This window comes from Streptomyces sp. NPDC003635 (genome assembly GCF_053587635.1).
The window spans coordinates 1-114393 of sequence record NZ_JBSFOK010000022.1 but is presented as its reverse complement, the minus strand read 5'-3'; the positions used below and the strand labels follow the sequence as shown (position 1 = coordinate 114393).

Below are 114393 nucleotides of genomic sequence, written 5' to 3'. Positions count from 1 at the left end.
GTGAAGCCCTGCAGACCGGCCTTGGCGGCCGAGTAGTTGACCTGGCCACGGTTGCCGAGCGCGGAGATCGAGGAGAGGTTGACGATCCGTCCCCAGTCCTCCCGCGTCATGTGAGCCTGGACCGCCCGGGTCATCAGGAAAGCACCCCGCAGATGCACGTCCATCACGGTGTCCCAGTCCTCGTCGGCCATCTTGAACAGCAGGTTGTCGCGGAGCACTCCGGCGTTGTTGACCAGCACGGTGGGCGGGCCGAGTTCCTCGGCGATGCGGGCGACCGCCGCCGCGACCCGGTCGCCGTCACGGACGTCGCAGGCCACGGGGAGCGCCTTGCCGCCCGCCGCCTTGACGGCGTCGACGACCGGCAGGCAGGCCTGGTCGTCGAGGTCCAGGACGGCCACGGCCATGCCGTCGGCCGCCAGACGGACAGCGGTCGCCGCGCCGATTCCACGGGCGGCGCCCGTCACCACGGCGACGCGACCAGCGGATGAGGACATGGGAAACCTCCTGGGGGCAGTGGCCGGACGGAACCGCGGCGATACCGCGCATGCCGACCGGCTTGCGGAAATGGGGAGCCAACCTTCACGTCTGCGCCGGTGGAACCGCCGTCACCCGGGCGGCACCGCCGACGTTCGGGCCATCCAACGGCGTGGTCCCCGCCGGCCGCATCCGTAGGAGTACTGGTCCGTGGTTCACCCGGGCACCGGACCGCGCGGGCCGTGCTCCGGACGCCCTATGCCGCCTCCTGCCGTAGGCGTGTGACCGCGAACACGTATCACCGGCGCTGGACACAAACGCCGGTCGCGGCTAACACTTTGGCCAGCGGCGCCCATGACCGGGCGGTCACCCACCGCGGAGTTGCTCACCGACGGTGCCTTCGCGCACCGGCCGTAGCGGGGACTCCAGGTCGCGACGAGGTCGCGGGTGGGCCAGAGCCCCCGTGTTCCTCCTACGCCATTTCTCAACGCAACCCCCACGCCTCCGGCCCCTCCGTGCCCGTGCACCGAGGGCGGGCACCGGCCGCGCCGTGTTCCGCGCGGCCGGTGCCCGGCACGGCGGTGTGCGGACAAGGAGGCGAACAAGCATGGGCCCGTTGTCAGGCCTGAAAGTGGTCGAGATCGGCGCGCAGGGGCCGGGACCGTTCTGTGCGACGGTCCTGGCCGATCTGGGCGCTTCGGTCGTCCGTGTCGACCGGCCTTCGGAGGTGGGACGGTCCTTCCACGACGTCACCCTGCGGCGCAGCCGACGCTCGGTGGCCGTCGACCTGAAGTCACCGCAGGGCGCGTCCGTGGTCCTGCGGCTGGTCGAGGACGCGGACGTGCTGATCGAGGGATTCCGCCCCGGCGTCATGGAACGCCTCGGGCTGGGCCCCGAGGACTGCCACGCCCGCAACCCCCGGCTGGCGTACGGCCGTATGACCGGCTGGGGCCAGGACGGCCCGTGGGCCCAGGTCGCCGGACACGACATCAACTACACCGCGCTGTCCGGCGCGTTGGCCGCGATCGGACGCCCCGGTGGCGGCCCGGTCGTACCGCTCAACCTCGTCGCGGACTTCGGCGGCGGCGGGATGCTGCTGGCCGTGGGCGTCCTCGCGGCCCTTCTCGCCCGCGATACCACCCGACGCGGCCAGGTGGTGGACGCCGCCATGATCGACGGCGCCGCCCAGCTCCTGAGCATCTTCTACAGCATGCGACAGCAGGGCCTGTGGTCGGCGGACCCGGGAACCAACTGGCTCGACGGCGGCGCTGATTTCTACGACACCTACGAGACGGCGGACGGACGCCACATCGCGGTGGGAGCCATCGAGCACCAGTTCCGGCACGCCCTGTACGACACGCTCGGCCTCGACGCCGACGCCCTGATGGAGGACATCGGCACCGACACCTGGCCGGAGCGCAAAAAGCTCGTCGCCGAGGCGGTCCGCCGCCGCACGCTCGACGAGTGGTGCGAGGCGTTCCAGGGCGTCGACGCCTGCTTCGCGCCGGTGCTCACCCTCGACGAGGCACCACATCACCCGCAGTACGCGCGACGTGGCAGCTTCGTGGAATCCGACGGCGTTCTCCAGCCCGCGCCGGCACCCCGCTTCCAGGACACCCCGTGCTCCCCTCCGACCCGCGCCGCCCGCCCCGGCGAGGACACCTGGGCCGTGCTCACGCAGGCGGGCTACTCCGTCGACGACGTCGAAGCGCTCCTGGCCGCCGGCGTCGTGGCCGCCGCCGACCCGGCCCGGGCCGACGAGGTCTGACGCCCGGCCGAGCGGTCCCGACCGTTCCACCCTCGCGCAGCGACCCGAGTACGGACATCCGCGCCCGGGTCCGACTCGTCCTGCTCACCACCACTCGACCGAAGGACTCACCGTGACCACCGAGGCATTCATCTACGACGCGATCCGCACACCCCGCGGACGCGGCAAGCACATCGGCGCTCTGCACGGCACCAAGCCGATCACACTGCTCACCGGACTCATCGACGAACTCCGCCGCCGCCACCCCGGCCTCGACCCCGCCGCCATCGACGACATCGTCCTCGGCTCGGTCATGCCGCTCGGCGACCAGGGCGGCAACCTCGGCAAGACGGCGGCGCTCGCCGCCGGACTGCCCGACACGGTCTGCGGCATGCAGCTCAACCGCTACTGCTCCTCGGGACTGGAGGCCGTCAACACCGCCGCCGCGCGCCTGCGTTCGGGCTGGGACCACCTGATCATCGCCGGCGGCGTGGAGTCCATGTCCCGCGTTCCCATGGGGTCCGACGGCGGCCCCGTCGCCTTCGACCCCGACACCACCACCGCGGCGCAGATGGTGCCGCAGGGCATCGGCGCCGACCTCATCGCCACCGTCGAGGGCTTCACCCGGGACGACGTGGACGCCTACGCGCTCATGTCCCAGCAGCGCGCTGCCGCGGCCTGGGAGGGCGGCTACTTCACCAAGTCCGTGGTCCCCGTCGTCGACCGCGGTGTACCGATGCTGGACCACGACGAACTCGTCCGCCCCACGACCCTGGAGGGGCTCGGCGCACTCCCGCCGTCGTTCGTCTCGTTGGGCCGGCTCTTCGACGGCATCGCCCTGCAGAAGTACCACTGGCTGGAGCGCGTCGACCATGTGCACACCGCCGGTAACTCCTCCGGCATCGTCGACGGCGCGGCCCTCGTGCTGCTCGGCAGCGAGGAGATCGGTGCCCGCTACGGCCTCACCCCGCGTGCGCGGGTGGTCGCCGCCGCGCTGACCGGCGCCGATCCGGTGATCATGCTGACCGGGCCCGCGCCGGCCGCCCGCAAGGTGCTGGACATGGCCGGGCTGACCACCGACGACATCGACCTCTTCGAACTCAACGAGGCTTTCGCCTCCGTGGTGTTGAAGTTCGTCAAGGAACTCGAGCTGCCGATGGACAAGGTCAACGTCAACGGCGGCGCGATCGCCATGGGCCACCCGATGGGCGCCACCGGCGCCATGCTCGTCGGCACCGTCCTGGACGAACTCGAGCGCCGCCAGGCCCGGCGCGCCCTGGTCACGCTCTGCATCGGCGGCGGCATGGGCATCGCCACCGTCATCGAGCGACTGTGACCGGCGCGCCGCCCCCCTCCCCCTCACCCGTGCACCGCAAGCGAACAGGACCCCTCGCATGACTGACACCATGATCCGCTGGGAGCAGGACGAGGACCGCGTCGTCGTTCTGACCATGGACGATCCCGCGGGTTCCGCGAACATCATGAACGACACGTTCCGCGACTCCCTGACGGCGACCGTCGACCGGCTGGAAGCCGAACGCGAGAGCATCGCGGGCGTCGTCCTCACCTCCGCCAAGCGCAGCTTCTTCGCGGGTGGTGACCTGACCCAGCTGCGCCGGACGGCACCTGAGCGGGCCGCGGAGATGGCCGCGGCCACCGACCGGCTCAAGGGCCTGCTGCGCAGGCTCGAACGACTCGGTCGGCCCGTCGTCGCCGCGATCAACGGCGCAGCGCTGGGCGGCGGTTACGAGATCGCCCTGGCGTGTCACCACCGGGTCGCCCTGGACACACCCGACACGCGCATCGGCCTTCCCGAGGTGACCCTGGGCCTCCTGCCCGGAGCCGGCGGAGTCACCAGGACCGTCCGCATGATGGGCCTGCACAAGGCCCTGTCCGAAGTCCTGCTGGCCGGACGGCAGTTCACACCCGGCGACGCGCTGGCACACGGGCTGGTCGACGAACTGGCCGACTCGCCCGAGACCCTCATGCTGCGGGCCAGGACGTACATCGCCGAGCATCCCCTCGCGGTGCAGCCGTGGGACACCGAGGGGTACCGCATCCCCGGCGGCACCGCGAAGTCCCACACCTTCAACTCCACCGTGGTCGCACCCCTCACGGCGACGGTACGCACCAAGGGCCGCGGCACACCGATGATCGCCCCGCACCGCATCGTGGCCGCCGCCACGGAGGGCACGCAGGTCGACATCGACACGGCCTTCCGGATCGAGAGCCGGTACTTCGCCGAGGTGGCCTGCGGCCAGATCTCGTCGAACATGATCAAGGCGTTCCACTTCGACGCCCAGCAGATCGCCCGGGGCGGCAGCCGGCCCGCCGGCCACCCGCGGCACACGGTGCGCAAGGCCGTCGTCCTGGGCGCCGGGATGATGGGCGCCGGCATCGCCTACGTGTGCGCCAAGGCCGGTATCGACGTCACCCTCAGGGACGTCAGCACGGAGGCCGCCGCGCGCGGCAAGGACTACTCCCGCAAGCTCCTCGACGCGGCCGTCTCCCGCCGCAAGCTCACGCCCGAGCAGCGCGACGAGGTGCTCTCCCGCATCACCGCCACCGACAGCGTCGAGGACGCCGCGGGCGCGGACCTCGTCATCGAGGCCGTGTTCGAGAACACCGAGCTGAAGAAGAAGGTGTTCGCCGAGATCGAACCGGTCGTCGCGCCCGACGCCGTACTGGGCTCGAACACCTCCACCCTGCCCATCACCGGACTCGCCGAAAGCGTCGAACGTCCCGAGGACTTCATCGGACTCCACTTCTTCTCCCCCGTCGACAAGATGGCCCTGCTGGAGATCATCGTCGGCGAGAAGACCAGCGACGAGACCCTCGCCAAGGCGTTCGACCTCGCCCAGCGGATCGGCAAGACGCCCATCGTCGTCGGAGACGCCCGCGGATTCTTCACCAGCCGGGTCATCGGCACCTTCCTCAACGAGGCCGTGAACATGGTCGCCGAAGGGGTGGCCCCGGCCTCCGTCGAGCAGGCCGGCCTCCAGGCGGGCTACCCCACCGCGCCGCTCGCGCTGACCGACGAGCTGAACATGAAGCTGGCGCAGAAGGCACGCGCGGAGACCCGGGCCGCCTTCGAGGCCGAGGGCCGTACCTGGGTGCACCACCCGGCCTTCGAGGTCGTGGACCGCATGGTGGACGAGTTCGGCCGACCGGGCCGCCTGGCGGGAGCCGGCTTCTACGACTACGTCGACGGCCGACGCGAACGCCTGTGGCCGGGCCTCACCGAGGCCTTCGTCTCGCCCTCCGTCGACGTTCCCTTCACCGACATGGTCGAGCGCATGTTGTTCGTGGAGGCCCTGGAGTCGGTGCGCTGCCTCGACGAGGGCGTCCTGCGGTCCGTCGCTGACGCCAATGTGGGCTCCGTCATCGGCATCGGCTTCCCCGCCTGGACCGGAGGCGTCCTGCAGTACATCAACCAGTACGCGGGCGGCCCGAGCGGCTTCGTGGCCCGGGCGCGCGAACTCGCCGCCCGCTACGGCGAGCGGTTCGAACCGCCGGCCTCGCTGGTGGCGACGGCGGAGCGCGGGGACACCTACGAGTGACCCATCCGGGGCGCCCCGGCGGTGAGCACGGAAGCCGCCCCGGGGCGCCCTCACGACCGGGTTGTGCGCAAGGGTGAGTGAAGCGCCGTCCACGGCCCCACAGCCGGGGTGTGCCCGCCCCCAACCCGGCTCTGCGCCTGTACATCGCCCGGCCACACCCCGGCCCCACCTGACCGCAGGTGAGTGATTCCTACTCAACCGCACCCGGTCAGGGGCCCTGCCGAGCCACCGGAGGCCTGACTCGGGCCCGGTCCGACCTAGGCTGCCTGCACCGCCGCCGGTCACCGACCCGGGCCCGAACCGCCCGCCCCCTCCACCGGTGGCCGTCGTCGACGGAGGCGAGCACCATCCACGCACCACCCCCACCCCACGGCCGCGTCGCCGAGCTGGCAGCTATCGACCGCATGCTGACCCGGGCCACCGCCGAGCGCAGTGACCAGCTGCTGCTGCACGGCGAGCCGGGCGCGGGCCGCAGCGTGCTGCTGGCCCACGCCCGGCACCGCGCCGCCGCCCTGGGGTTGACCGTGCTCCAGGGGCGCGGCGCGCCCTCGGAGTCCGCCTACCCCTTCGCGGGCCTGCACCAGTTGCTGCATCCGCTGCAGGACCGGCTGGCGGCGCTTCCCGACGCCCAGGCCACCGCACTCCACGAGGTGCTGCATCCGGGGGCGGGGCGCCGGAGCGAGGTCTACCTCGTGTCCACGGCCGCGCTGTCGCTGTTGACGGAGGCCGCCGTCGGCACCGGGCTGCTGTGTGCCGTCGACGACGCCCACTGGCTGGACCGCCCCACGCTGGATGTCCTGCTCTTCGTGGCCCGTCGGCTCCACGGGCAGGGCATCGTCCTGCTGATGGCACAGCGCGACACGGCTCCGGACCCGCTGGCCGACCCCGCCCTCCCCCGGCTCCGACTGCCTGGACTCGACGAGGTCGCCGCCCGCGCCCTCCTCACCGACCGTGCGGGCACCGCCGTCGATCCGGCCGTGGCAGCGGAACTGGTACGCCGCACAGGCGGGAACCCGCTGACCCTGGCCGACCTGGGCACCGCCCTGTCCGCGGAACACCTGCGCGGGCGCGAACCCCTACCCGTTCCACTGCCCCTGGGTGAGGGGGTGGAACGCGCCTTCCTGGACCGCGTGCACACCCTGCCGGCCGCGACCCGGCTCGGCCTTCTGGTGGCCGCCGCGGAGGAACACGGGGACCTGCCCGCCGTCATCACCGCGACCACCCGGCTGGGTCTCTCCCCGGACTGCCTCGACGCGGCCGAGGAGGCCGGGATCATCGACCTGGACGCCCGGCACATCACCTTCCGCCACCCCGTGGTGCGGGCCGCCGTGCACAGCCGCTCCCCCGCCGCCGAACGCCGCCGCGCGCACACGGCACTCGCCGACGTCCTGCTGCCCCAGGCCCGCGACGGCCGACGGGCGCGGCATCTCGCGGCGGCCGCCGTGGGGCCCGACGAGGAGGTGGCCGCCGAACTCGCGGACGCCGCCCAGCACGCCCGCGCCCGCGGCCACCACACCGAGGCGGGCGCCCTGCTGGACCGCGCGGCCCGGCTCACCCCGGACGCCGACACGCGAGCCAGACGGTTGTACGAGACGGCCCGCTCGGCCTGGGAGGCCGGCCTGACCCGCCAGACCCGGGAACTGATCTCCGAGGCGGAACTCCTCGTGCGCGAACCCGACGTGCTCGGTCGCCTGCTTCAGCTGCGTGGGACGCTGCACCTGCGCGGCGGGGTGATCACGGACGCGTTCAGCGTGCTGTCGCGGGCGGCGGACTGCCTGGCGGCCTCCGACGCGGAGGCCGCCGCGCGCTGTCTGTTGCAGGCAGCGGAAGCGGCCTCGCACGCGGGCGATCTGGACCGGTTTCACGAACTGGGCGCCGCAGCGGGCCACCTGTACTCCGGTACTCCTGCCGTTCGCTGCACCCACCTGTTGCTCACCGGCATGGGATCAGCGGTCAAGGGGGAGATCGCCGACGCCCGCGCGCTGCTCGGCGAGGGCATACGCGAGGCGCTGGTCCTGGACGACCCGACGCTGGTGGCCTGGGCGGGAACCGGCGCTCTCTACCTCGGGGAGTTCCCCCAGGCCCTGGCGCTGTACGCGAGGGTAAGCGACCGGGCCAGAGCGTCCGAGCACGTGGGGGCACAGCCCGGACACCTGGACCTCGTCGTCGTACTGGAGATGATCGCGGGCCGCACGGCTGAGGCCGCCGAACTGGCCGAGCGGGGACTGCTGCTGGCCCGGGAGTCAGGTCAGGAGAACCTGGCGGCCGTGCACCGAGCGCGTCTGGCGCTGCTGCACGCCCTGCGCGGCGACGAGCCCGCGTGCCGGGAGGCTGCCGAGGCCGCGCTGAGTACCGCCCTCGGCCGCCGGATCGGCCTGGCGGTGGCCACGGCCCGCCACGCCCTCGCCGTACTCGCCCTGACGCGCGGCGAGTTCGACGAGGCGCTGGGCCTGCTGAACCTGCTCGCCACTCCGGAGGCGGGCACCGGTCACCCCATGGTGACCATGCAGTCGTTGCCCGATCGCATCGAGGCCGCCGTACGCGCGGGGGACACCGACTCCGCGCGGGACGCGATGCGCTCTCTGGAGTTCTGGCAGGACGGCTCCGCGACCGGCGAGGTGCCCGCTCTGCTGGCTCGTTCGCGGGCGCTGCTCGCCGAGGACGACGACGAGGCGATCGCCCGGTACGAAGAGGCGCTGGCGCTGCACAGCGGCCGAGTGCCGATGGAACAGGCGAGAACCGAGCTCTACTTCGGCGAACGGCTGCGCAGGGCCCGCAAGAGGGTGCACGCCCGGCGCCGGCTGCGCAGCGCGGCGGACTCGCTGGAGCGCCTGCAGATGACGCCGTGGGCGGAGCGGGCACGGCGGGAGCTGCGGGCCACGGGCGAGACGACCCGGCGGCAGGGCACGTCCGCCGTACTGACCCCGCAGGAGCTGCGCATCGCCCGACTGGCCGCCCAAGGGCACCCGAACAAGGAGATCGCCGATCAGCTGTTCCTGAGCCGGCGCACGGTCGAGTACCACCTCTACAAGGTCTTCCCGAAGCTCGGCATCGCCTCGCGCGCCGATCTCACCCAGCTGTACTACGCCGACCCGGCCCTCTTCGAGTGACCTCATGACGGCACGCGCCCCGGCCTGCCGGACCGCCAGGACCCGGACCCGGCGCGGACCGGCCGCGCCACCACTGGCAAAGGAGACACCACGATGACGAGCCGTGCGCCGCGCCCGCCGCGAGGACGCGAAGCGGAGACCCGCGTCCTCGTGGACGCGCTGTCGGGTGCCGTGTCCGGTGGCGGCGGAGCGGTCCTGCTCCGCGGCCCCGCCGGCATCGGCAAGTCATGCCTCGCACGGCACGTGCTGGACACTCTCGCCTCGCCCTGGCATGTCGTCCGGCTCCGCGCCACACCGCTGGACAGCCACTGCCCGACGGCCTACGGGACGCTGGCCACCGTCCGCCTCACCGGCCCCGAAGCCGTACGGACCCCCGCGGCTGAGCTGGTCGCCTGTCTGGCCGCCGCGGCCGAGGGGGGCGATCACCGTGGCGTCACGGTCACCTCGGCGCGGCTGCTGCGCCACCTGCGTGACGGGGCGCCGACGGTGCTCGCCGTGGACGATCTCACGCACGCCGACCCCCACACCCTCACGCTCCTCGCCCGCCTCGCCCGGTCCCCGGCACGTCATCCCCTCGTCGTCCTGGCAGCGCAGCGCAGTCCCCGGGCCTCGGGCCGCCCGCTCTCCGCCTTCCTCGACACGTTCGAGACGCCGGCGACACTGCGGGTCGTCGAGCTGACGCCGCTGGATGTCGAGGCGGTCGCGGACCTGGCGGCCGACGTGCTGCGTGCGCCGCCGTCCCCCGCACTGGCCGCCCGCCTGCACGGCAGGACCGGCGGCAATCCGTTCCTCGTCGTGGAGTCGGCCAGTCGGCTCGCGCAGAGCGGAGGCCCACAACAAGTGCCCGGGCCCTGGCCATCGGACCCCGCCGAGCCCGCCCTGGACGAGGACGGCTGCGAGCGGGTCGTCCGTCGCCTGGTGGGCACCGCCTCCGGCACCCTACGGGTGGCCCGAGCGGCCGCCGTGCTGCGGACCGTGCCCACGGACGGGACGGACCTGCTGGCCCGTATCGCCCAACTGCCCCACGACAGGGCGGAAGCGGGCTTCGACGCCCTGGTCGTCGAGGGGGTGCTGCACACCGGCGCCCCGGGCGAGCACGCCTTCGCCCAGCCCTTGGTGCGCGACGCCCTGTACCGGCAGCTGGGGCCCGCGGCGCGGCGCCGGGCACATGCCCTCGCCGCCGACTGGATGCTGGACCACCCGCATGCGCAGGCGGACCTCCCGGTGCACGTGGCCGCGTCGGCGGACCACGGCGACACGCGGGCCGTCGCGATCCTGGCCGCGGCGGCCGGACGGGCGTTGCCGCACGCTCCCGCCGACGCCGCCGCCTGGTACCACAGGGCTTTGCACCTCGCCCCGTCCGACCATCCGCTCCGCGCCGACCTCGTCACCCGGCTGACGCTCGCCCAGCTGGTCGACGGACAGGTCATCGAGGCGGTGCGCACGGGCAGTTCGGCCTCCGGGGCGGCGTGCGGAGGTGCCGGGCGCGGTGCCCGGCTCAGCGCTGTCGTCGCCGGGGCACTCATCGAGCACGCGGCGATGGGGGAGGCGGCCGCGTTCGTGGACGCGGCGCGAGCAGCCGACGACAGTGTCGTGCTCACCGCGCAGGCGGCCCATGTCCAGTTGATGACGGGGCAGGTGCGGCGGGCGGTGAGCACGGCGGACGTGGCGGAGGCGCGGTTGGCCTCGGCAGCCGTGACCGACCGCATCGCCGCGCTGGGGTTCCTGGCGCCGGTGCGCTACCTGTCCTCACCCCACCCCGTCCTCGCCACCCTCGTCCGCCGACTGCGTGACGCCGCGTCACAAGCCCCAGCGGCCGCCCGCCTTGACGCTCTGAGCACTCTTGGCCTGCTGCTGTCCCTCCAGGGCGACACGGAGGCCTGTGCGGAAGCGCTGTCCGAGGCCGAGCCGCTGCTGACGACGTGCGGCTGGAACATCTTCCGTGGCAGGCTCGCCGCCGCCCGGGTGCACCGTGCCGCGCTCACCGGTGCCTGGGACGAGGCGTTCGCCGACATCGCCGCGGTGACCCGGTCCATGGAGCACTCCGGCTCACAGGTGCACCTGGGGCTGCTGCGGATGGTCGAGGCGACGCTCCACGCCCACCGGGGCAACTGGGACGCCGCACGCAGGGCGGCGGACTCCATCGACCGCGTCCACCCTCCACTGACCAGCGCCGCGATCGGGGCCCACTCGGAGATCGACCTGGTCCAGGGAGATCTGGACAGTGGGCGCCGCCGCCTGACCCGCTGGCTCGCACAACCGTCGCTGCCGGCCCGTCTGCGGGGACGGCTGCTGGTGAAGCTGGCCTCGATCGAAGCCGAGACCGCCTCCCCCGCCGCCGTGGCTGCCCTTCTGGCCGAGGCCCGCGAGAACGGCGTCGACGACCACGACCACCTGGGCTTCGTCGAGGCGCGTCTCGCGCAGGGCCGCGCCGCGGGGGACCCGGCCGCCCTGCACGAGGCGCTCGCGGTCGCCGACCGCCACCACCTGACACTGCTGCGCGGCAGGATCCACCTGGCCCTCGGCGCGGCGGGGGCGGACGCCGAACGGCATCTGCGCACAGCGCTCGACACCTTCCACGGGCTCGGCGCGCTGCCCTGGTGCCGACGGGCCGGGGCGGAGCTGCGCCGCCGGGACCTCAAGGTGCCCCGCCACCGGGCCTCCCCCTCCGCTCCGCTGACCACGACGGAGATCCAGGTCGCCCGTTACGTGCAACTCGGCCGGTCCAACCGGGAGATCGCACAGGCCCTGTCGCTCAGCGTGAAGACCGTCGAGCGCCATCTGAGCCGTGTGTACGCCAAGACCGGGTGCCCCGGCCGGGTCCACCTCGTCCGCGCCCTGGACCGCGGGCTCCTCGGGGAGACGGGACCCGACCTGGCGTGATCCCACCGACCTGGGCGGCGGCCCGGCGCCGCTCCCCGGGGCCCGAACGCGCCAGCAGCGCGAGCGCGGCCCCCTCCGGCGAGGAGGGGGCCGCGCCCGGGTCCATCAGCGGGACCGCTCAGACCGTGGCCCTGCCCACCGCCGGGGGCAGATCGACGAGACCCGACAAGAGGGCCCGGTTCCGGTCGGCCGTGCCGAACGCGAGGGAGCTGCTCTTGGCGCGCTTGAGGTACAGGTGGATCGGGTGCTCCCAGGTGAACCCGATTCCGCCGTGCAGTTGGAGCGCTTCCTCTGCCACCTTCACCACCACCTCGGACACGAACGCCTGGGCCAGCGCCGCCTCGGTCGGCGCGTCGGCCGAGTCGGCGGCCAGGGCGACGGCGGCGTTGCGGGCCACCGCGCGTGCCTGCGTCACCAGGATCCACAGGTCGGCCAGCCGGTGCTTGACGACCTGGAAGGAGCCGATGGGCCGGGCGAACTGGTGCCGTTGCTTCGCGTACGCCACGGTCGTCGCCAGGCACCACTCGGCCACTCCGAGCTGCTCGGAGGCCAGCAGCGCCGCTCCGGCGACGAGGGCCTGGCGCACCGCCCGCTGTGCCGCTGTTCCGGTGGCGATGACGGCGCAGGGCGCGTCGCGCAGTTCGAAGTCGGTAAGCGGACGGGTGAGGTCCAGGGAAACAACGGGCGTGCGGCGCACCGACCGTCCGGCCCCGGCCAGGTCGACGGACAGCAGCAGGGCACCGGCCGGCCCGGCGGCGGGAACGAGCAGTACGTCGGCGGCCGACGCGTCGGCGACGCCTGTGACGGTGCCGCTCGCGGTGCCGTCGGCGGCCTTCACCGAGCAGGATGGTTCGCCGTCCGGCAGGGTCGTGAACGGGACGGCGAGGGCGGCGATGCGCTGTCCGGCAGCGATGTCGGGCAGGAGAGCGACGTCGCCCGCCGCGAGGAGCGCGGCCGTGGCCACGACGCTGTGGCCGAGGTAGGGCACGGGCGCGACGGCCGCTCCCAGCTCCTCCAGGACCAGCGCGGTCTCGCGCCAGGTGGCGCCCGCGCCGCCCAGTTCCTCGGGCACGGCCAGTCCCACGACGCCCAGTTCACCGGCCAGTGCCCGCCACAGCCCGGTGTCGTGTGCCTCTTCGGTCTCCACTCGGCCGACGAGTCCGTCACCGGAGTACCTCTGGCGCAGCAACTTCTGCAGCTGCGACCGCAGTTCTTCCTCGACGTCGCTGTAGGGGAGGTCTGTCACGGCGCCGGCCGCGCGGTCGGCGCTCACCTGGGAAGGTCCTTCCACGGCATGTCCTTGTCCGTTCTGATGTCCTGGGGGAGGCCGAGAACGCGCTCGGCGATGATGTTGCGCAGCACCTCCGTGGTGCCGCCCTCGATGGAGTTGCCCTTGCAGCGCAGGTAGAGGTAGCCGAAACAGCGCTGCAGAGGATCCTGGTCGGGGTCAGGCCTGCGGAAGGACCAGTCGTCGTAACGGAGCCCTTCCGCACCGAGCAGTTCCAGGGCGAGTCCGGACAGCTCCTGGTTCAGGCGGGCGTAGGTGATCTTGGCGGCGGCCCCTTCGGGTCCGGGCCGTCCGGCGGCGAGGTGGCGGCGCAGCCGCTCCGCGGTCAGCCGAAGTGCCTCCGCGTCCACCCAGTGCCGCAGCAAAGCCTGGTGCAGCCCGGGGGTGCGCAGCTCGGGCCGGTGGCGCCAGAGCTCCGCCACGGCTCCGATCATGCCGCCCTCGCGTGGCAGGGCGTCGGCGCCGATGGCGATCCGTTCGTTCATGAGCGTGGCGTCGGCGACCTTCCAGCCGTCCCCGACGCCCCCGATGCGCTGGGTGTCGGGGATCCGCACCCCCGTCAGGAAGACCTCGTTGAACTCGGCCTCGCCGGTGGCCTGCCGCAGCGGACGCACCTCGACCCCGGCCGCGGTCATGTCGACCACGAAGTAGGTGAGTCCTTGGTGCTTGGGCAGCGCTGGATCGGTGCGGGCGACCAGGAGGCCCCAGCGTGCCTCATGGGCGTGGGAGGTCCACACCTTCTGTCCGTCGACGACCCAGTCACCGGTGCCGGGGTCGCGCACGGCCCGGGTCGCCAGGGCCGCCAGGTCGGAGCCGGCACCCGGTTCGCTGAACAACTGGCACCACAGTTCCTGGCGGGCGAACAGGGGGCGCAGAAACCGCCGTTTCTGCTCGGTGCTGCCCCAGGCGAGCAGCACCGGTGCCGCCATCCCGTGGCCGATGACGGCATGTCCGGGGGTACCGGTGACGGCTCCGGCGGCCTCCAACTCGGCGTCCACGACGGCCTGCAGGGCCCGGGGAGCTCCCAGGCCGCCCCAGCCGGGCGGGAAGTGCACCCAGGCCAGCCCGGCGTCGTACCTGGCGAGCAGGAAGTCGGTCGCGGTGGTGGTCGTCGGGTCGTGCCCGGCCAGGAAGTCCCGGGTGACCTGCCGGACGAGGTCGGTAGTCCAGGACCCGACGTCCGGGTCGTGCGGGGCTGTCTTCGGAGCCATGCGGGTGCCTCTCGTGCGGGGTTGGTGCGGACGCGGCGCGGGCGCGGACGTGATGTGCCGCATGCCGCGGGCGGGAAAGGGTGTCGGCGACGGCCGGCAGCCGGTAGGCGGGGTGGGCCGGAATCGGGCGGCCGCTCGCCGCGGAGCGTGCTGCGGGCCTACGGCGTCACAGGCCCGGTTCGAAGTCGGTGATCCGTGCGCGGGCGGCCGCCACGTGCTCCGCGGCCAGCGGCACCGCCTGCCGGGCCTGCGTGTCGAAGTGCACGCCGGTCACGGCCGTGACCGCGCACACCTCGCCGCTGACGGCGTCCTCCATCACGTGACAGAACCGCAGGGACGACGTGCCGGTGGACAGCACCCCGGAGCGGACCACGATCACCTCGCCCGCCCGCACCTCGCGCCGGTAGGAGATCCGCTGATCCACGGCGACCATCCCGCGCTGCAGCCTCCGCAGGAGGGCCGGGGTCAGACCGATGCCGGCGAAGAGCTGCCAGGTGGCCTCGTCGAACTTCCCGACGTACCACATGACGTTCATGTGCCCCATGTGGTCGCAGTGCCATGGGTAGACGGTTCCCCGGTAGGTGATCTCCAGGTCGGACACGGTGCTGGACTCCTTGGTCTTGTTCACAGCGACAACAGCCGGCGCAGGTGCCTGCGGTCGGAGGCGCCGACCTTCTGGTAGACGCGGTACAGGGTGTTGCTGACGGTGCGCGGCGACACCACCAGCAGGTGGGCGATCTCCTTGTCGGTGTGCCCCTGTGCCGCCAGCCGCGCCACCGTCCGCTCCCGCTCCGACAAGCCGGCCGGGTCGCCGAGGAAGTGCAGCGCCGGCGTGCTCACCTCGCCGCACTGCCGCAGCAGCGAGCGAGCCTGAACCGTGGAGGCGGTGGCCGCGCGGTTCCTCCCGGCCCGCCGCTGCAACCGGGCGAGTTCGGCGTACCCCTCCGCCGCGTACAGGTCCGCCCCCGCGTGGGCCAGGGCCCGGCAGACCTGACCGAGCAGCTTGGCGTCACCGGAGTGCACCGCCCGCGCGTAGTGCAGCCGACTCCGCAGGTACGTCCCCTGCACGGGCAGTTCCTCGCCGACGGCGGGATGCGCCGGCAGGCCGAGCCGGGCCATCTCGTGCAGGACGACGACGGCGTCGCCGTGACTGCCTGCCTCCAGTGCCGCGTCCACGGCCGTGCGCAGCAGGATCGTGGCCTGCTCCTGCTCGCCGCGCCGGTGGGCCTGCCAGGCGCGGGCGACGGCGAGTTCGGCGGCGTACGGCCCCTGCCCGGCGTCGTCCGGCAAGGCGGCCAGGCCTTCCTGCTGGACCGCCGACAGGCAGTGCGCCGCGATCGTGGCGTGGATGGCGGCCCTGACGTGCCAGGGCCGCCACGCCACTTGGTAGGCCGGGGTGAAGGAGAAGTAGGACAACGCCTCGCGGATACGGCCGCGTTCGAGGAGGACCACGCCGAGGGTCAGGCCCCGCCGGGCGTCGACGCCGACGCGGTTGCACCGGACGGCCGTACGGTATTCGCGCCGCAGGATGCCCTCGGCCTCGTCCAGTCGCCCGGCGTACAGCTGGGCGAGTGCGTGTGCCTCCTCCATGGCGTCCGCCTCGAAGAAGCAGCAGGCGTCGCCGCCGGGTTGGTGCCCGCGGAGTTCCTCGTAGAGTTCCAGTGCGTCGTGCGGGCGGCCCATCCGCCCCAGGGAGCCGATCGCGAGCAGGGCGGACTCGGCACGGCAGGGTGAAGCGGGGTCGTTCAGTACCTCGCGAGCGTGGCCCAGCGCCTCGGCGAAGCGTCCCCGGAAGGCCGCGGACAAGGCGGCGAACCCCGAGAGCTGCGTGCCGGTCAGCTGCGAGGCGACGGCGTCCGCGTGATCCTGCCGGCCCTCGAAGAGCAGGGTACGGGCCTGGATCGGCACGAGGCGGTGGAGGTGGTCGGGGTGCTCGACCGTCACCTTCTCGACGAAGGCGTGCAGATCCTCGAAGGCGCCACCGGCGAAGAGGGCGCGCGCGTGCAGTTCGGCGGCCCAGGCGGTGGGGTGGCCGTCCCACGCGGCCGCGGACAGCCGTATCGCCGCCACGGCGTCATGGTCGTGCAGGGCGCACCGCACACCGTCCCACAGCAGGTCGTGCTCGGGGAGGTCACCCGCGTCCAGGTGCCACTGGGCGAGGCGGACGCGCTCGGCAGGCGTCAGGTCCGCCCTCGGAACTTCGCGCGTCCAGCGTCGCAGGTAGTGCCTGCGCCGCAACGGGCCGAGATCCTGGCGCAGCACGTGCCCGACATAGGGGTGGGCGACGGCCACCGAACGGGCGGCGCCCGGCGCCGGCTCGGTCCCGGGGTCGGAGACGCGGACCACTCCGGCGTCCTCCAGGTCCAGGAGGGTGTCCGCGGACACGAGCCCTTCCAGTACGTCGAGACGAGCCGGCTCGGCGAGCGCGATGAGCTCCACTGCCCGGCGGGCGTCCTCGGAGAGCCCGCCGAGCTGCCGGGCGACCAGTTCCCGCAACGCGTTCGACACCGGCAGGCCGCTGCCGAGCCGCCACAGCGGGCCCTCGGAGACGATCAGGTGCCGCTCGAACGCGGCCCGGGCGAGTTCCCGCAGCAGCAGGGGATTGCCGTCCGACATGGCGGCCAGCCGCACGACTCCCGGCTGCGCGAGCCGGTCACCGAACAGCGCGCTCGTCAGGCGCCGTGTGGACAAGACGTCCAGCGGACCTAGCTCGAGGCGGGTGAGCCGCTGGTCCTTCCACAGCGACTGCAGCCGCGAAGGCCCCTGGTCGCTGGTCATCGCGAGCAGGATCTTGTGCTCACGCCGGTGGGACAGCTCGCCCAGGCATTCGGCGGCCTGCGCGGACAGCAGATGCGCGTCGTCGATCCACAGCGTGCGGGGGCGGACCGACCCCGGTCGCAGCAGGGGCCGCACACTCCTGGTCACCGCCGCCGGGGCCAGCCTCTGGACGGGCCGCACCGAGCCACCGGGGCCGGACCGACCGGGTGGGCCTCCCTCCTCCGCTTCGAGAGGGGCGGACAGGGCGGTGACGATCTCCTCCCCGAGACGGGTCTTGCCGACGCCGGGCGCGCCGACGATCAGGACTCCGGCGGGCCCTCCGGCGGACCGCAGCACGTGCAGTGCCGTACGCAGCTCACGGTCGCGGCCCACCAGTGCGGGCGGGCCGGTCGGCAGGAGTTCGTCGGGCCCCGAGGGGTCGTACGCGGTGTGGAGGGTGGGATACGCGGGTGAGGCCATGGTGATTCCCCAAGCATCGGAGGGCGCGGAGCGTGTTCTGGAGTCCGTCGGGCACCTGTCATCGATGCTCGGCTTCCGACCGCGTCCTTCGCGTTGGGGAGGCACCCCAAGGTTTGTGCGACCGCGCGTCCCGCGGCCCCGCTCCGCGTCGGGACGCGCGGGGCCTGCCACCCGCTGTGGAGGGCGGCGCGGACGGGGCGGTTCCATGAGGTCTCCTGGCCGTTGCTGGGTACAACGAGCCACTCTGCGAGATCGGGCGAGGCGTGCGCATCCGTGATCTCACTGGGTTGCGGCCCTGCGGTCCGGGTCTCGCCTCGAGGTCGGCGCGAGACTCAGGGGGCTCGCCGTTCGACGGGGGGCTTCGTACTCCATCCCCCGGCCTCCAAGGTCTCCGCTCAGGACGTCGGGGCCGGGGGGATGGACATCGCCGCAGTGGCTGTCCCCTAGCGCTGCGGCCGCTGAGTCGTCCCCACGTCTCAGCTACGACCAGTCAACCGCGCCCGGGTCCGGCCGTCATGAGTGATATGTACTCCTTTCGCCCCGCAGGGCCCGGCCGACCCGTCCACTCCCCCGACGCCGGCCGCGCGTGCGCCGGCCCGCGGGGCAGTTCCCGGGCGGCCGCACCACGCGGAACGCGCCGGCCAGCAGCAGACACGCCGCCACGCCGTCCAGCCAGTAGTGGTTGGCGGTGGCCACGACCACCAGCACGGTGACGACCGGATGGACCAGCCACAGCCACCTCCACCGGCCGCGGGAGACCACGATCAGCGCGACGGCGAGCACCACCGCCCATCCGACGTGCAGCGAGGGCATGGCCGCGTACTGGTTGGCCGTCGCGTCGACTTGCGGATCCCCGTACACGGCGGGACCCCACACCCGTGCGGTGTCGACCATCCCGGCACGCGCCAGCATCCGCGGCGGCGCCAGCGGAGCCACGAGGTGCAGCAGCAGAGCGGCACCGGTCAGCAGCACCAGGACGTTGCGGGTCCACCGGTAGTGCGCGGGTCTGCGCAGGTACAGCCACAGAAGGAACAGGGCGGTCGCGGGAAAGTGGACCCACGCGTAGTAGCCGTTCGCCGCGCGGATCACCGCCTCGCTGCCCAGCATCAGGTCCTGTACGGAACTCTCGGCCGGCAGGCGGAGCACGCGTTCCCAGTGCCATACGGTCTCCGCGTTCTCGAAGGCCACGCCGACGTGCCCGTCCGCCGCCAGTCGCCCGAACTTGTACGCCAGGAACAGCAACGCGACCAGACCCAGCTCCCGCAGGGCGCGCCTCGCGGCGGAACCGCGCCTGGCGGGCTCGGACGCGGAAGACGTGCCCGATGGCGGTGACCGGCGGGCCGGAGCACCGCTCACGGTCAGGTCGCGCCGCCGGGCTCTGCCGTCCGCTGTGCTTGTAGTAGGCCGCATGAGGATCCTCGGGGTGGTCTGGTGATTGCGGCTGCGGCTCTCTCACCGCGCCACTGTTCCTCCCGGTCTACGGCCCAGCCCGAAGCCTCGGCGTCGGGGCGGCACCCCAAGGTTTCCGCCGACGGCATTCCGATCTGCTCGGATCGATGGGTCGGAGGCGAGTGGGTACTCGGAGCGGGGTCGGCGGCCGGGCCGGCCCTGGCACGTGGGAGGCTCCGTGGCCGTTCGCCATCGCTTGATCCGGGTCAGCCCCGCCTCGGTGTGGGCTGTCCTCGCCGACGGCACCCGATATGGGGAGTGGGTGGTGGGAACGTCCCGGTCCTGGCCCGCTCGGGGCCAGTGGCCGCAGACCGGGGCAGAGATCCGCTACGAGATCCGGCTCGGGCCACGCAGGCTCGTCAACGAGACGGTGGTGCGGCACTGCGAGGAAGGCGTCCGCCTGGAGCTGGAGGCTCACGCCGGGTTCCTGGGCACGGCGCGGATCGCGGTCGAACTGCGGCCGTGGGGCGAGCACTGCCTGGTGATCCTGGACGAGCATCCCCTCCGAGGCGCGGGGGGCAAGGTGCACAACGCGGGCCTGGAGGCACTGGTCCAGCTGCGCCACCGCGCGATGCTCGCCCGGCTCGCCCGGCTGTGCGAGAACGTCTCCTCCGACGCTCCCCGGCCCGCGCCGAGGCGACAGAAGTCGCCCGCCCGGCCACCGGGTGACGGGCAGGGGGCACCGGACGCCGTCGTGATCGGGGCCGGTCCCAACGGCCTGGTGGCCGCCAATCTGCTCGCCAACGCCGGGTGGAGCGTGGAGGTGCTGGAAGAGCAGGCGGAGCCCGGCGGGGCGGTGCGGCACGACCGCGGGGTCGACCCCGAGTTCGTGAACGATCTGTGCAGTTCGTTCTATCCCCTGGCCGCCGCTTCCCCCGTACTGACAGCGCTGCGCCTGGAGGACCACGGCCTGCGGTGGAGTCATGCGCCCGCCGTGCTGGCGCATCCCCTCACCGACGGCAGCTGCGCGGTCCTGGGCAGAGACGTGGAGGGCACGGCCGAGTCCCTCGAAGCCTTCGCCGCAGGCGACGGGGATGCCTGGCGGCGCCTGCACGACGTGTGGCAGGGCCTGTACCCGGACCTCCTGGACGCCCTGTTCACGCCCTTCCCGCCGGTGCGCGCCACGGCGCGGCTGGCAGCCCGGCTGCGCGCCGCGGGCGGACTGCGGATGGCCCGCTCCCTGGTCCTTCCGGTCCGCCGGATGGGAGAGGAGGAGTTCAGCGGTGCGGGCGGACGGCTGCTGCTGGCCGGCAACGCACTGCACGCCGACCTGGCTCCTGAATCAGCGGGCAGCGGCGGCTTCGGCTGGCTGATGGCGATGCTCGGACAGACGTACGGCTTCCCCGTCCCCGTCGGCGGGGCGGGCGCGCTGACCCAGGCTCTGACGCGACGCCTGAAGGCCCACGGCGGGCGGGTGCGCTGCGGGCAGCGGGTCGTGGAGGTCGTCGTCGAGGGCGGGCGGGCCATCGGGGTGCGCACGGCGGCGGGCGAGGTGGTGTCGGCGCGCCGGGCGGTGCTCGCGGACGTGTCGGTGCCGGCGTTGTACGGCGAACTCGTCGCCGCCGAGCATCTGCCCGCCCAGCTCCGGGACGACCTGCACCGGTTCCAGTGGGACTTCGCGACCTTCAAGGTGGACTGGGCGCTGGACGGCCAGGTGCCCTGGCAGGCGCGGCAGGCGGCCACGGCCGGCACCGTGCACCTGGCCGACGGCATGGACGAGCTGACCCGCTTCGCGGCGCAGATCGCCATGCGGCAGCTCCCGGACCGCCCCTTCCTGCTGTTCGGCCAGATGACCACCGCCGACCCTTCGCGCTCTCCGCAGGGGACCGAATCGGCCTGGGCCTACACCCATGTCCCCCACGAGATCAGCGCCGACGCGGGCGGGGAGGGCATCAGCGGCCGCTGGGACAAGTCCGACCAGGAGCGTATGGCCGACCGCGTCGAACAGCAGGTCGAACGGTTCGCGCCCGGCTTCCGCTCCCTGATCCGCGCCCGCCGCGTCCTCGCGCCGCCCGCCCTGGAGGCCCTCGACGCCAACCTCCGCGCCGGCGCGATCAACGGCGGCACGTCCGCGCTGCACCAGCAGCTCGTCTTCCGCCCCCTGCCCGGCACCGGGCGCCCGGAGACACCGGTGCCCGGCCTCTTCCTCGCCTCGGCCGGGGCCCACCCCGGGGGCGGCGTGCACGGCGCTCCGGGAGCCAACGCCGCTCGCGCCGCCCTGCGGGGGCACCCCACCGGCCTGTCCCGCGCCCAACGGCTGCTCGCCCACCGCGACCGCACCGGAAGCAAGCCCTGAAGCCCGCGCACCGGAGGAGCAGGGCCGTAAACGGCCGCACCTGCGTAACGGTCGTATCCGCCAGGAAGGAAACCCATGAGCGACCCCACCGAAACCCGCACCTCACCCGCCCCCGCACACCAGCGCCCCGCCGACGTCGACGAACGGACCGTCGTGGCGCTCGGGGCGCTGTCCAAGGCGTGGGAGACCACCGAACGCGCCAGAGGCCGTCTGTACGACTTCCACCAGCTGACCGGAACCGCAGACCTGCAACTGGACGACGCCGTGCGCCTGCTGCGGGAAGCAGGCCATCACGAATGGGCCGAGCGGATCCGCTCCGACATCGTGGGACGCAACGTCATCCCCGGACACTGGACGTTCCAGATCATCGAGGCCTACAACGCCACCTACTACCGAGCCTTCCAGCAGCTGGAAGCGAGCGCTGTCCAAGAACTCGCCCACGGCCGCGACCACCTCTACGAGGCGCAGCTGAAAGAGGACCGCCGCACCCCGGGCCACCCCGACCACACGGCTCGGCCGCCCGAAGCACAGTGATGAGCTGCCCGGGGCTCCACCTCCGCGAGGGGACGCTCCCACGGGCCCGGAAGGAGAGCCGGTGCGCAGCAGTCCGTTGACCGGCCGCACGGTCGCCGTCACCGGAGCCGCCCGCGGGATCGGGGCGGCCCTGGCCCGCGAGATCGCCGTGCGCGGCGCCCGGGTGGCGCTGCTCGGCCACGAACCGGAGGCCCTCGACGCGGTGGCCGCGTCCCTGCCGGGCCCGGCGCTGGCCGTGGCGGTCGACGTCACCGACCTCACCGCTCTGACGGACGCCGCCGACACGGTACGCGCCCGCCTCGGGCCGCCCTCCGTAGTGGTGGCGAACGCGGGCATCTCCGAGGCCGGCCCCTTCCTCGCCTCGGATCCGGCGGGCTGGCACCGCGTCATCGAGGTCAACCTCGGCGGCAGCGCGAACACCGCCCGCGTGTTCCTGCCGGACCTGTTCGCCACGGCCGGCTACTTCCTCCAGGTCGCCTCGCTGGCGTCGCTCGGCGCGGTCCCCCTGATGAGCGCCTACTGCGCCTCCAAAGCGGGCGCCGAGGCCTTCACGCACTCCCTGCGAGCGGAGGTCGCCCACCGGGGCGTGGCCGTGGGCATCGCCTACCTCAGCTGGACGGACACCGACATGATCCGCGACGCCGACCGCTACCCGGTCATGCGTGAACTCCGCGCCCATCTGCCCCCGCCGGCCCGCCGGACCCACCCCGTCCAGACCGTCGCCGCCCGCCTGGTGACGGGCGTCGAAGGCCGCCGAACGGCCGTGTACGCCCCCGCCTGGCTGCGGCTCGTCCAGCCCTTGCGGCCGGTCCTGCCCCCTGTCGTCCTGCGTATGTCCCGCCACGGCCTCTCCCGTCCCGAGGGCGATTCCTGCGCCTGCACCGGCCCGCTCGGAGCCGGCGGCCTCGCCGACCGCGCCGCCCGCGACGCGGGGGCCGGCGAAACGGACGACGCCCCCGATGCGCCACGCGGGAAGTGACGGAGCACCGATGCAGACCTTCCTGCCCCACCCCGACTTCCGCCAGAGCGCGCAACTGCTGGACCGACGGCGCCTGGGCAAGCAACGCGTCGAAGCACTCCAGGTCCTGCGCGGACTGACGGTCCCCGGTTACGGCTGGCGCCGGCACCCGGCCGTCCGCATGTGGACCGGATACGAGGAAGCACTCGTGCGCTACGGCCTGGAAGTCTGCCGCGTCTGGCGCGAACAGGGTCACCAGGACAGCTGCGCGGCCTCCCTCGTCTCCCAACTGGCCACCCACCGCCCGGGCACCACGGTGCGCGACCAGGCGGAACTGGCAGCCGCCGGCGAGCTGCCGCCCTGGCTCGGCGACGAGGCCTTCCACCGCAGCCACCGCTCAGCCCTGGTCCGCAAGGACCCCGCGACCTACACCGCGTACTTCCCCGCCGTTCCCGACGATCTGCCCTACGTCTGGCCGGCTTCGGATCGTGCGTCGCGACAGGCCACCTGACCGCCATGGTCGAGGCTGTCCTCCGGGCCGTGACCCGGTGCCGTGGCGCCCGGCCGCCGTCCTCGGCGGCGGCGCGTCAGGACCGCTTCGAAAGGCGACGGTAAGAGGGGTGTTTGCGCGCAGGACCGAGGGGCATCCGGAATCCTGTGCTTCGGACAGGAGGCGCGCCCGGCGGGGACAAGTATGTCCGCTCGGGCCCGCCTCTCGGCGAGCTCCGAGCACGTTCCCGCGGCTGACCCTGGCATCCCCCCGTGCAGGTCACGACCCGGGACTTTGTTCCCGATCGTGCCTTGCGACCACGTTCAGGAGCTCTTCGGCATGCTTACCGATATCTCGACGTCTTCCCCGCACACCGCTCGGAGGCCGACCGGCACCGCCGCCCGGCGCAGCCATGACGACGCCCCGGACACAGCAGAGCGCTTCGCCCGGCTGGCGGAGATGGAGGACGGTCCCGAGCGGTCCGCTTTGCGCGACGAACTCGTCGCCGTCTGGCTGCCCATGGCCCACCGCATAGCGTCCCGCTTCCGCGACCGCGGCGAGTCCATCGAGGACCTGCGCCAGGTGGCCGCGCTCGGTCTGGTCAAGGCCGTCGACCGCTACGAGCCCTCACGCGGGGCCTTCGAGAGCTACGCCGTCCCGACCGTCACCGGCGAGATCAAGCGGCATTTCCGCGACCGGATGTGGGCTCTGCGCGTCCCGCGTCGCGTACAGGAACTACGCAACAAGGTCCGAGTGGCCCGCAGGGAGCTGACCCAGAACCCCGGCAGCGCCGAGCCCAGCGTGGCGGACATCGCCGAGCACGCCGGCCTCACCGAGGACGAGGTACGTACGGGCATGGAGGCGCTGGAGAGCTTCAGCACCCTGTCGCTGGACGTCGCGCTGTCCGAGGGCGACGACGGCTACAGCCTCGCCGACACGCTGGGCACACCGGACGCCTCGTACGACGTCATCGTCGACCGCGAGGCCGCCAAGCAGGGACTCAGCAGGCTGTCCGAGCGTGACCGGGCGATCCTGTACATGCGCTTCTTCGAGGACATGACGCAAGGCCGCATCGCTGATCGCCTCGGCATTTCCCAGATGCACGTCTCCCGGCTCATCAGCCGCAGCTGCGCCCGGGTCCGCGACGAGGCCCTGGCACAGCGCTCCAGCAACCGCTCCGCGTCGTGAGCCCCGATTCCACGCCCTGAGGAGTCCGACCCATGTTGATGCCCCTGCCCGCTCACCTGCGTGCTCTCGTCAGCGCCTACGAGGCCCTCCGCGCCCAGGAGCTCCGTGACGGAAGCGACACTCCCAGTCCGCGCCTGCGGGACCTCGCCTACACCCTGTGCGTGTCCACCGGCACCCGCGACATCACTCAGGCGCTCGAAGCCGCTCACGCCTACCTCGCCACGGCCTCCTCCCGCCCGAAGCCCGTCCCGGTGCCCGAAGGTGCGCGCCCGGCGGCCCGGGTCCCCACCGAGGAGGCGTGCGCCGGCCCTGCGAGCAGTTGACGGCCGTACAACCGACGACCGGCCACCCCAGTGCGGTGGCCGGTCGGGGTGGGCCCGGCCTGCGATCCGGCTGCTTTCAGGTGTCCATGTCGTGATCGAGGAGCGGGTGGCGGCAGCTGAGCCGCTTGCACCCTCCCTGTGGGCCGCCGCCCTGGTAGTCCGGACAGGGGCAGGAGAGGCAGCGCCTGCCGTCGCTGGAGTCGGGCTCCCAGCCGCTGGTTGACAGCCGGGCTCGGGCGCTTTCCCGAACGCCGCGCATCTGCCCGTCCAGCTTGCGGAATTCGGCCTCGTTGTCCTCGAAGGCCTTCTTCTGCCCGTCCGTCAGTTGGTACTGCTCCATGGTGTCCTCCCGTGGTGGAGTTGGCGGCGAGGGCTGCCCTCGCTCCTGGGCCCCAGCTCATACGCCCACGATGGACCGACGGCCGCCCGCCCGCATGGCGACGCAAGGAGGAGGGCAGGCAGCCGTGCAGAAGGGGGATCACATGGACCCGACAACGGGGCACAACGGACTGCGCTGGATCGCCGACGCCTACAACATCGGCTTCACGCTCACGCTCGGCGAAGGCCTCTCGCCGTACGAACTGCTGCGCGGTGTCGGCGCGGAGGACCACCGCATCGTCCCGCTGACCCGGTCGGCGGCGGACGAGCTGCGGCTCAGGCAGGACGACGACCACATCAGTGACCTCGACTTCCTGGACTGGGAGGACGAGACGGCGGTCGGCCGGCTGACGAGCGGGGGCTTTCTGCCCACCCCGCCGACCACCATCGTCCGCGCGGGGTCGGTGCCTGGCTGGGCGTACGCGCTGGAGGATTCCAGCTGCCACACGGCGACCCACCTCGCGGCGCTGTCCGAGCGAGGGCGCGCCTTCTGCGTCCATCGCAACGCCACAGGCTTCAGCCGCGTCGACTACGCCCGGCACGGCCAACTGGTGACCTCCTTCGAGCCCGGGCTGCCGCACCTCACGCACGGCGCCCCGGCGGAGGCGGCGCTCGGCTTCGTGCACGGCGGCCAGGAGGTGGGGGACGTCGCCTTCCTTCGGTTCCTCGAGGACGAGATCGGCCTTCACCTGTCCTGGGAGGAAACGGAGGCGGAGCTGCCGGCAGCCGCATTCGCCTAATGGGACCAGCCGGGTCGGAGAGACTCGGTGCCGTAGCCGCCAGCAGGTGAGCACTTTCTTCGCCGGAAGCAGTCGAGTTCTGCTGTCAGACCGTGCCCCTGCTGGTCGGCCGGGAGGCCAGACCGCTGAGGGGGTGGCGTGCCCGCCGGGCAGTGGGGCGTGAGCACTGGATCCATTAGGCCGCGCGCCGCCTTCCGCTCCCATCAGCGCCGAGCGCCGGTGTGTCGGGGTGGGGTGGTGGTGCGGATGAGGTGGTCGACGACGTCGGTGAGGCTGGCCTGGCGGTGGAAGGCGGCGCGCTGGGCCTCGGCGCGACCCCCTTGGGTCCGTAGGCGTGCCCAGAGGGCGTGGACGAGTTGGGTGTCGCCGTGCCGGTCGAGGGCGGGTCGCAGCAGGGACAGGAGCTGCTCGATCTGGGTGGCGGCCGGCGTGAGGTGGCCGGTGGCGGTGTCGATGCCGTTGCCGCCGATGCCGTCGCGCGCGGCGTGCCAGCAGGCCGCGCGCAGGAGTTCGGGGGAGCAGCGCGGGGCGGGTTCTCCGGCCTCCATGGCGGTGAGGGCGGTGGCGGTCATGGCTCTGACGATGCCGGCCAGCAGGACGGTGTCGTCGGCCGTCGCGGTGGCGTCGGCGGCGCGGAACTCCAGGGTGGGCAGGTGGTGGGAGGGCCTGATGTCCCAGTACAGGCCGGCCCGGTCGGTCAGGGTGCCCGTGGAGAGGAAGCCGTCGACGAGGTCCTCGAAGTGGGACGGAGACTCGAAGTACGGCGGCGGCCCGGCGACGGGCCAGCGGCCCCACGTGGTCGTGCGCCAGCTGGCGTAACCGGTGTCCCGGCCGTCCCAGTACGGCGAGTTGGCCGACAGGGCGATCAGCAGCGGGATCCACGGCCGCAGGTGGTTGCTGATCCGCAGGGCGGTCGGCAGGTCCGGTACACCGACGTGGATGTGGCAGGCACAGGCGATCTGTTCGTCGTCCAGGGCGCGGAACATCGCGGCGCTGCGGGCGTAGCGGGGACCGTCTGTCAGCGGCGGGGGGCCGTTCGGAGCCAGGACGGGTGTTCCGGTGGAGACGATGCGCAGCCCCTGGCGCGCGGCGGCCTGGGCGAGGGACCGGCGGGTGGCGTGGATCTGCTCGGCCAGGTGGGTCAGGTCGGTGTGCGGGTCGGAGCGGGTCTCGACCTGGTAGCGGGTGATCTCGGGACCGACGCGGTCGCGGAGTTCGCCCGTTGCCTCGGTCACGACCTTCTCGGCGTCGGCCCGCAGTTCGCGAGAGACGGGGTCGACGAGCAGGAACTCCTCCTCGGCTCCGACGGTGAGCGGAGTGGCTCTGGGTCCCAGGGGCGTCGTTCGGCCATGGCTCGGGGCGGGTGGTTGTGTGACGGCCGGCGTGTGCCCTGTACTCGTCATGGCGGCCATGCTGACACGTGCGGTGGCCGACGGGCAGAACGCAAAGCCGTCATTGCCTCGACCGGACGGGGGCGGGTCGTGCGGGAGCGGACTCAGGTGCTGGTCGTCGGGGGCGGGCCGGCGGGGGCCACCGCGGCGGGGCTGCTGGCGCGGCAGGGCTTCGAAGTGGTGGTCATGGAGCGCGAGCGCTTCCCTCGCTATCACATCGGAGAGTCCCTGCTGCCCTCACTGCTGCCGGTCCTGGACGTGCTGGGTGCCCGGGAAACCGTCGAGCGGCACGGCTTCGTACGCAAGACAGGGGCCTTCTACGGGTGGGGCGGACAGGAGTGGGCCCTGCGCTTCGACGAGCCGGGCCGCGAGGCGCCGCACAGTTACCAGGTCGTCCGAGCGGAGTTCGACCAGTTGCTGCTGGAGCACGCCCGCCGTCAGGGCGCGGACGTCCGGGAAGGCACCCGCGTGCGCGGGGTCGCCCTGCGCGAGGGCTGTGCGGTGTCGGCTTCGTGGGTCGCCGAGAACGGTCGTGGCGGTGAGGCCGGGGAAGGCCGAGGCAGTGGGCCCGGGAGCAGCCGTGGCGGCGACATCGACTTCGCGTGCATCGTCGATGCCTCAGGCCGAGCTGGGGTGTTGGGTGCCCGCCGGCTCGGCGCGCGAAAGGTGCACGATGTGTTCCGCAACGTGGCCGTGTGGGGCTACTGGAGTGATGCCGACCCCCTCCCGGATGCCCCCGAGGGAGCCATCGGTGTGTTCTCGCTGCCCGACCATGGCTGGTTCTGGGCCATCCCGCTGCATGACGGCACCCTCAGCGTCGGCCTCGTCACCGACAAACGGTCCTTCAACCAGGCCCGGGGCAGGCTCGGTTCGATCGAAGCCGTCTATGACCAGGCACTCCGGCAGTGCCCCATGCTGGGACGGATCCTCCACAGTGCCCGGCAGGTGTCCGCCCTCAAGATCGAGACCGACTACTCCTACACCTCCGACGCGTTCTGCGGCCGGGGTTACTACCTCGCCGGCGACGCCGCCTGCTTCCTCGACCCCCTCCTGTCCACCGGAGTGCACCTCGCCATGTACAGCGGCCTGCTCAGCGCCGCCGCCATCACCGCCGTCCTGCAGGGCGACGTCGACGAAACCGCCGCCCGCGCCTTCTACGAGACCGCCTACCGCAACGCCTACGAACGCCTGCTGATCCTCGTCGGCGCCTTCTACCGCATCCACGACGGCCGCGACGCCTACTTCCGGCAGGCCCAGACACTCAGCCACCGCGACCGCCACGGCCTGCGCCTGCACGAGTCCTTCCTGGACATCATCACCGGCGCCGAGGACCTCCACGACGCCCAGGCGGACCGCGTTGAGCTGCTCCACACGAAACTGCGCAGCCCGCTATACGGCCGCCCCGCCCAGGGACTCGGCGGCCACGGAACCAGCCACATGCTCCCCCTGCCCACCACCCCCGAGCACGCCGCCGCAGGCCTCTACCTCACCCTCAGCCCCTACCCGACGCTACGACCGGTGCCCTGACGGCCGCGCTCCCGACCGTGACCGCCGGGATCGACGGTCCTCTGTCCTAGGGTCGGGGCATGAAGAGAACCACGCCGCCAAGGCCCGTGGCCGTGGAGGCCGTGTTCCCGGAGCTGGCCGCCCACCGGGGCCGGACGACCCGGCTGCACCCCAGGCCGGGGCGGCCCGGCATGCGCGACAGCCACGTCGGCGGGCCGATGCTGTGGCCGGAGGACGCCCCCTGGCCGGTCTGCCACGAACCGCACCGGCCCGAGACCGAGGGATACGCGCCGGACGAGATCCGCCGCGCCCGGGCCGAGGGTGTACGGCCGAGGCGTCGAGCGTGGCCATCAGGCGAGGCCCCGAGGGAAGGCGACCCGGTGCCGTTCGTGGGGTTCGCCCAGCTCTTCCGCCGGGACATACCCGGTCTGGCGGCCGGGCCCGACGGTGCGGACCTGGTGCAGCTCTTCCGCTGCCCTTTCACACACGGTCCGCACCTGGAACGCCGGTACCACCTGCGGTGGCGGCGGGCCGCTGAGACCGAGCGCGCGAATCGCTTTCGCACCGCCCCGCCCGAAGTCCCCATGCTGCGCTGGGAGCACGAACTCCCCGAGCCATGTGTCCTGCATCCCGAAGAAGTGGACACCTATCCCTGGGCGGAGGACGACACCCTGCCCGCCTCGCTGATCGCGCTCATCGACGAGTGGGACGACGCCCAGGCGGCGGAGCACGGCCCCGACGCCCCGAGCTACCAGGGTGATCTTTCGATCCCGCCCGGCTGGCGGGTCAGCGGCTTCCCGAGCTGGGCCTCGACCGGCCCCCTGACCATCACCTGCGCGACCTGCGCGGCCCCGATGCGACTGCTGTTGACCGCCGACGGCTACGAGACGGACGCGGCCTCGCACAGCTGGGTGCCGCTGGAGGACCGCGACCCGCACCTACGGGGAAAGGACTCGATCCAGGGCGGCCCGTCCGTTGCTCAGCCGACCCGCCTCCGCTTCGGCCGGGACCGGGACCTGCACCTCTTCACCTGCCCGGCCGCACCCGACCACCCGCCCCGATGGGTACTCTCCTAGGACGTTTCGAAGTGCCCGTCCAAGCACCCCCGGACGGCCCCGGGCCGATGCGTTGTCGTCACGGTTCGGCAGCGCAACCGGCGTACGGACGCGCTCGAAGCCGTGGCTGTTCGAAAGGCGAACGGGATCCATCACCGTCATCGCCGAGCTGGTGGGCTTTGGCCCACCAAGAGCTTTCATCCTCGCGCACGAGTCCACAGTTGGCCTCGCGCCCGTCTACAGGCAGCCGGGGCGAACCCGCCCCCACAGTCGGTCACCACCTCTACACTCCTGGTCATGACGGGGGTTGAGACGGCAAACCTGGTGATCGGGATCGCGGGTGTGCTCGCCGCGGCGGCGGGTGTGTGGTTCGCGTACCACGAGTACCGCGGGCGGCGATCCGACGCGGGGCGCACGACGGCACCACCCCAACCGCTCCCGGCGCAGGGACCGTACGACGCCCTCGTGGCGCACGCCGCCGGCGACGCCGATGCCGCGGACCGCCTCGCCCGCCGACTGCACGAGGCGGGGCTGAACGTGTTCCTGGTGCGCTGGGTCGAACCCGGCTTGGTCCCGCTGCTGGAGACCGAACGCGCGCTGACCGAGGCGGGTTGGGGCGTGCTGGTGTTCGGTTCCGGCACGATGGTCGACCTGCGCGCCCGTGACGAGTACGCGGCGCTGTTGCACCGCAAGTACGAGGGCGGCCTGCGGTTCGTTCCCGCGCGCACCACGCAGGATCCGCTGCCCCCGCTCGCCGCCATCCACCAGCCGCTCGACCTCACCCGGCCGGGCACCGACCACTACGACCGGGAGGTCTCACGCCTGGTACGGATCATCCGCGCGCCCCGGCGCGCCGCGGGGGCCTGACATGGGGGTCACCCGGCCGTGGCGACTGCCGCGGTGGACCGAGGTACGCGAACTGCACCAGGGACGCTGCGGGCGGACCGTCCTGGCCTGGCCGCCCCCGGCACGGGAAGGCCGCGGGGACGCGTGGGAGTCCGCGCGGGCCGATGAGCGGCGTGAGGTCCTGGCCGTGGTGCGCTACGTGCCCGCGCGGCTGCTGGTGCACCACCCGCGGGCTACGGCGTTCCAGGGGGACGTGGAGCGGCTCCGCGGTCTGCGACTGCCCGAGGCGGCCGTGCCGCACCGGTTCGTGCGGGCGCCCTCGTTCCGGGCGGCGTACGAGAGATCGGCCGCGGCCGTCGGCGGAGCCCTCATAGCGGACGCGGTCGAAGGGACCACGCTGACCCGGCTGTTGGAGCACCACGGCGCCCTGTCCCGGCAAGCCGCGAGCGTGGTCTTCCGCGACGTCCTGCGCGCACTGGTCGCCGTACACGAGCGCGGGTCGGCCCACGGCGATCTGCGCGCCGGGAGAATCATGGTCGGCGCCGACGGCAAGGTGACGGTCACCGGTCTGGGACTCGCGGCGCTCACCACCGGAGACCCGGCGCTGCGCGCCCCCGAACTCTGGCGTGGCACCGGCATCGCGTCCGCGCCGGCGGACGTGTACGCCGCCACCTGTCTGCTGCACCTGTGCCTGACCGGTCAACCGCCCTTCGCCGTACCGCAGGTGTTCAGTCTCATGGCCCGGCACACCACCGCCCCGCCACCCGTCGCGGGCGTTCCCATCGCGCTGCGCGAGCCGCTGGCCGCCGGCTTGGCGAAGGATCCCGAGCTGCGCCCGCGCGCCGAGCACCTGCTGCGCCGCATGCGGCGCGGCACGGCGGATCAGGGCCGGTCGGAGCTGGCCGCCCTGGCCGAGCCCTTGATCGAGCCGCTCCCCCACGCCCCGCCCGCTCCCTCGCCGCCCCGGTGGCCGATCCGTCTCGCGGGGCGCGGACCGGTCCTTGCGTCACCCTCCCGCCGTACCACCTCCTACGCAGAAGAACCCAGTTAGTACGACAAACACAACTCCCTCTGTTCAAAGGGGAGTTAACCCCTACTCTGGTGGCCCGCGGATCGGCGGCTCAGTCCGAGGCAGCCGCCCACTCCCAGGAGGTCCAGGCCGTTGAACGAGGTGTTCCTCTCCTACGCGGCCGACGACGCCGCCTGGGCCGAACGACTGGCCGGGGAACTCGTCACGCACGGGCTGCGGCCCTTCTTCGCCGAGTGGAGCATCGAACCGAGCGAGGTGATCGTCCACCGTCTGGACGAGGCCCTGCACGCCTCCGCCAACGGGATCGCCGTGATCAGCCCGGCCGCCGTGCGCTCCGCCCGCGCCATGGACGAGTACGCGGCGCTGGCCACCGCCTCGGCCGAACGCGGCCTGCGGTTCATCCCGGTGCTGCTCGGCCATGTGTCCGTACCGCCGTTCGCCGCCAACCGCGTCTGGCGGGACTTCAGTGAAGTGACCGAGGAGCAGTTCGCGGAGAAGGCCGCCGAACTCGCCGCGGTCGTCGCGGGGCGGACCGCCCGGCCCGGTGCGGCGGGGGCGCAGGACAATCTCGTGGCCTCCCAGCGCTCCGCCGCGCACCCGGTGACGCCGCCCGAGCGTCCCGCCCTCGTCGTCTGTTACGCCGCGGCCGACGCCGACTACGGCCGGGCGCTCGCCGAGCAGTTACGGCAGGCCGGGCTGCCGGTCTGGTCGATCGATGATCTGCGGCCCGGCGACGCCCACTTCTGGACGATCCGGCAGCAACTGCGCAACGCCCTCGCGGTCGTCGTCGTGATGACCCCCCAGTCGCAGGACTCCGACGACATCACCCGCATGATCCTCGAAGGCCAGGTGCACGGACGGCCGTTCGTCCCCGTCCTGCTGGACGGTGAGGTCAACTACCACCTCGCCGCCGTCTGGCACATCGACGCCCGGGACGGCGCCCTCCTCGACGCCACCGAACTCGGCCTGCTGCACCGCATCCACGACGACGTCACCCGGGACCGGTCGCCCCAACTGCCCGCGCCACGCCGTGGCACCGCACCCCGCACGGTTCGGCTTCCCCCCTCCGCGGGCCTGGAGCAGTTGCGGGCTCACCTGGCCGGGGGCGAGTGGGAGCATGCCGACCTGCTGACCACCCGCCTCGTCATGGAGTCGGCCGGCCGGATGACGGAGGGCTGGCTAAGCGCCCGGCAGGCCGCCGGCGTCCCGCGAGAACTGCTCGCGGGCATCGACGCCCTGTGGCACCGCCACTCGGACGGCCGGCAAGGTTTCCGGCGCCAGCTCGCGCTCGCCCCGGTCGGGGGCCGCCGCGGCCCGGGCTTCCCAGACCTGGGCGCCGCGCTGGGCTGGCGCGACTCGGCCGAGACGGCCGTACCCCGTCTCTACCGCGACTTCGCCCGCCGGGCGGGGGCCGGGAGACGGGCCGGGTTCTATCCGACCCTGCGGGACCCGGGCCACGAGAACGACCCTGACTGGTACGACCGTTGGAGCTCGACCGTGCTGGCGCTGCACGCGCGGCTGCGGGAATGGGGAACCGGACCATGATCTTTGTGCTGCTCGTCCTGCTCGTCGCGGCCGCGGCGGTGGCCTGGAACGCCCGGGTCGTGGTGCCCGCCGACCACTTAGGTGTCATCACCCGCAGATACGTCCCCCAGCACCCGGACCGCGCGTACAAACACGTCAACCCGCACAACGCCCGTGGAGTCCTGGCCCGCACCCTTCTCCCCGGCGTCCACTGGCTGTGGCCACTGGTCAACTCGGTGGAGTGCGTGCCCAGGGTGCATGTACCGCACGACATGATCGGGGTGGTGACGGCTCTGGAGGGCCACAACCGGCCCGGGCGGAGCAGGCTGGCGCGCCACGTCGACTGCGACGACTTCCAGGACGGCGAGAAGTTCCTGCTCGGCGACGGCGAGCGCAAGGGCCAGCAGGGCGTCCAGGTCAGGACGCTGAGCGGCGGGCAGTCGTACTACATCAACCCCCGGCTCTTCCGGGTCGAGATGCGGCCGCGCACCTTCGTGCCCGCGGGCACGATCGGGCTGGTCCAGGCGAAGGAGGGCGGGGTACGGCCGCCGGACCAGCGCTTCGGCCGCCATGTGGAGTGCGACAGCTTCCAGGACGCCGAGGCCTTTCTCGCCGGCGGCGGCGAGCAGGGGCGGCAACTCGCCATCCTGGGCGGCGGGATGTACTACGACATCAATCCCGAACTCTTCGATGTCATCACGGTCGACAACGTCACGGCCTCCCGCGACGGACTGACCGAGGCGCATCTGCGGGAGATCTCCATCGAGGAGGACTACACCGGAGTCGTCATCACCCTGGACGGCGCCGAGCCGGAGGAGGGACCGGACGGCGCCGTGGCACCCCGGGTGCCCGGCCACAGCAACTTCCGCCTGCCCTGGGTGTTCCTGGCGAACGGCGGCCGACGCGGCGTGCAGGAGGAGACGCTGGGCAAGGGTCCGTCGTACGCGCTCAACCCGTGGTTCGTGCGGGTGATGGTGATTCCCACCCGGGTGCTGATCCTGAAATGGCACAACAAGGAGCAGTCCGAGGCCGACAACTACGACGCCGACCTCGGGCAGATCACCGTCAAGGTCCAGGGACGCTTCGAGCTCGCCGTCGATCTGTGGCAGAACCTGCAGATCCCGCCCCATGTGGCGCCCACGCTGGTCAGCCAGTTCGGGGGCACCAGCACCTCGGGACTGGGCGGGCTCGTCGACGACCCGGCGCCCATGCGGCGGTTCGTGCGGGACGTCCTCGGGGTGGCGGTCACCGGATACTTCAACGAGATCGCCATGACCAACTCCGTCTTCGAGTTCCTGGAGAGCTACGAGGACGTCCGCAAGAACCTCACCGACCGGGTCAAGCACGCGCTCGGCAAGTGGGGCGTGGAGACGCTGGAGACCAACCTGGGCGACTTCGAGCCCACCGACCCGGCCATGCTCGAAGCCCTCAAGGCGGAGCTCTTCGAGGAGCTGAAGGGCAAGCAGCTCGACCAGGCCGTCAAGAACGCCGAGCGCGAGGACGCGATCGACACCTACCTCGCCCGTGCGGAGGGCCGCCGTGTCGGCATGGAGATCAAGGCCGAGGTCGAGGCCCTCGGCCGCGACAACGTCGCAATGATCCGGATCGTCCGTGAGTTCGCCGGATTCGACGTCCCGCAGTTCATCGGCGGCGGCGGCGACATCTCGGGCTACCTCTCCACCCTTCCGCTGCCCGCCGTCCAGGACCTCCTGACCCGCCTGCGCCAACTCCGCCTGGACCAGCAACTCACCGGGGCAGCGGCCCCACAGGAACTGACGACGGAGGGCGCCGGAGCGAAGAAGCACACCGAGGACTCCGTGACCGAGGGGACCGCGGGAGGCTAGACGGAGGCTGCCGCCGGGGCAAGCTCGTCAGCGTGCGGTGTGCGTGCGGGAGCAGGCCGTCGCGCGGTAATCCGGGTGCTTCGTTCGTGGGCCACCGGGCCGCACACTACCTGGGTGATCGTTGTTCAGCCCGTCCTTGAGGTGTACGCCACCGACGGCTTCACGCTCTGGCCCGTCGTGGAGTCCGCGCCGACATCGATGCGGAGGACGACGGTCACCCCCCGAGGCCCGCCGACCCGCTCGGGGCCCTTCTGCACGGACTGCTCACCATGGACCACCTCTTCGAGTCCGGCGGCCTGCGGATCACCGACACGGCAACCGGCACCACCCTCCTGCCGGGCTGCTGCCACGGACTGGGCGAGCGACGCGACTGGCTGGAGGTCGTCGACGGCGACGGCTAGGCATCCTTCGGTCACGATCCCTCGCCCCTCGCTGAACGCCACGGCGATGTCGTCCGCATGACCGTCGACACCGAGCGGGCCGACAGCCCGGTCATCGAGGTCCCCGTCAGCGACCTGCGTCGCCTGCTCGACGGCGCGGAGCGCGACCTGATCGACTTCCTCCGCCCTCGGCCGCGCTCTGGACCTGCCCGAACCCGTGGCGCCCAGGAGACCGCTCAGGCGGTGAAACGCCTCTGGATTGCCGGGCGTTCGGCGAGGTGCTGGGGGTAGCCGGGGGCCGAGGCTCGGGTGGGTGTCAACGGCTGTCATCGGTTTCTTGGACGAGGCGCATACGGCCACATCCTCACCGGAACCTGACCCCCGGCCCGGGGCGGCGTTCACACTCGCGGGCACCCCGTGCGCTCCAGAGCCTTTCGGGCGGCGAGACAGCCCGCGATTCTGAACGCCGTTTCGTGCGAGCCAAACGCGTCGGCGCGGGCGCGCCTCAGCACCACCCGCGCGGCGATCAGGACCCCGTTCTCGGGCAGGCGCAGTTGTTCCTCGATCCCCGTGGCGGCGGCCGCGAAGAAGCGGGGCAGGTGCTCGGCGGGTTCGTAGTCCACCGTCAGCTCCGGCGCCACCTCGAAGACGAAGCCCTCGGCCGCCGGCTCGAAGTCCACCTCGATCTCGGCGAAATGCGGCGCGCAGTTCTGCTTCTGATGCAGCACGCGCAGGCCGCGGATCGGAAACGGCGGAAAACGGCGCGGCGCTGACGTCATGCCGGAACGCTACCGTCCTCAGCGGTCGGAGGGAGGCGATGTGACTGCCGTCGATGCGGCTGCGGCCCCCAAGCGGGGGCCGCAGCACGTTCGTTCGTGGGGCGTCTACTCGGTCACGTGCTCGTGGCCGTCGTGCAGGCCGCCCCCGCTGCCCGCGTCCCCCTCGGTCGGGGTGGAGACCACCGGCTTGCTGAGGGGCGCGAGGTCGTAGGCGTAGTGGCCGACGGCATCGGCGATGACGTCGATGTTGATGTCGAACGCCCGCATGTTGATGTTGTCGATGTCGTCACCGGCGGCGTGGTAGTTCACGTCGTACGCCACACCCGCCTGGCCGCCGAACTTCGCTGCCTGGGCCTCGGTCTTGATGCCCTCCGCACCGGTGAAGGTGCCGCCGGAGGGGATGCCCACCTCGATGAACGGGCCGTAGTCGGAACGGCCGGTGAAGTCGGTGCCCTCGTGCGGGATGCCCTTGGAGTCGAGGAAGTCGTTGATGCCCTTCTCCAGCTGGGCCGAGCCCTCGGGGCCGGGGCCGGCGCCGACGCCGTCGGAGTCGTCGCCGTCGTAGACGAAGTAGCCGGCGTTCGGCGAGGCGATCATGTCGAAGTTCAGGTAGAGCTTGATCTGCTTCTTCTGCTCCTCGGTCAGAGAGGCGACGTAGGCCTCCGAGCCCAGCAGCCCGAACTCCTCGGCCGACCACCAGGCGAACTTCACCTTGTTCTTCACCTTGGTCTGGGACTTGGCCAGTTTCTGCGCGACCTGGAGGATGCCGGCCGAGCCGGATCCGTTGTCGTTGATGCCCGGGCCGTCGGTGACCGAGTCCAGGTGCGCGCCGAGGAAGACGGTGTTGGCCGCGTCGCCGCCGCGGGTCTCCGCGACGACGTTGAAGGTCTTGCGGTTCTCCCGCAGTTCGCGGATGTCGAGGGTGACCTTCACCGGGCCCTGGGCCGCCTCGGCGGCCAGTGCCTCACCGTCCGCCTGGGTGATGCCACCGGTGGGGATCTTGCCGGAGGTCGCGTCACCCATGGTGCCGTTGAGCGCGCCCCCGGTGTTGTTGTAGATCACGGCGCCGACCGCGCCCGCCGCGTGGGCGTTGGCCTGCTTGACGGCGAAGGTGCAGCCGCCGCGCTTGATCAGGGCGATCTTGCCGGTGAAGGCGCCGGCGGCGAAGTCGGTGGGCTCGCAGCCGTTGGTGTTGTCGGCGTCGACGGGGGCGACGGCCACGTCCGCGGTCACGCCGCCCTCGGGGCTGCTGACGGTGTACGTCATGAGCTGGATGGGGATGTCGCGCGGGGTGGGCGAGACCACGGTGAGGGACTCGGCTATGTCGTCGGTGTAGACGAAGTCGAACTCGTGACGCGTGACTTTGTACCCTGCGGCCTTCAGCACCGCCTCCACGTAGGCGGCCGACAGCTGGTGGCCCTTCGAGCCGGCAACGCGGGTGTTGCCGTGGTGGTCGGCTATCGCCTGGAAGACCTTCAGGTGGCGGAAGGCACTCGTGGCGGTGGACTCCTGGACGAGCTTCCTCGCCAGTGCGTCACCCCGGTGGGCCGAGCTCGGGCTGTCGGTACCCGCGGTGGCGGGTCCGGCGACGAGCAGGGGGGTGACGAGCGCGGCGGCGGCCAGGGTGGCGGTCACCGCCGCTCTGTGACGTGCGGACATAGTGGTCCTCTCACGGCAGGTCAACAGACAGATCGACAGTTCGGGAGAACGCGATCGAGGCACGTTAACCCCGTGACTGCCCACTGCCAAGACGCCGTTCAACTTCGGTGTCCGCACGGAGCATGCGCGAAGGCGGGCGTGGCGGGAGCTACTCGTAGCGGTACTTCAGCGAGTCCGCCTCCGCCTGCTCGATGTCGGCGATCGTCAGTTCCGGCATCCGCAGTTGAGCGAGCGTCACCTCGGCCGAGGTGGGCTGGGCGTCCGCCGGCAGCCACTCCTCCGGCTTCCAGGCCGCGCTGCGCAGGAGCGACTTGGGGCAGTGCGGGTAGACCTCCTCGATCCCTACGACCAGCGCACTCGCCGGCGGCTTGCCCACGGCGGTCAGCTGCGACAGCAGGTCCGGGCGGGTGGAGACACAGGCCCGTCCGTTCACCCTGAGCGTCGTGGTGCGCCCCGGGATGACGAACAGCAGCCCGGCCCGTCCGGTGGCGACGATGTTCTGCAGGGAGTCCAGACGCTTGTTGCCCGTCGCATCCGGTATCACCACCGTCCGTGCGTCCAGAACGGAGACGAATCCGGCGGGGCCACCGCGCGGGGAGACGTCACAGTTACCCTCGGCGTCCACGCTGGCGACGAAGACCAACGAGGAACAGCCGATCAACCGCTGGGTCTGTTCCGTGAGTTCGCTCATCTGCTTGCGCAGGCCCGCGCCGCTGGGGGCCTCGTAGACCCGGCGCAGCGCCTCCTGGTCGGGCACGGCGTCGATGCGGAGCGACTCGAAGGCACTGCCGGTGAGGGGTGTTGTCATGCCTCTGACCCTAGTGGGCCGATCTGCGATTGATTTCGACCGGTGAGCGCGGGGGCGCACAGCCAACCGCGCGGGTGGCTGCATCTCGGTCACCCCGGCACGTCCAGGCCGTGCTCCGTGGGCGCGGCCGTCCCGGAAGGGGGGCGCTTGTTCCGGCTCTTCAGCCCAACAACCGTGCCCTGACCGCCGCGAGGACTTCCCCGCGGCTGCGCGGGCCGTTGTCGGCCGCGATGAGGTGGTCGCCGATGCGCAGGGAGAAGGTGATCAGGCAGCGGGCCTCGACGTCGCCCTCGTCGGGGCAGAAGGCGCCGTAGAGCTCGCGCAGATAGTCCATGCGCCGGTTGTCGGCCCGGCGCAGGCACTGCGCGACGGCTTCGTCGCGCCGGGCCCAGTCGCGGATCGCGAGCTCGACCCCGGCGTCGGTCACGGGCGTCTCGCTGGACCCGACGAAGTCGAAGAGGCGCCCGAGGCGCTCGCGGGCGTCGCCGCCGTCGCGTTCGACGCGGGCGATGACGTCCTCGGTGACGCCGCGCTCCCAGGTGTCGAGCATCTCCTCCAGCAGGGCGGCGCGGTTGCGGAAGTAGCCGTAGAAGCCGCCCTTGCTGACGCCGAGCGACTGGGCGAGGACCTCGACCCGGACGGCGTCGGGTCCGCCGGCGGCCAGCGCCCGCAGTCCCTCCTCGATCCATTTGTCCCGTGGCGTGCGGATCGCGCCCATGCCGTGTCTCCTCTCACTGGCACCCGTGAGTATACGGAGCCGTATAGATAGGTCTATGCTCGATCTATACGGCACCGTATAGACAGGGGTCTGTCATGAGTGACCAGCGACTTCCCGCAACCGACCACACCTCCCGCCCTTGGCGGATCCACGAGATCGCCGACGACTTCCGGCTCGAGGATCTGTGGCCGTTGCCGACACCCGGCGGCCCGGACGACCTGCACCACCTGGTCGCGCAGATGGCGAACGGCGAGGGTGGTCCGGACGGCGGCAACCCCGTGGGCCGTTTCCTGTTCGCGGTGCGCTGGAAGCTCGGCGCGCTGCTCGGCTGGGACAAGCCGGACTCGGGCGTGGGCGGCCGGGTGGCGTCGCTGCGCGACCGGCTGCCCGACGACCTGCGCGCGGGGCAACGGGGACCCGACCTCCGCACGGCGCCCTTCACCTCCGTCTTCCTCACCCACGACGAGTGGGCCGCCGAGTACGCCAACGGGACCATGCACGGGGTGCTGCACATCGGCTGGGTCCCCGATGGCAACGGCGGCTACCGCGGCCAGATGGCCGTCCTGGTCAAGCCCAACGGCCGCCTCGGTTCCCTGTACATGCTGGCCATCAAGCCCTTCCGGTACCTCGGGGTGTACCCGGCGCTGATGCGCTCGATCGGCCGGGAGTGGCGAGAGAACGCGGCACGCCGAACACCCCACTGACGCCTGCCGCGGCCGCCGGCCTCGGCCATCGCGGGCGGGGGAGCGCGTTGAGGTGTATCCAGAAGACATGGCTCCCAGACACCGCGAGATGCTGCAGCTGCCGCAGGAGCCACGGCAGGCGCTTCTGGCGATACCGATCGCGCTGATCGTGATCGTCACGGTGATCGACATCCTGGCCCCGCCCACGGTCCACCTCGGACCGTTCCTGGTCGCGGCGCCTGCTGTGACCGCCTCGTTCGCCGGGCCCTGGGCCACCGCCGCCATCGGCGCCCTCGCCGTCACGGCCCAGGCCGTCGTGGCGGTCGTACGCACCAGCCTCATCGATCTCAACCACAGCTTCCAGATCATCACGCTGATCCTGATGTCCGTGCTCGTGACCTCGCTCGCCGCCCGGCGAGAGCGCCACGAGAAGGAGCTGACCCAACTGCGGTTCGTGGCCACGGCGGCTCAGGAGGTGGTGCTCAAGCCCCTCCCCCACCGGGTGGGCCCGCTGCGTATCGCCTCGCTCTACCTGGCCGCCGAATCCGAGGCTCAGATCGGCGGCGACCTGTATGCCGCCGCCCGCACGGAACGGGGCACCCGCTTCGTCATCGGAGACGTCCGGGGCAAGGGCCTCGAGGCGATCGGCGACGCCGCGCTCCTGCTGGGCGCGTTCCGGGGCGCTGCCCACCGGCGGGCCGACCTGTCGTCACTGGTCACCTTCCTGGAGGGCACCGTCTCCTCGGATCTGGACGACCCCGCGGCGCTGGAATCCGCGGCGGAGGACCGCGGCGAGGCCTTCATCACCGCGGCCATGCTGGACATCCCCGACGACGAACAGGTCCTCCACCTGATCAGCTGCGGGCACCCGCCTCCCCTGCTGCTGCGCGGCGGCCAGGTCAGCCCCCTCACCACCCGCCACCCGGCCCCGCCGCTGGGGCTCACCGAGTTCGCGAACGCCGAGCTGACCACGCAGGCGTTCGCGTTCGAGCTGGGTGACATCGTTCTGCTGTACACCGACGGCGTCGTCGAGGCCCGCGACGAGAACGGCACGTTCTACCCGCTCGCGGAACGGCTCGCCGTCGGGCCCGACCAGGACGACCCCGACGCGCTGCTGGAACGGTTGAGCACGGACCTGCTGCACCATGTCGGCGGCCGTCTCGGCGATGACGCCGCCATGGTGGCCATCGAGCGGGTGTCGCTGCCGACCTGATACTGCGGGCTTGCCGCATGCCGTGGTCGACGCGGACGCGGCCCAGCTCGGCCCCGTCTGACTCACTCCTTGTTCACCTCCCGGTATCGCCCGAGGAAGCTGAAGGCGCCGTCGCGGACCTCGTAGAGGAAGCTCGTGTTCTCCGTGTCCAGAAGACGGGTGCTCGGATCGAAGCTGATCGTTTTCGCGATGCCCTCGTAGCGCTGGCGGAACAGCGCCGCGGCGAGGGCGCCCCGCCCCACCGAGCCCTGCCCGACCAGTCCGCTGAGGGTCCGCGCGATCAGGCCCACGGCGTCGTACGCCTCCGCCGCCCAGGGGGCCGGCTGGTCGCCCCAGCGCTCGCGGTGGGCGGCGGCGAACCGGGCCGCGGGCCCGGAGGCCGCCGCGGTCGTGGCCGTACGGGCGGAGCCGAAGACCCAGCCCTCGGCCGCCTGTTCCGCCTCGCGCGGAAACGCCGGGTCCATCACCTCCTCGACCGTGGCCCTCGCTCCCTCGAATCCGGCCTCGCTCAGCTGCCGGGCCACCTTGGCGGCGCGCACGGGTGAGGTGCCGGCGTAGACCACCGCGCCGGGACGCGTGGCCAGGGCCGCGGTGACCACGGCCGTGACGTCGTCCTCGGCGGCGTCGAGGGAGTGCACCGTGGTCGTCCCCTCGGAGGGCGGTGCCTCCGTCAGGTCTCTGGCCAGGCCCTCGGCGATCTCACCACCCGCGAGATCCCGCACCACGGCGAGCCGGCTCACCGAGCGCACGCTGGTCAGGTAGTGCAGCACCGGCAGCGTCTGCATCGCCCGGGTGGCCCGGGTCACGCACAGGGTGGGCTTCACCAGCGGTGACAGGGCGCCGCCGTCACAGGACACCAGCACCATCGCGGTCCCGGCCGCCGCGTAGAGCGGTTCGGCGGCGGTCACCGTCTCCTCGGACATCGGGCCGATCACCGCGTCGACCGCGGACGAGCCGGACAGCAGCCCTCGCGCGGCGGAGCTCGCCCGGCCTGCCCGGCCACGGTCGTCGGCGGTGCGCAGGGCGAGCCTGAACGGAGCGTCGGATCGGGCGTTGTGCGCCGCTACGGCCAGCAGGGCACCCCGGCGGGTCGCCTCCCCGGTCGCTTTGCCAGGACCCCTCATGTCGGCCTGCAGCCCCAGCGTGTACAGGGGGCGGGTGTCCGGCTCCGCCGGCGAACGCCCGTTGAGGATCACCGCGGCGGCCGTACCGGACACCGCGACCAGCGCACCCGCACCGCCCGCCAGCAGGAAGCGACGGCGGGAGGCTGCGGGGCGGGCGCCGGGCTGAGCCGCCCGGGTGACCGTAAGGTCGGGGTCCGTGGGGATCGCCCGTGTCGTGCGCGGCGGTGGGTCGAGGGCGCGTGCGGAACGGTCGGCGATCAGCCGTAGCACTCCCGGCGGGAGCCAGTCGGAGGGCCCCGTCCCGGTACCTGTGGCCGGCTCCGTGGAGTCCCCGGGCATCCCCCATGCTCGCAGTCGGCGCGGGTCAGGAGTGTCCCGCGCCGCCGACAGCGCCGCCGCGACCTCGCCCGCCGCGGGACGGGCGGCGGCGTCGCGCGACAGGCAGCGGACGATCATGTCCCGTGCGCTCTGCGGCAGTTGGCGCAGCCCGTCGAGGTCGGGTTCCTCGTGCACGGTGCGGTACAGGACGGCGAGCGCGTCGCCTCCGCCGAAGGGCGGACGGCCGGACGTGGCGTAGGCCAGCACGCAGCCGAGGGAGAACACGTCGCTCGGCGGCCCCACCTCGTCGCCGTACTGCCGGGTCTGCTCCGGCGAGAGGTAGCCGGGCGTACCCATGACGGTGTCCGCCGAGGTGAGCGCGGTCGCCCCGGCGCCGCGCGCGATGCCGAAGTCGATCAGGCGGGGGCCGTCACGCGTCAGCAGCAGGTTGCCGGGCTTGACGTCCCGGTGCACCAGGCCCGCCGCATGCACCTCGGCAAGGGCCTCGGCCAGCCGCGCGCCGAGCGTGAGGACAGACGCCGGGGGCAGCGGCCCGCACACCGTCACCGCCTCCGCGAGCGCCGGGCCGGCCACGAAGTCCGTGGTCAGCCAGGGTTCTCTGGCCTCGGCGTCGGCGGCCCGCACCGGGACCGTACAGCGGCCGGTGAGCTGTCCGGCGAGGGCGGCCTCGCGGCGGAAGCGGGCCCGGAAGGCCGGGTCGGCCGCGTGTTCCCCGCGAATGACCTTCAGGGCCACCAGTTCGCCGGTGCCGGTCCGGGCCAGGTACACGACCCCCATTCCGCCCGCGCCGAGGCGGGCCAGCAGGGTGTGCCCGCCGATCTCGACGGGGTCGTCCACTCGGAGCGCCTGCATGCCGGGGCCTCAGACTCCGTCGACCGTCAGCGACCGCGAGTACCGGAAGCGGCCGTCGCGCACGCGGTACAGGTACACGTTCTCGGCGTTCAGCCAGCCGCGCTCGTTGAAGGAATAGGTTCCGGCGATGCCCTGGTACGTCGCCTTGCCCAGGGCGGCGGTGAGGGCGTCCCGTGAAGGGCGCCCGGCGCCGGATCCGGCGAGGGCGGTGAGCCGGTCGATGACGAGCCGGACCGCGTCGTAGGTCTCCACCGCCCAGGGACCTGGCCGGGTCCGGTGGCGGCGCTCGTAGGCGGCGGTGAAGGTACGGCCCGCGGAGGCGGCCGGATCGGAGCAGGACAGGACGGCCTGCCAGCCCTCCGCCGCTTCGCCGGCCGCAGCCAGGAACGCCTCCCCCGCCGAACAGGGGTCGAGGAAGCGTGGTCCGGTGAACCGCCGCGTCCGCAGGAACCTGGCGATCTCGGCGCCTCGTTCCGGGGTTCCCGAGTAATAGACGCTGTCGGCGCCGCGGGCCAGCAGGTTCTGGACGACCGGTGTGCCGTCGGCAATGGAGGCGGGGACCACCCTGTGCGTGACGTACAGGTCGGCGATGCCCGCGGGCTCGTGCATCATCTGGGCCGGTTCCCAGCCGCTGATCCTGCCCGCCCGGTCGATGACCATGCCCAGGTGTCCCGCCCGCTGTTGCACCAGGGCCAGCACCACACCGAACGCGGTGTAGCTGTTCAGGGGCGCGGCCCTGAAGTAGCGCTGGGGACTGCGTGTCAACGCCGTCGACATGGCGCCGATGGACAGCTCGGACACGGTCATCAACGGCAGCCCGGCGTTCTCGTAGAGGTCCACCACCGGTGCCGTGGGCGCGCCGGTCGGGCCGAACACGGCGAACACGTCCCGGTCCTCGCACAACCGTCGCGCCGCGGCACGGGCCCGCTTCAGGTCACCGCCGTCGTCCTCGACCCGCAGGTGCAGTTCGAAGGGCCGGTCCTTACGGGCGTTGTGCTCGGCCACCGCCAGCCGGGCCGCCCGTTCCTGTTCGCGTCCGGCCGTCCTCGCCGGGCCCGACAGATCGGCCTGGACGCCCAGCAGCCACTGCCGTTCGGCGCTCAGCCGTCCGCCGGCCGACGCGTCGTCGCGCAGCAACGCCCACGCACCCGTGCCGGCGCCCGCCGCGAGCAGGGCGCCGCCTGCCGCGAAGGACAGCACTCGCCGACGGCTGGGTGCCGACGGCCCGGCGGCACCGGCCGTGGGAGCCGGGTGGGGTGCGTCGGCCATCGTGGCCTGCACTCCCGGCAGCGACAGCAGGCCGGCCGCACGATCGGCGATCATCCGGACCACGGCGTCCGGGAGCCAGTGGATGTCCGAACCCACTCCGCCGGGCGCCAGCGCGGTATCGGCCTCGCCGGCCGAGGGCCGGGCGCCGGGGTCCTTGGCCAGGCAGCTCTCCAGGAAGGCGCGCAACGAGCCGTCGGTGACGCCCTGGAGATCCGGAGCGTCGTGGACGGCACGGTAGAGCAGGGCGCCACTGTCGCCCACACCGAACGGCGGCCGTCCGGTGGCGGCGTAGGCGAGGACGCAGCCGAGGGAGAAGACGTCACTCGCGGGAGTGACCAGCTGTCCGCGCGCCTGCTCGGGCGACAGGAAACCCGGGGAGCCGACCACCAGACCGGTCGCCGTCAGCGCGGTCGGCTCGCCCAGAGACCGCGCGATACCGAAGTCGATCAGCCGCGGGCCGTCCAGGGCGAGCAGGACGTTGCCGGGCTTGACGTCCCGGTGCACCAGACCCGCGCCGTGCACCGCGTGCAGTGCCCGGGCCAGCACGGCGCCCAGGATCCGCACCGCGCCGGGCGGGAGGGCGCCGCAGATGGCCACCGCTTCGGCGAGCGAGGGTCCGGGGACGAAGGCCGATGCCAGCCAGGGGGCCGGGGCGTCCGGGTCGGCGGCCAGGACGCGGGCCACCCAGGGACCCTGCACCCCACGCGCGGCGGCCACCTCGCGCGCGAACCGGGCCCGGAACTCGGGCTGTTCGGCGTACTCCGGCTGGATCACCTTGAGCGCGGCCAGCTCTCCGGCCGGAGTACGAGCCAGGTACACCACGCCCATCCCGCCCGCTCCGAGCCGCCCGAGCAGCCGGTTTCCGCCCAGGTGCGAGGGGTCCGAGGGAAGCAGTCGCTCCATCACATGCCCTCCGTCGCGGCTGCGGCGGGGGTGTCCCCGGCCGGTCCCGGAACGGTGTGCGCGGCCGGATCGGCCTTGGAGCCCGTCCCGTCGACCGGCCGTCCGATCTTCGCCTCCGCCCGCAGCAGCATCCGCGGCACCGGGCCGTTGACCTCCTCCAGGAGCCCTCGTGCGTCCCAGCCCTCCCCCGCGCAGGCCGACATCGACACCACGACAGGGCCGAACGTGGCCTGCTGATACTGGTACGGGTAGGGCCCGCCGTCGGTGGGACCGGAGCAACTGCCCATCTCGAACAGGGAGTCCTCCGCGTAGTTGTTGCCGGCTTCTCCCCACACGGAGGCGTTGGAGAACAGCCCGGACAGCTTCCTGCCCTCGCTCAGGGTCTGTTCGGAGCAGCTCAGCGCCTCTTCCAGCATTCCGGCCTGCTCCCACGCCGCGTCGGCGGTCTCCGGATGCACGGTGACGGTCACGGACATCCGTACCGCGCCCTTGCCTTGGGCGGCGGGGAGGACGAAGTGCCGGGTGAGGGTGGCCAGTACGCGCTCGGGCAGCGGTTCACGCTGCCACACGCAGCCGTCGCCGAGCACCGACCAGGTCTTCGGGTCGCTCTCGTAGGGCGAGTCTCGTCTCGTCTCGGAGTCGAACAGTTCCGGTCCGGCGATCACCTGGCGGATCAGCTTCGTGGCCGCCTGCCGCGTCTGCGGCGTCCTGGCCGGGTCGGCCTCCACGGTCGGCGTGGGAGCGGGTGCCGGGTCGTCCTCGGCGCCGCTCGCCTGTGTGCCGGCGGGCTTGCCGGCTGCCCCGTCGCCCGATTCCCTGCCGGACTTGTCCTCCGTACACCCCGATGTCAGCACGACCGCCGACACGACAACTCCCACAGCGCACCGAAGTCTCAGCCACGTGTGCTTCATACGTTCCGCCCCCCGCGGTTCGTTCCCCCTTGCATGGCCGGCCTGGCCGCCGACGGCATGCAACACCGCCCCCAGCATGCACTGTGGCACTGCGCCGACGTCGCCGGGTCACGGAAATCCTGGCGCACGGCGCCTGCAGAAGCACCCGTCCGCGTGACAGGGGTCGACACGGGTGTCCGGGGGCGAGCGCGGTGGGTACGCTCGCCCCTTCGGGGTGTCAGCCTTTGAGCCACCACGGGCTGCTGTAGGCCACGCCCCAGTCGTTGCAGGGGTGGCCGGCGGGGCCCGGTGAGGCGTTGGTCCGGGTGGGGTCGGAGACGCGCAGGACGACCCAGTCGCCGTCGGCCGAGCTCATCGGGACCGTGAACTCGGTGACCCGGCCGGCGGTGGTGGGGATGACGTCGACGACGGTGGGGGCGCTGGTCCCGGGGCGCAGCACCTGGATGTTCAGGGTCTTGCCGATCCAGTCGGCGCCCCGGTCGAGGTCGACGGCGAACTTGACGTCGCCGGCGGTCAGCGGCATGTCGCCGCCCATGCGTATGCCGTTGGCGATGGCGTCCAGGCGCAGTCCGGAGACGCGGGTGGCGAAGAACCGCCGGGCGCGCATGGCGGCCAGGACCCCGGCTCGGGTGTTCTCGGTGACCCACAGCCCGCTACGGCCCTTGCCCTCGGGAAAGCCCCAGTCGGTGCCGTGCTCGTCGGTGACGCCGGTCAGGCCGGTGCGCCAGCCGGCGTTCAGACAGGCGACGAGCGGGGAGGACGCACCGGAGGACCACCCCTCGAAGAGGTAGTCGTCACCCCGGTTGAACATCTCCAGGCTGACCATGCGCTCACGGACGGCGGAGTTGTAGGCGAAGTTGTTGAAGCGACCGCTCTCCCGGCCCGGGTGATTGAAGCCGGCGACGGCGTCCTTGTCGTCGAGCCAGTTGAAGTAGGCGCTCATACTGGGCGCGAGTGACATGTCGACGTAGCTGTCGGAGAACCACACATTGGAGTGGCCGAGGATCGCGTGGGTCCATTCGAAGCCGCGGATGGCGGTGTAGACACCGGGGACGTTGGCTGCATTGGCCAGTTCGCCGGTGCGCTTCCATTCGGAGGAGCTGAGGCCGCCGATGGTGAACACGCCGCTGTGGTCGGTGAGTGCGGCGACGTCGAGGCCGGCGCTGCGCATCGAGGCGAAGGCGAGGGCGGGGTCGCCGTCGCCGTCCGACATGGTGGTGTGGTTGTGCAGGTCGGCGTGGACCAGGGTGGTCCCCGAGGTGATGAGCGAGGTGCGTGAGGCGCCTCCGGCCGCGAGGGCGGCGATTCCGTTCGCCGCCGCGGTGGCGGTGGTGGCGGCCTGTGCGGTCCCGGGCGCCGCGGCCATGAACAGCATGCTGCCTGCCGCGGCACCGAGAACCGAGCGCCGACTGGGGCCGCCCTCGCCGACCGCGTAGCCGCTGCCCTGGGGGAGGTCGTCGTGACGTCCGTGGTGAGGATCATGACTGTGGTGGTGTCTGTGGTCTCCCATACCCACATCCCACCGCTTTGGCAGGAACATGGCCACAGTGAGCACGCTCCGACGCGTGAACGTTCGATGACTTCAGCACATGTAGAGGGAGGAGCCTCTTCCTGTGGATCGATGACACGGGCCGCGCCCTGCACAAAGACGGGCCGGGCGGGCCGGGCGACCGAGGAATGGGACGATCTGGCGTGCATCACCAATCATCACAGGGAGTCGCGTGCCGCCTTTCGTCTACCAGGTCACCAAGTACGATCCAGCCGATCGCGACGAGCACGGCTACTACACCGGCGGTGAGGAGCCGACCAGCGACCACGGGGCAGTGGAGTCCGCATACTTGCAGGCCGTCGCCGCCTTCGCCGCGGCTTCCGGCGTCGACCGGCTCACCCTTCGCGAGCCACAGATCGGCGCTTACGTCCACTTCGGCCTGGAACCGGCCGTCGAAGGCCACGGACTGGCCGGCCTCTTCCCAGCCGATCTCAGCGGCTTCCACGACGGCGCGGAGGTTTCCCTCGGCGTCGGACTGGAGCTGGTGCGGGCCATGCTCCGCGACAACGGCGCCTGGTGCCGTCTGGAATCCGAGGACGCCTTCGCCGTGCACGTCGGGTGGGACCAGTACGTCTACGTCCGCAGCGACAAACCCTGCGAGAGTGCCGTGGCACAGACGCTGGAACTCGGGCTGTTCCCTGAACGATTGCCAGCTTCACCCTACGAGCCGGACCTCGACGACGAGCCCGGCGAACAGCGCCCCGCCGACGAGGACTTCTGGGACCGTCTGCGCTGGTCGGTCGCGACGCGGGAGGCAGCCGTCCTGGAGGAGGAGTACGTCGAGAACGCCTCCCGCTGGCACCGCCTCACCGAGGACACTCTCGACGCCGTACGCGCCGGGCTCACCCCGCGCGCCAAGCTGGTTGTCTGGCCGGACCTGTTCACCGACGTCGCGACCGTTCTGGCCGCGCTCCCCGACGAGGGCGTGATGGAAGTCGTATGGGAGAACGAGAACGGGGCGATCACCAGCACCATCGTCGACGAGACCGAGTACCCCGCACTGACCGCCCACCTCGGGGGTGCCCGGGCCGCTGCCGCCCTGCCCCTGGACGTGGAATCGCGTCACCCCTTGTTCACGGCTGTGCTGCCCGACGATGACGGCGTTCTGCGAGCGAGATGGCGGACCGAGCAGACCCCCAGCGACCGGAACTGGTCCTTCCTCAGGACTCTCCGCCGCGGTCGGATCGTCACCGGCACGGTCACGGAGGTCGCCCACTCCGGCGTCACCTTCGTGGACATCGGGGGCTGCACCGCGAGTATCAGCTTCCCGGAGTTGTCCTGGCGGCCAGTCGACCACCCGAGCGACGTCGTCACCGTCGGAGAGGAGATCTCTGCCGAGGTCCTCGACATCGACATGACGCGAGACCGGGTGGCGCTGTCGTTGAGGACATTGCAGCCTGACCCGCTGCCAGGGCTCGTACAGCGGATCGGCGAAACCGTGACTGGCGTCGTGACCGCACTCGAGCCGTTCGGGGTCCGCGTCCGCATCGAGGACCGCCACGACGGCTTCCAAGGACTCGTACCCACCACCGAACTGTGCGAGGAGCCCCCGGCCCTCCCCGACGACGTCGTCCGGGTCGGCGACTCCCTGGTCGTGAGGATCGTCGACGTCGACCCCACGCGCCGACGCATCGCTCTCTCCCATCTGGGGGCGCTCACACAGGAAAGGACAGCATGACCACGGTAAGGGGCATCGACGCACGCGGCACGCAGCACTGTGAGACGACCGCTCTGGGCGTGCTGTTGCGGCATCAAGGACTCGATCTGTCCGAGCCGATGCTCTTCGGCCTCGGCTCCGGCCTGTCCTTCGTCTACTGGGACAGCAAGAGCATGCCCTTTCCCTTTCTCGGTGGGCGAGTCAAGCCATTCGACCTCACCACCAACCTGGCCACCAGGCTCGGGCTCGATCTCCTGGTCCAGGAGACCACCTCCCCCCGCAAGGCATGGACGAACGTGACGGCCCTCATCGACGCAGGCCAACCCGTCGGACTGCAGCTCGACAGCTACCACTTGGACTACTTCGGGTCGAAGGTCCATTTCGGCGGTCACGTCGTCGCCATGTACGGCTACGACGACCACTACGCCTACCTGGTGGACACCGACCAGCAAGGGGGAGCCGTCAGCACCAGCCTGACCAGCCTCGCCGAGTCCAGGGCAGCGCGCGGCCCGATGACCGCCAAGCACCGGTCCTTCTCCCTCTCCGTGCCGAACGACCTGTCCTCCCCCCAGGACCAGATCGTCCCCGCCATCACGGCCTGCGCCGACGCGTTCCTCAACCCGCCCATCGCCAACCTCGGTTACCGCGGCATCGAGAAGGCAGGCAAGCTCGTACGCACCTGGTTGCGGCGGACGGACCATCCGCAGCGTGACCTGCCGCAGGCTGCCCTCCTGATGGAGAAGGCGGGCACCGGCGGCGCCCTGTTCCGCAACCTCTACCGCGACTTCCTCGCCGAGTGCGCCCAACTCCTCGACAGCAGCCACCTCCGCACGGGCCACCGGCTGTACTCCGAGGCCGCCGCGCTGTGGACGGAAACAGCGGCACTGATCACGAAGGCGGGTGAGACAGCCGATGCGCAGTACCTCGCGCAGGCAGGCACCATGCTCGACGATCTCTCCCGCCTCGAGCACGAGGCCATGCGGACACTGAGCCGCCTGGGGAGCGGACGGGAGCCCGCGTAGGCTCCCAAGAGGCGGTGGTGGACCGCCAGACCCGGCCGGATCCTGCCAGCGCGAACAGGTGGCCGCCACCGTCGCCGGCGAAGACCAGGGCGGGCTCTTCCCCGTCGATCCGGATCCACCCGTACTCACGGACGTGACTTGCGGTTGTTGCGGCGGGATGGACGAAGTGGCCGAAGTGGACGTCAGGCAGGGAGATCTCTTCGACCACCCAGTACAGCGTGGTCGGATCCGACGGGATCGGCGTCAGTTCCACCAGCGCGTCCGTGGCCTTGTGGCTCTCGTCCGTCGCGGGCGCCACCGCGTTGACCCCCGGCGGGTAGCCGTGCCGTTCCTCGAACGACCCCATGAAGTCTGACAGTTCCACTCGCGTCTGCTCGCACCACCTACGGAGCCATTCGATGTCCAGCCGTGCGTCCGTCACCCCTGGCCCCTTCCGCGCGTACGGACGAACGGACCGGAGCGTTCGCGCACGCGCGGTCGGGGCTGTGACGGGCCGGGAAGCACCTCAGGAGGCGTAGGTCTCGAACTCGGCCACCTTCGGGGTGCCGGTGGCGCCGGTGATCTCGAAGGTGATCTTGCTGAGTGAGGTCTGCGGGAAGGTGATGACACCCGCGCCGCTGCCGGAGGTCAGCACTGCTCCGGTATCGGCGTTGAGGACCCGCCAGGAGCCGATGACTCCGCTGGATCCGGAGGCCTCACGGATGTTGATTTTGGACACCGCGGTGGCGGAACCCCACTTGACGGAGATGGAACCGGTGGAGCCGGCCGACGACCAGTACGTGCTCATGCTGCCGTCGCGGACGTTGCCGTAGCTGGTGCCGTCGGCCTTGCTGGAGCCGTCGGAGCCGGCACCGATGCTGAGGTTCGTGCCGGAGGGCTGGGTCGGAGTCGGCGTGGGGGTGGGAGTCGGTGTGGGGGTGGGCGTAGGCGTCGTGGTCGGCGTCGGCGTGGGGGTCTGCGGTGTGCAGTTGCCGTCCGAGACCTGCAGACCGGTGCCGGCGCCCGCCGTGCGGCGCACCACGTCGGGGACGCATGTGGCGGCGTCCAGCGCGTACGGGTAGGGGATGCTGACCGTGGTGTTGGACTGCGGGTTCGGGCCCGCCGGGTAGTTGTCCGTCCCGGCGCCGGACCAGGTGACGTTGTCGAAGACGTTGCCGCTGACCTGCCAGTAGCCGCGTGCGTCGGTGTAGAAGGTGCCGAGGACGTCCTTGGAGTCCTCGAAGTAGTTGTTGTCCACCTTGGCCTTGGCACCGGCACGGGAGTTGATGCCGGACTCGTTCAGGCTCAGGTAGTGGTTGTTGTACATGTGGGCGGTGCCACCGCGCAGCAGGGGTGCGCGGGAGTCGATGTTCTCGTACCGGTTGTGATGGAAGGTGACGTAACCGTTGGAGAGATCGCTCTCGCTGGAGCCGATCAGGCCGCCGCGGCCGGAGTTGCGCAGAACGCTGTACGAGAGCGTCACGTACTGCGTGTTGTCCTTCATGTCGAAGAGGCCGTCGTAGCCCTCGGACTCCCCGCCGGACGCCTCCAGGGTCGCGTGATCCACCCACACGTTGCGGACGTCGCTCTCCATGCCGATCGCGTCGCCGCCGTTGGACGTGGGTGAGCCCGACTTCTTCACGTTCCGGACGGTCACGTTCTGGATGATGATGTTGCTGGACTCCCGGATGTGGATGCCCAGTTGATCGAAGACGGCGCCGCTGCCGACGCCGACCAGGGTGACGTTGCTGATCTGCTTGAGCTCGATCACGCCGTCGGCCGTGTTGCAGCTCGTGCCCGACACCTTGGCGGTGTTGCCGTGGTTGATGGTTCCCTCGACCTGGATGGTGATCGGCGTGCTGCTGCTGGCCCGGGCGCACAGGGCCGCGTGGATCTGGGTGCCCGTGGTGGCGCGGACGGTCTGCCCGCCGGCCCCGCCGGTGGTACCGCCGTTCTGGGTCGCGTAGCCGGTGACGCCGCCGGTCGCCGCCGATGCCTCGGGCATCGACAGGGCCACACCGCCAGCGACCGCCAGGGCGGTTGCGACCGACGCGGCGGAGAGCCGCAGTGCGACAGGTCTTCTCATTGCCGTCTCCTGAGTTCGCCGTGGTTCGTGTGAGTGGTTCCTCTGGTGCGTGGTTCTCCTGGTGCGCGGTTCTCCTGGTGCGCATTGCGGCTGTCCGTGGGCCGCCGGACAGGGATACGCCTGGGTTCGCGGGGGTCGCCCGGGCGTGGCGCGCCAAGCCCCCGGGACGGTCCCTCACGAGAGGCCGACCACAGGGCATGAGGGCACCTGAGTTGCCCCCCCCATACAGGTCATCAGCGGCTCGTGCACACGTCGCGGCGGCCCTCGCGACGGTTGGCTCCTCCGCGCGTTCCCAGCGCATCGGAAGGCGACGGGAAAGCGCTTTCTGGCCGCAGACGATAGGGCGCGCCCGCAGGGCTGACAAGACCAGCGGCAGAATCTGATTCACATTGACGAACAGTCAGCCCGGCGGAGCGCTGGAGTGGGCGGAGGCTCAAGGAGCCCCGACCCCACCACCTTCCGGCACATCACTGCAGGCCACCGAGTCAGCGGCGTGGAATGCGTTACAGCGACTCAAGCATCGAGGCCGTACATGGACGTGAACGTTCGTCGCAGTCGATCAGCGACTCCTCGGGCCCTGCTGCCCACCCGCACCTCGGCGGGCGTTGTTGTACACGCGCAGCAAGTGCTTGGCGACCGCACACGGCACGGTGTCGACGTAGCACTGCCGGCAGGTGCGCAGGTGGTGCTCGTAGTCGGCATGGGCTTGCTGGAGGGCATCGCCTTGAGAGGGCATCGGGATCCTCGGAATCACTGACAGAAGGGGGCAGGAGAGAGGACGGACGCAGAAGTGACCGCGAGAGGCACTCGCGGGAGGTGCACCCGCGAAAGAAGTGGATCATGTTACTTGTGGTACAGGAAAGTCGAGTTCCGAGAGCGGTCGGCTTGCATTGGGGGCATAGGCTGTTGCTCATGACGCAAGACGATGGGGAGCTGGAGAGTCTCGTACGCAAGCGCGTCCGCGCCCTACGGGTGGCCCAGGGCTGGTCGCTGGGGGAACTGGCCGGCCGCGCGAACATGAGCCAGTCCACGCTGAGCCGCATCGAGAACGGCCAGCGGCGGCTGGCCCTGGACCAACTCGTCGGCCTCGCCCGCGCCCTGGACACCACCCTGGACCAGCTCGTGGAGACCGCCTCCGACGATGTGGTCACCAGCCCGATGATCGACAGCGCCCACGGGTTGATGCGCTGGGCCATGAAGGGCGACCCCGGCATGACCGTCATGCGTCAGCGGATGACCGCACCGCCGCCGGACAACCCCGCGCGCATGCGCGCCCATCCCGGCCGTGAATGGCTGGTCGTCCTGTCCGGCACCGCGGTCCTCATGCTGGGGCACCGGCGTTTCCGCGTGGAGACCAACCAGGCCGCCGAGTTTCCCACGATGCTGCCCCACGCGATCGGCGCGGAGGGCGGACCCTGCGAGATCCTGGGTATCTTCGACCGCGACGCCCGACGCGGCCACGAGCGCTCCGGCCAGGTCGGGCGGGACAGCGACGCGGAGGGCATCTGATCACGCCCGGCGGGGGGCGGGCTCGCAGCCGGAGCGGGAACTCACGCCCGGCACGAGCCGCCCAGGGCGGGCGGGGTTGCGCGCAGGGCACGAGGGCGGCTTGCGCACCGGGCACCGGTAGAGGCCACCTTCTTGCCAAAACTGGGATGCAGTGTGCCGTAGGAGCATGGGCGCCCTAGCGTGAACCGCATGAACCACACGCACCCGCACCAACACCTCGCCGACCATTCCCACCACGGAGCACAGACCGGGCCCCCCGCCGATGCCGACGGCCTTGCGGAGATCCTCGACCTGGACGCGCACGTCCTCGCCGACCACACCGCCGCCATCATCCAGTGGCTGCCCCTCGCCTCACCCCCCAGCAAGATCGTGGACCTGGGCTGCGGGACAGGAGCGGGCACCTTCGCCCTCCTCGACCGCTTCCCCCAGGCACACGTCACGGCTGTCGACGCCTCGGCCGCGCACCTCAAGCGCCTGCGGGACAAAGCAGTCGCCCGCGGCGTGGAAGCACGCGTACGGACCGTGCAGGCCGACCTCGACGCCGACGACTGGCCCGATCTCGGCACCCCGGACCTGGTGTGGGCGTCGGCCGCGATGCACCACATGGCTCGCCCGGACAGCGCCCTGCGCGCCGTCCACCGTCTCCTCTCCCCCACCGGACTCCTCGCCGTGGTGGAACTGTCCGGCCAACCCCGCTTCCTGCCGGAAACCGCTCCCGAGGAGCGCCCGGGCTTGGAGGAGCGCTGTCACGAGGCGGCGGACCACCTCCACAGCGCACACGTACCGCACCGCGGCGCCGACTGGGGCCCGAAGCTGACCGAAGCCGGGTTCACCGTAGAGGGCGAACGCACGATCACCGTGCACATCGACGGCTCCGACCAGCCGGACATCGGCGTCTACGCTCTCGGCGTCCTCCAGCGCGTGCGCCACAGCGTGGCCGGCACCCTCGCACCGCAGGACCTTGCCGCGCTCGACCGGCTGCTCGACCTCGACGGCCCCGGCAGCATCCTGCGCCGCGACGATCTCGCCGTACGCACGGACCGAACCGTCTGGGCCGCGCGCCGCAGCGGCTGAGCCCCGGTTCACGTGCCGACGCTGCGCCGAGTCATGGCCCCTGCCGGCCGCCCCAGGGGCACCAAGGCCGCCGTCAAGCCTGTGACACCCGCGCCAAGCAACAGCCCCGCGGGCCAGCTGCCGGCGCGCCTTGAACAAGGACGACGACCGTCAACTCCGCTCTCAGCCGGGCACATTGGAACCTGAGCCGCGGTCGGACCCGGTTGCACGTGGCACTCCCCCGCATCCGGCCACGGGCCTCGAAGCCGGTCGGCGGCAGGTCGTTCCAGCAGCCTGGCGCGGTTCCCGTCCCCGCACTGTCCTGACAGTCAACTCTTCAGGCAACGGTCACCGTTGCGCAGTGGAAGCCCCGTCGACGCGATTCCTAGGATCACCGCGTGCGACGGCGACGAGTACGCGTACTTGGCTTGGCCGGTCTGCTGGTGGCGGGCGCGGCCATGGGGATCTACTCCTACGGTTCCTACTTCGGCTGGTGGGCCCGACCGACCGTCCACGACGCGCCGGAGGCGAACCCGGCGTCCGTGGAGCCGGTCGCGAAGGGGCTGCGGCTTCCCTTCGACCTGGCGTTCCTTCCCGACGGGTCAGCGCTGGTCACCGAGCGGGAGAGCGGCCGCCTGCGGAAGGTCGCCCCGGACGGAAAGCTCTCCGAGGTCCGGACGATCGAGGACCTCGCGGAGCCGGCCCGCCAGGCCGGACTGCAGGGGGTCGCGGTCTCCCCCTCCTACGAACAGGACCGCTGGGTGTACGTCTACTACACCACCGCCAGGGACAGCCGGGTGAGCCGGCTGCGGCTGGACTCGTCGGCTCCGCCCGAGCCGATCCTCACCGGCATCCCCAGCGGCGAGATCCACAACGGCGGGCGGATCAGGTTCGGCCCGGACGGGATGCTGTATGTGACCACCGGGGAAGCAGACGTCCGTTCCAAGGCGCAGGACCGCGACGACCTGGGTGGCAAGATCCTGCGCGTCACGCCGGAGGGCGAGCCCGCCCCGGGGAACCCGATCAAGGGCTCACCCGTGTACAGCTGGGGATGGCGCGACCCGCAGGGGCTCGCCTGGGACGACAAGGGCAGGCTCTACGCCTCCGAGTTCGGCCACCACAACCTCGACGAGCTGAACCGGGTCGAGCCCGGCGCGAACTACGGCTGGCCCGAGGTGGAAGGCTCCGGTGGGGGGCCCGACTTCACGGACCCGATAGCGACCTGGAAGCCCGAGGACGCCTCGCCCAGTGGGATGACGTTCCATGACGGCCGGATCTGGGTCGCCTGTCTGCGTGGGGAGCGGCTGTACCGGATCGCCACCGACGGCTCACAGCCCGAGCAACTGCTGACCGGTCAGTACGGCCGGCTGCGGCTCGTGACGGAGGCCCCGGACGGCTCGCTGTGGGTGCTCACCAACGGCCGCAGCGGCCCCGACTACGACCTGATCCTCCGCGTGACCTCGTGACCCCGTGACCCCCTCGGGGCGGCACGTGCCGGCCTCGCGCCGCCGCGTGCCGGGACTGCCGCCAGAGCAGTCCCGGCGAGCCCGGATCCAAGGATCGCCCCGTCGATGTCGGGCTGCTCGGCCGGCCGTGCGGACTGGGCCGCTTCGGCCATGAATGCCTCCGGATCCAGGACCAGTTCTGCCGGACCCGTCCGTCCGCAACCGGGCTCGCAGGGGCCTGGAAGGTGAGCGGACCCAAGCTCCGTCAAGTGAGATTTTGGCTCACGGCGATCTGTGTCGTTCGGTCCGGCTGCCTACGTCCGTTGATCGTCAGCGTTCGGGACCTCGTCGTACAGGCCCGCAGGCATGACCCGTTCGCGTGAAAAGGCGGGCCGGCCTCCCAGGACTCGGCATGACGCGCACCGCTCCGGGGATCACCCCGTCAGCGGGTGCGCAACGATCGGCAAGAGGGAGCCTGGGCGTGAGTGATGTCGTGTTCGTCGCGGATTTCGCTTCCGAACTGCAGTGGGTCGCCGGGCGCTCCTGGGCCTATCCGGACGGGGGCCCCACCAACCCGGGCGACGACAAGCTCGACCATCTCACCCAGGATCCCGCTTACTGCCGGGACGGCGCCTTCCGCGCCACTCGTCGGCCCGACGGGCTGTGGGACGCCGGCCTGCTCACGACCGAGGAGAGTGAGGAGGGATTCATGGTGCGCACTGGCGACCGGCTGGATACCAGAGTGCGGTTGCCGGTCGAGGTGGGTGCCTGGCCGGCGATCTGGACGTGGCGCGACGGCGGCAACGAGGTTGATGTCTTCGAGTACCACCCCGACAACCCGGACCTGCTGGAGTTCACCAACCACGTGCGTCGCAGCAGCAGTTACGTCCGGGACGGCGCCGTCTCCCCCGGCGGCGTGATCAGTCTGAGCGTGACGTTCGGCAGGAGGAGTGTCATCTGGCTGCTGAACGGTAAGGAGGTCTTCGCCGACGGCCGCGGCGTCGGGTCCGGCTGGCACGCTTCCCTCATCGTCAACCTGTCCGTTTGCGCCGGCCGTTACCATCCGCGGCCCGACGACTCGGTGGACGAGTTGTCGTACGGGGTGGAGAGCCTGGTCGTGCGTCGTCGGGCCTGATGACCACCGCACACCATGCGCCGCACGCGAGCCACGGGCAACGAAACGCCCACCGGCCGCGTTGATCGCGGACGGTGGGCGTACGCGCGCCGTGGGGGCCCCGGCGGCGGTGAGGGGTCAGCGGGTGCTCAGCATGCCTTCGCGCAGGCGCTTCAGCAGGCGCGTGAGGAGACGCGACACGTGCATCTGGGAGATGCCCAGACGCTCGGCGATCTGAGCCTGTGTCAGTTCGTCCACGAAACGCCAGTGGAGGATCTTGCGGTCGCGTTCGTCGAGTTCGGCGATCATCGGCGCGAGCGCGTGCAGGTCCTCGACCAGGCCGAGGGCGGTGTCCTCGGCCCCGATGAAGTCCTGCAGCGCCGTCTCGCCGTCCTCGCTGTTGCCGATGGTGGCGTCCAGGGAGGCGGAGGTGTAGGCGTTGGACGCCAGCCGAGCCTCGACGATCTCCTCCTCGGGCAGGCTCATCAGCTCCGACAGCTCCCTGGTGGTGGGGGTACGGCCCAGCCGGCTGCGCAGTTCGTCGGTCGCGCGGGCCAGCTCCACCCGCGCCTCCTGCAGCCGCCGCGGCACATGCACCGCCCACGACGTGTCACGGAAGAACCGCTTGATCTCACCCACGATGTAGGGCACAGCGAAGGAGGTGAACTCGACCTCACGGGAGATCTCGAACCGGTCGATCGCCTTGATCAGGCCGATCATGCCGACCTGGACGATGTCCTCCATCTCCTGCGGCCCACGGCTGCGGAACCGGCCCGCCGCGTAGCGGACCAGGGACATGTTCATCTCGATCAGTGTGTTCCGGGCGTGCTGGAACTCCTCCGTCCCCTCCTCCAGCACCGCCAGTCGGTCGAAGAACAGCCTCGACAGCTCGCGCGCGTCCCGGGGTGCCACCTGCGACGCCTCCACACCCTCCAAGACGTCCGTGGTCCGCTCACCAGCCTGCACGGTCGTCGAAACCATCACACACCCCTCCCATTCGGCACTCCCGGACAGCCGGTCCAGCGACCGGCAGTTTCGCGCGTACCCCGGATCAGCCGCCGCACACCACCTACGGCACCGAATTCACGAAATTCAGTTCCGGCGTCGACGTGACCAGTCAGCCGCGACCGGAGACGCGGGCGAGTACCGGCTCGTGGCCGGGCCGCGCGTCGACGGTCTCCACGCTGACGCGGGGCAGCCTGCGCTCGAGCCAGCCGGGCAGCCACCAGGTGGCGTTGGCCATGATCGCCATGACGGCGGGGACGAGCACCATCCGGACGATCGTCGCGTCGAGCACGATCGCCGTCGCCAGCCCGAGGCCCATCATCTTGACCAGGGGTGAGGGGTTGGCGACGAAGCTGAGGAACACGGCCGTCATGATGAGCGCGGCGGAGGTGATCACCCGGCCCGTGGCCGCGATGCCGCGCGCCACCGACTCGGTGTTGTCTCCCGTGGCGTCGTACTCCTCGCGCACCCGCGACAGCAGGAACACCTCGTAATCCATGGAGAGTCCGAACAGGACCGCGAAGAAAATCGTCGGCAGGGGTGAGGCGATCAGGAAAGTCCCGTCGAGGTTGAACAGGGCTCCGAGCCAGCCCCACTGGAAAACGGCGACCACGACGCCGTACGCCCCGCCGATGGACAGCAGGTTCACCACGGCGGCCTTCAGCGGTATCACGACGGAGCGGAAGACCAGCATCAGCAGCAGGAAGGACGACAGGAGGATCGCGCCGACGAACACCGGCAGGGTGTCGCTGAGTTGCCGCGTGAGGTCGTCCGTCATGGCGGTCGTGCCGGACACGGCGACGTTGTCCGGGACGAGGTCGCGGACGCGCTCCAGCGTCGCGGAGGTCTCGGCGTCCGCGGGTGCGGTGATGGGGAGGGTGGGCAGCACCACGGTGTCGCCCGCCGCGGACGTCCGGGGCTCGCCGACGCTCGCGATGCCGGGGTCGGCGGCGATGCGCTGCGCCAGCGCGGGGATGTCCTCGGCGTCCGCGCCGGGAGCGCGCAGGTCGGCGACGACCAGGAGCGGGGAGTTCACACCGGGACCGAATCCCTCGGTCAGCAGGTCGTAGGCGCGGCGGTGGGTCGTGGTGGTGGCGTCGTTGCCCGCGTCGGGGAAGCCCGTCTCCATCCGCAGCGCGGGCGCCGCCAGCGCCAGGAGCGCTGCCGAGGCGACGAGCAGGTACGGCCAGGGCCTGCCGGACACCCGATGGGCGAAACGCCACCATGCGGTGTCCTCGGCCCTCGTGGTGCCCTTACGGCCGAGGCGTCGGCGCTTGTGGATGCGGTCGCCCAGCAGAAACAGCAGGGCCGGCAGAAGGGTGAGCGCGGTCGCGACGGCGAAGAGGACGACCAGCGAGGCGCTCAGGCCGATCGAGGTGAGGAAGCCCAGGCCGGTCAGGGCGAGGGCGGCCATGGCCAGGATGACCGTGCCGCCGGCGAAGAGCACGGCCGCGCCCGCGGATGCCATGGCGTGCGACAGGGCGGTGGGATTGTCCTGCCCGGCGTCGTGGTTCTCGCGGTAGCGGGCCACGATGAACAGGGCGTAGTCGATGCCGACGCCCAGGCCGATCATGGCGCCGATGGTGGGGGCGGCGGTGGAGACGTCCAGGGCGTTGGCCAGCAAGCTGACGCTGCCCAGACCCGCGGCGACGGCCACCAGGGCGAGCGCGATCGGCACCAGCGCGGCGACGAGCGTGCCGAACACGACCACCAGGATGATCAGCGCGGTCAGCAGACCGGCCGCCTCCGCCCCGGAGGTGGGTGTCTCGGCGTTGATGAAGACGGCGTCGCCGCCCAGTTCAGCGACGACGCCGTCCTGCCGCAGCGGTTCGATCGCTTCACTCAGCGCTTCGATCCTCGCGGGATCGACGTCCATCACGGGCACGTCGAAGGTGATCTCGGCGAAGCCGATCCGCCCGTCGGGCGAGACCGTGCCGGCCGGGAAAGGATCGGTCACCGAGGCGACCTGCTCCACCTTGGCCATCCGTGCGACCGCCGAGTCGACGTCAGGCCGGTGACGGTCGAGTCGCTGACCCTCCGGCGCGGCGAACACGGCCATGGCGCTCCCCCTGGACGCCTCCGGGAAGCGCTCTTCGAGCAGCTCCATCGCCTCCTCGCTCTGGCTGCCGGGCGCGACCAGGTCGTCGACGAACGAACCGCCGGCCGTCGCGGCGACGGGCAGCAGCAGGAGCAGGGCGACCCCCCAGGCGGCGATGGTGGCCCACGGCCGGCGGACGCTCGCCCCGCCGATGCGTCGGGTGATTCGGTTCATGGCTGCGTGGGCTCCTGTCAGAGAGCCGCCGCCGAAATCCGTTGCACGTCGGCGGCACGAGTCGTGAGCTCATCCATCGTGGGCGCCGGGGCGGCCGCTGTCCCCGGCCGCCGGAGGGGTTCAGCGCTCCCGCCCGCAGCGGGGAGAACGACGTGGCGCCTCCCCCTGGAGACGGAGAGGCGGATCCGCCCGCCGACGGGTGACGACGTCTCGGGCCCGCGCATACGATGGCGACGCGTGGCGCCCTGCTGATCGAGGTCAGAGCACCAAAAGCCCTGTGAGGGAGCGACGATGAACCGCACGGCACAGCCTGCCGGGACGCCGGTCCGCAGCGTGCCGTCCAAGTTCCACGGCCCCTTCGTCCGTTGGCCGCGAGCCGCGGACGCCACCCTCGCCCTCGTCCTGTTCCTGGCGGTGACGTTCCTGGAGGAAGGTCCGGCGGACAGCCTGGTCTTCCGCCCGCTCGCTGACCTCCCCCCGCCGGTCCTCCTGCTCTTCTCGGCGGCCGGCGCGGCGCTCTACTGGCGCCGACGCAGACCGACAGTGGCAATGGGCGTGGCCCTCGCGTCATGGGCCCCCACGCTGGGCAGCAGCTACGCCACTCTCGGCGGCATCGTGCTCGTCACCCTCTACAGCGTCGGACGGCACACCGACGACAAGCGGTGGGGCCCCCTGGGCATCGTCGCGGCCACCGTCTCCATCACGATCGACGGGCTGCTCCAGTCCATCCCCTGGGGGGAGATCAGTCTCTGCTACGTGGTCATGGGCGGGTCCTGGTACATCGGCCGGCGCCTGCGGCTGCGCGCCGAGCGCGCCGTCCAGCGCCGTCAGGAACAGGCCGCCGAGGCACAGCGCATCGTCGCCGAGGAGCGCACCCACATCGCCCGCGAACTGCACGACGTGGTGGCGCACCGGGTGAGCATGATGACCGTGCAGGCCGGTGCCGCCCGCATGGTGGCCGCCGAGGATCCGCAGGGCGCCCTGGAGGCGATGACCGCGGTCGAGGAGGCCGGACGCCAGGCACTGGACGAACTGCGGCACCTGCTGGGAGTACTGCGCCCGAAGACCGAGCGCGACGGGCTCGGACCCCAGCCCGGCCTGACCGATCTGCCCCGGCTCATCGCGCAGGTCCGCGAGGCCGGACTCGACGTCTCGCTCACCGACGACCTCCACGCCCCCCTCCCGGCCCGCGTCGAACTCTCGGTGTACCGCATCGTCCAGGAGGCCCTGACCAACGTCCTCAAGCACAGCGGACCGCACACGCACACCGAAGTACGCCTCCGCCCCGACCGGACCGGCCCCGGTATCACCGTCGTGGTCCTCGACGACGGCGGGGGCGCCGCCCTCCAGTCCGTGTCCGGCGCCGGCCACGCGGGCACGGGCGGCCACGGCATCGTCGGGATGCGGGAGCGGGCCCTCCTGCTCGGCGGCACCCTCGACGCGGGGCCGCGCCCCGGCGGCGGGTTCCGGCTCACCGCCTATCTGCCCGTCCAAGGGGAGCCCACGTGACCATCCGCGTCGTCGTCGCCGACGACCAGGCGCTGGTCCGCCGCGGCTTCACCATGATCCTGCGGATGAGCGACGCCATCGAGGTCGTCGCCGAGGCGGGCACCGGCCTCGAGGCGATCGAGGCAGCCCGCCGCGAGCGCCCGGACGTGGTCCTCATGGACATCCGCATGCCCGAGATGGACGGCCTCGAAGCGACCTCCGTGATCCTGCGGGAGGCCGACTGGCCGGTGCGCGTACTGATCCTGACCACCTTCGACCCGGACGAATACGTCTACGAGGCGTTGCGCGTCGGAGCCAGCGCCTTCGTCCTCAAGGACATTCCGCCGGAGCAACTCGCCGTCGCGGTGAGCACCGTGGCCGAGGGAGGGGCCCTGCTCGCCCCCTCGATCACTCGGCGGCTCATCGACCAGTTCGCCGGGCGACGCGTCGTCAGCTCCGCGGCTTCGGGCCGCGTGCCACGACTGACCGAACGCGAACGCGAGGTCGTCATCGCCGTGGCCCGGGGTGCGAGCAACTCGGAGATCGCCGAGGAGCTGTTCATCGGTGCCGCGACCGTCAAGTCGCATGTGTCGAGCATCCTCGCCAAGCTCGGCCTGCGCGACCGGATCCAGATCGTGATCTTCGCCTACGAGAGCGGACTCGTCGAAGCCGGCGACCACGACGTGGGTCACTGAAGGGGCAGGGCATGAGCACGCACACAGTGACGGTTTCCTACGCCGAGGGCTGGGACGCCGAAACCCGGCGCGCGTACCGACCGTTGACGCGGGCGGAGGCGGTGGAACGGGACACAGCCGGGGACCCCTATGTGGTGCTGCGCCAGGTCCCGGGCCGTGCGGTCCCCGCGGAGGTGCACCTCGTCGCCTGGCGCGAGGGTTTCGTCGGGCAGTGGGCCTACGACGAACGCGGGCGCCGAACCAACGAGGTCGACCTGCGGTTGCTGGACGACGACCGCATGTTCCTGCGGCGGTATGCGGAACGCCGGTACGCCTCACCGGAGCAGCCGGACCTGGCGCCGGATGCCTGGCGGCTGACGGTGCAACTCCTCCCGGGTACCACCGGGAGGAGGGTGCTGGAGGAGCGCGGCGAGAGGGGCGGCTCGTTCCATACCCTGGTCGATGTGCCGGAGGAGCGGCGGTGGCACGACCGGTCCGACTTCGGCGTCCGGGCGGCCGACTCGCCCCCGGCGTCGGAGGAACCCGAGCCGGGGGACGCCACGCCTCGCGACGTGGAGCCTGCCTCGCTGTGGCGCCCGCCGCGGCCCCTGCGAATGGAGTTGTCGGTCAACGACCTCTTCCGACCGGGCAATCCCTTCCCCGTGGAGCCGTGGGAAGCGACACGGACAGCCGAACCTCGGCACATCGCGATGGTGCGGATCCCGTCAGGGCGCCTGGTCGTGTCGGATCCGCACGACCGCAGGCCCCGTGAACTCGTCGAGCGCCTTCCCCCCGGCGCGTACCCGCTGGAGGCGGCCGTGGTCGTCGGCGAGGGTGAGTACGGTGGGGACCGGTTCCCGGTCACCGAGGAAACCGCCGTGCGCCTCGTGGTCCGGAACGAGCCCGCTCTCTCCTGGGAGTTGGCGCTGAGCGAGGGCGAGGATCCCCGCCTGCTGCTCGACGGCCACGCCTACGGCTTCGGCACCGACGGTGCGGCCGGCAGCTTCGCGGACGCCGCGGCCTGGGAGACGCTGTCGGACAAGGCCAGGCGCCACTACGAGGACCACACCGCATGCGAATCCCTCGGCAACGGCTACGTGCGTGCCGTCGACCAGACCACCGGAAGTGACCTGGTGACGTTCTGCACCGGGGGCGACGGCACCTGGCCGGTGTGGCTCGGCCGCTCAGCCGCCGGCACACTCGTCTCGGTCGTGGTGATCACGTCCTACGGCTAGAACCATTCCCGGAGTACGGCACATCGGACGCCGTACTCCGGGAACGTGGGCCGATGCCTCAGGGCATCATCTCGTACGACCCCGACAGAGCCTCCACGCGCTGCCAGACGCGCTCCGAGCGTGCCGGGTCGACGACCGGGCGGCGGACCGCGCCCAGTGCCCAGGCCTGCTGCTGCTCGGTCGCGGAGTCCTTGCCGTGCAGTTCGACGGCGTGGGCGGAGAAGTCCCGGACGAGGACGGCGAAGAGTTCGTCGAGGACGTCCTCGTCGAGGCCCGCGAGGGCTGCCTGCTCCAGGACCAGCTGGCCGTGGACGACGAGCGCGAAGAGCTGCCCGACGGCGAGGAGCAGGTCGAGGTCCCGGCTCTGCTCCTCGTCGGGGGCGGCGGTGCGGACGAACTCGCACAGTGCGTCGGCCTGTTCGCGGAAGCGGGCGACGTTGGACAGGTGGGCGTAGGCGTCGAAGGCAGGCCGCCAGTCGTGGAAGCGCACCGAGCCGAGGCCGCGGGCCGGACCCTGCCGGAAGAGGAAGTCGTCGTCGGCCGCGTCGAGGCGGGTGGGGACGGGCTCGTAGGCGGCCGGGTCCAGGAGGTGGTTGCGCATGAACTTGAGGATCAGCGCCAGGTTGACGTGGACGGTGCCCTCCAGCTTCGGCAGACCACGGATCTCGACGGCCGCCTGCGCGAAGTAGTTGTCCTTCTCGAAGCCCTTGGCGGCGATGACGTCCCACATCAGGTCGATGACCTTCTCGCCCTCGGTCGTCACCTTCATCTTCGTCATCGGGTTGAAGAGGAGATAGCGGCGGTCGTCGGGGCCCGCGGTGCGGAAGTAGTCGACGGCGCGGTCACTGAACAGCTTCATGCCGACGAGCCGGACGTAGGCGTCGGTCAACTCGCGCCGCACGTGCGGGAAGGCGGTGACGGGGCGGCCGTAGAGGATGCGGTTCTGCGCGTGGGTGACGGCCTCGTACATCGCGTGCTCGCAGATGCCGATCGAGGCGGTGCACAGGTTGAACTTGCCGACGTTGACGGTGTTGAGGGCGGCGTCGAAGGCGGCGCGGCCGGTGTGCAGGACGTCCGCCGGGGCTACGGGGTAGTCCTCGAGGCGGAACTCGCTGACGTACTTCGAGGAGTCGACGACGTTCTTGACCAGGTGGTAGTTCGGGTGCCGGCTGTCGGCGGCGAAGAAGACGTAGCCGTCGGGGCCTTCGACGTCGGTGCGGCGGCCGAAGACGGAGACGAGGCCGGCCGCGTTGCCGTTGCCGATGTAGTACTTGGAGCCGGTGGCGCGGAAGCCGCCGTCGCCGTCGGGCTCCAGGAGCATGTCGGTGGAGTAGATGTCGGCGCCGTGGGTCTTCTCGGACAGGCCGAAGGCGAACACCTCGCCCTGGGAGAGCAGTTCGGCGGCGCGGGCGCGGGCATCGGGGTTCTCGCTCTGCCAGACGGGGCCGAGGCCGAGGATGGTGACCTGCCAGGCGTACCAGTAGTCGAGGCCGTAGAAGCCGAGGATCTCGTTGAGGGCGGCTATGCGGGCGGTGTCCCAGCGCTTGTCGGCCTCGCCGTCGGCGGCGACGGAGGCGGGGGTGAGGAAGGTCGCGAAGAGGCCTTCCTTGGCGGCGAAGGCGAGGAAGTCGCCGAGCCAGGCGCGGGTGCGGTAGTCCTCGATCAGCCGGCGCTTGCCCCGCTCCTCGAACCAGTCGACGGTGGCGCGCAGCAGCCTGCGGGTCTCCGGGTCGAAGTGCGCGGGGTCGTAGGTCCGCGGGTTGAAGAGCAGCGCGTCGGCCATGGGTGCCGCCTTTCGGCTGGTAGGGGGTGGGGGTGGGTCGGAGTGCGGGTGCCGGTCCGGGGGCCCTCGGCCGGCCGGTCAGCGACCGGCGTCGAGGCCGGCGAGTGTGGCGAGGACGTCGTCGAGCCAGGCGAGCATCATCCGCTCGTACGCGATGCCGCCGCGCAGCACCACGTGCTGGAGCTCGCGTTCGGCGTCGAGCGGACCGCCGTCCGCCGGGTTGTCGCCGAAGTCGCGCTCCTCGCCCGCGAGGTAGTGGGCGAGCCGGTCGGCGTGGGCCTGCCGGTGCCGCTCGACCTCGCTGATCAGGGCGGCCGGGTCGTCGAAGGCGGCGCCCCGGACCTTCACCGCGAGGTCGTGCCGTACGCTCTCGGGCTCGGTCGGCTCATGGAGCCACGCGGAGAGCGCGTCCCGCCCGGGCGGGGCGACGGAGTACTCCTTCTTGTCGGGGCGCCCGTACTGCGGGACGTCCCTCACGTCGACCCAGCCGTCGCTCTCCATGCGCTTGAGCACGCGGTAGATCTGCTGGTGGGTGGCGGTCCAGAAGTAGCCGATGGACCGCTCGAACCGCCGGGCCAGCTCATAACCGGAGCCCGGCTTCTCCAGCAGGGAAACGAGGATCGCGTGCTCGAGCGCCATGAGCACGATCTTCCTATGCACCTCGTTGCATAGCAACGGCGGCATGGTGAGACACGGCTCACCCGGCGCGGGTCGCGTGGATCACTGCCGACGGCGACGTGGCCGCCTGGGACGGTTCAGAGGTACGGGCCCGCGAGCAGGACCCAGGGAACACCCACCGCGACCGGCATCAGGCCCCAGACCCACCGCGTCTGGCGCCGCGGGGGCCGGGAGAAGGCGAACGACAAGGCCGCCGCGCCCGCCGCCAGAGCCGCGTACCCCACGTACCATCCCCGCTCGATGGCGTCCCGCCCCCACAGGCTGACGCCCGCGCTCTGGAGCTCCTCGCCGATCGCCGCCCCGGTGTACTGATCGCCCCACGCGGCCGTCACGGACGCCGCCTGACAGACCACCAGCAGGAGCAACGAGACGAGGAGGACGGTGGGCAGACGCTCCTCCACCTCGTGACGAACGCGCCACAGCAGGTACATCAGGACACCGGTGATCGCCGGTGACACGGAACCGAGATATGCCACCGTGTAGAGCTTCGTGTAGACCGAGTCCCCGGCCGACTCGGACGGCGTACCACTGTCAGCCGCCGCGCCCAGCACCTCCGCGCGGTCGAGCAGCAGCCAGACTTCGGGAATCACCACCAGGAGCAGGAGCAGGAAGACCCCTACCGCCGCGCCGACGAGCCACCCTTTCACCCTGACGGTGAAACGGCCGAGATCGAGCACCTGCGCGGGCATGTCCATGAGCGGATCATAGACATGGCCTCGAACGGCACCCCTCCCTCAGTCGGCGCCGTTGAAGTCGTCCGCGGCGGCGCGGCTGCGCTTGTCGTGGAGCAGCACCAGGAGGGCGATGTCGTCGGTGCGCCGCCCGCTGCTGTCGGCCTTGCTGAGCAGGTTGTCGATGAGGGCGTCCAGTTCGCGGTCGTCGGAGGCGGCGAGGTGGCGGGCGAGCCGGTTGATGGCGTCCTCGATGTCGGCGCCGGGTGTCTCGACGAGGCCGTCGGTGTAGAGGGCGAGCAGCGCTCCCTCGGGCAGGGAAACCTCCGTCACGGCGAACTCGGCGGCCGGGTCGATCCCCAGGAGCGGTCCGGGCTCCAGGGGAACGGGGCGGGTGTCGCCGTCGGGGAGGCGCAACAGGGGCGGCGGGTGGCCGGCGCTGGCGAGGGTCGCCTGGCCGCGGGCGAAGTCGAGACGGGCGTAGAGGCAGCTCGTGAACAGCTCCGGGGCGAGGTCGATGAGCAGCCGGTTGGTGCGGTGCAGGACCTGGTCGGGAGGGGTGCCGAGGGTCGCGTGGGCGTGGACGGCGGTACGCACCTGGCCCATCAGCGCAGCCGCGGCGGCGTTGTGGCCCTGGACGTCGCCGATGACCGCGTCCGCGGCGGTGTCGCCGAGGCGGAGCACGTCGTAGAAGTCACCGCCGATCTCCATGCCACGGGTGGCGGGAAGGTAGCGGGCGGCCACCCGCAGCCCGGTGATGTCGGGCAGGCTGCGCGGGAGCAGTGCCTGCTGGAGGCTGTGGGCGAGGTCGTGCTTGGTGTCGTACAGGCGGGCGCGGTCGAAGGCCTGGGCGATGAGCCCGGCGAGCGAGGTCATGACGGCGCGTTCCTCGGCCGAGAAGGCGTGCGGCCCGTCGTAGGACAGGATGCATACGCCGACCGGCCTGCCCGAGATGATCAGAGGCAGGAAGGCCCAGGCCTTCTTTCCGCTGACCAGCGGCGCGTCAGGGTAGGTGCGCCGCATCTCCTCAACGTCCGCGAAGAAGGCCGGGATGCCGCTGGCGAGGACCTGGCCCGCCGGCGTGAAGGACGTGTCGAGGGCAAGGCCGTCCAGTTGCTCGATGGTGTCGGCCGCGTAGCCGCGGTGGCCGGTGATCATCAGCCGGCCGGCGCTCGCGGTGGACAGCACCAGGCCCTGGGCGCCGAAGGCGGGCATGATCTGGTCGGCGACCAGATCCACGACGTCCTGGACCCCGACGACCTCGGTCAGCGCGGCGGCCAGATGCGTGAGCTGGTACAGCTGGCCGGCGCGGGCGGGCGTCGCGCTGCGCGTGGACCGGCGCGGCGCGGGTCGGGGTGGCGGATGCCCCCCGCTGGGAATGATCCGGGCACTGATCCCGCTGGCGTCCGGATACAGGTGGAATTCCAGCCACTGGTCGGGCGGGCGGTACGCGGTGAACGACACGGGCTCGCGGCTGAGCACCGCGGCCCGGTAGCTGTCCTCGACGGAGGGATCGTCGAGCCAGCGCAGGGACTCCCAGGGGCGGGTGCCCAGCAGTCCGCCCGCGTCGCGGCCCAGCAGTTCGCAGGCACCGGCGCTGACGTAGGTGAAGCGCCCGTCCAGATCCACGGCGCAGCTCCCGCCGGGCAGGCGCTCGGCGAAGTCGGCGGCGGCCGTGGCCTGGTTCACGGAGCGGTCGCCGGCGCCGGTGGTGACGACGCGCGGCTGTTTCCGGGGGCCCGGCGCAGCGCCCCGCTCGGCGGCCTCCTCCAGCAGGCGGGCCAGTCGTCGGCAACTGGCGGTGACGTTTCCCCGCTCCCGTTGGGTCATGTACGGCGGTCGCGTGGCCGGCCACATCAGCAGCAGGGAGCCCCACGGGCGCACCCCGGCGATCGGCGCGGCGGCCAGTGCCAGCGGGTAGGGCAGCACGATCGCGGTGCGCGGGTAGGTGCGGGCCATCTCCTCCTGGCCGCTCACCCACACCATGCGGTTCTCGCGGACGGCGTCGGCGACGGGCGCCGGAGCGGCGAGCGGAACCCTCGACCACGGCGCGGCGAACTCCAGCGGCGCCCCGTAGAGCAAGTCCAGGCCCAGCAGCTGCCCGTCCGGTACGAGCAGGTACAGAGCGGCGATGGACGCACCGGTCGAGCGCACTGTCTGCGCGAACACGGCGTCCAGCGCATCGGCGTCCGGGGCCGCGTCAGCCGTACCGGTCATGCCCTCCGCTCCCGTCGGGCCGCGGTCCGGGAGTGCCGCACACACCCGGGCCCCGGCCATACCTGGACGCTACGCCCCTGAGGAGCGGTCGGCACGTGGTGCCCGCCCTCCCGACCCATGGCCCGACTGAGCCCGGACGCGCGGGCGGCGGCCCTACCGCGGCACCGGACAGGGCCGGTCGGGCAGGCGGCGGTGCCGTGGCACCGGACACGGTCGCTCCGGCGCCTCGCGACAGTGGTCACGGTGCAGCTCGCCCCGCCCTCCGGAGCCATGCCCCGCGCTGATACCGGAGCCGTGCTCTGCGGTGATACCACCGCCGAGCCGGACGGCGAGCCTCTGGGCGATGGCCGGTCCCAGCCGGGTCGCACGGCGCACTCTCGACGACGGCGTCGGCGCCGCTAGGCTGCGGGCCGTGCTGGAGACACGCCTCGACACCGCTCGGATCCGGGCGGCACGCCGTGTGATCGACCCGCTCTTTCTCGACACTCCGCTGTACCGCTGCGAGGCACTGGAGCCGGGCCTCGGGTGCGCGGTCAGCATCAAGCTCGAGACGGCGAACCCGGTCCGCAGCTTCAAGGCCCGCGGCACCGAGGTCGTCGCGAGCCTGCTCGCCGATCACGGCCCCCGGGCGGTGGTGTGCGCCAGCGCGGGCAACCTCGGCCAAGCCCTCGCCTGGTCGGCCCGGCACCGAGGGCTCGACGTGACCGTCGTGGCCTCCCGCCATGCCACTGCGGCCAAACTCGACCGCATCCGCGCGCTGGGCGCCCGGCTGGAACTGGTGGACGGCGACCACGAGCTGGCGCGCGAACGGGCTGCCGCCATCGCACGGCACGAGGGCATCCGGCTGCTCGAAGACAGCCTGGACCTCGAGACCTGCGAGGGCGCGGCGACCATCGGATTGGAACTGGCGGAGACCACCCCTCGGTTCGACGCCGTCCTGATCGCTCTCGGCGGCGGAGCACTGGCCACCGGCGTGGGCCATGTGATGAAGGCCCTCGCGCCCGAGGTCGAGGTCATCTGTGTCCAGCCGCTGGGCGCCCCCGCTCTGACCCACTCGTGGCGCCAACGACGTGTCGTCACCACCGACTCGGCCCACACCATCGCCGACGGCGTCGCCGGCCGCCACCCCATCCCGGCCGTACTGGACGACCTCCTCCTGGTCGCCGACGACGCCGTCCTGGTGCGGGAGGCGTCGATCATCGCCGGCATGCGGATGCTCCACCAGCACGCGGGTCTCGTCGTCGAACCCTCGGCCGCACTCGGCATCGCGGCCGTCCTCGAAGACCGTGACCGCTTCGCCGGCCGACACGTCGTCACCATCGTGTGCGGCAGCAACGTCGACATGGACGCCTACCACCGCTGGATCGGGACGGCGGTTCCCTTTCACACGTCCTGACCAGGTGAATCTGACACACGGTCGGACACCTCTCGGCACGCGATTCCGACGCTGTGTCACTGCCACTAACTTGCCATAAAACACCATATATTGGACGTGGGATGTCCAGGTGAACTCACAAAATGAAGGGCCGTCCATGGCGTTGAAGCCACGCGCACGTCTGAGAGCCAACCTCACCGTAGGCGTCATGGCGACCGCGGCCATCCTCCCGGGGCCGGCACAAGCCCAACCCGGCAAGGCGGCGCCGCTGTTCGAGCAGCAGGTCATCTTCAGGGCGTCCGAGGATCCGGGCTACGCGTGCTTCCGGATCCCGGCGATCGTGCGAACCACCCAGGGCACCCTCCTCGCGTTCGCCGAGGGCCGCGTCGACACCTGCGGTGACGCGGGGGACATCGACATCGTACTGAAGCGCTCGACGGACGGTGGCCGCTCCTGGGGACCGCTCCAGGTGGTCAGCGAGGGCGGCGGTGACACGCACGGCAACCCGGCTCCGATCGTGGACCGCAGGACCGGCCGCATCCTGCTCCCCCAGGCCCACAACCCGCCGTCCGCGACCGGCGAAAGCTGCGACGCCCCCTGCGACCGCAGGCCCCATCTGCAGTACAGCGACGACGACGGCCGCACCTGGTCCGAGCCGCGCGACCTGAGCGCGCAGATCATGCCCCCGCACTGGAACTCCTGGTACGCCACCGGCCCCGTGCACGGCATCCAGCTCAACCGCGGCAGCAGAGCCGGCCGCCTGGTCTTCACCGTCAACGCCGAGACATGGAACGGCAGCCGCGTCACGGCCAATCACGCGGCCCTCATGGTCAGCGACGACGGCGGCGACACCTGGCGGCGGGGCGCCACCGACTCCTGGCCCGTCGCCGCCGACGGCACCTTCCGCCAGAAGCCGTCCGAACTCACCCTCACCGAGCGCACCGACGGCGCCATCCTGGTCAGCGGGCGCGAGCAGGACGGCACCGACCTGGGCCATCGCACCCAGGCCGTCAGCCAGGACGGCGGCGACAGCTTCACCGGGCGGTTCCAAAGCCTTCCGGGCCTGTACACACCGCAGGTCCAGGGCTCGATCCTGGTACTGGGCAACCGCGTCCTGCTGTCCTGCCCCGGCGATCCCGACCGCCGCCGGACCATGATGATCCGCTCCTCCTACGACGGCGGCGCCACCTGGGAGAGCGCGGACCGCGGCACCGTGGTGAGCCGGGACTGGGCCGGGTACTCCGACCTGGTGCACATCGGCGGCAGCGTGGTGGGGCTGATGTACGAGGGCGGCACCGTCGACGCCCGCGACGAGATCCGCTTCGCCCGCCTGAACGAGGAACGGCTCACCTCGCGCCGCGGCCCCGACCCGACCACGGCCGACGGCGCCTCGACGGCCAGGCCGGCGAGCGTCCTGGGCGGCGCCTCTCCCACGGACGGCGTCTTCGGCAAAGCCCTGGCCTTCGACGGCACCGACGACGCCGTGCGCCTGCCCTACCGCACCCAACTCCCGCTCGACACAGCGGACTTCACCGCATCCCTGTGGTTCCGCTACACCAGGACCACGGGCGAGCAACCCCTCCTGTGGGTGGGCGGCATCGGCGCCACCCAGCCCCAGTTCTGGCTGCGCGGCGAACCGGCGAACAACCGGCTGCGCGGCCTGATGACGGTGCGCAGCGGCCCGATGTCCCGCTGGTCGACGTCCATCAGCACCACCACCGCCTACAACGACGGGCGATGGCACCATGTCGCGCTGCGCCGCGGCGGCGGACAGCTCACCCTGTTCGTCGACGGCCGGCCGATCAGTTGGGCGGACGTGCCCGGATCCGTCAGCGACACCTCGCCGTTCGGCGTCCACATCGGCCAGCGCATGGACGGCCGGGCCTTCTTCTCGGGCAGCATCGACGAGGTCCGCGTCTGGAACCGGGCCCTGACCGCTGACGAACTCAACCGCGTACGCCGGACGAACTCCGGCCCCACCTCAGGCACCGTCATGCGGCTGCCCCTGGACCAAGTGGCGGCCGGCGGCTGACGTCCCTGGTGGCGCAGGTGACGCAGTCCTGTTGGTCTCGCGGGAAGCGCACGAGGAAGGCAGCCGGCTCGATGGGATGATCGCGCCGGCGGCGCCGTAACGCCTGCCCCCTGCCCCGCCCTTGAGCGAGACCTCCGCCTCGGCACCCGAGCACCAGGGCCGGGAACCGCAAGGCGCGGAGATCCGCGGACCGGGGCAGCCGCCTCCCGGTCCGTACAATTTGAGGCCGAACGACCATGCGGCGCCCCCCTGCCGCACGGTCCCGCGCCGACCTTGGAGGAGCCGCCGTGCCCGGTCAGCGATCGATCACCGCAGCCGAGAAGCTCGCCTCGGCCAAGCTCGGGGGCATCCCGATCCGCCGGGAGCAGATGGCGGCCGTCGCGAACATCTACCGGGCCGCCTCGGCGGTGCGCCAGCATCTGGAGAACTCCGTGCTGCGCGGCTCGGACCTGACCTGGACGGCGTTCGTGGTGCTGTGGGTCGTGTGGGTGTGGGGCGAGTCGGAGACCCGGCACGTGGCCGAGGAGGCCGGGATCTCCAAGGGCACGCTGACGGGCGTGGTGCGGACCCTGCAGTCACGCGGGCTGCTGCGCCGCGCCGACCACCCCACCGACGGCCGCCTGGTCCTGCTGAACCTGACGGACGAGGGCGAGGACCTCATGCAGCGGCTCTTCCCCGAGTTCAACGAGGAAGAGGCCTTCGTGACCGCCCGCCTCAGCGACTCCGAGTGCCGAGGGCTCGCGGAGTCGCTGCGCAGCGTGGTGCTCCAGGTCGAGGAGCGGGGTGAGGAGCGCCGTACGGCCCTGATGGGCGGCGCTCCGCCCGCCCCGCGGCGCAGCGGGAGGCGGGCACGGGGCTGACCGGCCCCCGCTGGGGACACACGCCCGTCAGCCGCGAAGGCGCGCGGCCTCCATCACCGCGTCGAACAGCCGCTGTTGTACGGGTCCTTGGGGGCGCCAAGGCCGTCTTGCGGTGCGCCTCCGGCAATCGCGACGAGGTGGTCTTCGACAACCCCTACGACTTCGCCGGCACCGAAATCCGCACGGTGTGCGAGGAGCTGCCGGTGTCGGTGATCGTGGCATGACGGGCGCCCGGGCGGCCGCCCGGGCGGCAAACTCGGTCGACAGGCGGCACCGCGAGGCACTGTGATGACTCCAGGCGCCCGCCGCACGGAGCGCGGGCCGGCCACAGGAGCGCCCTTGCCGACCGAGCCCACCGCGGACACCCGCCCCCACATCGACGAGGCTCTGGTCCGACGCCTGGTCGACACCCAGTTCCCGCAGTGGCGGGACCTGCCCCTGAAGCTCCTCGACCCGGCCGGCTCCGACCATGTGATCCACCGGCTGGGCGAGGAGCTGTCCGTCCGGCTGCCCCGTCACGCCGGAGCCATCGGGCAGGCCAGGAAGGAAGCCCACTGGCTGCCCCGGCTCGCCCCCCACCTCCCCCTCGCCATCCCGATACCGGTGGAGGTGGGCGAGCCCAGCCTCGGCTATCCGTGGCCGTGGGCGGTCTCCCGCTGGCTGGACGGCGAGGCGGCGACCGTAGAGACACTGGAACACTCCACCAGGGCGGCCACGGAACTGGCCCAGTTCCTCACCGCACTGCAGCAATGCACACCCGCGGAGATCCCCGCCGCAGACAGCCAAGAGGACCTCACCGGTAGCCCGCTGGCCGACCGCCACCAGACGACACGGGCCGCCATCGCCGAGGTCGACGGCGTGTTCGATGCCGCGGCCATGACCGAACTGTGGGAAGCCGCGCTGAGCGCCCCCGCATGGGGACGCTCCCCGGTCTGGTTCCACGGCGACTTCCACACCGGCAACCTGCTGACCGTGGACGGCCGCATCAGCGCCGTCATCGATTTCGGGGGACTGGGCATGGGTGACCCGGCCTGCGACCTGATGATCGCCTACACCCTCATGTCGGCCGAGAGCCGAGCCGTCTTCCGCGAGACACTCGGCGTGGACGACGCCACGTGGCTGCGAGGGCGCGGCTGGGCGCTGGCCACCGGACTGAACGCGTACACCTACTACGCCGCTGTCAGCCCCCGCGTCGCCGCGCAGACCACCCGGCAGATCAACCAGGCCCTGATCGGCTGACGCTCTCGCACGCGGTGAGCCCGCCGCCCCTGTGGCGCGCCGGGCTCACCGCGCCCACGTCACGGTGAGGTCGAGGCATCGTCGTACACGCCCTGGAACGCGCCGACGACGAGGACCACGACACCCGCCAGGACGGCCAGACCGAAGAGCAGGACGCCGAGGGCGAACACGGTGTCCCAGAGCTTGCGGCCCCAGGAGTGACAGACCGCGGCGGTGGCGGGTTTCGCCGGGTGGTAGGAGATCGGCACGGTCGCGGCGCTTCCCTTCACGTATATGCGACGGACCGCACCACTCGTGTCCGTGTACGTGTAGTTCCCGGACCTACCGAGCAGGTCGCTGGTGTCCGAGGCACGGACCGCCTCCACGGTGATGCCGTATCGGGGCAGGTACCACTGCTCGTATGCGAGCCACATCCCCCCGACCCCGACCGCGGCGATGGCCGCGGCGAAGGGTCCCGCGATCGCGACCATCACCCCCACGGCCCACCTGCCCGCGTTCCCGCCGCTGATCCCCATGGCCACCGCGAGTGCGACGAACCCGAGGACGACGGCGATCCCGCCGCGCTTCGCCCACCGCGCGCGCCGCTCACCCACCGACTCGGTGACCGCCTCGACGGTGACCAGCGCCGAGCCGTCGACCGCCTCGGCGTCCTGCGCGCGCGGGGGTAGAGAGCCGGTGACTGCGGACGCGAAAACGTGCGCGGAGGCGGCGCTGACCCCGTCCAGCCGGTGCACGGCGGGCACCGCCCCGCCGAGCGCGGTGAGTTCGACGGCGACGGCTCGCCCCTCCGCGCGGATCCGCCCGATCGCCGCGAACGGGATCCGCACTTCCTCGGTGCTCCGCCGCAGCACCAGTGCGTCGCCGTCGCACCGCAGCACGGCGCCTCGGTGACCACGCAGGACGGGAAGAGGAGAAGAGATCGACATGGGCATGATCATAGAAGCTGCATCGGCCCTTACCCGCCTGTACCGACGGTTTGATGAGGAACACGGCCGGCCTCACTTGCGGGGCAGTTCCAAGAGGCCAACGGGGTGTTCTCCCGGCGGTGTCGGGCGGTCGGCCCGACACCGGTCGGCCATGCTGGAGCACGCCCCCTCCCTTTCGCGACAAGGAGCGCTCCATGGTCATGGACACGGTCGGACGATTCCTGACAGCCCTGGACCCGGAGCAGCGCGAGGCCATCGGTGCCAAGCCGCGCCAGGAGCAGGAGCGCCTCGCGGCGGCCTGGGAACGGGAACTGGAGGCGGACGACGAACTCGACACCCTCGACGAGTTGTCACCGCCCGCGGCGGAGGCCGAGGCGGCCCGGCGCGTCCTGGAACGCGAAAGCGAGTAGCAACGCGCCGCCACAGCAGCCCTGACGTGCGTACCGCAAGGGTTCGCTCCGCAGGAGTCAGCGCGGGGTGACCGTCACCGTCACCTCGGCGCCCCGGCGTGCGTGGACGCGGGCAATGGCCGAGCGGTCGGCCGGTAGGACCGGGGTGGGTGTGGTCGCGGGGCCGGTGACCGAGATCCGCCAGCCGCCCGGGCGCGACGGTACGCGGATCTCGGTGACGCCGTGACCGGCGCGGTAGACAAGGTGGTAGGTGCCGGTCTCGGGGGTGTGGTGCTCGGCGGTGACCGTTCCGGCGACGGCTTCTGCGTACGGACTGGCCGTCCGGTCCTTGTTCGGCCGTAGCGCGCCCGTGCCGTCCAACGCGCAGTAGCCGCCCCCGTAGCACCAGACATAGCCCGCCCAGCCGGAGGTGTAGCGGGCCAGGGACTCGAGCGCGTCGCGATAGAAATGGCCCATGTTGGGAAGGCCGTTGTTGAGCGGGCCCCACTCCCCCACCACCACTGGCACGCCGTACTGCCGGGGGTAGACGGTGACGGCCGCCTCGTAGGCCTCGATCCAGCCCGCGGCCGGGTCGTAGTCGGCCCCGGCCTCCATGGCCGTGTTGTAGAAGTGCGGCGCGTACACCGTCTTGGGATCGTCGACGCGGCCCAGTGCCGTCGGCATGCCCTCGCCCACGATCGGAGTGGGCTCGAAGAAGATCCAGGCGTCCCGGTCGACCGAGCGGACGGCGTCCGCCAGCCGGTTGTACATCGGGGTCAGCTGCTCGGCCTCGATCCGGGCCGCCGCGCCGGGCAGGTCCTCGCCGGGGCGCAGTTCACCCATCGGCTCGTTGATCAGGTCGTAGCCTAGTACGGCCGGATGGTGGGCGAAGCGCCCTGCCAGGACCCGCCACATGTCGGCCTGCGCGCGCCGCAGGTCGCCGTCCTCGTACAGGTGCGTGAACGCCCGCTGCACGGCGGGCTCGAAGTACTCCGCGAACCAGTCCTCGGGGTGCGGGGTGAACGGCAGCCCGTCCGTCCTGGTCGCCCACGCGGGGACACCTCGGTGGCCGAAGGCCGGCCCGAACACGTCCTGGTGGGCGTCGATCAGCACCCGCACCCGGTACTTGTGGGCCCAGTCCAGTACGCGGTCGATCCGGCGCAGATACCTCTCGCTGTACGTGCCGCGCTCGGGCTCGAGGTCGTCCCAGAACACCAGCAGCCGGGCGAAGTTGAAGCCGTTGGCGTGGAGATCTCGGAAATGGCGCTCGGTGATGGCGGACAGCGCCTGCTCGCCGCTGTGGGTCTTGTCCTCGACGTTCCACCCGCGCAGGGTCAGCGTCCGGCCACGTTCGTCCGTGATCCGGGGAATGTCCGCGGCGTGCGGTGCGTCGGCGTTCCTCGCGGCCTCCCCGGCACCGTCCGCGGTGCCCGCTTGGGCTTGGGTCCCCGCTCCGAGCAGGACAGCGCAGACGAGCGCGGCGAACAGGCGTCGGTGCATGGACGGGCCTCCGGCAGCTCGAAAGCATGGGCACCGCACATCACACCAGCACAACTGACGCCCCATCAAGGGCACCTTGGACGCCCAGGCATGGGAACACTTCGACGGGGCATTCGGAAAAGGCACTCAACAGTAAGGAATCTGCGGTCCGTCAGGTCCGCACGACCGACAATCGGGAGTGTCCCATGACGAGTTATGGTGGTTCCTCTGCCGCGGCCCCCAGGTCGCGCACCAACGGTCTGGCAATCGCCAGCCTGTGCTGCGGGATCGTCGGGCTGTTCTTCCTGAACATCGTTCTGGGCCCCTTGGCCATCGTTTTCGGCGCCGTCGCACGTCGGCAGGCTGCCGTGAAGAACGGTGCGGGCATGGCGAAAGCCGGCATCATCCTCGGCGTCATCGACGTCGTTCTGTGGATAGTGCTGCTGATCGTCGCCGCCAGTAATGGCGGATTCAGCTGGTACGTGGGCGGCTGAGGACTGCCCTCCGCCGTCCCGAGGCAAGGCGGCCACGGCCCGCGACATCGCGGGCCCGTCCGTCGCCACCCCTGTTCAGGGACAACTGCCCTCTTGCGTCGTCGGCCGGCGAACGCTCAGTCGACACAGAACTCGTTGCCCTCGATGTCCTGCATCGAGATGCAGGATTCGTTCTCCTCGTCGGCAGGCAGCACTTGCACGAGCACCGCGCCGAGCGCGATCAGTCGTTCGCTTTCGGCCTTGAGCGTGGCCAGGCGTTCTTCTCCCACCAGTCCGGTGCCGACCCGCACGTCGAGATGCACCCGGTTCTTGGCGGCTTTCCCTTCGGGAACGCGCTGAAAGTACAGTCGCGGGCCCACGCCTGAGGGATCAACGCAGGCGAACCACGAATCCAGTTCCTCGGGCGGCTGCGCGCTTTTGTATTCGTCCCAGGTGGCAAACCCTTTCGGTGGCGGCGGCACGACATACCCCAACACCTCGCACCAGAAACGGGCTACACGTTCAGGTTCCGCGCAGTCGAAGGTGACCTGGAATTTCCTGATCGATGACATCGGGCCACCGTAGCAGCGCGGGCCTTTGCCGTTCATTTCCATTTGTGCGACCGGCGGCTGGAGCAGACCGGCAAGACCTGGTGAGCCGGACGGCCTTGGTAGGGTGCGCCGATGCCCTCGATCAAGCAGTTCCAAGTCACCTTCGACTGCGCGGAACCCGAGCGTCTCGCTCGCTTCTGGTGTGAGGTGTTGGGGTACGTCGTACCGCCGCCGCCGGAGGGATGTGCCACGTGGGACGAGTTCAGGCGCTCCCTGCCGTCGGAGGAGCAGGACGCGTGGTTCGCCTGCGTCGATCCCTCAGGCGTGGGCCCGAGGTTGTACTTTCAGCGTGTTCCCGAAGGGAAAGCCGCCAAGAACCGGGTCCATCTCGACGTGCGGGTCGGCACCGGACTGGTGGGAGAGGAACGGCTCGCCGCCCTCGAAGCCGAGTGCGCGCGCCTGATCCCGCTCGGCGCGGTGCACGTCCAGACGCTGTACGACGGCAATGACGCGTGCATCCCGATGCTGGACATCGAGGGCAACGAGTTCTGTATCGACTGAGCGGCACGAGGGCGTCTCGTGACGACGAGCCAGGGGGAACATGGGGCTGGTCTACGGCTACGAAGTCTATCTGCGCCCGCGGAATGTCGCCCGGGCGTTGGCCGAACTGGCCAGGCTGGCCCCGCCGGCTCGTGCCGTAGCGCCGCTCGAAGTCACCCTGCCCGGCGGTGGGCGGCTTCTCCTCCCGTTCACGTCCCGCTTCGAGAGAGACCCGGTCGACTGCTCCACGAGCGGCAGGCTCGAACTCGACATGTCCCTCATGGTCGACGTCGACGACACACTGCGCGAGTATGCGCGGACGGGCGGCCCCGAGCCCGACGCGGACGGCCGCCTCCAGATCGGGTACATCTACGCCACGGTCAGGTTCGCGTCCTCCCTGCACCCTGACTACGCGTCGGTGGAATGCTGGGCCGCGACGTCGGGGATGAGCCGCTTGTTCGCGCAGTCGGGCAGCGTGAGAAAGGTGTTCACCGACCTCGCCGCCGACAGCGGCGCAGTGTGTTGCCTGTTCGACACCGGCGACGGGGCCCCCGAGCAAGTGGTCTGGCTAAGGGGCGAATCAGTCCAGGAGACGTTCCCCGGCCCCCGTTTCCCAGATCGACAGGCGCTTGTGGCGGCCTGGTCCGCCCCTGCGAAGTGAGCATCCGCTCGCGTCCTTGCGAAGCACCCCTGGGCATCCGGGCCGTCGCCGTGCGCCTCAGGCCATGCCGAACCGCTCCGAGTGCACCTGCCGCGTGGGCACTCGCAGGTCCCGCAGAGCGGCGAGCACGGCGGCGGTCATGGCCGGCGGACCGCACACGTACACGTCGCGTTCGGTGATGTCCGGGACCAGCTGCCGCAGGGCGCCCGGACCGAGCGGCGGGACGCCTGACTCGCCGGTCCTGCCGGTGAGCAGGTGCAGCCGTCCGCCCCGCTGCGCGACCAGGTGGCGCACCTCGTTCAGCAGCACCGCGTCCCCCTCGCTCCGCACCCGGTAGAGCACGACGACATCGCCGCTCCCCTGTTCCTCCACCAGGGCCCGCACGGGCGTGATCCCCACACCACCGGCGATCAGCAGGGCGCCGGGCTTCGATCGGTGCAACGACGTGAACGCCCCGTACGGCCCTTCGACGAAGGCACGGCTGCCGGCCGGGACGTTCCGCAGACCGGCGCTGGTGCCGCCCACCGCCTTGGCCGTCAGACGCAGGCCCTGTCCGCCCGGCGCCGCCGACAGGGAGAAGGGGTTGGCGGTCCACCAGCCGTTGTGCCCGGGAAACCGCCAGATGCAGAACTGTCCGGCCCGGGCGGGGAACTTGTCCAGGTGCCGTCCGCTCACGTACACCGAGACCGCGTTCAGCGACTCCGGCACCACGGCGACGACGCGGAAGCGGTGGTAGGCGTTGCGCCACAGCGGCACGGCGATCCGCCCGGTCAGCAGCGCACCGAACGCGAACAGCCACAGGCACCACCAGTAGGCCGTGGCGAACGCGGAGGCGGTGAAAGTCGTCGTCTCCTGCAGCTGATGGACGAAGGCCAGCCCCAGCGCCACGTAGAGCAGCAGGTGCAGCCCGTGCCACACCTCGTACTGCAGCCGACGCCGCACCGCCCGCGTGGAGACCACTCCGATCACGACGATGACGGCCGCGGCGAGCATGCCCAGCAAAGAGGCCGGAACCCCGCTCAGCGCGACGAACGTCTTCCCCATGGAGGTGTCGTCGAGTGTCGCGAATCCCAGCACCACCAGCGTGGCGTGGGTCAGGATCGTCCACAGCAGGGCGAATCCGACCCAGCGGTGCCACACCGTGAGCCGGTCCATGCCGATACGCCGGTCCAGCCAGGGCAGCCGGGCCACCAGCAGCAGTTGAAACATGATCAGCAGGGCCGCGTGCAGCCCGAACCATTTCGCCACCGTGAGCACGTCGTTCTTGCCCTCGCCGGCGCTGAGGAACAGCGCCTCGACGACCGCCACGTTGACGATGACGAACGCCCACATCACCCGGCGCGCCGCATCCACCGGCAGCACCGTACTCACCCGCACCGTGTCACTCGCCGCCATCATGGCCGCCCCCCCTCCCCCGAGGCCGCATGACTCACGGCCCGTGTGCGCAAAGCCCATGAAGACCAAGGAATCCGGCAAAATGCGAACCTCGATCGGGTAAGGATACGGCTCGCGAACCCAATCCGTTCAGGCCGTGAGCGCCCTTCTCACGGCCACTCGTGGCGCGGGCGGCCGACGGGGATCGCGAGGAGCCCTCCCGCGCCGGTGGACGGTGCACGGCCGGCCGGCCTTCGCTTGAGGCCGAACCGGTCGCTGACCGTGACGCCGGTCGCCGGCGCAACCGGCCGGGGCGGCTTCACCGGGCATCCGCGGGGAGGGGGTGAAGCTCAGACCGGGTCCTGGTCCGTCGCCAGAGGCATCGGGTGGGGCCGCAGGACCATAAGTGATTCCTCCAAGGCCGCCACCATGGCGAAGGGGAACCGGTCGACTTCGAGACACAGGGCGACGTCATCGGGATGGACGCCCTGGCGCACCCCCTGCGCCAGTTCGGCGGCGGCGCGTGACGTCGCGGCGCGGCGGAGGAAGGCAGCCGCGTCCGCGCCGGGATCGGCGGCTCTGAGAGCGATGTACTGCGCACACGCCAGATCCTCTTCGGCCTGTCCGCCCTCGCCGGTGACCACGAACGTCACCTTGTCGCCCCCGCGCGTCCGCAGAAGCCGAGCCGTGGCCCCCGCCACCACGAAACCGGCGCACAGCACGAGCGGCGCCTCCTGGACGGCGAGGGCGCCGACCGTCCCCGCCGTGGTCTTCTGCACGACGGTTCGGCCGTCAAGGTCGGCGGACCGCAGCAGGCCCGGCGAGTTGACCAGGTCGAACCCGGGCGCGGGCGGACCGTCCTTGAGCGCCACCCACTCCGGGTGACGGGCCTTCAGCGCCAGAGCGCCGTCCAGCGACTCGGCGAGAACGATCTTCTCCGCTCCCTGGCCGAAGGCCCAGGCAGCCACCGTAAAGGCACGCATGACATCGACGACGACGGCCACGGACGGGACTTCGACCAGATCGGCGATACCAAGGAAACGAGAGTCCATTCCGAGCATGATCGCGCACACCCCACCCGACGCACCCAGGCAGTGACACGCATCACATCGGCATGCCGAGCACCTCAGGCCGTCCGCAGGGCTTCAGCGGCGTCCGCCGCCTGGGCGGCGACGCCGAGCAGGCTGGAGGTGATGAACGAGCCGCCCCCGGTCAGATCGCCGACCACCTGCACGCGGGGGTCGGCGGGGGTCAGGCCGCCGGACGGGTGGAGCGTGGCCAACCCGGCGGCGACCAGGGACTGGACCAGGTGGTGTGCGGTGGCGGGGACGGCCCGCGGGGGCGGGTTCACGGCGTTGATGACGAACTCCGCGGTGTGTTCGCTGTCGTCGCATCGCACTCTGAACCGCCCGCTGACGGGCTCGATCCCGCGGACGCGGGATGTGACGGCGAGCTGGCCGGAGTCCAGCAGCCGCATCAGGACGAGGGCGTTCACCGGAACCATCGGCGACGCCACGCTGACGGCCGTACGCAGACGGCGGCGCAACCGGGCGCGGTCGGACTCGGGCAGCAGCCGCCACACGTACGGACCGACACTGTGTGCCGTCTGCTGCAGCACGCGGCGCCCGATCCGGGCGTCGTCGACGGCGGCGATCTGCCGCCGGAGCCGCCGGACCGGGTCCTCCTGCTCGGTGGCGAGCAGTTCGGCCGCGAACTCGTCGAAGTCCTCCCCGGCCTCGGCCAGTTCCGCGCGCAGCAGCCCGATGAGGTCGTCGAGCGCGACCCGGCCCCGCGCCTGGTGCAGCTCCGCCACGCGTTCGACGGTCACGTGGCGTGGGCGCCGGCCGTCCGGGCGCTGCCAGACATGCGGCAGCACTCCGCTGCGCGACAGGAGCGTGATCCGCCCCCGGTGCCCGCGGGCGGCGAGCGCCACGACGACGTCCACGGCGGTCAGTCCGGCGCCGATGACCGCCACGTCGCCGTCGACGGGGATGCGGCCGAGGGTGTCGGACAGCGGGTAGGGGTCGGCCGTGAAGCCCGGGTTGCCCGCGAGCCCGTACAGGTCCGGGGGTGTCCCTCCGCCCACGCACAGCGCCAGATGCGTGGCCTCGAACTCCCCTGTGTCGTGCGTGCGCAGCACGAGCCGGGCTCCGCGGCGGGCTGCCCCGGTCACGCCGGCGGACACGACGCGCACCACCCGGCCCCGCTCGCCCAGGGCCGCGACGGCCTTCTCGGCGGTGTGCGCCAGATACTCGCCGAAGAGCGCCCGCGGGACCAGTGGCTGCCCCAGGAACTCGTCCACGTGACCTGCGCCGCGCTCGCCCAACCAGGCCGCGTAGTGGCCGAAGTCGCCGCGCCGGATCGACATCAGGGCGGGAGGCGTGTTCACCAGCACCGAGTCCAGGTCCGGGCCGTACGGCCGGCCCCGCCACAGGTGGGGCGAGGGCTCGAAGACCGTGATCGTACCGGCCCCGCCTTCCTCGGCGCCCTCTCCGGCGGCCAGCGCGTCCAGCAGGCCGACCGCTGCCGAGCCGCCTCCGACAATCGCGATGTCCATGATCTCCCTTTGGTGGTGGTCGAGTTGTACGTCGTCGAGCCTGGTCAATGCCGCCGCCGAACCCCATCCCCCGTGCACGGGGCGGTCGGTGGGCACGACCCCCCTCAGATGAGGGGTTGGCGTCCAGCAGTGATCCGGGCAGGCTGACCGGCGGAGGGGGACGCACATGACTGATCCATCACGAGCGGTGCTGTCGGCCGCCGAACGGGCCGTCGACGCGGTGGAGTTGTTCAGCCAGGCCTCGGCCGGGCTGCGGCGGCTGGTGCCCCACGACTCGGCCGTATGGACGGCGGCCGACCCGGAGACGGGGCTGATCACGGCCCCGATGCTGACCGAGAACCTCGGCTCCGGTGAGGGTTGTGCCGCCTACTGGGAGAGCGAACTCCTGGAAGAGAACGTCGTCCCGTTCCGCGAACTGGCCCGCGCGCCCGTACCAGCCGCGACGTTGCGCGCCGCAACCGGCGATCTGCCCGCCCGCAGCGCCCGCTTCCGGCGCCTCCTGCGCGGCCAGGGCGTCCACGACGAACTGCGCGCGGTGCTACGGATCGGCGACCGCCCATGGGGCCTGGTCAGCCTCTTCCGCGCCACCAACGCGTTCGGTACGGCCGAACTCACCCTGCTCGCCGACCTGTCCCGCCCGCTCGCCGCCAGGCTGCGCAGCCTCGCCAGGCCCTCCCCCACCACACCCCCGGCGCACTCACCCGCGCCCGGCCTGGTCTTCTTCGACGAGTCGGGCGAGGCCACGTCGGTCAACGACGAGGCACGGCACTACCTCGCACTGCTGCCGAACGGGCCGTCCTTCCCCTCACCCCTGGGACTGAATCTGCCCATCTGGGTGATCGGCACCGCCCTCCAGGCACGGGCCATCGCCGACGGCCGCGACCACGGCCACGCCCGGGTGCGCATCCGCACCACCGAGGGCCAGTGGCTGAACTGCCATGCCTCCACCCTCACCGGCGTCGGCGGCCGCCCCGGCCCGGTGGCCCTCGTCATCGAGCCCGCCGCACCCACCGAACTCGCGGTGCTGGTCGCCGAGGCCTACAGCCTGACACCGCGAGAACTCCAGATCACCCAGCTCATCGCACGCGGCCTGACCACCGCCGAGATCGCCACGGCGCTGTTCATCTCCCCGCACACGGTCCGCGACCACATCAAAGCCGTCTTCACCAAGACATCCGTCTCCAGCCGCGGCGAACTCGTCGCCCGCGTCTTCACCGAGCACTACTGGCCCGCCCTGCCGGAACCGACCCCCCTCGACCAGCCCGGCCGACCCGCGGCCCACGCCCGGATCAGGCGGCCGGGACATGGCCCTGCCGACCGATAGTGGTCGCCCATGGACGAGGGCGAAGTCGTCGGCGGGGTACCGGCAGATACTTCGCGGAGAGCGATGAGTTCGCGCAGTGGATCGGGTCTCGTCTGTCGTGACTGGAAATGTGCCGCACCCGCGATGCAGCGGAGCATGCCCACGACATCGAACGCGGCGCACCTGACCGACAACCGTTCTCCGGAGATCCCATGACCACGGTCAAGGCCAACGACATCGCATTGGGTATCGAGTCGTTCGGCGACGACGGCGCGCCGCTCGTCCTGCTCGCAGGCGGCACGACGATGCTCTCCTGGCCCGACGCGCTCTGTGAGCGCCTTGCCGCGGGCGGGCGCCGCGTGGTGCGCTACGACCTGCGCGACAGCGGGGAGTCGACCACGGCGGACCCGAACGCGCCCGCCTACACCTTGCGGGACCTCGCCGCCGACGCGGCCGCTCTCGCCGACGCACTCGGCGGTAAACCCGCCCACCTCGCGGGGATCGGCGTCGGCGGAATGGTCGCCCAGGTGGCGGTGCTCGACCATCCGGGAGCCTTCTCGGCACTGACCCTGGCCGGCACCCGGCCGGTCGCGCCCGGCCCGCCCGATGACGACCTCCCCGATCATGACCAGGCGACGATGCGCCGGCTGTTCGCGCATCCGATGCCCGATTGGACCGACCGCGAGGCGGTGGCGGAGTTCGCCGCCCTCGGCGCGGACATCCTCGGCGACGACCCCGACGCGGAACGCGAGCGCGCCGCACGCGTCTGGGACCGCACACCCGGCACCGCCCCCGCGGTCCACATGGCCAACCAGCTGGGGATGGTGTTCTCCCGGCTCGACTGCACACCGCGCTGGCGGGAGCGGCTGCCCGAGGTCGCCGTCCCCACGCTCGTCGTCCACGGCCGCCACGACCGCTTCTTCCCCGTCGGCAACGGCGAGGCACTCGCCCGCGACATCCCCGGCGCACGCCTGCTGGTCCTGGAGTCGGCCGCCACCGCCCTCCCCGATACGGCGGCCGACGAGGTCGCCGAGGCGATGCTCGCCCTCGGGTAGAGGACTGCGCGCACCGACGCCACGAAGACGTGGCATCACCACTCGGGGAGCCGAGAGCCACTGGGTCATTGCTACGGTCAGGCGATGGGCGGCTGGGACGAGAGCGTCGTACGCACACGGATACAGGCGATGGCAGCAGCGGACCCGCGCCGGGAGCGTTTCGGCGCGGCGACGCACCGGTACGAGCTGGCACCTCGGCTCCCGGAGGCGGAGATCAGGGCGTTCGAGGAGGGCCACGGTGTCGATCTGCCGGTGGAGTACCGGTCTTTCGTCGCGGAGGTGGGCAACGGACCCGCGGGCCCCGGCCACGGGCTGATGCCGTTGACGTCCCCCCGCCCCGAGGCGGACGACGACTGGGCCGTGGACGACGAATGGCGGGAAGACCGCCTACCGGGCCGACTCGCCGAACCCTTCCCCCTCATGGCCCCCGCCCTCGGCCGGCTCGGCGGCCGGGCCGACGCCCTGACCCGGGGCACCCTCACGCTGGCCGAGCAGGGCTGCGGAATCTTCGTCCGGCTCGTCCTGAACGGCCCTCGGACCGGCGAGGTCTGGCAGATCGACCCGGACTGGGGCGGCTTCGTACCGATCAGCACCGACTTTCGCACCTGGTACACCGACTGGCTGGAGAGCGAGTGAAGGGACCCGGATCCAGCCGCGTTCCGCCGGGCCGCCTCAGTAGGTGAGCGCGTCCTCGGCCGTACCGAAGAAGCTGGTGACCTGACCGTCGTTGACCGTGACGGGACCGTCGTTGATCGGCACCGTCGCCGGGCTCTCCGCCGCGGTCAGCGCGACTTCCACGTCCTCGGCGCTCTTGCCGCCCGCGGTGTCGGCCTTCGAGAACATGATCCCGGCGTAGGCGCGCTCCCCGTCCTCCAGCATCCAGTCCGTGCCCTCAGGACCCATGTGCTCGGCGGCGCCGTCGAGTCCGGGAATCGTGATGACGAGCTCGTTCGCAGGCAGCAGACACGGGTCGCCGCTCGTGTTGGTCGCCGTCAGCAGCGCGTGGTTGACCGGCCTGGACGCGACCGTGACGTCGTAGCTCAGGTCCGACGTCTCACACATCCCCACTCCCCCGTCCTGACCGTCTCCGGAGTCGGGCGTCGAGGACGGCGTGGCGCCAGCCCCGCCGGAGGTGCTGCCGCTGTCGCTGCCGCCGTCCTCCGGGGCGGCCGTCGAGGGCGACTCGGTGCCCTTGTCAGCACCCGCGGGAGACGCGCTCGCGGGGGCGCTCGGCGCGGCCCCGTCCGTCTCCGAGCCGCCTTCGCAAGCGGTCAGCGCCATGACGCCGAACGACAGAGCGGCGACCACGGCAGCGGTGCGGCGGCGTGAACGAAGAGTGTGAGCCATGAGAAGTCCCCCGGGAGTCGGTGTGTCCCGGTGATATTGCCTCATGGCAGCGGTGTTTCCGCCCCTTCACATCGACAGGGGTCCGTCTGCGCACACGTTTGTGACACTGTGACAGCGGTCGACGAGGTTCAGCGCCGGGGATCGATGACCACGCCCGGATTGAGGATCCCCCGCGGGTCGAGCACCGCTTTTCCGGCCCGCAGGGCGGCGGCGAAGAGGTCGGGGCGTTGCTGGTCGTACCAGGGGCGGTGGTCGCGGCCGATCGCGTGGTGGTGGGTGATGGTGCCGCCGGTCGAGATGAGGGCCTGGGAAACGGCCTGCTTGATCTCGTCCCACTGTTCCACCGTCTTGCCCCAGTGGCCCGCGGCGTAGATGCCGAAGTAGGGGGCCGGGCCGTCGGGGTAGACGTGGGTGAAGCGGCACGTCACGACGCCCGCGACGCCCACTTGGCGCATGGCGTCCTGGGCGGCGTCGTCGACGGCCGCGCGCAGCGTCTCGAACCGGTCCCAGGTGCAGGCCGTCTCGAAGGTCTCCACGATCATGCCCTGGGCGGCGAGCGCGTCGCGCTGGTACGGCATGCGCAGGAAGGCGGAGCGCCAGGTGTCGGCGGCGCCGCCGCGCGCGGTCCGGTCCGAACTGTCGGTGTAGCGGGCCGGTTCGGGCAGGGTGCCGCCGTGGTCGCGGCAGAGTTCCAGTGCGCGTTCCATCCCGGCCGTGACCGGGTGGTCGGCGGATTCGAAGCCGAGGACCAGGACCGCGCTCGCGGAGCCCGCGTTGATGAGCGCCTCCACCGGGTCCAGGAGTCGGCAGTTGGCGGGGTTCAGTCCGGACTGGGACAGCGCTCGCACGGCCTGGACGCCGGCGTCGTAGTCGGTGAAGGCGACCGCGGCGCCGGCCCGCCAGCGGGGGCGGTCCTGGAGCCGTACCCAGGCTTGGGTGATGACGCCCAGAGTGCCTTCGGAACCGAGGAACATGCGGTCCGGGGACGGCCCGGCGCCTGAAGCGGGGAGTCGGCGGCTCTCCAGCGCGCCGGAGGGCGTGATGACCCGCAGCGACTCGGTGAGGTCGTCGATGTGCGTGAGGTAGGTGGCGAAGTGGCCGCCCGCCCGGGTGGCGAGCCAGCCGCCGAGAGTGGAGAACTCGAAGGACTGGGGGAAGAACCGCAGCGTGTATCCGCGGGGCCTCAGTTGTTCCTCCAGCTGCGGGCCGAAGGTCCCGGCCTGGACGAGCGCGGCGCGGCTGGCCGCATCGACCTCCAGGACCTGGTTCATTGAGGTGAGGTCCAGGCTGACGACCCCGGGGTACGCGTCGCCCACGCGGGGCTCCACACCGCCCACGACGGACGAGCCGCCGCCAAAGGGGATGACCGCGATGCAGGCGTCGGCGCACCAGTCCAGGACCTGGACGACCTCGGCTTCCGAGGTGGGGCGGGCGACGAGGTCGGGTACGTGGGGCAACCGGCCCAGCAGCGCCCGTACGACGTCGCGGAACGCCTGCCCGTGGCTGTGGGCGAGCCGGTCGCGGACGTCCTCGGAGACGATGCCCCGCAGCGCCGACGGCGGGGTGATCCTGCTCGCGGGCACGTCGAAGGACGCGACGGGGGGCGCCGGGCGCACGGTCAGGTCGGCGCCCGGCAGCAACTGCGCGGTGCGCCGGGTGAGTTCGGCGCGTTCCGGCCCGGTCACGGCGTCCTCGACGTTGCCCCATCCCCACCACGAACGCGTTTTGCCGCTCACTGCCGCACCACCGATCTGAACGCAGGGTAAGTTACTGGACAGTCAATCTGGCATGGAGTGCAGGGATGAGCAAGGACAAGGGCACGCGCGGGGTCGGCACCAAGGGGATGCCCCGCAAGGAACGCGAACAGCTGATCCTCGACGCGGCGGCCGAGGAGTTCGGCAGGAAGGGCTACGCTCGCGGCTCGACAGCGAACGTGGCGGCACGCGCCGGCATCACCAAGCCTCTGATCTACGAGTACTTCGGCTCCAAGGACGGTCTGTACCTGGCCTGTCTGGACCGCGCCGGCACCCGCCTCGTAGCAGCCGTCACCGCGGCCGCGACCGGACCCGCCGACCTCACCCGGGCCGCCCGCACCATGCGGGCCATCTTCCAGACACTGGAAAACCGCCTGCACGACTGGGAGCTCGTCTACGACCCGACCCTGCTCCCCGGCACCGACCTGCATACCGCGGCAACCGTCCACCGACGGGAACTCAACCGCCTGGGCTCGACCGGAGTCACCACGTTCCTCAGCGGCTCCCCCGCCACCGAACCGCTCGACGCCGACTTCGCCACGCACCTCTGGTACGGGACCGTCAGCGCCTCCGTCGCCTGGTGGCGGCACCATCCCGAACAGACCGCCGCCGAGATGAACGCCAGATTCGAGCGGATCTTCACCCTCCTCCATCCCCCGGGGACGGCAGCGGCAGCGGCCACCGCGGGACGATCGTGACGGGCGTAGGGCGCGCCTCGCTTCCGCCAGGGTCCCGGCGTCGGCAGTACGGTGCTTCGCGTCAGGACAAGGCCAGGACGCAGAACTCGTGGCCCTCCGGGTCGGTCAGGCACGTCCAGGGAACGTCGCCCTGGCCGACGTCGAGGTCCGTGGCGCCGAGAGCCTTCAGCCGGGCCACCTCCGCCGCCTTGTCGTCGTCGGGGTACGGCAGCAGGTCGACGTGCACACGGTCCGGCACGGTCTTCACGTCAGGAGTCCGAAGGAACTCAAGGTACGGGCCGGCCCCTTGGGCGGAGCGCAGGACCGCCTGATCGTCGGTCACCTCGTGCAGGGTCCAGTCCGTCGCCTCGTCCCAGAACCGGGCCATGGCCCGCGGATCCGAGCAGTCGACGACGATCGCGGCGACGGGTCCGGTGTCCCGGTAGATATCGCGAGGCTCCAGCACACAGAACTCGTTGCCCTCGGGGTCGGCGAGAACCGTCCACGGTACGTCGCCCTGCCCCACGTCGGCGGGCGTCGCACCGACGGCCTTCAGACGCTCCACCAACTCCGCCTGGTGGGCGAGGGAGTTGGTCGCGAGGTCAAGGTGTACCCGGTTCTTCGTCGCCGTCTTGGCCTCCGGGACGGGCACCACGTCGACGCCGACGAAGACCGGGTCCGGCCAGACGAGGCCGCCGGCGGGTCCGACGTAGGTGGCCACGCCGGGGCTGTAGGCCGTCCACCCGAGCGCCTCCGCCCAGAACCGGCCGACCCTTGAGGCATCGACCGCCTTGATGATCACGTGCACAGGTCGCAGCGCCATGCCGGTGATCCTATGCGCCCGCTCCGCCATGGCACCCGGTCCCACCTCCCTGGCGGACGCGCACCCGGTAACCGGTGGTGCGGATCCGCCGCGTCCCCTACGGTCGGCTCGTGGTGATCAAGTTTGGCGCGTCGCGCAGGCTCGGCGTCCCGGCCCCCGAGGCGCGGCTGCGCTTCGAGGCGGAGCAGCGGGAGACCGGCGGCGGTCCGGGGCGTCGATTGCTCGTGGTCGACGGGGACCCCGCCTTCGAACTCAGCTTCTGGTGCGGGACATGTCCCTTCCTTTTCCGCCGGTTGGAGACGGCGCGGGAGACGTTGTCGCTGGAGATCGTGCGGGAGCGGCTCACCGGTGAGTTGGTCTCTGACGACGACGAGGGCGTGCTCGACGCGTTCGGCGCGTTGCTGCCCGAGGGCGAGTACCTTCCGGCGCTGCTCCGCGTGGAGCCCCGTCTGGTCGTTCCCGGCCAGGAAGGGGACTACTTCAGCGGCGAGCAGGTGGCCACGTGGGGGCTCGACGGGTTCTGGGGCCTTCCGCACTACCCGCAGACGCCGTACTACCGGACCTTCGAGACCACGGTCGACGCGTCCGCTCACCTCTATGAGTTCGTGGTACCGATGGTTCCCCCGACGTGGAACTCGCGAGAACGCGTCGAGGAGTTCGTCGGACTCATGGACCGAGGAACGGTCCCTACGGCTGTGGCGGTCTCCACTCTGGATGTGTGCGAGCCCGCCTCCGGGCTGCCGGACGACCATGACCGGCACTGGTGCCTGACGCACTTCCTCCTCGACGGCCACCACAAACTGGAGGCCGCGGCCGGACGACCGGTGCGACTCCTTTCGCTCCTCGCCCAGGGTGAGAGCCTGGCCGACGCCGAGGACCGTGCCCGGCTGCCCGCCCTGCGCACGCAGCGCCGATCGGCCCGAGTGTCCGGCGGCTGAAGCGGCGGGCGTGAGCGCGGAAGAACGGAAGAGCCGCCGAACGCCATGTGACAGCCCCGCCCACCGCGCCGACTGCCGGCGGGGCGAACGTAGACTCGCGCGCCATGGAAGAGATCTTCAGGCTGGGAGGGATCGGCTGCCCCTCGGGGGTCCTGGTCGTCGTGGACGGCGGTCTTCTGGGGTTGTGGAGCGGAGAGCGGTCGCCGGCGGAGATCGATCCTGCTCTGCTCGGCGTCGACGACCCGGAGACGGCTGCCGACGTGCTCAACTCGGTGGACTTTGCCGTGGTCGGCCCGGACGCCTCGGCCGCGGCCCGCAGCTTCGACCGGCAGCCGGGCGTCATGCTCCACGACATCCCGGCCTCTCAGGCGGTGAAGCTTTCCAGGATGTTCGAGGAGCACTGCGCTGCCGCCGGTCTGAGGGCGCGCTTGGAGGCGTTGCCGAACCGCGAATCACACGCCCAACGCACGCGCCGCACTGCCGATGAAGGCGGCGGCAGCTTCCTGATGTTCGGGGTGCCTGTCGTGGTGGTGGCAGGGGTACCCCGCGATCGCCATCTGCCGGTGTTCGCTTCGCGGACCGATGTGGGCGAGGGAGCCGAACCGTGTTGGTCACAGATGTCGGTTCGGATGAGCGATGTCCCGGTGGAGTCGTCCGTACTGCTGGGTTACGTCGGCGTCGACCGGGCCCGCGTGCTGTTCGGAGATGCCGATGCCCTGAACGTCTGGCAGCACGACGAATCCATCGACGGGTTGGCCGACGTCGCGTTCTGGGGCGCTGCCGCGGAGGAGGCCGCCGCGACGTTCGCAGCTCCGGAGCTTGGCGAACCCGGCGAGGACGGTGTCCGCGGATGGACAGGGCTGACCGTGGCGGAAGCGATCGGTAAGGCCCTCACCCTGCAGAACTGGAAGGAGGAGACCGGGCGCCGCATGATGGTGGACTTCCGGCCCCACTCCCATCACTGGCAGGTCATGCGCGAGGTGCGCGCTTCCGATGTCGAGGCCGGGACCGTGGATGTCGGCAGCGCCCGGCTGCTCTGTGCCACGACGAGCCGGGGCGACGGCTACTTCCCCGTGTGGGCCGACGTGGATGCGTCGGGGGCGGTGGTCGCGGTGCGGGTGGAATTCTCCGACGCGGCCCACTAGAGCAGGGAGAAAGAACGCCGCGGCCCTCCGGCGCCGCGGCGTTCTTTTCCGTGGTTCGGTGTGTGCGAATGCATTCTCCGGGGGTGCGGGGCGGGTCAGTTGTGTCCGGGTGGGGCGTGGCCCGCCGGGTTCTGGTTCTCGGACTCCTGGATGAGCCCGGCGCCGCCGCAGCTGGGCTGCTGGCCTCCGGGCTGGTTTCCGCCCTTGTTGGTGCACTGGGTGTCGACCGGCACGATCTTGGCGTCGGCCACACTGGCACCGCCCAGGCTCAGGGCGCAGGCGGCGGCACCGGCACCCAGCGCCGTCGCGATCCGCCTCGCCAGCACTCCGCGTGTCATTCCGCTCAGCCTCCTCGCCGTCGTGGGCTGTGCGGCAGTGCGTTGTCGAACTGTCGCACCTCCCGACCCACGGTTCTCGCCTTTACCCCCGCCAGTCAATACAAAACCGACAATTCTGTAGAAAGCTACCCCTTTTTTTCTTTTGAATCCGCAACGACCGCAGGCAGCGGACAGGGCATCACCGCCTGCGACCCACGTCGACGGGGATGGGCACGAAAGAGCCTCTGACCTGGGAGAATGAGGCCGTGTGGGTCGTCAGTTCCAGGGTTTTCGGTACGGATCCTCACCCAGCACCCGCGCCGCAACCCGGCAGAGGTCTTCGCCGTACAGCTGGTTGCTGCCGTACGCGGAGCCCCACAGGTCGGTCGCGGCCTGGGCCACGGCGCGCCAGCTGTAGTCCTCGTCGACTCGCCAGTTGCGGATCTGGAGGGCCATCTCCTGGGTGATCGTGCCCGGATCCACGAGACTGTGCGTCATTTCGGCCTCAGGTGTACTCGGCGGACAGGGCGGGGCCGGCGCAGGCATGGTCCATCAGCTGGGCGAGGTAGGAATCGTACGGCAACTTCGTTTCCAGATCGACGAGTTGTCGCCCCACACGGTCCGTGGGCGCGGGCGTGGGTCAGGAACGCTGTGGCGTCGGCAGCACGCAGGTGCTGTCGAGTCCCAGGACGTGGTTGAGGCGGCCGAAGGCCAGCCAGGAGCCGATGCTCATGGACAGTTCGACGATCTCCGCCTGACTGTAGTGCGCTGTCATCCGGGTCCAGAAGTCCGCGTCCAGGTTGTGGTGGTCGCTGGCGTAGCGGTCCGCGTACTCGGCGGCCAGACGGGTTCGTTCGTCGAAGGCATCCGTCGTACGCCAGTGCGCGACCGCCTCGAGGAACCCCTCCTCGACCTTCTCCCCGTCCCGTTCGGTGCGCCAGTCCAGGCAGAACAGGCATCCGTTGAGCTGCGCGATACGCAGGCGGGCGGCCTCGAACTCGCGCAGTCCAAGAGTCGTGTGCTCGTAGACGGCCAGGGAGAACGCGCTGGCCGCCGGGCCGATCCCGGGGACCATCTCGCCCCAGACGTAGGTGATGGGGTCGGCTCCCTCGGGGATGTCGATCTGCATCGTCACTTCTTTCCCAGCCTGCCCGCCGCGGGGCGCAGCGGGACGTCGAGTGCGTCGTAGAGACCCGGTTCGGCCTCGGCCAGCCAGTCGATGGCGTTCACCAGTCGGCCGGCCGCGGTCGAGTTGCCGCCGGCCGCCCTGTTCTCCCCTTCGTCGGTGGCCTCCACCGTGACCTCGATGCGGGGACGTCCTTCGATGATCACGCGGTGTGCGCCGGCACCGCCGCCCGGTGGTGTCGGCCAGTCCGGTGCGCAGGTGGCGTGAACGCGGGTGACGTGCTCGATGACGATGCGCGGCTCGCCCTGCACCATGCCCTGCACCTCGAGGCGTATCGCTCCCTGCGTACCGGCCGGGAACTCCCCCATCATGGCGGTGACGACAGGCGCCTCCAGGGCCCGGCGCTCCAACTTCTCCTCGAACCCGTCCAGTTCGGCGCCCAGGGCCCGGGCCATCATCCGCAGCTGTCCGCCCCAGATCATCGTGGGGATCCCCTCGGCGAGCATCAGCGGCTGGTAGTCCAGCGGGTGTCCCATCCCGACCAAGTCACGGACCGCGTCCTCCTGGTCGTACGTCGAGTAGTCGAAGATCTCCTGGCAGCGGACGGCGTCGATGTCGGAGCCGAGGCCGCTGACCAGCAGGGGGAGCACGTCGTTGGCCCAACCGGGGTCCACGCCCGACACGAACAGCGCGCCGCCCCCGGCCAGCGCGGCCTGAAGCAGCGGGCCGCGGATCTCCTCCGGGGCGTTGGTGCAGTCGTACATGCCGTACAGGGACGGGGTGACGACCACCGCGCCCGCGCGCAACGCCCGGCAGATGTCCTCGATCGCGCCGTCCGGGCGGACATCACCGGACGCCGTGTACACGACCGCGTCAGGGGTGTTGGAGAGGACCCCCTCCACGTCGTCGGTCGCCGCCACGCCCAGACGCCGGCCGATCCCGGCCAACTCGCCCGCGTCCTTGCCGACCTTGGCCGGGCTGGACACCAACACCGCCGCCAGGCTGAGCAGCGGGTGCGCGGCGACGGCTCGGACGGCCGCGCGTCCCATGTTCCCTGTGCCCCACACCACTGTCGAAATCATGGGCGGAGGGTAGCGATGCGGCCCGGAACTTCCCATAGCCGTGCACAAGCGAAGAGTGCGGATTCTCCGGGCTGTTGAGACGTTCGAGGACGGCGACGGGACGCGCATGAGTTCCGACGGCCACGGGCATCGTCGAGGTCGGACCAGACCCTTCGTCCCCGCCGTTCGACGCCGCGGCGCCTGCGGTGTTCGGTGCGGGTCGGCCATCGGAGTTCCGGGCGGGACGATCGGCCCGGGCGGGGCCGAGTTCCGCCTGCCGCCGCTGATCAGCCTCTTCGGATTCGCCGCACCTGCGGCCGTCATCCTGGACACGGCGATGAGCCCGGTGGTGGTCGCGGTCGCGCTGCCCGCACGGCTGGTCGCGGTCCCGGCAGCCGAGGTCGCCGCCCGCTGGCCCGTCGCGGTCGATCTGCCGGCCGACAGCATCCTCGGCGCCTGGGCGGGGCGTCCTGGACGGTCCGGATGCGCACCATCACCCTCTACAGGGTGCTGGCGGTCCTGCTGGTCCTCATGGCCGCGGCCCTCGTGGCCACCCACCCCACTTTGGACGCCCTCGCGCTGCCGCCCTGGGCGCGGATGTCCGCCGGAGTCGCAGCCGGGTTCGGCACCGGTGCCGTCACCGCGGTCATGGGCGTGGCCGGCGGTGAGCTGCTGATTCCGATGATCGTGATGTTCCTCGGCGAGGACATCACGACCGCCGGAAGCCTCTCGCTGCTGATCTCCTGAACCAGGCGCCCAATGCGGGGCAGGCGCTGACCTCCGAGCCCACCAGCCGGGCGCCGTCCTCGGCGCCGCGCACGGGGAAGCCGGTCGCGCCCTGGCCTCCAGACGAAAGCCGGTCCGCGCCCTGACCTCCACCCGGTGCCGCTTGATCGCGCCCGCCCCTCCCAGTCCGGGCAGTGTCCGTTTGCGGGCATCCTCCCCCGTCCGGTCCGCCGACGGCGGCTTCACGTGCGCGGGGCCCACGCCGCTCGCGCCGCTCGGACGACACCCGTCGGGCACCATCACTCAGAACCCCGTCCAGGATGGGAACCTAGCGGTAGGGCCCTACGGGCACGGATCGAGGGAGGCGGAGCGAGTGGTGGCGGAGGCAATGGACTGGGCCCGTTTCGCGCAGCAGATGGCGTCGATGGCGCGGGACCTGCTGTCGCAGGAGTCGCTCAACAGCACCCTCGAGCGGATCACCGCTTCGGCGATCGAGCTGGTGGAGGGCTGCGAAGCGGCCGGCATCCTGGTGCTGCACAGCAACAAGATCCAGTCGCTGGCGCCCACCGAGGAACTCGTCACGAAGAGCGACCAGCTGCAGGAGCGGCTCGGCGAAGGGCCCTGCTTCGACGCCGCCCACGCCCAGAACGGCGAGCGCGTGCTGCGTATCCGGGACTTCACCCAGGAGCAGCCGCGCTGGCCCGCCTTCGCCCCGCAGGCCCTCAAGCTCGGCGTGGGCAGCATGATGGGCTTCCTGCTCTACACCGACGACGAAGACCTCGGCGCCCTGAACCTCTACTCCCGCAGCCCCGGAGCCTTCACACCGACCAGCGAACTGGCCGGCTGGCTGCTCGCCTCCCACGCCGCGGTCGCCTTCTCCAGCGCCCGTACACACGCCCAGATGGAGCAGGCCATGGCCACCCGCCACACCATCGGCGAGGCCATGGGCATCCTCATGGGCACCCACCACCTCACCGAGGAGCAGGCTTTCGACACCTTGCGCCGGTACTCGCAGTCCCAGAACATCAAACTCCGCGATGTCGCACGCCAGATCTGCGAGCGGGGCAGCCTCGCATGACCACGCGAACCACCCCCAGCTCCCCCGGCTCTGGTCCGAACCAGAGGAGCCTGGCCAGGTCAGCCCCCTAGGGGAAAGCCGCTGAGCCGGCCTTCACACCAAGTCCCCCGACTCTGGGCGCTTGACTCCGAGATTTCGCCACCGATCTCACGAGGGCCCCGGACGCATGCGGAGCCGCGCCCCGGCGCCCACGGTTCTCCGCCTTGCACCGGTCTTCACCAGCGAGCCCTCTCTGCCCGCGCCCCCACTTTGTCCTGATCAAGGAAAAAGCCGAAGGATCTGACGCGAAAGGGGTTACGCGCCCAGACCAAGGCCGCTAACTTCCTTGAAATGAACCGGTCACACACCTGAAGCCCGGTTCGACGGCGCGACGGCGCGCGCCGGTTTCTCCCTCGACAGGACCGATCGTGTCCTGCTGCCATCCCCACACCTCGGGAGACGTCTGTGCGCACGAGACAGCTCAGACCCAGACTCGTCCGTTCCTTGGCCCTGGCAGTGCTGTGTGCCGCCGGCTGCCTCACACCGGGCACCGCGGCCGCGGCGGCGCCGGATCCGGCCGACGGCGCGAACGCGGCGGCCGCGGAGTTCCAGCAGGTCACGCTCGCCAAAGGCGTGGCCGAGACGGGCGAGCCGATGACCCTCGCCGTCCTGCCGAACCGCTCGGTCCTGCATACCTCGCGCGACGGCACCGTCCGGCTCACGGACGCGGCGGGCAATACCTCCGTGGCCGGCAAGCTCGACGTCTACAGCCACGACGAGGAGGGACTCCAAGGCATCGCCGCGGACCCGGCCTTCACCTCCAACCGCTTCGTCTACCTCTACTACGCCCCCAAACTGAGCACGCCCGGCGGCGACGCCCCCTCCGACGGGTCGGCCTCCGACTTCGCGCCCTTCGACGGCGTCAACCGGCTCTCCCGGTTCGTCCTGAAGACCGACGGCACCCTGGACCTGACCAGCGAGAAGAAGATCCTCGACGTGCCGGCCTCGCGCGGCATCTGCTGCCACGTGGGCGGCGACATCGACTTCGACGCGGCGGGCAACCTCTACCTGTCGACCGGCGACGACTCCAACCCGTTCGCCTCGGACGGCTACACCCCGATCGACGAGCGTGCCACCCGCAACCCGGCCTACGACGCCCAGCGTTCCTCGGGCAACACCAACGACCTGCGCGGCAAGGTGCTGCGGATCAAGGTCAACGCCGATGGGACGTACTCCATCCCGAGCGGCAACCTCTTCGCGCCCGGCACCGCCAAGACCCGCCCCGAGATCTACGCGATGGGCTTCCGCAACCCCTTCCGCATGAGCGTGGACAAGGCCACCGGCATCGTCTATCTCGGCGACTACGGCCCCGACGCCGGAACCGCCTCAGCCGGACGGGGACCCGAGGGCCAGGTCGAGTTCAACCGCATCACCCAGGCGGGCAACTTCGGCTGGCCGTACTGCACCGGCAAGAACGACGCCTACACCGACTACGACTTCGCCACCGGTGCCTCGGGCGCCAAGTTCGCCTGTTCCGCGCCCAAGAACACCTCACCGCGCAACACCGGCCTGACCGACCTGCCTCCGGCGCAGCCGGCCTGGATCCCCTACAACGGCACGTCCGTACCGGAGTTCGGCGGCGGTTCCGAGTCCCCGATGGGCGGCCCGGTCTACCGCTACGACGCCGCCTCCACCTCCGAGGTCAAGTTCCCCCAGGAGTACGACGGCGACTACTTCGCCGGCGAGTTCGGCCGCCGCTGGATCAAACGCATCGAGGCGGCCGGCGACGGCACCGTGCAGTCCATCAACCCCTTCCCCTGGAGCGGCACCCAGGTGATGGACCTGGCCTTCGGCCCGGACGGCGCCCTGTACGTCCTCGACTACGGCACCGGCTACTTCAACGGCGACGCGAACTCCGCCCTGTACCGCATCGAACACGTCACCGACGGCCTCGCCCCGATCGCGCAGGCCAAGGCGAACGTCACCTCCGGGAAGGCCCCGCTGGCGGTCACCTTCTCCTCGTCCGGCAGCGCGGACCCGGACGGCGGCGCTCTCAGCTACGCCTGGACCTTCGGCGACGGCGCGACCTCCACCGCCGCCAACCCTTCGCACACCTACACGGCCAACGGCCAGTACACGGCGACCCTGAAGGTGACGGACCCGACCGGCAAGACCGCGACTGCCTCCGTGCAGATCACGGTCGGCAACACCGCCCCCACCGTGAGGATCGACCTGCCCGCTGACGGCCGTATCTACGACTTCGGTGCCGCGATCCCGTTCAAGGTGACGGTGACCGACCCCGAGGACGGCACCATCGACTGCTCCAAGGTGAAGGTCTCCTTCATCGTCGGACACGACAGTCACGGCCACCCGCAGACCTCGGCCACCGGCTGCACGGGCACGCTGCAGACCCTGGCCGACGGCGAACACGATCCCAACGCCAACATCTTCGGAGTCGTCGACGCCGAGTACACCGACAAGGGGGCGAGCGGCCAGCCCGCGCTGACCACCCACGACCAGCACATCACCCAGCCCTCCCACCGGCAGGCCGAGCACTACGGCGACTCCGCGGGCGTCCAGGTCGTCACCCACGGCCCGGCCCACGGCGGCAGGACCGTCGGCTACATCGACAACGGCGACTGGATCTCCTTCACGCCGTACGCCCTCGACAACGCCACCCAGTTCACCGCCCGGGTCTCCTCCGCGGGCGCGGGCGGCACCATCGAGGTCCGCGCCGGATCCCCGACCGGCGCCCTGCTCGGCACGGCGACGGTACCGGTGACCGGCGGCTGGGAGACCTTCCAGGACGTGACCGCCGGCCTGACCAACCAGCCCGGCGGCACCACGCAGTTGTACCTGGTCTTCAAGGGCGGCGCCGGATCGCTCTTCGACGTCGACGAGTTCTCCTTCACCACCTCCGGCGGCGGACCCCGCTCGGGTGCGGTGAAGGGCGTCAACGACAAGTGCCTGGACGTCGACAACGCCAGCACCGCCGACGGAGCGAAGGTCCAGCTGTGGACCTGCAACAGCTCCACAGCGCAGAACTGGACCATCGCCGGGGACGGCACGTTCAAGGCGCTGGGCAAGTGCCTGGACGTCTCCGGCGGCGGCTCCGCCGACGGCACCAGGATCCAGCTCTGGACCTGCAACAACACCGGCGCCCAGAAGTGGGCACCCCAACCCGACGGCACCGTCCGCAACCCCCAGTCCGGCAAGTGCCTCGACGCGTCCGGCGGCACCTGGAACGACGGCACCGCCGTCCACCTGTGGACCTGCCACACCGGCGCCAACCAGAAGTGGACCCTTCCGTAGAAAGGAGGCGACTTGACATGCGTACGCGACTCACAGCGGTTCTCGGCCTGTTCACCGGCCTCGCGCTCTGCCTGACCCCGCAGGCCACCGCCCTGCCCGTCCCGGCGGATCAACCGGCCGCCCCGACCCGACAGGCCGCGCCGGCCGCCCGCCCCGCGGCACAGGCGGCCGCCGATCCGGCGTACAAGATCCTCGTGTTCTCCCGGACAGCGGGATTCCGGCACTCCTCGATCGACGACGGCATCGCGGCGCTGCGCGCCCTCGGCACGCAGAACAACTTCACCGTCGACGCGTCCGAGGACCCCCAGGCCTTCACCACCGGCAATCTCGGCCAGTACAAGGCGGTCGTCTTCCTCTCCACGACCGGTGACGTCCTCGGCGACGCCCAGCAGACCGCCTTCGAGCAGTACATCAAGGGCGGCGGAGGCTACGTCGGCATCCACGCGGCGGCCGACACCGAGTACGGCTGGCCCTTCTACGAGGGCCTGGCGGGCGCCCTGTTCCACTCCCACCCGGCGATCCAGTCCGCCACCGTCGAGGTGGAGGACCGGGCCCACGACGCCACCGCCCACCTCGGCGCCACCTGGCAGCGCACCGATGAGTGGTACAACTACCGCACCAACCCCCGCACCACCGCCCACGTGCTCGCCTCCCTGGACGAGTCCAGCTACACAGGCGGCAACATGTCCGGGGACCACCCCATCGCATGGTGCAAGGACTACCAGGGCGGCCGGGCCTTCTACACCGGCGGCGGCCACACCGATGAGTCCTACGGCGAAGCCGCCTTCCGCCGTCACCTCCTCGGCGGCATCCGCTGGGCGGCCGGAATGACCGAGGCGGACTGCCGCCCCGAGACCGGCTACACCTCCCTGTTCGACGGCTCGTCCACCACCGGCTGGCGGCAGGCGGGCCCGGGCGGCTTCACCCACGCCGACGGCAGTCTCACCTCCTACGGCGGACTGGGCATGCTCTGGTACGCCGCCGAGGAGTTCACCGGCGACTACTCGCTCAAGCTCGACTGGAAGGCCGCCGGCGACGACAACTCCGGTGTCTTCATCGGCTTCCCCGCCTCCGACGACCCCTGGTCGGCGGTGAACAACGGCTACGAGATCCAGATCGACGCCACCGACGCGGCCGACCGCACCACCGGCGCGGTGTACGGGTTCAAGTCCGCCGACATCGCGGCCCGCGACGCCGCGCTGAACCCGCCGGGCGAGTGGAACACGTACGAACTCCGGGTCACCGGCGAACGGTTGGAGATCTTCCTCAACGGCCGCAAGATCAACGACTTCACCAACACCGACCCCGCCCGCAGCCTGAAGCAGGGCCACATCGGCATCCAGAACCACGGTGACGGCGACGACGTCGCGTTCCGCAACATCCGCATCGACGCGGCGGGCGGCACACCGCCCGGTCCTCGCTCGGGTGCGGTGAAGGGCGTCAACGGCAAGTGCCTGGACGTCGACAACGCCAACACCGCCGACGGTACGAAGGTCCAGCTGTGGACCTGCAACAGCTCCACAGCGCAGAACTGGACCATCGCCGGGGACGGCACGTTCAAGGCGCTGGGCAAGTGCCTGGACGTCTCCGGCGGCGGCTCCGCCGACGGCACCAGGATCCAGCTCTGGACCTGCAACAACACCGGCGCCCAGAAGTGGGCACCCCAACCCGACGGCACCGTCCGCAACCCCCAGTCCGGCAAGTGCCTCGACGCGTCCGGCGGCACCTGGAACGACGGCACCGCCGTCCACCTGTGGACCTGCCACACCGGCCCCAACCAGAAATGGACCCTTCCCTGACCGTAGGAGTGACCGATAGGAGTCCCGTGCGGGACACGTGACGGTGAGGGCCGGGCTTTCCCGGCCCTCACCGGTGCACGGCACCGGGCGGCCAGAGGGAGAATGCGACGGTGAACCATGCACCGGACGAGGTGACGCAGGCCGTCGAAGGCGAGCTGCGCCTCCTGGACCCCACCGTGCGCGCGTCGCGATCCCTGGCCGCGGAGCTGCTGGACCCCGAGTTCGTCGAGGTCGGGGCGTCCGGCCGGCGATGGACCTACGACGAGATGCTCGCCGCGCTGCCGCAGATGGCGGGCGCTACCGAGAACGGTCCGCGCTACCGGCCGTCGGACTTCACGGGCGTCGTACTGGCACCCGGGCTGGTGCACCTCACCTACGAGACCGTGATCGACGGACGGCGGGCTCGCCGCAGCTCGCTCTGGCGCGCGCGGAGCGACGGCACGGGCTGGCGGATGTACTACCACCAGGCCACCCCCGTCCCGCCGGAAGCCGACTGACAAGGTCCCTGAGGGTGCTCACCGCGGTGACGCACCGCGGGCAGGCGCACGGCCTTGCTTCACCGTTCCCACCCCTGCCGCCACCGGTCAGGGACGAGGCGGCGAGGGCGGCAGGGTGGACAGGTCCGGCGACGGCTCCGGCCAGACCAGCAGCACCGGACACGGGGCGTGGTCGACGACGAAACGGCCCGCGGGGCCGAGGCTGTGCGGTCCGAGGTGGGTGCGGTCACCGTCGCGGGCCAGGATGAGCAGGTCACAGCCCTCGGCCGCGGCGACGACCTCACGCTCCACGCGGCCGGTGCGCTCGCTGTGCGTACAGGGCCGCCCCAGGCGTTCGGCTGCGGCTTCGAGCAGTTCCTGCCCGGAGACGGCGGCGAGGTGCTCCACGCGCGTGCCCGGGTCACGCTCGGGATGCCCACGGCCCAGCAGTCCGGCGAAGGCGCCGTGCGCCGCGCCGGGGACGTCGGCCGGGGTGACGTGCAGCAGGACGATCGCGGCGTCCGCCGGGGCGTGGTCGCGGGCGGCGTCCACGCAGGCGGGCCAGGTGCCCTCGACGATCCAGACGACCACGGCCATGGGCTCAGCCTCCTCCGATCACGGTCAGCGAGACCCACAGTGCCAGTACCGCCGCCCCCAGACTCGCCGGTACCGCGTACACGCCGAGCCGGGTGAACTCCTTCAACTGCACCTCACCGTCGTGGGCGTGGACGATGCGCCGCCACAGCAAGGTGGCCAGCGAGCCCGCATAGGTGAGATTGGGGCCGATGTTCACCCCCAGCAGGACGGCGAGCACGGCACCGGGCCCCGACGGGGCGGTCAGCGGCAGCAGCACCAGTACGGCGGGCAGATTGTTGATCACGTTCGCGAGTACGGCGGCCAGCGCGGCGACGGCCAGTAGTTCCGGCAGCCCGGTGCCCGCGGGAATGAGCCGCCCCAGTGCGTCATCGAGCCCGTTGTCCACGACCGCCCGCACCACGACCCCCAGGGCGAGCACGAAGGCGAGGAAGGGAACGGAGGCGGCGCTGAGCAGGGCCCGTGGCGTGGTGCGGCGCCGGAGCAGGGCTCGCACGGCGAGGACCAGCGCGCCCGCCGTGGCCGCCCAGGCCGGGTCGACCCCGACCGCCGAGGTCAGCACGAACCCGGCCAGCGTGCACCCCACGGTCACCAGCGAGAACATCGGCAGCCGCGGTGTCTCGGCGACGGAGGGGGCCTGGGCCCCGGCGTCCAGATCGGTGGCGAAGAAGCGGCGGAAGACGACGTACTCGACCGCGATCGCGGCGACCCACGGCAGAGCCATCAGCGCGGCGAACCGGGTGAAGCTCAGCCCGCTGGCCGCGAACGCCAGCAGATTCGTCAGGTTCGAGACGGGCAGCAGCAGTGAGGCCGTGTTCGACAGGTGGGTGCAGGCGTACACATGCGGTTTGGGGCGTGCCCCGAGTCGGGCCGCGGTGGCGAACACCACCGGGGTGAGCAGCACCACCGTGGCGTCCAGGCTGAGTACCGCCGTGATCGCCGACGCGGCGAGGAACACCTGCCCCAGCAGACGCCGTGGCTGTCCCGCCGCGCTGCGCGCCATCCAGGCTCCGCACGCGTGGAACAGCCCGTCGTCGTCACAGAGCTGAGCCAGTACCAGTACGGCCGCCAGGAAGCCGATCACCGGCCCGAGTTGTTCCACCTCGTCCAGCGCGTCGTGCAGGGGGATCGCGCCGGTGCCGATCAACAGGGCGGCGGCCGGGACGGCGACCACCGCCTCCGGCCATCCGAAGGGGCGGATGACCGCACAGGCCAGCACCAGGACGAGCAGGGCCACGGAGAGCGACTCCGCGAGCTGGGTGTTCAGGACCAGTTCCTTCCGCGCGACGGCGGCCGAACCGCCTGTACATCACACAGAAAGGTACTGGGCCCGGCCGGGGAAGTCGGGTACCGAGCCCTTCGTGCCCGCCGCTCAGGTCGCCGCGGGAGGCACGGGGAATATCAGGCAGCTGCTCGTGGCGTGCGCGAGCAGGCGGTCCTCAGCGTCGACCAGCCTGGCCTCGGCGAGCGCGGTCTGCCGACCCCGGTTGACGACCGTGCCGATGGCCCGGACCGTGCCGGTGTCCGCGGTGACGCGCCTGAGGAACTTCACGTTCAGGTCGAGCGAGGTGTAGCCCATGCCGGGCGGAAGCGTGGTCTGTACGGCGCAGCCCGCCGCCGAGTCGAGCAGGGTCGCGTAGACACCGCCGTGCACGCTGCCGATCGGGTTGTAGTGCTCCTCCCCCGGCGTCATCGAGAACACCGCTCTGCCCTCCGCCACCTCGTCGAGCGTGAAGTCGAGGGTCGCGGAGATCGGCGGCGCGGGCAGGCGGCCCGACAGCATCTCCGACAGGAAGTCCATGCCGGAGCCGCGTCCCACCGCGGCGGCACTGGTCGCGGGGTCGTCCCATTCGTAGGTACGTGTGCGTCCCATGTTTCGGCGTCCTCTCCGCTGACTTCGTCGATCGAAGCTAGCCCGGCGCTCCCCTGACTGTCAAAGAAGAAGTCAGCGCTTAACATGGGGGCATGGAGTGGCTCGACGTCAGCACGGAGAACTGTCCCGTCCAGAGCACCCTCGATCTGGTCGGAGAAAAGTGGACGCTGTCGGTCCTGCGGGACGCCGCCAACGGCATACGACGGTTCGACGACTTCCGGCGCCACATCGGGCTGTCGGAAGCGGTCCTGAGCGACCGGCTCCGCAAGCTGACCGAGGCCGGTGTCCTCAGGACGGTCCCCTACCAGGAGCCGGGCAGCCGCTCCCGCAACGAGTACAGGCTGACCCGCAAGGGCTGGGACCTGTGGCCCGTGCTCGTCGCGCTGGGCCAGTGGGGCGAGGCCTACGCGGCCGACCCCGCGGGCCCGGTCGTCGACATGCGGCACGTGGGCTGCGAGGCGCCGGTCCGCGTCGTCGTCGAATGCGCCGAGGAACACGTCGCCCTGTCCCCCAGAGACGTCTCCGCCCGCCCGGGACCCGGCGCGCGCCGCCGGGCGTAGGACTCCTCGGTCACCGGCCGCTTTGCGGGCTGTAGGGCTGCAGGAGCTGGTCGACGGGTGCGTAGTCGTCGGTGAGCGGCTGGGCGTCGCCGATCCAGGTGGTGAGGTCGTCGCCGGTGCTGATCTTCCAGCCGGTCCTGCGGGTGTCCAGCGCTTCCTGGGTCGCGGAGAGGTCGACGGGCCGGTCGGAGGCGATGACGACCAGGTTGCCGCCCTCGGCAGCGGCGGCCGGATCGAGGCCGATGTCGACCGGCTTGCCGACCAGGGCCACGTGCTCGAAGGTCTCGGCGAGGGTGGCCACTTCCGCGCGGGCGAAGGACAGCCGCCCGTGGTCGATGAGGTTGGCGACGTACAGGCCGTCCTCGTCGAGCACGCGCCGTACGTCCGTCATCGCCTCCGCCGTGGTGAGGTGCCACGGCACGCTGACGCCCCCGAACGCGTCGCCGACGACGAGGTCACGGCTGCCCGCGTCCAGTCGCCGCAGACCCAGCCTGGCGTCCTCGGCGCGTACGTCCATCCCGGCCGGCGAGCCCAGACCGAGCTGGTCGCGGTTGATGCGTACGACCCCGTCGTCGATCTCGGAGACAAGGCTGCGCGTCCCCGGGCGGGTTGCCGCGAGGTAGCGCGGGAGCGTGAGCCCGCCACCGCCCACGTGATAGGCCGTCAGCGGCTGCCCTTCGGGAAAGGCCGCGTCGACCACCGACGCGATGGCGCGCACGTACGCGAACTTCAGGAAGGTGGGGTCGTCGACGTCGACGTAGGAGTGGCGCAGGCCGTCCAGCAAGAGGGTGCGGCCACCGGGCCGATCGGGGTCCGCGACCACCCGCGCGCAGTGGTACCGCGTCTCCGTGTCGCAGCTGCCCGGCGCGACCGTGGCGGCGAGGCCGCCGGCCACGAGCACACACGCCAGCGCCGGGGTCCCGGTCCAGCCGCGCGTGCGCCACTCGACCAACGCCGAGCCGACCACCAGCAGGGTCCCGAGGCCGATCAGTATCCCGCTGACCGACAGCCGCGACACCAGGACGAAGCCGGTGAGGACGGTGCCGAAGATGGCGCCGACCGTGCCGACGCCGGACAGCCGGCCGACCACCGTGCCGGTCTCGGCGAGGCTGGTCAGCCGCAGCTTGGTCACGATCGGCGTCACCGCGGACAGCATCGCGCCGGGCACCAGAATGGTCAGCGCCGCGATCAACAACAGCAGCGTCGGGGCCCATTCCGCCGTGGTGCGCAGCACGGCGGGGGTGAGCGCCACCACGACTCCCGACACCCCGAGCGCGGGGCCGATGAGCCGGCGTGGATTGACCTGGTCGGCGATGACACCGCCCAGCCAGGAACCGAACGCGATGGCGGTGAGGGCGATGCCGATCACCATCGTGCTGGTCTCGAGGGTAAGACCGAGGTACGGGGCCAGCAGCCGCAGGGCGACGATCTCGACCACCAGGACCGCCGCCGAGGAGGCGAACACCAGCAGGACGGCGGCACGGGCACCCAGGCCGTGGGCGCGAGGCGTGCCCTCGGCGACGGGTGTGGCAGGCGATCCGGTCACGGGCGACATCCTTCCACGCGGTTCGACCACAGCAAGCAACTGGGCAAGACCTGTGGAGGGTTACGGGCCACCGGGTCACGGTCCGATGAAGGTGACCGTCTCCGCGAGGTCCGCGCGGCCGGTCCGCAGCGGCGGCACGTCGTCCTCCTCGAACCCGACGGCGACACCGCAGACCAGAACGAGGTCGTCGTCGGCCCCGACAGCCTCGCCGACGGTCTTTCGGTACATGGTCCACATCACCTGAGGGCAACTGTGCAGCCCTTCCGCGCGCAGCAACAGCATGACGGTCTGCAAGTACATCCCCACGTCCGCCCACTGCCCGGGCCCCATCGTCCGATCGACGTAGCAGAACAGAACGACCGGAGCCCCGAACGCCTGCGAGTTCAGGGCAGCCGTTCTCGCCGGCCTGTCGGGGTCGTCGCGGTCGATGCCCAGCGCCTCGTACCGCTGCGCGGCAGCGGCGGTGAAACGGTCCAGATACGGCGGGACCAGTTCTGCCGGGTACATCGGGTACTCCCGCTCGTCACCCCGGTCCCCCGCCCGGGCCCTGGCCGTCGCGCGCCGCTTCAGTTCGGCCAAGGGCTCCCCGCTCACGACGAACACACGCCACGGCTGCAGATTCCCACTCGACGGAGCCCGCGCAGCCGCCTCCAGCACCCGTCCGAGCACATCCATGGGCACCGGCTCACCACTGAACGCCCGCACGGCCCGCCGACTGTCCACGGCCTCGTACACATCCATGGTGCGCCGCGCCGCGGCCTGCAGGTCGTTGGTGACCATCAGCTGAGCCAGCCTGCCCGCGACCGCGATCACGTCGTTCCAGGCGGGAGCATCGAGAAAGACCTCGTCCGGGGCAGCGGGACCGACCTCCTCCTGCACCAGGGAATAGACCTCCCCCAGCTTCCGCATGAGCACTACTTCGTCTTCGGTCCGAAGGCTCTTGCCCAGGTACGGCCCTGGATCGTCGGCGTCGCAGAAGTCGTCGAACAGAACGTGGACCACGTGGTCCACGTCCTCGAACTCCTCCGGGCGCAGCCAGACTTCACGCTGCCAGGAGGGACTCGCGAGGGCCAGAACCGCGGTCACGACATGCAGCCGGAACGCAGGGAACTCGATGCCGTGATCCGTCACGCCCGGAGCCTATGGCCAAGCGTGGGAGCCGTGCACGGGTGTTCGAGGGCGGTCAGTAGCCTCGGGCGTCATGGGGATTGAGATCGATGTGGTGGTGTCTTACCCGATCAACGATGAGGTGGAGAGGGTGCTCGGGCTGGCCGAGTCGGTGGGCGAGCCCGTCCATGTCACTTTCCTGTGGGAGGGGAGCGGAGAAACCGAGCGCGTCGTCCTCGTACCCGCGGCCACGCTGGCGCGCTGGGAGCACTGGGCGCCGACCGCTTACGTGCCCGGTGACGCGCGGAGCGGGAGCGGGACCGGGGCCGGGCAGCGGGAACTGGCCCATCCGGCGGAATTCGGCGAGTTCACGCTCTTCCGCCGTCGCGCGGGAAGCCGCACGGCGGTCGCTCGTGGAGGCGTGGTGGTCGCCGAGCTCCTCAACCCCGACGAGGCGCACTGGCTCCAGGAGAAGGCCCGCGATGTCCAGCAGAGTTTCATGGATCCGCGGCAGAAGGCGGCCTTCGAGGAGTTCCTCGCCCGACAGGCCTCCCCCGACGACCAGTGACCGCAGTCGCCGCAGGGGAAGACCCCGCGGCGTCGGGTGCCAGGTCGGCCTGTCGCCGATCCGCCGCCGCCGGAGGGTGTACCGGCGCGTAGGGAACGAGTGGGCTGCCCCCGAGTGTGGCCCGCCGATTCTGGCCAAGGCTTGACGTTCCGGCAGACAGCCGACGGCCCGTCACCCGGCGGGTCGCCCTGAGTGGCGAGCGCCGCGTTCCCCGCTGACCGTGGATCACGTCGAGGCGGGACCAACCAGTTGATGCAGCATCAGCGGCCCGCCCATCGGCAGAAAGGGATGTCAGATGCGTTCTGCACGCACTCTGCTCGCCACGGCGGCGGCTTCGGCCGTCGTCCTCCTCGGTGCTCCCGGCGCCTACGCCGCCGGAGACGACTGGGACCACGAGGACTCCTCGTACAGCAAGGAGCACGGCAAGGAGTACGGCGAGGAGCACGGCAAGGACCACGACAAGGAGCACGGCAAGGACCACGGCAAGGAGTCGAGCCACCCGCGCGGCGGCATGCACACCGGCGGCGGCGCGCTCTCCGCGGTGAACGCCCCGCAGGAGGAGCACGGCGACAAGGAGCACGGCGGCGGCAAGGAGCACGGGGACAGGGAAGACTCGTACGGCGGCAAGCACGACGAGGAGTCCTGGGACGGCAAGAAGGAGGACTCCTGGGGCGGCAAGCACGAGGACGACTGGAGCGGTAAGCACGAGGACGGCTCCTGGAAGGGTGACCACGAGAAGCCCAAGGGCGGCATGCACACCGGTGGCGGCGGACTGGCCTCGCCGACGGTGACCGCCGGTGGGCTGGCGGTCCTGGCTGTCGCCGGCACCGGTCTGTACGCGGCGCGCCGGAAGAAGACGGCCGGAAGCGTGGCCTGACCATGCCGGATGACATAGCCGCCGCGGCCGCCACGCGTGTGCCGCGTGGCGGCCCCGCGGCCCCCACATAGTTCGTCCGCTCCGCTGCTGTGCCCAGGTGAGGTGGTGTCCCGATGGCAGCTCGTCCTACTTCCCGCACCGATGCCGACGCCGATACGGCTCAGCCGGCATCGGGGTTCCGAACCCGCTTGCTGATCCTGTTGGCCGTGGCCCTCACTGTGTTGGCCATCATTGTTTTCGGCGACGACGAGCCGTCCAGCACCTCCTCCCAGCCGTCTCCGGCGCGGTCGGCGGCGTCGGCTCCGCCATCAGGCCGACCGGCGGGTGGACCGGCGGACCGTCCGGCGTCCAAGCACCTGCCCCGTTCGAAGCCCGTGCGGCTGCTCATCCCGAAGATCGATGTCGACGCCCCCTTCACGCCGCTGGCCATCGGCCGCTCGGGGCAACTCGATCCCCCGCCCGCGGACGACGTCAACCTCGTCGGCTGGTTCGCGAAAGGGGCTTCCCCCGGGGAACGGGGTACCTCGGTCATCGCCGGCCACGTCGACACGGCCACCTCACCAGCCGTGTTCGCGGACCTCGGGGAGATGGACAAGGGTGATGTCTTCCACGTGAAGCGGGCCGACGGACGCACCGCGACCTTCGTGGTCGACAGCGTGGAGACCTTCGCCAAGGACGACTTCCCCGACCAGCGGGTCTACGGCGACACCCCCCAGGCCCAGGTCCGGCTCATCACCTGCGCGGGCGACTACAACCGCGCGGCCCAGGACTACACGGACAACCTCGTGGTCTTCGCCCACCTCAAGTGACCGCACGTTCAGAACCGCCGACGTCCAGGACCTGGTCCACCGACACCTTCGACCCGCGGGAGACCTGGGCCCGCGCCGGACGGGACGTTCTCGACGCGGCCGCGTAAACCGATTGTGCGCCCGCGCGTACGTCGGCTTGAGTGGGTGCCCGTGACCGCACTGACTGATCTTGTACGTCCGGACCGGTACCCCCGTGCGTCGCGCTACGACCCGGCCTGGCTCGTGGGCCTCGACATGGGGCCCAATCCGCTGTGGCTGCTGGAGGACCTGGCCCGGGATCTTGACCTGCGTCCCGGGATGAAGGTCCTGGACCTCGGCTCGGGCAAGGGCGCCACGTCGGTGTTCCTGGCCCGGGAGTACGGCGTGGAGGTCGTCGCCGCGGACTGGTGGATACCGGCAGAGGAGGCGACGGCGGTCTTCGCCGCGGCGGGGGTCTCCGATCGGGTGACGGCCGTACGGGCGGAAGCTCATGCACTGCCGTTCGAGCCGGACAGCTTCGACGCGATCGTGAGCATCGACGCGTTCGAGTACTTCGGTACGGCCGACGGCTACCTGCCCTACCTGGTCCGCTTCCTGCGCCCCGGTGGTCAACTGGGCGTGGCGACGCCCGGCATGACCCGGGAGGTGCGTGAACTCGGGGCGATTCCGGCCCACATCAAGCGCGTGGTCGGCTGGGAGGCCCTGGCCTGGCACACGCCCGAGTGGTGGCGCTTCCAGTGGGAGATCACCGAACTGGTGGACGTCACCTCAGCGCGCCTGCAGAAGGACGCCTGGCGGGACTGGCTGCTGTGGGCGCGGGCCTGCGCCGAAGCACGGCCGGACGGCGTCGAGGCCAACCAGCCGGTGATCGACATGCTGATGGAGGACGGCGGGGAATTCCTCTCCTTCGCCCTGGTCACCGCCCGCCGGACATGAGCGCGCGGCCTATGGCGGCTCCTGTCGGCGTCGAAGATCCACGACGGTCCCCGATCTGTGCTAGAGTTCAGGTATTGCAGTTGTGGTACCCATGAACCTATGTGCGCCTGACGGGAATACTCCTTCGGGCGCATTATTTGTTTTCCGGCATCTCCGGATGGGGCCTCTGCCTACAGAAGGAGAAGGTCATGGCACAGGGAACCGTCAAGTGGTTCAACGCCGAAAAGGGTTTCGGCTTCATCGAGCAGGACGGCGGCGGCCCCGACGTCTTCGCCCACTACTCGAACATCGCGGCGCAGGGCTTCCGTGAGCTCCACGAGGGCCAGCGGGTCTCCTTCGACGTCACGCAGGGCCAGAAGGGCCCGCAGGCGGAGAACATCACCCCCGCCTGATCGCCCGGACGCGAATCCGCTCGACCGGGGTCCGCACCGTCACGGTGCGGACCCCGGTCTGTGCTGTCTCCAGGAAGGCAAAACACCGCATGCCCCGCAGGCCCCAGAAGTCGAACCGGCGCCCCTCGTCACCCTCACCGTCCGTATCGGCTCCCAGGGAATTCCGACTGCCGGAAAACACCACGCCCGCGCTTCCTCCCGTCGAGGACTTCGCCGGGATGGGCCTGCCCGCGGGCATCCTGAAGACCCTCACCGCGCAGGGCGTCACCACCCCCTTCCCCATCCAGGCCGCCACGCTGCCGAACTCGCTCGCCGGGCGTGACCTGCTGGGACGGGGCCGCACCGGCTCCGGCAAGACCCTGGCGTTCGGTCTCGCGCTGCTGGCCCGTACGGCCGGACTGCGGGCGGAGCCCAAGGCGCCGCTGGCCCTCGTGCTGGTGCCCACCCGGGAACTCGCCCAGCAGGTGACGGACGCGCTGTCTCCGTACGCGACGGCGGTCAACCTCCGCACGGCCACCGTGGTCGGCGGGCTGTCCATCACCAAGCAGGCCGGCCAGCTCCGGCGCGGCGCAGAGGTCCTGGTGGCGACCCCCGGTCGGCTCAACGACCTGGTGGAACGCGGCGACTGCGTCCTCGGTGACGTGCGCATCACGGTGCTGGACGAAGCCGACCAGATGACCGACATGGGCTTCCTGCCCCAGATCACCAAGGTGATCGAGCAGGTGCGGCCCGACGGGCAGCGCATGCTCTTCTCCGCCACGTTGGACCGCAACATCGACCGCCTTGTGCAACGGTTCCTGACCGACCCCGTGGTCCACTCGGTGGATCCGTCCGCGGGCGCGGTGACCACCATGGAGCACCACGTGCTCCATGTCCTGGACGAGACCGACAAGAAGGCGGTCACCACGCGCATCGCCGCGCGTGACGGCCGGGTCATCCTCTTCCTCGACACCAAGCGCTCCGCCGACCGGCTCGCCAAGCGCCTGCTGGCCGTCGGCGTCCGCGCCGCGGCACTGCACGGCGGCCGCTCCCAGCCGCAGCGCAACCGCACGCTGGAGCAGTTCAAGAACGGCCAGGTCACCGCACTGGTCGCGACGAACGTCGCGGCCCGGGGCATACACGTCGACGATCTCGACCTCGTGGTCAACGTCGATCCCCCCACCGACCACAAGGACTACCTCCACCGGGGCGGCCGTACGGCCCGCGCCGGCGGCTCCGGCAGCGTGGTCACGCTGGTGCTGCCCGACCAGAAGCGGGATGTCACCCAGCTCATGTCGCACGCGGGCATCCGCCCCCGGACCGCCCGCGTCACATCCGGCGACACGGCGCTGGCCACCATCACCGGCGCCCGCGAGCCCTCCGGTGTACCGGTCACGATCGAGGTCCCCGAACCCACGCCCCCGGCGGTGTCCCGAGCGAACCGCAAGAACGGCGGCGAACCAGGCAAGCAGTCCCGGCGCCGCACCGGGGGTCGGGCCGGAGCGGCGGCAGGTGCCGCTCGCGGTACGGCCGGCCGTGGCTCGGACCGCCGGACCCCGGCCGAGGCGCCCGCGGTCGGCGCCACCACGGCGACCGGCAGGCGCGGTTCCACCCGCCACCACCGATTTGATTTCTGGAGCCCCCGAGTGAGCAAGCGCACCTTC

General features: G+C 71.4%; 99 protein-coding genes and 2 pseudogenes (1 of these 101 only partly in view). 57 read left to right on the top strand and 44 right to left on the bottom strand.

Going from position 1 to position 114393, the window contains the following annotated elements; genetic code table 11:
- On the bottom strand, positions 1 to 494 hold the 5' portion of the coding sequence (gene fabG, locus ACWDRW_RS21725) for a 3-oxoacyl-ACP reductase FabG (protein WP_451725420.1). The gene continues 268 nt to the left of window position 1, outside the view; the window shows 494 of its 762 coding nt (coding positions 1-494); it begins with the start codon at positions 492 to 494; its stop codon lies off the left edge, out of view.
- Positions 495 to 1081: 587 nt separating this feature from the next.
- Between fabG and ACWDRW_RS21720 the strand changes: the two genes are divergently transcribed.
- The 5 genes from ACWDRW_RS21720 (at position 1082) to ACWDRW_RS21700 (ending at position 11774) form a co-directional block, all read left to right on the top strand.
- On the top strand, positions 1082 to 2242 hold the full coding sequence (locus ACWDRW_RS21720) for a CaiB/BaiF CoA transferase family protein (protein WP_451725419.1): 1161 nt from the start codon (positions 1082 to 1084) through the stop codon (positions 2240 to 2242).
- A gap of 112 nt (positions 2243 to 2354) precedes the next feature.
- Positions 2355 to 3557: an acetyl-CoA C-acetyltransferase gene (locus ACWDRW_RS21715; RefSeq protein WP_451725418.1), complete on the top strand. Its 1203-nt coding sequence runs from the start codon at positions 2355 to 2357 to the stop codon at positions 3555 to 3557.
- 58 nt (positions 3558 to 3615) lie between these two features.
- On the top strand, positions 3616 to 5781 hold the full coding sequence (locus tag ACWDRW_RS21710; RefSeq protein WP_451725416.1) for a 3-hydroxyacyl-CoA dehydrogenase NAD-binding domain-containing protein: 2166 nt from the start codon (positions 3616 to 3618) through the stop codon (positions 5779 to 5781).
- Positions 5782 to 5960: 179 nt separating this feature from the next.
- Positions 5961 to 8891 (top strand): helix-turn-helix transcriptional regulator, encoded by a 2931-nt coding sequence (locus ACWDRW_RS21705; RefSeq protein WP_451725414.1) that lies wholly within the window; start codon positions 5961 to 5963, stop codon positions 8889 to 8891.
- A 93-nt stretch (positions 8892 to 8984) separates the two neighbouring features.
- Complete coding sequence (locus tag ACWDRW_RS21700; protein ID WP_451725412.1) at positions 8985 to 11774, top strand: AAA family ATPase; 2790 nt, start codon at positions 8985 to 8987, stop codon at positions 11772 to 11774.
- A 118-nt stretch (positions 11775 to 11892) separates the two neighbouring features.
- Here ACWDRW_RS21700 and ACWDRW_RS21695 read toward each other — a convergent pair whose 3' ends face one another.
- From ACWDRW_RS21695 to ACWDRW_RS21675, 5 genes are all read right to left on the bottom strand, one after another.
- Positions 11893 to 13047 (bottom strand): acyl-CoA dehydrogenase family protein, encoded by a 1155-nt coding sequence (locus ACWDRW_RS21695; protein ID WP_451725411.1) that lies wholly within the window; start codon positions 13045 to 13047, stop codon positions 11893 to 11895.
- On the bottom strand, positions 13044 to 14273 hold the full coding sequence (locus tag ACWDRW_RS21690) for an acyl-CoA dehydrogenase family protein (protein WP_451725409.1): 1230 nt from the start codon (positions 14271 to 14273) through the stop codon (positions 13044 to 13046). The genes ACWDRW_RS21695 and ACWDRW_RS21690 overlap by 4 nt, the downstream gene beginning before the upstream one ends.
- Positions 14274 to 14439: 166 nt before the next feature.
- Positions 14440 to 14901, bottom strand: coding sequence for an acyl-CoA thioesterase (locus tag ACWDRW_RS21685; RefSeq protein ID WP_451725407.1), 462 nt, complete (start codon positions 14899 to 14901; stop codon positions 14440 to 14442).
- Complete coding sequence (locus ACWDRW_RS21680; protein ID WP_451725406.1) at positions 14898 to 17510, bottom strand: LuxR C-terminal-related transcriptional regulator; 2613 nt, start codon at positions 17508 to 17510, stop codon at positions 14898 to 14900. The genes ACWDRW_RS21685 and ACWDRW_RS21680 overlap by 4 nt, the downstream gene beginning before the upstream one ends.
- A gap of 513 nt (positions 17511 to 18023) precedes the next feature.
- The gene (locus ACWDRW_RS21675) at positions 18024 to 18920 is read right to left on the bottom strand and encodes a phosphatase PAP2 family protein (RefSeq protein ID WP_451725404.1); all 897 of its coding nucleotides are present in this window, start codon (positions 18918 to 18920) and stop codon (positions 18024 to 18026) included.
- Between the two features lie 205 nt (positions 18921 to 19125).
- Between ACWDRW_RS21675 and ACWDRW_RS21670 the strand changes: the two are divergent.
- From ACWDRW_RS21670 to ACWDRW_RS21640, 7 genes and pseudogenes are all read left to right on the top strand, one after another.
- A pseudogene (locus ACWDRW_RS21670) lies at positions 19126 to 19548 on the top strand (SRPBCC family protein); the annotation flags it as partial.
- Positions 19549 to 19653: 105 nt separating this feature from the next.
- Positions 19654 to 21255, top strand: coding sequence for a phytoene desaturase family protein (locus tag ACWDRW_RS21665; RefSeq protein WP_451725450.1), 1602 nt, complete (start codon positions 19654 to 19656; stop codon positions 21253 to 21255).
- A 75-nt stretch (positions 21256 to 21330) separates the two neighbouring features.
- Complete coding sequence (locus ACWDRW_RS21660) at positions 21331 to 21789, top strand: hypothetical protein (protein ID WP_451725403.1); 459 nt, start codon at positions 21331 to 21333, stop codon at positions 21787 to 21789.
- 61 nt (positions 21790 to 21850) lie between these two features.
- Positions 21851 to 22768, top strand: coding sequence for an SDR family oxidoreductase (locus ACWDRW_RS21655; RefSeq protein WP_451725402.1), 918 nt, complete (start codon positions 21851 to 21853; stop codon positions 22766 to 22768).
- Positions 22769 to 22778: 10 nt separating this feature from the next.
- Positions 22779 to 23258 (top strand): MSMEG_6728 family protein, encoded by a 480-nt coding sequence (locus ACWDRW_RS21650; protein ID WP_451725400.1) that lies wholly within the window; start codon positions 22779 to 22781, stop codon positions 23256 to 23258.
- A 318-nt stretch (positions 23259 to 23576) separates the two neighbouring features.
- Positions 23577 to 24425 carry a SigB/SigF/SigG family RNA polymerase sigma factor gene (locus ACWDRW_RS21645; RefSeq protein WP_451725398.1) on the top strand — a complete coding sequence of 283 codons (849 nt, stop codon included), beginning with the start codon at positions 23577 to 23579 and terminating at the stop codon, positions 24423 to 24425.
- Positions 24426 to 24457: 32 nt separating this feature from the next.
- The gene (locus ACWDRW_RS21640) at positions 24458 to 24748 is read left to right on the top strand and encodes a DUF5133 domain-containing protein (protein ID WP_451725396.1); all 291 of its coding nucleotides are present in this window, start codon (positions 24458 to 24460) and stop codon (positions 24746 to 24748) included.
- 76 nt (positions 24749 to 24824) lie between these two features.
- On the opposite strand, the gene ACWDRW_RS21635 is transcribed toward ACWDRW_RS21640, so the two are convergent.
- Positions 24825 to 25088, bottom strand: a complete 264-nt coding sequence (locus ACWDRW_RS21635; protein ID WP_451725395.1) for a hypothetical protein — start codon at positions 25086 to 25088, stop codon at positions 24825 to 24827.
- Between the two features lie 142 nt (positions 25089 to 25230).
- On the opposite strand from ACWDRW_RS21635, the gene ACWDRW_RS21630 reads away from it, so the two are divergent.
- A complete protein-coding gene (locus tag ACWDRW_RS21630) occupies positions 25231 to 25866 on the top strand; it encodes a DUF6461 domain-containing protein (protein WP_451725393.1) in 636 nt (211 codons plus the stop codon).
- 203 nt (positions 25867 to 26069) lie between these two features.
- On the opposite strand, the gene ACWDRW_RS21625 is transcribed toward ACWDRW_RS21630, so the two are convergent.
- The gene (locus tag ACWDRW_RS21625; RefSeq protein WP_451725392.1) at positions 26070 to 27269 is read right to left on the bottom strand and encodes a carboxylate-amine ligase; all 1200 of its coding nucleotides are present in this window, start codon (positions 27267 to 27269) and stop codon (positions 26070 to 26072) included.
- Between the two features lie 78 nt (positions 27270 to 27347).
- Between ACWDRW_RS21625 and ACWDRW_RS21620 the strand changes: the two genes are divergently transcribed.
- From ACWDRW_RS21620 to ACWDRW_RS21595, 6 genes are all read left to right on the top strand, one after another.
- On the top strand, positions 27348 to 28784 hold the full coding sequence (locus ACWDRW_RS21620) for an NAD(P)/FAD-dependent oxidoreductase (RefSeq protein WP_451725391.1): 1437 nt from the start codon (positions 27348 to 27350) through the stop codon (positions 28782 to 28784).
- 59 nt (positions 28785 to 28843) lie between these two features.
- Positions 28844 to 29839: a hypothetical protein gene (locus ACWDRW_RS21615; protein WP_451725390.1), complete on the top strand. Its 996-nt coding sequence runs from the start codon at positions 28844 to 28846 to the stop codon at positions 29837 to 29839.
- Positions 29840 to 30115: 276 nt separating this feature from the next.
- On the top strand, positions 30116 to 30685 hold the full coding sequence (locus ACWDRW_RS21610; protein WP_451725388.1) for a TIR domain-containing protein: 570 nt from the start codon (positions 30116 to 30118) through the stop codon (positions 30683 to 30685).
- A 1-nt stretch (position 30686) separates the two neighbouring features.
- Positions 30687 to 31715 carry a protein kinase domain-containing protein gene (locus ACWDRW_RS21605; protein ID WP_451725387.1) on the top strand — a complete coding sequence of 343 codons (1029 nt, stop codon included), beginning with the start codon at positions 30687 to 30689 and terminating at the stop codon, positions 31713 to 31715.
- Between the two features lie 120 nt (positions 31716 to 31835).
- Positions 31836 to 33239 (top strand): TIR domain-containing protein, encoded by a 1404-nt coding sequence (locus tag ACWDRW_RS21600; RefSeq protein ID WP_451725448.1) that lies wholly within the window; start codon positions 31836 to 31838, stop codon positions 33237 to 33239.
- Entirely contained in the window at positions 33236 to 35062 is a 1827-nt protein-coding gene (locus ACWDRW_RS21595; protein ID WP_451725385.1) for an SPFH domain-containing protein, read from the top strand. Before ACWDRW_RS21600 ends, ACWDRW_RS21595 begins: the two co-directional genes overlap by 4 nt.
- A 125-nt stretch (positions 35063 to 35187) precedes the next feature.
- On the opposite strand, the gene ACWDRW_RS21590 is transcribed toward ACWDRW_RS21595, so the two are convergent.
- Positions 35188 to 35319 (bottom strand): hypothetical protein, encoded by a 132-nt coding sequence (locus ACWDRW_RS21590; RefSeq protein WP_451725384.1) that lies wholly within the window; start codon positions 35317 to 35319, stop codon positions 35188 to 35190.
- 12 nt (positions 35320 to 35331) lie between these two features.
- Between ACWDRW_RS21590 and ACWDRW_RS21585 the strand changes: the two genes are divergently transcribed.
- Positions 35332 to 35463, top strand: coding sequence for a hypothetical protein (locus tag ACWDRW_RS21585; RefSeq protein ID WP_451725383.1), 132 nt, complete (start codon positions 35332 to 35334; stop codon positions 35461 to 35463).
- A gap of 377 nt (positions 35464 to 35840) precedes the next feature.
- Here ACWDRW_RS21585 and ACWDRW_RS21580 read toward each other — a convergent pair whose 3' ends face one another.
- From ACWDRW_RS21580 to ACWDRW_RS21565, 4 genes are all read right to left on the bottom strand, one after another.
- Positions 35841 to 36221 carry a hypothetical protein gene (locus ACWDRW_RS21580; protein ID WP_451725382.1) on the bottom strand — a complete coding sequence of 127 codons (381 nt, stop codon included), beginning with the start codon at positions 36219 to 36221 and terminating at the stop codon, positions 35841 to 35843.
- A 105-nt stretch (positions 36222 to 36326) separates the two neighbouring features.
- Positions 36327 to 37880: a M28 family metallopeptidase gene (locus ACWDRW_RS21575; RefSeq protein ID WP_451725380.1), complete on the bottom strand. Its 1554-nt coding sequence runs from the start codon at positions 37878 to 37880 to the stop codon at positions 36327 to 36329.
- Between the two features lie 148 nt (positions 37881 to 38028).
- Positions 38029 to 38688: an MSMEG_1061 family FMN-dependent PPOX-type flavoprotein gene (locus tag ACWDRW_RS21570; RefSeq protein WP_451725379.1), complete on the bottom strand. Its 660-nt coding sequence runs from the start codon at positions 38686 to 38688 to the stop codon at positions 38029 to 38031.
- A gap of 160 nt (positions 38689 to 38848) precedes the next feature.
- A complete protein-coding gene (locus tag ACWDRW_RS21565; RefSeq protein WP_451725377.1) occupies positions 38849 to 39406 on the bottom strand; it encodes a TetR/AcrR family transcriptional regulator in 558 nt (185 codons plus the stop codon).
- 95 nt (positions 39407 to 39501) lie between these two features.
- Between ACWDRW_RS21565 and ACWDRW_RS21560 the strand changes: the two genes are divergently transcribed.
- Together ACWDRW_RS21560 and ACWDRW_RS21555 are read left to right on the top strand one after the other, a co-directional pair.
- On the top strand, positions 39502 to 40110 hold the full coding sequence (locus ACWDRW_RS21560) for a DUF2867 domain-containing protein (RefSeq protein WP_451725376.1): 609 nt from the start codon (positions 39502 to 39504) through the stop codon (positions 40108 to 40110).
- A 67-nt stretch (positions 40111 to 40177) separates the two neighbouring features.
- Positions 40178 to 41302 (top strand): PP2C family protein-serine/threonine phosphatase, encoded by a 1125-nt coding sequence (locus ACWDRW_RS21555; protein WP_451725375.1) that lies wholly within the window; start codon positions 40178 to 40180, stop codon positions 41300 to 41302.
- Between the two features lie 62 nt (positions 41303 to 41364).
- Here the strand turns inward: ACWDRW_RS21555 and ACWDRW_RS21550 are convergent, their stop codons facing one another.
- From ACWDRW_RS21550 to ACWDRW_RS21535, 4 genes are all read right to left on the bottom strand, one after another.
- Positions 41365 to 43617 (bottom strand): bifunctional serine/threonine-protein kinase/ABC transporter substrate-binding protein, encoded by a 2253-nt coding sequence (locus tag ACWDRW_RS21550; protein WP_451725374.1) that lies wholly within the window; start codon positions 43615 to 43617, stop codon positions 41365 to 41367.
- A 9-nt stretch (positions 43618 to 43626) separates the two neighbouring features.
- Complete coding sequence (locus ACWDRW_RS21545; RefSeq protein WP_451725372.1) at positions 43627 to 45789, bottom strand: bifunctional serine/threonine-protein kinase/ABC transporter substrate-binding protein; 2163 nt, start codon at positions 45787 to 45789, stop codon at positions 43627 to 43629.
- Positions 45789 to 46655: a hypothetical protein gene (locus ACWDRW_RS21540; RefSeq protein WP_451725371.1), complete on the bottom strand. Its 867-nt coding sequence runs from the start codon at positions 46653 to 46655 to the stop codon at positions 45789 to 45791. The genes ACWDRW_RS21545 and ACWDRW_RS21540 overlap by 1 nt, the downstream gene beginning before the upstream one ends.
- Positions 46656 to 46917: 262 nt before the next feature.
- Positions 46918 to 48210 carry a CehA/McbA family metallohydrolase gene (locus ACWDRW_RS21535; RefSeq protein ID WP_451725369.1) on the bottom strand — a complete coding sequence of 431 codons (1293 nt, stop codon included), beginning with the start codon at positions 48208 to 48210 and terminating at the stop codon, positions 46918 to 46920.
- Between the two features lie 211 nt (positions 48211 to 48421).
- Between ACWDRW_RS21535 and ACWDRW_RS21530 the strand changes: the two genes are divergently transcribed.
- Together ACWDRW_RS21530 and ACWDRW_RS21525 are read left to right on the top strand one after the other, a co-directional pair.
- Positions 48422 to 49927 carry a S1 RNA-binding domain-containing protein gene (locus tag ACWDRW_RS21530; RefSeq protein WP_451725367.1) on the top strand — a complete coding sequence of 502 codons (1506 nt, stop codon included), beginning with the start codon at positions 48422 to 48424 and terminating at the stop codon, positions 49925 to 49927.
- On the top strand, positions 49924 to 50928 hold the full coding sequence (locus ACWDRW_RS21525; protein ID WP_451725365.1) for a BtrH N-terminal domain-containing protein: 1005 nt from the start codon (positions 49924 to 49926) through the stop codon (positions 50926 to 50928). The genes ACWDRW_RS21530 and ACWDRW_RS21525 overlap by 4 nt, the downstream gene beginning before the upstream one ends.
- 505 nt (positions 50929 to 51433) lie before the next feature.
- Here the strand turns inward: ACWDRW_RS21525 and ACWDRW_RS21520 are convergent.
- Both ACWDRW_RS21520 and ACWDRW_RS21515 read right to left on the bottom strand, forming a co-directional pair.
- A complete protein-coding gene (locus ACWDRW_RS21520) occupies positions 51434 to 52993 on the bottom strand; it encodes a pectate lyase family protein (RefSeq protein WP_451725364.1) in 1560 nt (519 codons plus the stop codon).
- A 559-nt stretch (positions 52994 to 53552) separates the two neighbouring features.
- The gene (locus ACWDRW_RS21515; protein WP_451725362.1) at positions 53553 to 53729 is read right to left on the bottom strand and encodes a hypothetical protein; all 177 of its coding nucleotides are present in this window, start codon (positions 53727 to 53729) and stop codon (positions 53553 to 53555) included.
- 176 nt (positions 53730 to 53905) lie between these two features.
- Between ACWDRW_RS21515 and ACWDRW_RS21510 the strand changes: the two genes are divergently transcribed.
- From ACWDRW_RS21510 to ACWDRW_RS21495, 4 genes are all read left to right on the top strand, one after another.
- Entirely contained in the window at positions 53906 to 54502 is a 597-nt protein-coding gene (locus tag ACWDRW_RS21510; protein WP_451725361.1) for a helix-turn-helix domain-containing protein, read from the top strand.
- Between the two features lie 189 nt (positions 54503 to 54691).
- Positions 54692 to 55576 carry a class I SAM-dependent methyltransferase gene (locus ACWDRW_RS21505; protein WP_451725359.1) on the top strand — a complete coding sequence of 295 codons (885 nt, stop codon included), beginning with the start codon at positions 54692 to 54694 and terminating at the stop codon, positions 55574 to 55576.
- Positions 55577 to 55953: 377 nt separating this feature from the next.
- Positions 55954 to 57021 (top strand): PQQ-dependent sugar dehydrogenase, encoded by a 1068-nt coding sequence (locus tag ACWDRW_RS21500; RefSeq protein ID WP_451725358.1) that lies wholly within the window; start codon positions 55954 to 55956, stop codon positions 57019 to 57021.
- Positions 57022 to 57481: 460 nt separating this feature from the next.
- Entirely contained in the window at positions 57482 to 58135 is a 654-nt protein-coding gene (locus tag ACWDRW_RS21495; RefSeq protein ID WP_451725447.1) for a beta-glucanase, read from the top strand.
- Between the two features lie 117 nt (positions 58136 to 58252).
- On the opposite strand, the gene ACWDRW_RS21490 is transcribed toward ACWDRW_RS21495, so the two are convergent.
- Together ACWDRW_RS21490 and ACWDRW_RS21485 are read right to left on the bottom strand one after the other, a co-directional pair.
- Positions 58253 to 59095 carry a SigB/SigF/SigG family RNA polymerase sigma factor gene (locus ACWDRW_RS21490; protein WP_451725357.1) on the bottom strand — a complete coding sequence of 281 codons (843 nt, stop codon included), beginning with the start codon at positions 59093 to 59095 and terminating at the stop codon, positions 58253 to 58255.
- 136 nt (positions 59096 to 59231) lie between these two features.
- Positions 59232 to 61391, bottom strand: a complete 2160-nt coding sequence (locus ACWDRW_RS21485; protein ID WP_451725356.1) for an MMPL family transporter — start codon at positions 61389 to 61391, stop codon at positions 59232 to 59234.
- A 291-nt stretch (positions 61392 to 61682) separates the two neighbouring features.
- Between ACWDRW_RS21485 and ACWDRW_RS21480 the strand changes: the two genes are divergently transcribed.
- The 3 genes from ACWDRW_RS21480 to ACWDRW_RS21470 are packed head-to-tail and all read left to right on the top strand — an operon-like array spanning position 61683 to position 64788.
- Positions 61683 to 62900, top strand: coding sequence for a sensor histidine kinase (locus ACWDRW_RS21480; RefSeq protein ID WP_451725354.1), 1218 nt, complete (start codon positions 61683 to 61685; stop codon positions 62898 to 62900).
- Entirely contained in the window at positions 62897 to 63574 is a 678-nt protein-coding gene (locus ACWDRW_RS21475) for a response regulator (RefSeq protein ID WP_451725352.1), read from the top strand. The genes ACWDRW_RS21480 and ACWDRW_RS21475 overlap by 4 nt, the downstream gene beginning before the upstream one ends.
- Positions 63575 to 63585: 11 nt before the next feature.
- Positions 63586 to 64788, top strand: coding sequence for a DUF4241 domain-containing protein (locus ACWDRW_RS21470; protein WP_451725350.1), 1203 nt, complete (start codon positions 63586 to 63588; stop codon positions 64786 to 64788).
- A gap of 58 nt (positions 64789 to 64846) precedes the next feature.
- Here the strand turns inward: ACWDRW_RS21470 and ACWDRW_RS21465 are convergent, their stop codons facing one another.
- The 4 genes from ACWDRW_RS21465 to ACWDRW_RS21450 form a co-directional block, all read right to left on the bottom strand.
- Positions 64847 to 66571, bottom strand: coding sequence for an acyl-CoA dehydrogenase family protein (locus tag ACWDRW_RS21465; RefSeq protein ID WP_451725349.1), 1725 nt, complete (start codon positions 66569 to 66571; stop codon positions 64847 to 64849).
- A gap of 78 nt (positions 66572 to 66649) precedes the next feature.
- The gene (locus ACWDRW_RS21460) at positions 66650 to 67210 is read right to left on the bottom strand and encodes a PadR family transcriptional regulator (RefSeq protein ID WP_451725348.1); all 561 of its coding nucleotides are present in this window, start codon (positions 67208 to 67210) and stop codon (positions 66650 to 66652) included.
- Between the two features lie 116 nt (positions 67211 to 67326).
- On the bottom strand, positions 67327 to 67944 hold the full coding sequence (locus tag ACWDRW_RS21455; RefSeq protein WP_451725347.1) for a hypothetical protein: 618 nt from the start codon (positions 67942 to 67944) through the stop codon (positions 67327 to 67329).
- 39 nt (positions 67945 to 67983) lie between these two features.
- Entirely contained in the window at positions 67984 to 70137 is a 2154-nt protein-coding gene (locus ACWDRW_RS21450; RefSeq protein ID WP_451725346.1) for a SpoIIE family protein phosphatase, read from the bottom strand.
- A gap of 412 nt (positions 70138 to 70549) precedes the next feature.
- Here ACWDRW_RS21450 and ACWDRW_RS21445 point away from each other — a divergent pair, with 412 nt between their 5' ends.
- The 4 genes from ACWDRW_RS21445 to ACWDRW_RS21430 all read left to right on the top strand — a co-directional run bounded on the left by ACWDRW_RS21445 (position 70550) and on the right by ACWDRW_RS21430 (position 75643).
- Positions 70550 to 71533, top strand: a complete 984-nt coding sequence (locus ACWDRW_RS21445) for a threonine ammonia-lyase (RefSeq protein WP_451725445.1) — start codon at positions 70550 to 70552, stop codon at positions 71531 to 71533.
- A gap of 187 nt (positions 71534 to 71720) precedes the next feature.
- Positions 71721 to 73544, top strand: coding sequence for a LamG-like jellyroll fold domain-containing protein (locus ACWDRW_RS21440; RefSeq protein ID WP_451725344.1), 1824 nt, complete (start codon positions 71721 to 71723; stop codon positions 73542 to 73544).
- A 287-nt stretch (positions 73545 to 73831) separates the two neighbouring features.
- Complete coding sequence (locus tag ACWDRW_RS21435) at positions 73832 to 74404, top strand: MarR family winged helix-turn-helix transcriptional regulator (RefSeq protein WP_451725342.1); 573 nt, start codon at positions 73832 to 73834, stop codon at positions 74402 to 74404.
- 339 nt (positions 74405 to 74743) lie between these two features.
- Positions 74744 to 75643, top strand: a complete 900-nt coding sequence (locus ACWDRW_RS21430; protein WP_451725341.1) for an aminoglycoside phosphotransferase family protein — start codon at positions 74744 to 74746, stop codon at positions 75641 to 75643.
- 59 nt (positions 75644 to 75702) lie between these two features.
- Here ACWDRW_RS21430 and ACWDRW_RS21425 read toward each other — a convergent pair whose 3' ends face one another.
- Entirely contained in the window at positions 75703 to 76569 is an 867-nt protein-coding gene (locus ACWDRW_RS21425; protein ID WP_451725340.1) for a hypothetical protein, read from the bottom strand.
- 194 nt (positions 76570 to 76763) lie between these two features.
- Here ACWDRW_RS21425 and ACWDRW_RS21420 point away from each other — a divergent pair, with 194 nt between their 5' ends.
- Positions 76764 to 76979, top strand: a complete 216-nt coding sequence (locus ACWDRW_RS21420; RefSeq protein WP_451725338.1) for a hypothetical protein — start codon at positions 76764 to 76766, stop codon at positions 76977 to 76979.
- A gap of 57 nt (positions 76980 to 77036) precedes the next feature.
- Here the strand turns inward: ACWDRW_RS21420 and ACWDRW_RS21415 are convergent, their stop codons facing one another.
- Positions 77037 to 78458: a cellulase family glycosylhydrolase gene (locus tag ACWDRW_RS21415; protein WP_451725337.1), complete on the bottom strand. Its 1422-nt coding sequence runs from the start codon at positions 78456 to 78458 to the stop codon at positions 77037 to 77039.
- Positions 78459 to 78643: 185 nt separating this feature from the next.
- Between ACWDRW_RS21415 and ACWDRW_RS21410 the strand changes: the two genes are divergently transcribed.
- Entirely contained in the window at positions 78644 to 78931 is a 288-nt protein-coding gene (locus ACWDRW_RS21410) for a DUF4190 domain-containing protein (protein ID WP_451725336.1), read from the top strand.
- Positions 78932 to 79047: 116 nt separating this feature from the next.
- Here ACWDRW_RS21410 and ACWDRW_RS21405 read toward each other — a convergent pair whose 3' ends face one another.
- Entirely contained in the window at positions 79048 to 79482 is a 435-nt protein-coding gene (locus ACWDRW_RS21405) for a VOC family protein (RefSeq protein ID WP_451725334.1), read from the bottom strand.
- Positions 79483 to 79593: 111 nt separating this feature from the next.
- On the opposite strand from ACWDRW_RS21405, the gene ACWDRW_RS21400 reads away from it, so the two are divergent.
- Positions 79594 to 80022 (top strand): VOC family protein, encoded by a 429-nt coding sequence (locus ACWDRW_RS21400; protein ID WP_451725333.1) that lies wholly within the window; start codon positions 79594 to 79596, stop codon positions 80020 to 80022.
- A 40-nt stretch (positions 80023 to 80062) separates the two neighbouring features.
- A complete protein-coding gene (locus ACWDRW_RS21395) occupies positions 80063 to 80662 on the top strand; it encodes a hypothetical protein (protein WP_451725332.1) in 600 nt (199 codons plus the stop codon).
- Between the two features lie 57 nt (positions 80663 to 80719).
- Here the strand turns inward: ACWDRW_RS21395 and ACWDRW_RS21390 are convergent, their stop codons facing one another.
- The 3 genes from ACWDRW_RS21390 to ACWDRW_RS21380 form a co-directional block, all read right to left on the bottom strand.
- Complete coding sequence (locus tag ACWDRW_RS21390) at positions 80720 to 82060, bottom strand: ferredoxin reductase family protein (protein WP_451725330.1); 1341 nt, start codon at positions 82058 to 82060, stop codon at positions 80720 to 80722.
- 326 nt (positions 82061 to 82386) lie between these two features.
- Positions 82387 to 83088, bottom strand: a complete 702-nt coding sequence (locus ACWDRW_RS21385; protein ID WP_451725328.1) for a 2-phosphosulfolactate phosphatase — start codon at positions 83086 to 83088, stop codon at positions 82387 to 82389.
- Between the two features lie 74 nt (positions 83089 to 83162).
- The gene (locus ACWDRW_RS21380; protein WP_451725327.1) at positions 83163 to 84689 is read right to left on the bottom strand and encodes an FAD/NAD(P)-binding protein; all 1527 of its coding nucleotides are present in this window, start codon (positions 84687 to 84689) and stop codon (positions 83163 to 83165) included.
- Between the two features lie 70 nt (positions 84690 to 84759).
- Here ACWDRW_RS21380 and ACWDRW_RS21375 point away from each other — a divergent pair, with 70 nt between their 5' ends.
- From ACWDRW_RS21375 to ACWDRW_RS21365, 3 genes are all read left to right on the top strand, one after another.
- Positions 84760 to 85917 carry a helix-turn-helix domain-containing protein gene (locus ACWDRW_RS21375; RefSeq protein ID WP_451725326.1) on the top strand — a complete coding sequence of 386 codons (1158 nt, stop codon included), beginning with the start codon at positions 84760 to 84762 and terminating at the stop codon, positions 85915 to 85917.
- A 191-nt stretch (positions 85918 to 86108) separates the two neighbouring features.
- Complete coding sequence (locus ACWDRW_RS21370) at positions 86109 to 86951, top strand: alpha/beta fold hydrolase (protein WP_451725324.1); 843 nt, start codon at positions 86109 to 86111, stop codon at positions 86949 to 86951.
- Positions 86952 to 87080: 129 nt separating this feature from the next.
- Positions 87081 to 87587 carry an SMI1/KNR4 family protein gene (locus tag ACWDRW_RS21365; protein WP_451725323.1) on the top strand — a complete coding sequence of 169 codons (507 nt, stop codon included), beginning with the start codon at positions 87081 to 87083 and terminating at the stop codon, positions 87585 to 87587.
- Positions 87588 to 87623: 36 nt separating this feature from the next.
- On the opposite strand, the gene ACWDRW_RS21360 is transcribed toward ACWDRW_RS21365, so the two are convergent.
- The gene (locus tag ACWDRW_RS21360) at positions 87624 to 88298 is read right to left on the bottom strand and encodes a DUF4232 domain-containing protein (protein ID WP_451725322.1); all 675 of its coding nucleotides are present in this window, start codon (positions 88296 to 88298) and stop codon (positions 87624 to 87626) included.
- A 128-nt stretch (positions 88299 to 88426) separates the two neighbouring features.
- Positions 88427 to 90034: an FAD-binding oxidoreductase gene (locus tag ACWDRW_RS21355; RefSeq protein WP_451725321.1), complete on the bottom strand. Its 1608-nt coding sequence runs from the start codon at positions 90032 to 90034 to the stop codon at positions 88427 to 88429.
- Positions 90035 to 90099: 65 nt separating this feature from the next.
- Between ACWDRW_RS21355 and ACWDRW_RS21350 the strand changes: the two genes are divergently transcribed.
- Positions 90100 to 90750: a TetR/AcrR family transcriptional regulator gene (locus ACWDRW_RS21350; RefSeq protein ID WP_451725319.1), complete on the top strand. Its 651-nt coding sequence runs from the start codon at positions 90100 to 90102 to the stop codon at positions 90748 to 90750.
- A gap of 61 nt (positions 90751 to 90811) precedes the next feature.
- Here the strand turns inward: ACWDRW_RS21350 and ACWDRW_RS21345 are convergent, their stop codons facing one another.
- Entirely contained in the window at positions 90812 to 91552 is a 741-nt protein-coding gene (locus ACWDRW_RS21345; protein WP_451725317.1) for a VOC family protein, read from the bottom strand.
- Positions 91553 to 91662: 110 nt separating this feature from the next.
- On the opposite strand from ACWDRW_RS21345, the gene ACWDRW_RS21340 reads away from it, so the two are divergent.
- Positions 91663 to 92490, top strand: a complete 828-nt coding sequence (locus ACWDRW_RS21340; RefSeq protein ID WP_451725315.1) for a hypothetical protein — start codon at positions 91663 to 91665, stop codon at positions 92488 to 92490.
- 104 nt (positions 92491 to 92594) lie between these two features.
- Positions 92595 to 93635, top strand: coding sequence for a hypothetical protein (locus tag ACWDRW_RS21335; RefSeq protein WP_451725314.1), 1041 nt, complete (start codon positions 92595 to 92597; stop codon positions 93633 to 93635).
- Between the two features lie 95 nt (positions 93636 to 93730).
- On the opposite strand, the gene ACWDRW_RS21330 is transcribed toward ACWDRW_RS21335, so the two are convergent.
- The 4 genes from ACWDRW_RS21330 to ACWDRW_RS21315 all read right to left on the bottom strand — a co-directional run bounded on the left by ACWDRW_RS21330 (position 93731) and on the right by ACWDRW_RS21315 (position 96160).
- The gene (locus ACWDRW_RS21330; RefSeq protein ID WP_451725313.1) at positions 93731 to 93973 is read right to left on the bottom strand and encodes a hypothetical protein; all 243 of its coding nucleotides are present in this window, start codon (positions 93971 to 93973) and stop codon (positions 93731 to 93733) included.
- A 255-nt stretch (positions 93974 to 94228) separates the two neighbouring features.
- Positions 94229 to 94450 (bottom strand): hypothetical protein, encoded by a 222-nt coding sequence (locus tag ACWDRW_RS21325; RefSeq protein ID WP_451725312.1) that lies wholly within the window; start codon positions 94448 to 94450, stop codon positions 94229 to 94231.
- A 142-nt stretch (positions 94451 to 94592) separates the two neighbouring features.
- Positions 94593 to 95081: a carboxymuconolactone decarboxylase family protein gene (locus ACWDRW_RS21320; protein WP_451725311.1), complete on the bottom strand. Its 489-nt coding sequence runs from the start codon at positions 95079 to 95081 to the stop codon at positions 94593 to 94595.
- A gap of 2 nt (positions 95082 to 95083) precedes the next feature.
- On the bottom strand, positions 95084 to 96160 hold the full coding sequence (locus ACWDRW_RS21315) for an NAD(P)H-dependent amine dehydrogenase family protein (protein WP_451725310.1): 1077 nt from the start codon (positions 96158 to 96160) through the stop codon (positions 95084 to 95086).
- 462 nt (positions 96161 to 96622) lie between these two features.
- On the opposite strand from ACWDRW_RS21315, the gene ACWDRW_RS21310 reads away from it, so the two are divergent.
- The 5 genes from ACWDRW_RS21310 (at position 96623) to ACWDRW_RS21290 (ending at position 103530) form a co-directional block, all read left to right on the top strand.
- Positions 96623 to 96886 carry a hypothetical protein gene (locus ACWDRW_RS21310; RefSeq protein WP_451725309.1) on the top strand — a complete coding sequence of 88 codons (264 nt, stop codon included), beginning with the start codon at positions 96623 to 96625 and terminating at the stop codon, positions 96884 to 96886.
- A gap of 367 nt (positions 96887 to 97253) precedes the next feature.
- Entirely contained in the window at positions 97254 to 97943 is a 690-nt protein-coding gene (locus ACWDRW_RS21305) for a GAF and ANTAR domain-containing protein (protein ID WP_451725443.1), read from the top strand.
- Positions 97944 to 98387: 444 nt separating this feature from the next.
- Positions 98388 to 101234, top strand: coding sequence for a PQQ-dependent sugar dehydrogenase (locus tag ACWDRW_RS21300; RefSeq protein ID WP_451725308.1), 2847 nt, complete (start codon positions 98388 to 98390; stop codon positions 101232 to 101234).
- A 17-nt stretch (positions 101235 to 101251) separates the two neighbouring features.
- Entirely contained in the window at positions 101252 to 103033 is a 1782-nt protein-coding gene (locus ACWDRW_RS21295; protein ID WP_451725307.1) for a ThuA domain-containing protein, read from the top strand.
- A 110-nt stretch (positions 103034 to 103143) separates the two neighbouring features.
- Positions 103144 to 103530 (top strand): nuclear transport factor 2 family protein, encoded by a 387-nt coding sequence (locus ACWDRW_RS21290; protein ID WP_451725306.1) that lies wholly within the window; start codon positions 103144 to 103146, stop codon positions 103528 to 103530.
- Positions 103531 to 103617: 87 nt separating this feature from the next.
- Here the strand turns inward: ACWDRW_RS21290 and ACWDRW_RS21285 are convergent, their stop codons facing one another.
- The 3 genes from ACWDRW_RS21285 to ACWDRW_RS21275 form a co-directional block, all read right to left on the bottom strand.
- Positions 103618 to 104106, bottom strand: a complete 489-nt coding sequence (locus ACWDRW_RS21285) for a universal stress protein (protein ID WP_451725304.1) — start codon at positions 104104 to 104106, stop codon at positions 103618 to 103620.
- A 4-nt stretch (positions 104107 to 104110) separates the two neighbouring features.
- On the bottom strand, positions 104111 to 105370 hold the full coding sequence (locus tag ACWDRW_RS21280; protein WP_451725442.1) for an arsenic transporter: 1260 nt from the start codon (positions 105368 to 105370) through the stop codon (positions 104111 to 104113).
- A gap of 105 nt (positions 105371 to 105475) precedes the next feature.
- Positions 105476 to 105976 carry a PaaI family thioesterase gene (locus tag ACWDRW_RS21275; RefSeq protein WP_451725302.1) on the bottom strand — a complete coding sequence of 167 codons (501 nt, stop codon included), beginning with the start codon at positions 105974 to 105976 and terminating at the stop codon, positions 105476 to 105478.
- 92 nt (positions 105977 to 106068) lie between these two features.
- Here ACWDRW_RS21275 and ACWDRW_RS21270 point away from each other — a divergent pair, with 92 nt between their 5' ends.
- On the top strand, positions 106069 to 106536 hold the full coding sequence (locus tag ACWDRW_RS21270; protein WP_451725300.1) for a winged helix-turn-helix transcriptional regulator: 468 nt from the start codon (positions 106069 to 106071) through the stop codon (positions 106534 to 106536).
- Between the two features lie 10 nt (positions 106537 to 106546).
- Here ACWDRW_RS21270 and ACWDRW_RS21265 read toward each other — a convergent pair whose 3' ends face one another.
- The 3 genes and pseudogenes from ACWDRW_RS21265 to ACWDRW_RS21255 form a co-directional block, all read right to left on the bottom strand.
- The gene (locus ACWDRW_RS21265; RefSeq protein ID WP_451725298.1) at positions 106547 to 108082 is read right to left on the bottom strand and encodes a fused MFS/spermidine synthase; all 1536 of its coding nucleotides are present in this window, start codon (positions 108080 to 108082) and stop codon (positions 106547 to 106549) included.
- 75 nt (positions 108083 to 108157) lie between these two features.
- Complete coding sequence (locus tag ACWDRW_RS21260; RefSeq protein WP_451725440.1) at positions 108158 to 108823, bottom strand: nitroreductase; 666 nt, start codon at positions 108821 to 108823, stop codon at positions 108158 to 108160.
- Between the two features lie 27 nt (positions 108824 to 108850).
- Positions 108851 to 109213: pseudogene (locus ACWDRW_RS21255) on the bottom strand (SCO4402 family protein); the annotation flags it as partial.
- Between the two features lie 70 nt (positions 109214 to 109283).
- Between ACWDRW_RS21255 and ACWDRW_RS21250 the strand changes: the two are divergent.
- The 6 genes from ACWDRW_RS21250 to ACWDRW_RS21225 form a co-directional block, all read left to right on the top strand.
- Positions 109284 to 109757 carry a hypothetical protein gene (locus ACWDRW_RS21250; RefSeq protein ID WP_451725296.1) on the top strand — a complete coding sequence of 158 codons (474 nt, stop codon included), beginning with the start codon at positions 109284 to 109286 and terminating at the stop codon, positions 109755 to 109757.
- Between the two features lie 295 nt (positions 109758 to 110052).
- Positions 110053 to 110634 carry a hypothetical protein gene (locus tag ACWDRW_RS21245; RefSeq protein WP_451725294.1) on the top strand — a complete coding sequence of 194 codons (582 nt, stop codon included), beginning with the start codon at positions 110053 to 110055 and terminating at the stop codon, positions 110632 to 110634.
- A gap of 113 nt (positions 110635 to 110747) precedes the next feature.
- Positions 110748 to 111443: a class F sortase gene (locus ACWDRW_RS21240; protein ID WP_451725293.1), complete on the top strand. Its 696-nt coding sequence runs from the start codon at positions 110748 to 110750 to the stop codon at positions 111441 to 111443.
- A 150-nt stretch (positions 111444 to 111593) separates the two neighbouring features.
- On the top strand, positions 111594 to 112358 hold the full coding sequence (locus ACWDRW_RS21235) for an SAM-dependent methyltransferase (RefSeq protein ID WP_451725291.1): 765 nt from the start codon (positions 111594 to 111596) through the stop codon (positions 112356 to 112358).
- A 188-nt stretch (positions 112359 to 112546) separates the two neighbouring features.
- Positions 112547 to 112750: a cold-shock protein gene (locus tag ACWDRW_RS21230; RefSeq protein ID WP_451725289.1), complete on the top strand. Its 204-nt coding sequence runs from the start codon at positions 112547 to 112549 to the stop codon at positions 112748 to 112750.
- Between the two features lie 89 nt (positions 112751 to 112839).
- On the top strand, positions 112840 to 114393 hold a 1554-nt coding region (locus ACWDRW_RS21225), incomplete at its 3' end, for a DEAD/DEAH box helicase (RefSeq protein ID WP_451725287.1).

Coding starts and splice junctions, on each gene's coding strand:
- ACWDRW_RS21410 (WP_451725336.1), top strand. CDS start 78,644: ATGACGAGTTATGGTGGTTCCTCTGCCGCGGCCCCCAGGTCGCGCACC.
- ACWDRW_RS21455 (WP_451725347.1), bottom strand. CDS start 67,944: ATGGACATGCCCGCGCAGGTGCTCGATCTCGGCCGTTTCACCGTCAGG.
- ACWDRW_RS21680 (WP_451725406.1), bottom strand. CDS start 17,510: ATGGCCTCACCCGCGTATCCCACCCTCCACACCGCGTACGACCCCTCG.
- ACWDRW_RS21310 (WP_451725309.1), top strand. CDS start 96,623: ATGCGCACCATCACCCTCTACAGGGTGCTGGCGGTCCTGCTGGTCCTC.
- ACWDRW_RS21545 (WP_451725372.1), bottom strand. CDS start 45,789: ATGGAGCGACTGCTTCCCTCGGACCCCTCGCACCTGGGCGGAAACCGG.
- ACWDRW_RS21595 (WP_451725385.1), top strand. CDS start 33,236: ATGATCTTTGTGCTGCTCGTCCTGCTCGTCGCGGCCGCGGCGGTGGCC.
- ACWDRW_RS21525 (WP_451725365.1), top strand. CDS start 49,924: ATGACCACGGTAAGGGGCATCGACGCACGCGGCACGCAGCACTGTGAG.
- ACWDRW_RS21245 (WP_451725294.1), top strand. CDS start 110,053: ATGCGTTCTGCACGCACTCTGCTCGCCACGGCGGCGGCTTCGGCCGTC.
- ACWDRW_RS21610 (WP_451725388.1), top strand. CDS start 30,116: ATGACGGGGGTTGAGACGGCAAACCTGGTGATCGGGATCGCGGGTGTG.
- ACWDRW_RS21490 (WP_451725357.1), bottom strand. CDS start 59,095: ATGGTTTCGACGACCGTGCAGGCTGGTGAGCGGACCACGGACGTCTTG.
- ACWDRW_RS21275 (WP_451725302.1), bottom strand. CDS start 105,976: ATGGGACGCACACGTACCTACGAATGGGACGACCCCGCGACCAGTGCC.
- ACWDRW_RS21575 (WP_451725380.1), bottom strand. CDS start 37,880: ATGTCCGCACGTCACAGAGCGGCGGTGACCGCCACCCTGGCCGCCGCC.
- ACWDRW_RS21510 (WP_451725361.1), top strand. CDS start 53,906: ATGACGCAAGACGATGGGGAGCTGGAGAGTCTCGTACGCAAGCGCGTC.
- ACWDRW_RS21330 (WP_451725313.1), bottom strand. CDS start 93,973: ATGACACGCGGAGTGCTGGCGAGGCGGATCGCGACGGCGCTGGGTGCC.
- ACWDRW_RS21345 (WP_451725317.1), bottom strand. CDS start 91,552: ATGGCGCTGCGACCTGTGCACGTGATCATCAAGGCGGTCGATGCCTCA.
- ACWDRW_RS21465 (WP_451725349.1), bottom strand. CDS start 66,571: ATGGCCGACGCGCTGCTCTTCAACCCGCGGACCTACGACCCCGCGCAC.
- ACWDRW_RS21690 (WP_451725409.1), bottom strand. CDS start 14,273: ATGGCTCCGAAGACAGCCCCGCACGACCCGGACGTCGGGTCCTGGACT.
- ACWDRW_RS21270 (WP_451725300.1), top strand. CDS start 106,069: ATGGAGTGGCTCGACGTCAGCACGGAGAACTGTCCCGTCCAGAGCACC.
- ACWDRW_RS21240 (WP_451725293.1), top strand. CDS start 110,748: ATGGCAGCTCGTCCTACTTCCCGCACCGATGCCGACGCCGATACGGCT.
- ACWDRW_RS21250 (WP_451725296.1), top strand. CDS start 109,284: ATGGGGATTGAGATCGATGTGGTGGTGTCTTACCCGATCAACGATGAG.
- ACWDRW_RS21585 (WP_451725383.1), top strand. CDS start 35,332: ATGGACCACCTCTTCGAGTCCGGCGGCCTGCGGATCACCGACACGGCA.
- ACWDRW_RS21350 (WP_451725319.1), top strand. CDS start 90,100: ATGAGCAAGGACAAGGGCACGCGCGGGGTCGGCACCAAGGGGATGCCC.
- ACWDRW_RS21365 (WP_451725323.1), top strand. CDS start 87,081: ATGGCAGCAGCGGACCCGCGCCGGGAGCGTTTCGGCGCGGCGACGCAC.
- ACWDRW_RS21560 (WP_451725376.1), top strand. CDS start 39,502: ATGAGTGACCAGCGACTTCCCGCAACCGACCACACCTCCCGCCCTTGG.
- ACWDRW_RS21720 (WP_451725419.1), top strand. CDS start 1,082: ATGGGCCCGTTGTCAGGCCTGAAAGTGGTCGAGATCGGCGCGCAGGGG.
- ACWDRW_RS21440 (WP_451725344.1), top strand. CDS start 71,721: ATGGCGACCGCGGCCATCCTCCCGGGGCCGGCACAAGCCCAACCCGGC.
- ACWDRW_RS21640 (WP_451725396.1), top strand. CDS start 24,458: ATGTTGATGCCCCTGCCCGCTCACCTGCGTGCTCTCGTCAGCGCCTAC.
- ACWDRW_RS21325 (WP_451725312.1), bottom strand. CDS start 94,450: ATGACGCACAGTCTCGTGGATCCGGGCACGATCACCCAGGAGATGGCC.
- ACWDRW_RS21650 (WP_451725400.1), top strand. CDS start 22,779: ATGCAGACCTTCCTGCCCCACCCCGACTTCCGCCAGAGCGCGCAACTG.
- ACWDRW_RS21480 (WP_451725354.1), top strand. CDS start 61,683: ATGAACCGCACGGCACAGCCTGCCGGGACGCCGGTCCGCAGCGTGCCG.
- ACWDRW_RS21485 (WP_451725356.1), bottom strand. CDS start 61,391: ATGAACCGAATCACCCGACGCATCGGCGGGGCGAGCGTCCGCCGGCCG.
- ACWDRW_RS21425 (WP_451725340.1), bottom strand. CDS start 76,569: ATGTCGATCTCTTCTCCTCTTCCCGTCCTGCGTGGTCACCGAGGCGCC.
- ACWDRW_RS21605 (WP_451725387.1), top strand. CDS start 30,687: ATGGGGGTCACCCGGCCGTGGCGACTGCCGCGGTGGACCGAGGTACGC.
- ACWDRW_RS21315 (WP_451725310.1), bottom strand. CDS start 96,160: ATGATTTCGACAGTGGTGTGGGGCACAGGGAACATGGGACGCGCGGCC.
- ACWDRW_RS21615 (WP_451725390.1), top strand. CDS start 28,844: ATGAAGAGAACCACGCCGCCAAGGCCCGTGGCCGTGGAGGCCGTGTTC.
- ACWDRW_RS21535 (WP_451725369.1), bottom strand. CDS start 48,210: ATGGGAGACCACAGACACCACCACAGTCATGATCCTCACCACGGACGT.
- ACWDRW_RS21335 (WP_451725314.1), top strand. CDS start 92,595: ATGGAAGAGATCTTCAGGCTGGGAGGGATCGGCTGCCCCTCGGGGGTC.
- ACWDRW_RS21555 (WP_451725375.1), top strand. CDS start 40,178: ATGGCTCCCAGACACCGCGAGATGCTGCAGCTGCCGCAGGAGCCACGG.
- ACWDRW_RS21635 (WP_451725395.1), bottom strand. CDS start 25,088: ATGGAGCAGTACCAACTGACGGACGGGCAGAAGAAGGCCTTCGAGGAC.
- ACWDRW_RS21395 (WP_451725332.1), top strand. CDS start 80,063: ATGGGGCTGGTCTACGGCTACGAAGTCTATCTGCGCCCGCGGAATGTC.
- ACWDRW_RS21570 (WP_451725379.1), bottom strand. CDS start 38,688: ATGACAACACCCCTCACCGGCAGTGCCTTCGAGTCGCTCCGCATCGAC.
- ACWDRW_RS21375 (WP_451725326.1), top strand. CDS start 84,760: ATGACTGATCCATCACGAGCGGTGCTGTCGGCCGCCGAACGGGCCGTC.
- ACWDRW_RS21630 (WP_451725393.1), top strand. CDS start 25,231: ATGGACCCGACAACGGGGCACAACGGACTGCGCTGGATCGCCGACGCC.
- ACWDRW_RS21645 (WP_451725398.1), top strand. CDS start 23,577: ATGCTTACCGATATCTCGACGTCTTCCCCGCACACCGCTCGGAGGCCG.
- ACWDRW_RS21320 (WP_451725311.1), bottom strand. CDS start 95,081: ATGCAGATCGACATCCCCGAGGGAGCCGACCCCATCACCTACGTCTGG.
- ACWDRW_RS21700 (WP_451725412.1), top strand. CDS start 8,985: ATGACGAGCCGTGCGCCGCGCCCGCCGCGAGGACGCGAAGCGGAGACC.
- ACWDRW_RS21505 (WP_451725359.1), top strand. CDS start 54,692: ATGAACCACACGCACCCGCACCAACACCTCGCCGACCATTCCCACCAC.
- ACWDRW_RS21460 (WP_451725348.1), bottom strand. CDS start 67,210: ATGGCGCTCGAGCACGCGATCCTCGTTTCCCTGCTGGAGAAGCCGGGC.
- ACWDRW_RS21520 (WP_451725364.1), bottom strand. CDS start 52,993: ATGAGAAGACCTGTCGCACTGCGGCTCTCCGCCGCGTCGGTCGCAACC.
- ACWDRW_RS21390 (WP_451725330.1), bottom strand. CDS start 82,060: ATGATGGCGGCGAGTGACACGGTGCGGGTGAGTACGGTGCTGCCGGTG.
- ACWDRW_RS21420 (WP_451725338.1), top strand. CDS start 76,764: ATGGTCATGGACACGGTCGGACGATTCCTGACAGCCCTGGACCCGGAG.
- ACWDRW_RS21660 (WP_451725403.1), top strand. CDS start 21,331: ATGAGCGACCCCACCGAAACCCGCACCTCACCCGCCCCCGCACACCAG.
- ACWDRW_RS21565 (WP_451725377.1), bottom strand. CDS start 39,406: ATGGGCGCGATCCGCACGCCACGGGACAAATGGATCGAGGAGGGACTG.
- ACWDRW_RS21400 (WP_451725333.1), top strand. CDS start 79,594: ATGCCCTCGATCAAGCAGTTCCAAGTCACCTTCGACTGCGCGGAACCC.
- ACWDRW_RS21515 (WP_451725362.1), bottom strand. CDS start 53,729: ATGCCCTCTCAAGGCGATGCCCTCCAGCAAGCCCATGCCGACTACGAG.
- ACWDRW_RS21370 (WP_451725324.1), top strand. CDS start 86,109: ATGACCACGGTCAAGGCCAACGACATCGCATTGGGTATCGAGTCGTTC.
- ACWDRW_RS21675 (WP_451725404.1), bottom strand. CDS start 18,920: ATGCGGCCTACTACAAGCACAGCGGACGGCAGAGCCCGGCGGCGCGAC.
- ACWDRW_RS21295 (WP_451725307.1), top strand. CDS start 101,252: ATGCGTACGCGACTCACAGCGGTTCTCGGCCTGTTCACCGGCCTCGCG.
- ACWDRW_RS21450 (WP_451725346.1), bottom strand. CDS start 70,137: ATGACCGGTACGGCTGACGCGGCCCCGGACGCCGATGCGCTGGACGCC.
- ACWDRW_RS21305 (WP_451725443.1), top strand. CDS start 97,254: ATGGACTGGGCCCGTTTCGCGCAGCAGATGGCGTCGATGGCGCGGGAC.
- ACWDRW_RS21415 (WP_451725337.1), bottom strand. CDS start 78,458: ATGCACCGACGCCTGTTCGCCGCGCTCGTCTGCGCTGTCCTGCTCGGA.
- ACWDRW_RS21385 (WP_451725328.1), bottom strand. CDS start 83,088: ATGGACTCTCGTTTCCTTGGTATCGCCGATCTGGTCGAAGTCCCGTCC.
- ACWDRW_RS21580 (WP_451725382.1), bottom strand. CDS start 36,221: ATGACGTCAGCGCCGCGCCGTTTTCCGCCGTTTCCGATCCGCGGCCTG.
- ACWDRW_RS21470 (WP_451725350.1), top strand. CDS start 63,586: ATGAGCACGCACACAGTGACGGTTTCCTACGCCGAGGGCTGGGACGCC.
- ACWDRW_RS21710 (WP_451725416.1), top strand. CDS start 3,616: ATGACTGACACCATGATCCGCTGGGAGCAGGACGAGGACCGCGTCGTC.
- ACWDRW_RS21260 (WP_451725440.1), bottom strand. CDS start 108,823: ATGGATGTGTACGAGGCCGTGGACAGTCGGCGGGCCGTGCGGGCGTTC.
- ACWDRW_RS21285 (WP_451725304.1), bottom strand. CDS start 104,106: ATGGCCGTGGTCGTCTGGATCGTCGAGGGCACCTGGCCCGCCTGCGTG.
- ACWDRW_RS21550 (WP_451725374.1), bottom strand. CDS start 43,617: ATGCAGGCGCTCCGAGTGGACGACCCCGTCGAGATCGGCGGGCACACC.
- ACWDRW_RS21625 (WP_451725392.1), bottom strand. CDS start 27,269: ATGACGAGTACAGGGCACACGCCGGCCGTCACACAACCACCCGCCCCG.
- ACWDRW_RS21360 (WP_451725322.1), bottom strand. CDS start 88,298: ATGGCTCACACTCTTCGTTCACGCCGCCGCACCGCTGCCGTGGTCGCC.
- ACWDRW_RS21230 (WP_451725289.1), top strand. CDS start 112,547: ATGGCACAGGGAACCGTCAAGTGGTTCAACGCCGAAAAGGGTTTCGGC.
- ACWDRW_RS21405 (WP_451725334.1), bottom strand. CDS start 79,482: ATGTCATCGATCAGGAAATTCCAGGTCACCTTCGACTGCGCGGAACCT.